86 protein-coding genes (1 of these 86 running past the window's edge) are annotated in these 115343 nt (G+C 62.9%); 34 read left to right on the plus strand and 52 right to left on the minus strand.

Features of this window, described 5'->3' with window-relative positions; genetic code table 11:
- A partial coding sequence (locus tag G473_RS30915; protein ID WP_210163382.1) for a hypothetical protein occupies positions 1-262 on the plus strand: 262 nt, incomplete at its 5' end.
- Positions 263-529: 267 nt separating this feature from the next.
- Here G473_RS30915 and pcaC read toward each other — a convergent pair.
- The 9 genes from pcaC to pobA form a co-directional block, all read right to left on the minus strand.
- A complete protein-coding gene (gene pcaC, locus G473_RS0122120; RefSeq protein ID WP_029014898.1) occupies positions 530-916 on the minus strand; it encodes a 4-carboxymuconolactone decarboxylase in 387 nt (128 codons plus the stop codon).
- A gap of 4 nt (positions 917-920) precedes the next feature.
- Entirely contained in the window at positions 921-1706 is a 786-nt protein-coding gene (gene pcaD, locus G473_RS0122125; RefSeq protein ID WP_029014899.1) for a 3-oxoadipate enol-lactonase, read from the minus strand.
- Positions 1706-3058, minus strand: coding sequence for a 3-carboxy-cis,cis-muconate cycloisomerase (gene pcaB / locus G473_RS0122130; RefSeq protein WP_029014900.1), 1353 nt, complete (start codon positions 3056-3058; stop codon positions 1706-1708). The genes pcaD and pcaB overlap by 1 nt, the downstream gene beginning before the upstream one ends.
- Before the next feature lie 189 nt (positions 3059-3247).
- On the minus strand, positions 3248-3889 hold the full coding sequence (gene pcaG / locus G473_RS30920; protein ID WP_029014901.1) for a protocatechuate 3,4-dioxygenase subunit alpha: 642 nt from the start codon (positions 3887-3889) through the stop codon (positions 3248-3250).
- A 3-nt stretch (positions 3890-3892) separates the two neighbouring features.
- On the minus strand, positions 3893-4597 hold the full coding sequence (gene pcaH / locus G473_RS30925) for a protocatechuate 3,4-dioxygenase subunit beta (protein ID WP_029014902.1): 705 nt from the start codon (positions 4595-4597) through the stop codon (positions 3893-3895).
- Positions 4598-4611: 14 nt separating this feature from the next.
- Positions 4612-5817, minus strand: a complete 1206-nt coding sequence (gene pcaF / locus G473_RS0122145; RefSeq protein ID WP_029014903.1) for a 3-oxoadipyl-CoA thiolase — start codon at positions 5815-5817, stop codon at positions 4612-4614.
- A complete protein-coding gene (locus tag G473_RS0122150) occupies positions 5814-6464 on the minus strand; it encodes a 3-oxoacid CoA-transferase subunit B (protein ID WP_029014904.1) in 651 nt (216 codons plus the stop codon). The genes pcaF and G473_RS0122150 overlap by 4 nt, the downstream gene beginning before the upstream one ends.
- 3 nt (positions 6465-6467) lie before the next feature.
- Positions 6468-7190: a CoA transferase subunit A gene (locus G473_RS0122155; RefSeq protein ID WP_029014905.1), complete on the minus strand. Its 723-nt coding sequence runs from the start codon at positions 7188-7190 to the stop codon at positions 6468-6470.
- A 39-nt stretch (positions 7191-7229) separates the two neighbouring features.
- A complete protein-coding gene (pobA, locus tag G473_RS0122160; RefSeq protein WP_425411590.1) occupies positions 7230-8402 on the minus strand; it encodes a 4-hydroxybenzoate 3-monooxygenase in 1173 nt (390 codons plus the stop codon).
- 178 nt (positions 8403-8580) lie between these two features.
- Here pobA and G473_RS0122165 point away from each other — a divergent pair, with 178 nt between their 5' ends.
- On the plus strand, positions 8581-9462 hold the full coding sequence (locus G473_RS0122165) for a helix-turn-helix domain-containing protein (protein WP_035709058.1): 882 nt from the start codon (positions 8581-8583) through the stop codon (positions 9460-9462).
- Between the two features lie 2 nt (positions 9463-9464).
- Here the strand turns inward: G473_RS0122165 and G473_RS0122170 are convergent, their stop codons facing one another.
- The 4 genes from G473_RS0122170 to G473_RS0122185 form a co-directional block, all read right to left on the minus strand.
- Entirely contained in the window at positions 9465-10235 is a 771-nt protein-coding gene (locus G473_RS0122170; protein ID WP_035708982.1) for an OmpA family protein, read from the minus strand.
- Entirely contained in the window at positions 10235-11725 is a 1491-nt protein-coding gene (locus G473_RS0122175; RefSeq protein WP_210163383.1) for a hypothetical protein, read from the minus strand. Before G473_RS0122175 ends, G473_RS0122170 begins: the two co-directional genes overlap by 1 nt.
- A gap of 15 nt (positions 11726-11740) precedes the next feature.
- Positions 11741-13864: a TonB-dependent receptor gene (locus G473_RS0122180; protein WP_029014910.1), complete on the minus strand. Its 2124-nt coding sequence runs from the start codon at positions 13862-13864 to the stop codon at positions 11741-11743.
- 205 nt (positions 13865-14069) lie between these two features.
- Complete coding sequence (locus G473_RS0122185) at positions 14070-15269, minus strand: MFS transporter (RefSeq protein WP_029014911.1); 1200 nt, start codon at positions 15267-15269, stop codon at positions 14070-14072.
- A gap of 268 nt (positions 15270-15537) precedes the next feature.
- Here G473_RS0122185 and G473_RS0122190 point away from each other — a divergent pair, with 268 nt between their 5' ends.
- The 7 genes from G473_RS0122190 to G473_RS0122220 all read left to right on the plus strand — a co-directional run bounded on the left by G473_RS0122190 (position 15538) and on the right by G473_RS0122220 (position 23471).
- Complete coding sequence (locus tag G473_RS0122190; protein WP_035708985.1) at positions 15538-16998, plus strand: aldehyde dehydrogenase; 1461 nt, start codon at positions 15538-15540, stop codon at positions 16996-16998.
- Positions 16999-17018: 20 nt separating this feature from the next.
- A complete protein-coding gene (locus tag G473_RS0122195) occupies positions 17019-17831 on the plus strand; it encodes a p-hydroxycinnamoyl CoA hydratase/lyase (RefSeq protein WP_029014913.1) in 813 nt (270 codons plus the stop codon).
- Positions 17832-18154: 323 nt separating this feature from the next.
- Positions 18155-19699 (plus strand): AMP-binding protein, encoded by a 1545-nt coding sequence (locus G473_RS28355; RefSeq protein ID WP_035708988.1) that lies wholly within the window; start codon positions 18155-18157, stop codon positions 19697-19699.
- A 231-nt stretch (positions 19700-19930) separates the two neighbouring features.
- Positions 19931-20410: a MarR family winged helix-turn-helix transcriptional regulator gene (locus G473_RS28360; protein WP_051330600.1), complete on the plus strand. Its 480-nt coding sequence runs from the start codon at positions 19931-19933 to the stop codon at positions 20408-20410.
- Positions 20411-20681: 271 nt separating this feature from the next.
- Positions 20682-21725, plus strand: a complete 1044-nt coding sequence (locus G473_RS0122210; protein WP_029014914.1) for an aromatic ring-hydroxylating dioxygenase subunit alpha — start codon at positions 20682-20684, stop codon at positions 21723-21725.
- A gap of 14 nt (positions 21726-21739) precedes the next feature.
- Positions 21740-22471 (plus strand): GntR family transcriptional regulator, encoded by a 732-nt coding sequence (locus tag G473_RS0122215; protein ID WP_029014915.1) that lies wholly within the window; start codon positions 21740-21742, stop codon positions 22469-22471.
- Positions 22472-22499: 28 nt separating this feature from the next.
- Positions 22500-23471: a PDR/VanB family oxidoreductase gene (locus tag G473_RS0122220; RefSeq protein WP_029014916.1), complete on the plus strand. Its 972-nt coding sequence runs from the start codon at positions 22500-22502 to the stop codon at positions 23469-23471.
- 55 nt (positions 23472-23526) lie between these two features.
- On the opposite strand, the gene G473_RS0122225 is transcribed toward G473_RS0122220, so the two are convergent.
- Positions 23527-24000 (minus strand): MarR family winged helix-turn-helix transcriptional regulator, encoded by a 474-nt coding sequence (locus G473_RS0122225; protein WP_051330601.1) that lies wholly within the window; start codon positions 23998-24000, stop codon positions 23527-23529.
- 272 nt (positions 24001-24272) lie between these two features.
- Here G473_RS0122225 and G473_RS0122230 point away from each other — a divergent pair, with 272 nt between their 5' ends.
- The 9 genes from G473_RS0122230 to G473_RS31125 all read left to right on the plus strand — a co-directional run bounded on the left by G473_RS0122230 (position 24273) and on the right by G473_RS31125 (position 36599).
- The gene (locus tag G473_RS0122230) at positions 24273-26603 is read left to right on the plus strand and encodes a TonB-dependent receptor (RefSeq protein WP_161631029.1); all 2331 of its coding nucleotides are present in this window, start codon (positions 24273-24275) and stop codon (positions 26601-26603) included.
- An 88-nt stretch (positions 26604-26691) separates the two neighbouring features.
- The gene (locus G473_RS0122235) at positions 26692-27195 is read left to right on the plus strand and encodes a TRAP transporter small permease (protein WP_035708991.1); all 504 of its coding nucleotides are present in this window, start codon (positions 26692-26694) and stop codon (positions 27193-27195) included.
- Positions 27185-28489, plus strand: a complete 1305-nt coding sequence (locus tag G473_RS0122240; RefSeq protein WP_029014920.1) for a TRAP transporter large permease — start codon at positions 27185-27187, stop codon at positions 28487-28489. Before G473_RS0122235 ends, G473_RS0122240 begins: the two co-directional genes overlap by 11 nt.
- A 1-nt stretch (position 28490) precedes the next feature.
- Positions 28491-29585, plus strand: a complete 1095-nt coding sequence (gene dctP, locus G473_RS28365) for a TRAP transporter substrate-binding protein DctP (protein ID WP_154667529.1) — start codon at positions 28491-28493, stop codon at positions 29583-29585.
- Positions 29582-30790: a CaiB/BaiF CoA transferase family protein gene (locus G473_RS28370; protein WP_035708994.1), complete on the plus strand. Its 1209-nt coding sequence runs from the start codon at positions 29582-29584 to the stop codon at positions 30788-30790. Before dctP ends, G473_RS28370 begins: the two co-directional genes overlap by 4 nt.
- A 10-nt stretch (positions 30791-30800) precedes the next feature.
- Positions 30801-31793: a CoA transferase gene (locus G473_RS0122255; RefSeq protein WP_029014921.1), complete on the plus strand. Its 993-nt coding sequence runs from the start codon at positions 30801-30803 to the stop codon at positions 31791-31793.
- Complete coding sequence (locus G473_RS0122260; protein WP_029014922.1) at positions 31790-32983, plus strand: CaiB/BaiF CoA transferase family protein; 1194 nt, start codon at positions 31790-31792, stop codon at positions 32981-32983. Before G473_RS0122255 ends, G473_RS0122260 begins: the two co-directional genes overlap by 4 nt.
- Positions 32984-32985: 2 nt before the next feature.
- Positions 32986-34239 carry a CaiB/BaiF CoA transferase family protein gene (locus G473_RS0122265; RefSeq protein ID WP_029014923.1) on the plus strand — a complete coding sequence of 418 codons (1254 nt, stop codon included), beginning with the start codon at positions 32986-32988 and terminating at the stop codon, positions 34237-34239.
- Positions 34239-36599, plus strand: coding sequence for a 2-hydroxyacyl-CoA dehydratase family protein (locus G473_RS31125; RefSeq protein WP_084438529.1), 2361 nt, complete (start codon positions 34239-34241; stop codon positions 36597-36599). Before G473_RS0122265 ends, G473_RS31125 begins: the two co-directional genes overlap by 1 nt.
- A gap of 36 nt (positions 36600-36635) precedes the next feature.
- On the opposite strand, the gene G473_RS0122275 is transcribed toward G473_RS31125, so the two are convergent.
- From G473_RS0122275 to G473_RS0122310, 8 genes are all read right to left on the minus strand, one after another.
- Complete coding sequence (locus G473_RS0122275; protein WP_051330602.1) at positions 36636-37148, minus strand: DUF3237 domain-containing protein; 513 nt, start codon at positions 37146-37148, stop codon at positions 36636-36638.
- A gap of 56 nt (positions 37149-37204) precedes the next feature.
- A complete protein-coding gene (locus G473_RS0122280; protein ID WP_029014926.1) occupies positions 37205-39550 on the minus strand; it encodes a TonB-dependent receptor in 2346 nt (781 codons plus the stop codon).
- A gap of 129 nt (positions 39551-39679) precedes the next feature.
- Positions 39680-40936 carry an SGNH/GDSL hydrolase family protein gene (locus tag G473_RS0122285; protein WP_029014927.1) on the minus strand — a complete coding sequence of 419 codons (1257 nt, stop codon included), beginning with the start codon at positions 40934-40936 and terminating at the stop codon, positions 39680-39682.
- A gap of 5 nt (positions 40937-40941) precedes the next feature.
- The gene (locus G473_RS28375; protein WP_161631030.1) at positions 40942-42705 is read right to left on the minus strand and encodes a tannase/feruloyl esterase family alpha/beta hydrolase; all 1764 of its coding nucleotides are present in this window, start codon (positions 42703-42705) and stop codon (positions 40942-40944) included.
- A 136-nt stretch (positions 42706-42841) separates the two neighbouring features.
- Positions 42842-43726: an ROK family protein gene (locus G473_RS0122295; protein WP_029014928.1), complete on the minus strand. Its 885-nt coding sequence runs from the start codon at positions 43724-43726 to the stop codon at positions 42842-42844.
- Positions 43727-43739: 13 nt separating this feature from the next.
- Positions 43740-45557, minus strand: a complete 1818-nt coding sequence (locus G473_RS0122300) for an alpha-amylase family glycosyl hydrolase (RefSeq protein ID WP_029014929.1) — start codon at positions 45555-45557, stop codon at positions 43740-43742.
- A gap of 121 nt (positions 45558-45678) precedes the next feature.
- Positions 45679-48162 carry a TonB-dependent receptor domain-containing protein gene (locus G473_RS0122305; RefSeq protein WP_029014930.1) on the minus strand — a complete coding sequence of 828 codons (2484 nt, stop codon included), beginning with the start codon at positions 48160-48162 and terminating at the stop codon, positions 45679-45681.
- A 217-nt stretch (positions 48163-48379) separates the two neighbouring features.
- On the minus strand, positions 48380-49012 hold the full coding sequence (locus G473_RS0122310; RefSeq protein ID WP_029014931.1) for a hypothetical protein: 633 nt from the start codon (positions 49010-49012) through the stop codon (positions 48380-48382).
- Between the two features lie 238 nt (positions 49013-49250).
- Between G473_RS0122310 and G473_RS0122320 the strand changes: the two genes are divergently transcribed.
- Together G473_RS0122320 and G473_RS0122325 are read left to right on the plus strand one after the other, a co-directional pair.
- Positions 49251-50354 carry a hypothetical protein gene (locus tag G473_RS0122320; protein ID WP_029014932.1) on the plus strand — a complete coding sequence of 368 codons (1104 nt, stop codon included), beginning with the start codon at positions 49251-49253 and terminating at the stop codon, positions 50352-50354.
- A gap of 267 nt (positions 50355-50621) precedes the next feature.
- On the plus strand, positions 50622-52214 hold the full coding sequence (locus tag G473_RS0122325) for a sodium:solute symporter (RefSeq protein ID WP_029014933.1): 1593 nt from the start codon (positions 50622-50624) through the stop codon (positions 52212-52214).
- Here the strand turns inward: G473_RS0122325 and G473_RS0122330 are convergent, their stop codons facing one another.
- Both G473_RS0122330 and G473_RS28380 read right to left on the minus strand, forming a co-directional pair.
- Positions 52215-53207: a LacI family DNA-binding transcriptional regulator gene (locus tag G473_RS0122330; protein WP_029014934.1), complete on the minus strand. Its 993-nt coding sequence runs from the start codon at positions 53205-53207 to the stop codon at positions 52215-52217.
- Positions 53208-53368: 161 nt separating this feature from the next.
- Positions 53369-54985, minus strand: coding sequence for an FAD-dependent oxidoreductase (locus tag G473_RS28380; protein ID WP_051330604.1), 1617 nt, complete (start codon positions 54983-54985; stop codon positions 53369-53371).
- A 266-nt stretch (positions 54986-55251) separates the two neighbouring features.
- Between G473_RS28380 and G473_RS0122340 the strand changes: the two genes are divergently transcribed.
- Positions 55252-56433 carry a zinc-dependent alcohol dehydrogenase gene (locus tag G473_RS0122340; protein ID WP_425411591.1) on the plus strand — a complete coding sequence of 394 codons (1182 nt, stop codon included), beginning with the start codon at positions 55252-55254 and terminating at the stop codon, positions 56431-56433.
- Positions 56434-56464: 31 nt separating this feature from the next.
- On the opposite strand, the gene G473_RS28385 is transcribed toward G473_RS0122340, so the two are convergent.
- Positions 56465-58768 carry a glycoside hydrolase family 2 TIM barrel-domain containing protein gene (locus tag G473_RS28385; protein ID WP_035709002.1) on the minus strand — a complete coding sequence of 768 codons (2304 nt, stop codon included), beginning with the start codon at positions 58766-58768 and terminating at the stop codon, positions 56465-56467.
- A 723-nt stretch (positions 58769-59491) separates the two neighbouring features.
- Between G473_RS28385 and G473_RS0122350 the strand changes: the two genes are divergently transcribed.
- A complete protein-coding gene (locus G473_RS0122350) occupies positions 59492-62440 on the plus strand; it encodes a TonB-dependent receptor (RefSeq protein ID WP_029014936.1) in 2949 nt (982 codons plus the stop codon).
- A gap of 75 nt (positions 62441-62515) precedes the next feature.
- Here G473_RS0122350 and G473_RS0122355 read toward each other — a convergent pair whose 3' ends face one another.
- Together G473_RS0122355 and G473_RS0122360 are read right to left on the minus strand one after the other, a co-directional pair.
- Positions 62516-63100, minus strand: coding sequence for a carboxymuconolactone decarboxylase family protein (locus G473_RS0122355; RefSeq protein ID WP_029014937.1), 585 nt, complete (start codon positions 63098-63100; stop codon positions 62516-62518).
- An 88-nt stretch (positions 63101-63188) separates the two neighbouring features.
- Positions 63189-65882 carry a winged helix-turn-helix domain-containing protein gene (locus G473_RS0122360; protein ID WP_029014938.1) on the minus strand — a complete coding sequence of 898 codons (2694 nt, stop codon included), beginning with the start codon at positions 65880-65882 and terminating at the stop codon, positions 63189-63191.
- A gap of 197 nt (positions 65883-66079) precedes the next feature.
- Between G473_RS0122360 and G473_RS0122365 the strand changes: the two genes are divergently transcribed.
- The 5 genes from G473_RS0122365 to G473_RS0122385 all read left to right on the plus strand — a co-directional run bounded on the left by G473_RS0122365 (position 66080) and on the right by G473_RS0122385 (position 73162).
- Positions 66080-67696, plus strand: coding sequence for a hydantoinase/oxoprolinase N-terminal domain-containing protein (locus G473_RS0122365; protein ID WP_029014939.1), 1617 nt, complete (start codon positions 66080-66082; stop codon positions 67694-67696).
- Positions 67686-68792: an S-methyl thiohydantoin desulfurase family protein gene (locus tag G473_RS0122370; protein WP_029014940.1), complete on the plus strand. Its 1107-nt coding sequence runs from the start codon at positions 67686-67688 to the stop codon at positions 68790-68792. Before G473_RS0122365 ends, G473_RS0122370 begins: the two co-directional genes overlap by 11 nt.
- Positions 68789-70057, plus strand: a complete 1269-nt coding sequence (locus tag G473_RS0122375) for a purine-cytosine permease family protein (RefSeq protein WP_029014941.1) — start codon at positions 68789-68791, stop codon at positions 70055-70057. Before G473_RS0122370 ends, G473_RS0122375 begins: the two co-directional genes overlap by 4 nt.
- Positions 70054-71436 (plus strand): amidase, encoded by a 1383-nt coding sequence (locus tag G473_RS0122380; protein ID WP_051330605.1) that lies wholly within the window; start codon positions 70054-70056, stop codon positions 71434-71436. Before G473_RS0122375 ends, G473_RS0122380 begins: the two co-directional genes overlap by 4 nt.
- A 244-nt stretch (positions 71437-71680) precedes the next feature.
- Positions 71681-73162 (plus strand): methyl-accepting chemotaxis protein, encoded by a 1482-nt coding sequence (locus G473_RS0122385; RefSeq protein WP_029014943.1) that lies wholly within the window; start codon positions 71681-71683, stop codon positions 73160-73162.
- Between the two features lie 9 nt (positions 73163-73171).
- Here G473_RS0122385 and G473_RS28390 read toward each other — a convergent pair whose 3' ends face one another.
- Positions 73172-74950, minus strand: a complete 1779-nt coding sequence (locus G473_RS28390) for an amidohydrolase (protein ID WP_051330606.1) — start codon at positions 74948-74950, stop codon at positions 73172-73174.
- A gap of 67 nt (positions 74951-75017) precedes the next feature.
- Entirely contained in the window at positions 75018-77105 is a 2088-nt protein-coding gene (locus G473_RS28395) for a TonB-dependent siderophore receptor (RefSeq protein WP_051330607.1), read from the minus strand.
- A gap of 432 nt (positions 77106-77537) precedes the next feature.
- Between G473_RS28395 and G473_RS0122400 the strand changes: the two genes are divergently transcribed.
- Entirely contained in the window at positions 77538-78500 is a 963-nt protein-coding gene (locus G473_RS0122400; RefSeq protein WP_029014944.1) for an alpha/beta hydrolase fold domain-containing protein, read from the plus strand.
- A gap of 34 nt (positions 78501-78534) precedes the next feature.
- Here G473_RS0122400 and G473_RS28400 read toward each other — a convergent pair whose 3' ends face one another.
- Positions 78535-79494 (minus strand): SDR family oxidoreductase, encoded by a 960-nt coding sequence (locus tag G473_RS28400; protein ID WP_051330608.1) that lies wholly within the window; start codon positions 79492-79494, stop codon positions 78535-78537.
- Positions 79495-79571: 77 nt separating this feature from the next.
- On the opposite strand from G473_RS28400, the gene G473_RS0122410 reads away from it, so the two are divergent.
- Positions 79572-80171, plus strand: a complete 600-nt coding sequence (locus G473_RS0122410; protein WP_029014945.1) for a TetR/AcrR family transcriptional regulator — start codon at positions 79572-79574, stop codon at positions 80169-80171.
- A 256-nt stretch (positions 80172-80427) separates the two neighbouring features.
- On the plus strand, positions 80428-81249 hold the full coding sequence (locus tag G473_RS28405; RefSeq protein ID WP_035709006.1) for an alpha/beta fold hydrolase: 822 nt from the start codon (positions 80428-80430) through the stop codon (positions 81247-81249).
- A 6-nt stretch (positions 81250-81255) separates the two neighbouring features.
- Here the strand turns inward: G473_RS28405 and G473_RS30510 are convergent, their stop codons facing one another.
- The 4 genes from G473_RS30510 to G473_RS0122435 form a co-directional block, all read right to left on the minus strand.
- Positions 81256-81696 (minus strand): hypothetical protein, encoded by a 441-nt coding sequence (locus G473_RS30510; protein ID WP_154667531.1) that lies wholly within the window; start codon positions 81694-81696, stop codon positions 81256-81258.
- A 76-nt stretch (positions 81697-81772) separates the two neighbouring features.
- Positions 81773-83053, minus strand: a complete 1281-nt coding sequence (locus G473_RS0122425) for a TRAP transporter large permease (protein WP_029014946.1) — start codon at positions 83051-83053, stop codon at positions 81773-81775.
- The gene (locus G473_RS0122430; RefSeq protein ID WP_029014947.1) at positions 83053-83550 is read right to left on the minus strand and encodes a TRAP transporter small permease; all 498 of its coding nucleotides are present in this window, start codon (positions 83548-83550) and stop codon (positions 83053-83055) included. The genes G473_RS0122425 and G473_RS0122430 overlap by 1 nt, the downstream gene beginning before the upstream one ends.
- Positions 83547-84587, minus strand: a complete 1041-nt coding sequence (locus tag G473_RS0122435) for a TRAP transporter substrate-binding protein (RefSeq protein ID WP_051330609.1) — start codon at positions 84585-84587, stop codon at positions 83547-83549. Before G473_RS0122435 ends, G473_RS0122430 begins: the two co-directional genes overlap by 4 nt.
- Positions 84588-84945: 358 nt before the next feature.
- On the opposite strand from G473_RS0122435, the gene G473_RS28410 reads away from it, so the two are divergent.
- Complete coding sequence (locus G473_RS28410; protein WP_245580273.1) at positions 84946-85605, plus strand: sigma-70 family RNA polymerase sigma factor; 660 nt, start codon at positions 84946-84948, stop codon at positions 85603-85605.
- A complete protein-coding gene (locus G473_RS0122445; protein WP_029014949.1) occupies positions 85602-86270 on the plus strand; it encodes a ChrR family anti-sigma-E factor in 669 nt (222 codons plus the stop codon). The genes G473_RS28410 and G473_RS0122445 overlap by 4 nt, the downstream gene beginning before the upstream one ends.
- A gap of 43 nt (positions 86271-86313) precedes the next feature.
- On the opposite strand, the gene G473_RS0122450 is transcribed toward G473_RS0122445, so the two are convergent.
- The 9 genes from G473_RS0122450 to G473_RS0122490 all read right to left on the minus strand — a co-directional run bounded on the left by G473_RS0122450 (position 86314) and on the right by G473_RS0122490 (position 96675).
- Positions 86314-87540 carry an SAM-dependent methyltransferase gene (locus G473_RS0122450; protein ID WP_029014950.1) on the minus strand — a complete coding sequence of 409 codons (1227 nt, stop codon included), beginning with the start codon at positions 87538-87540 and terminating at the stop codon, positions 86314-86316.
- Positions 87537-88313 carry a DUF1365 domain-containing protein gene (locus G473_RS0122455; protein WP_029014951.1) on the minus strand — a complete coding sequence of 259 codons (777 nt, stop codon included), beginning with the start codon at positions 88311-88313 and terminating at the stop codon, positions 87537-87539. The genes G473_RS0122450 and G473_RS0122455 overlap by 4 nt, the downstream gene beginning before the upstream one ends.
- 6 nt (positions 88314-88319) lie before the next feature.
- Positions 88320-89633, minus strand: a complete 1314-nt coding sequence (locus G473_RS28415; RefSeq protein WP_051330610.1) for an NAD(P)/FAD-dependent oxidoreductase — start codon at positions 89631-89633, stop codon at positions 88320-88322.
- 191 nt (positions 89634-89824) lie between these two features.
- The gene (locus tag G473_RS28420) at positions 89825-92107 is read right to left on the minus strand and encodes a TonB-dependent receptor (protein WP_051330611.1); all 2283 of its coding nucleotides are present in this window, start codon (positions 92105-92107) and stop codon (positions 89825-89827) included.
- Positions 92108-92171: 64 nt separating this feature from the next.
- A complete protein-coding gene (locus tag G473_RS28425) occupies positions 92172-92996 on the minus strand; it encodes a cupin domain-containing protein (protein ID WP_154667532.1) in 825 nt (274 codons plus the stop codon).
- 10 nt (positions 92997-93006) lie between these two features.
- Positions 93007-93318 (minus strand): hypothetical protein, encoded by a 312-nt coding sequence (locus G473_RS0122475; RefSeq protein ID WP_154667533.1) that lies wholly within the window; start codon positions 93316-93318, stop codon positions 93007-93009.
- Positions 93315-94364: a class I SAM-dependent methyltransferase gene (locus G473_RS0122480; RefSeq protein ID WP_029014953.1), complete on the minus strand. Its 1050-nt coding sequence runs from the start codon at positions 94362-94364 to the stop codon at positions 93315-93317. Before G473_RS0122480 ends, G473_RS0122475 begins: the two co-directional genes overlap by 4 nt.
- 39 nt (positions 94365-94403) lie before the next feature.
- Complete coding sequence (locus tag G473_RS29650) at positions 94404-95291, minus strand: hypothetical protein (RefSeq protein WP_051330613.1); 888 nt, start codon at positions 95289-95291, stop codon at positions 94404-94406.
- A complete protein-coding gene (locus G473_RS0122490) occupies positions 95284-96675 on the minus strand; it encodes an MFS transporter (RefSeq protein WP_084438545.1) in 1392 nt (463 codons plus the stop codon). The genes G473_RS29650 and G473_RS0122490 overlap by 8 nt, the downstream gene beginning before the upstream one ends.
- Positions 96676-96787: 112 nt before the next feature.
- Here G473_RS0122490 and G473_RS28435 point away from each other — a divergent pair, with 112 nt between their 5' ends.
- Positions 96788-97705 carry a LysR substrate-binding domain-containing protein gene (locus G473_RS28435; RefSeq protein ID WP_051330614.1) on the plus strand — a complete coding sequence of 306 codons (918 nt, stop codon included), beginning with the start codon at positions 96788-96790 and terminating at the stop codon, positions 97703-97705.
- A 27-nt stretch (positions 97706-97732) separates the two neighbouring features.
- Here G473_RS28435 and G473_RS0122500 read toward each other — a convergent pair whose 3' ends face one another.
- Positions 97733-100984, minus strand: coding sequence for a glycoside hydrolase family 2 TIM barrel-domain containing protein (locus tag G473_RS0122500; protein ID WP_210163384.1), 3252 nt, complete (start codon positions 100982-100984; stop codon positions 97733-97735).
- Positions 100985-101211: 227 nt separating this feature from the next.
- Here G473_RS0122500 and G473_RS0122505 point away from each other — a divergent pair, with 227 nt between their 5' ends.
- Positions 101212-102252 carry a substrate-binding domain-containing protein gene (locus G473_RS0122505; RefSeq protein ID WP_029014956.1) on the plus strand — a complete coding sequence of 347 codons (1041 nt, stop codon included), beginning with the start codon at positions 101212-101214 and terminating at the stop codon, positions 102250-102252.
- 66 nt (positions 102253-102318) lie between these two features.
- Here the strand turns inward: G473_RS0122505 and G473_RS0122510 are convergent, their stop codons facing one another.
- The 8 genes from G473_RS0122510 to G473_RS0122545 all read right to left on the minus strand — a co-directional run.
- Positions 102319-103212 (minus strand): rhamnogalacturonan acetylesterase, encoded by an 894-nt coding sequence (locus tag G473_RS0122510; protein ID WP_029014957.1) that lies wholly within the window; start codon positions 103210-103212, stop codon positions 102319-102321.
- Between the two features lie 15 nt (positions 103213-103227).
- Positions 103228-105594: a glycoside hydrolase family 95 protein gene (locus G473_RS0122515; protein WP_029014958.1), complete on the minus strand. Its 2367-nt coding sequence runs from the start codon at positions 105592-105594 to the stop codon at positions 103228-103230.
- A gap of 68 nt (positions 105595-105662) precedes the next feature.
- Positions 105663-109073, minus strand: coding sequence for a TonB-dependent receptor (locus tag G473_RS0122520; protein ID WP_029014959.1), 3411 nt, complete (start codon positions 109071-109073; stop codon positions 105663-105665).
- Between the two features lie 39 nt (positions 109074-109112).
- A complete protein-coding gene (locus G473_RS28440) occupies positions 109113-110219 on the minus strand; it encodes a pectinesterase family protein (RefSeq protein WP_051330615.1) in 1107 nt (368 codons plus the stop codon).
- Between the two features lie 271 nt (positions 110220-110490).
- Positions 110491-111861 (minus strand): pectate lyase family protein, encoded by a 1371-nt coding sequence (locus G473_RS0122530; RefSeq protein WP_029014960.1) that lies wholly within the window; start codon positions 111859-111861, stop codon positions 110491-110493.
- Positions 111862-111863: 2 nt separating this feature from the next.
- A complete protein-coding gene (locus G473_RS0122535; protein ID WP_029014961.1) occupies positions 111864-113495 on the minus strand; it encodes a family 43 glycosylhydrolase in 1632 nt (543 codons plus the stop codon).
- 241 nt (positions 113496-113736) lie between these two features.
- The gene (locus tag G473_RS0122540; RefSeq protein ID WP_029014962.1) at positions 113737-114180 is read right to left on the minus strand and encodes an Lrp/AsnC family transcriptional regulator; all 444 of its coding nucleotides are present in this window, start codon (positions 114178-114180) and stop codon (positions 113737-113739) included.
- Positions 114181-114364: 184 nt separating this feature from the next.
- Positions 114365-115343 carry the 3' end of a TonB-dependent siderophore receptor gene (locus tag G473_RS0122545; RefSeq protein WP_035709010.1) on the minus strand. 1127 nt of this gene lie beyond the right edge of the window, so the window shows 979 of its 2106 coding nt (coding positions 1128-2106); the start codon falls outside the window, past its right edge — the gene reads right to left on this strand; it ends in the stop codon at positions 114365-114367.

Genomic DNA, 115343 nt, shown 5'->3' on the forward strand with positions numbered 1-115343 from the left:
TCCAAGAACCCGGCTAAAAGCCGATAATCCATCGCCCCGATCTCCATCAGAAGACCGAAACCGGCACCCACAAAAGCAGGAGGATCTCGCCGTTGCAATCCCCATCCAGCGCATAACCGCCAAACTCAGAGACTGCGAAACCATCGCCCGGCAGCTTGTCGCCGCCGCGTCGGTGGAGCGCTTTCTAGCCAACCCCAACCAACCAGTCAACCAGTTTTTTTCATCCGCTCGCTTTTTTATTCAGCAGCAACCAAACCGCTAAACCCAAGCAAACCAAAACCCGGCCAACCATCCCGCCTAATCACCAGAACCCAGATCTAAATCCAGACACCAGCAACCCAACAGGGGCAATAGTCAATTCCACTTGTCCGAAGGGACAGACCCTTCAAAGAACCTCGGCAATACTGAGAAATCCCAGAACCACCAATCCCAACAACTGCGAAACCATCAGGCACCGCCGTCGTGGGAGGCGCTGTATAGGCGCACAAGAACAGAAGGGCAAGCGGTTTTTTCAAGGGACGGAGATTTTTTATGCAGCCCCATCCAGTTCCTTGAACACGTGCGACGCGGCATGGAAGGCGCTGTTGGCTGCCGGTACGCCGCAATAGATGGCGGCCTGGAGGATCACCTCCTTGATCAGGTCGCGCGACACGCCGTGGGTCACGGCCGCGCGGACATGCATCATGAATTCCTCTTCCCGGTTCAGGGCGATCATGGTGGACAGCACCATCAGCCGGCGGGTCGTATGGTCGATGCCGGGCCGCGTCCAGATCTCCCCCCAGGCATAGCGGGTGATGAGGTCTTGGAATTCGGCGGTGAAGTCTGTGGTGTTGGCGATGGCACGATCGACATGTGCATCGCCCAGGACGGAACGGCGGGCTGTGAAGCCCAATGCCTTGCGGTCGGCTTCATCCATGATCTCAATCCTTCAGGAAAGACAGCAGGGCGGCGGTGAAAGCCTCTGCCTGCTCCACATTCGATAAATGCGCCGCGTCCAGTTCCACCAGCCGGGCGCCAGGGATGGCATTCGCCAGTTCATGGCTCTTGGCAAGCGGGGTGGCAGGATCCTGGCGACCGCCAATGACCAGGGTGGGCACCGGAATGCGCGGCAACGAGGCACGCTGGTCCATGTCGCGCACCGCGGCACAGCAGGCCGTATAACCCTCCACCGGCGTCGCATGCAGCATGGCGGCGATAGGGGCGATGGCTTCCGGATGGGTGGCGCGGAAGCCATCGGTGAACCAGCGTTCCACGACGCCATTGACGATGGCGCCCATGCCCTGCGCCCTCACCAAGGCGATCCGGGCGTTCCACGGTTCCGCCGGGGCCATTTCAGCGGCCGTGTTGCACAAGACCAGATGTGACAGCCGGTCGGCTGCATTGGCCCCCAGCCATTGCCCCACCATGCCGCCCTTGGACAGGCCGACGAAGCGCACCTTCTCAATCCCCAGCGCATCCAGCAGGCCGACAGCATCGCGGCCCAGCAGATCAATGCTGTAAGGACCGGCGGGCGCATCGGACAGGCCATGGCCGCGACTATCATAGCGCAGGACGCGGAAATGCTGGGTCAGGGCGGGCATCTGCGGCGCCCACATCTCCATATTGGTGCCCAGCGAGTTGGACAGCAGCAGGATGGGCGCACCCTCCGGCCCATCCAGGCGCCAATGCAGGCGGGTCCCGTCGGCCAGGGTTACGAACTGGGCCATTACATCATCTCCCGCTCATAGGTTTTCAGCACACGGGAAATGAAGTCCGTGGCCGATCCCAGGTAATTTTCCGGTCGCATCAACGCCGCCAGCCGTTCAGGCGGCAGGTGCGGGGTGATAGCAGCATCGGCAATCAGTTCTTCCAGCAAGCCATGGCCGGCGGCGACGGCGCGCTTGCAGGCCGCTTCCACAAGCTTGCCCGCATCATGACGGCCCGATGCCTCGGCCAGAGCCTGGGTCACGGCTTCCGCCATCATCAACCCGTCGGTCAGGTTCAGATTGGCGCGCATGGCATCCGGGTCCAGTTCAAGGCCGGACAGGGTCTCCGCCATATGGGCCATGGCACCGGATGTCAGGGCGAAAAGCTCTGCCAGCACCGGCCATTCGGCATGCCAGCCGCCGACACCGCGCTCCTGTTCCTGCACCATGGCGGTGAACAGGGTGGCGACCAGGCCGGGCGCGCGATTGGCCGCCGATAAGGCAATGGTGGTGCCGACGGGGTTGCGCTTGTGCGGCATGGCGGATGATCCGCCCTTGCCGGCGGCGGCCGGCTCGAACGCTTCTGCCACTTCCGACGACATCAGATGGGCGATGTCGCGCGCGATCTTGCCAAGACTGCCGGTGAGCAGGCCCAGGGCCGCACCTAGATCGGCGATCCGGTCGCGCTGGCTGTGCCAGGGCGTGTCGGGCAGGGTCAGTGACAGGGTGATGGCCAGGGCCTTGGCGACATCCAGTCCCTGCCCGCCCTGGCTGGCCAGCGTGCCCGCCGCCCCGCCAAATTGCAGGACTGACATCGCCTTGCCGGCATCGCCCAGGCGGGTACGCACACGCAGCAGCATGGACAGCCAGCCGGCGGCCTTCAGCCCGAACGTGATGGGCAAAGCCTGCTGCCACAGGGTGCGACCGGCCATGGGGGTCGTGGCGTGGCGCCGCGACAGGTCGGCCAGCGCATGGATGGCGCGGTCCAGATCGGTCAGCAGCAGCGCCACGGCGTCGCGGGCGCGCAGGACAAAGCCGGTATCGATAATGTCCTGGCTGGTGGCGCCGCGATGCACATGGCGGGCAGCGGCTGGATCGGTCGCCGCCACCTTGGCGGTCAGCGCCTTAACCAGCGGGATGGCCGGATTACCTGCCAGCGCCGTGGCCCGGCCCAGTTCCGCGATATCATAGAGATCAGGATTGCAGGCGGCATGGATCGGGGCCAAGGCGGATGCCGGTACCATGCCGATGCTGGATTGGGCCGACGCCAAAGCTGCTTCCACCCGCAACATGGCGCCCAACACCACCCGGTCATCGAACAGGGAAGCCATGGCGGGCGTCTGGAACAAAGGCGTGAACAGGGTGGAAGTCATGCGATAACCATATGATGGAAGAGCGGCAGCTTACTCCCTTCCGTCATCCCGGCGAAAGCCAGGACCCAGGGGCCCCAGGATCAAACCGCAACATTGTCTGATCAAAGCAGCCGAAAGGTCGGGCGGTCCCGGCTTTCGCCGGGTGGGTCCTGGGTCCCGGCTTTCGCCAGGATGACGGGGGCGGAAGCATCAAATGTCGAAGAATACCGTCTCCCCTTCGCCCTGCAGGCGGATATCGAACAGGTACTTCCCCTCCCCCGCCGGCACCGCCAGCAAGGTGGCGCGGCGATCCGCAGGAACGAGGTCCAGGATTGGATCTTCACCGTTGCTGGGCTCATCCGCGAAATAGATGCGGCTGACCATGCGCTTGATGATGCCGCGTGCCATGACGGAAATGGCGATATGCGGTGCCTGCAGGCTGTTGCCGGGGCCAGGAACACGGCCGGGTTTCACCGTACGGATGGTGAAGACGCCGTCCGCATCGGTCGCGGCGCGGCCGAAACCAATGAAATCCTGGTCCAGCGCCACTTCCACGCGGGTATCATCAGGGCTGTCATAGCGACCGGCAGCGTTAGCCTGCCACAGTTCCACGAACCCGTCGGGGATGGGCACGCCATCGCCATCGAACAGGGTGCCGGTGATGGTCACCACCGCGCCCTTCGCGGCCCCGCGCGGCTGGTCGTTCGGGTTCAGCGTGTAATGGCCATCGGGCAGCAAATCCATCCGCGCGCCGGCTTCGCCCTTGCCTTCCACCAGATCGGCACCGCCCTTCCAGGGCAGGGCATAGTGGAAATAGGGGCCGACAGTCTGCCAGGGTGTTTGTCCGCTCATGGATCAATCCTCCATCGGCGTGGCATCGCGACCGCGCAGCACAATATCGAAAATGAAAGAAAGCGCGAAGGCTTCCTGCGTCGTTTCGATATCGAACCGGCTGATCATGCGCGGCAAGGCAGCGGCGGGCACGGCATTGGCAATCGGGTCCAGCGGGATCAGCGGATCGCCGGGGAAATACATCTGTGTTACCAGCCGCGTGGCGAAGGCCGGCCCCATCAGCGAGAAATGGATATGGGCCGGGCGCCAGGCATTGTAATGATTGCCCCAGGGGTAAGCACCGGGGCTGATGGTCAGGAAGCGATAGCGTCCCTGATCATCAGTGATGACCCGGCCCGACCCGGTGAAGTTCGGGTCCAGCGGGGCGTTCCACTGGTCCTTTTTATGGATGTAACGACCGGCGGCATTGGCCTGCCAGACCTCGACAATCGTGTTGGGCACGGGCCGTCCATCCTCGTCCAGTACGCGACCGGATACGACGATACGCTGGCCGATGGCCTCCCCCTTGCCAACCTTGGTCAGGTCGGCCAGGGCCGGCCCCATCAGCCGGTCCCAGCGACCGGCAGGGCCGGTCAGTTCCGTCAGGGTCTGAGGAATGGAGATCAGCGGCTGATGCGGTGACCGCTTCACCGTGGATTTATAATCGGGGGACAGCAACGCTGGATGCGCGCCCTCCTCCTCCCTGTTATAGGGCAGGATCAAAGTCATTCACCGTTCCTCCCTTAAATTTTTTCAATGGCGAGTGCCAGCCCCTGGCCGACGCCGATGCACATGGTGACCAGGGCGCGCTTGCCGCCCGTCTTTTCCAGCCCCCGCAGCGCCGTCAGGGCCAGCCGCGCGCCGCTTGCCCCCAACGGATGGCCCAACGCGATGGCGCCGCCATGCGGGTTGACATGAGGGGCCATCGGGTCGACGCCCAGCGTGCGCAAGGATGCGATCACCTGCGCGGCAAAGGCCTCGTTCAATTCGATCAGGTCGAAATCACCGATGGTCAGGCCCAGCTTGTCCATCAGCTTCTGTGAGGCCGGCACCGGGCCGACGCCCATGACACGCGGTTCCACGCCGGCCGTGGCCATACCCAGGATGCGGCCACGCGGGGTCAGGCCATGGGTTTTGACGGCAGTTTCCGAGGCGATCAGCAAAGCCACCGCCCCGTCATTAACGCCGCTGGCATTGCCGGCCGTGACACTGCCGCCGGGGCGGACCACGGGTTTCAGCTTAGCCAATGCCTCCGCCGTCGTATCGGCACGGGGATGTTCATCCACGCTGACGATGGTCGGCTTGCCCTTGGCGTCCAGAACAGTCACCGGGGTGATTTCGCCTTCGAAATAACCCTCAGCCTGGGCCTTGGCGGTCCGTTGCTGGCTGGACAGGGCGAAGGCGTCCTGATCGGTGCGGCTGACCCCATGTTCGACGGCCACATTCTCTGCCGTTTCCGGCATGCTATCGGTACCGTAACGTTCCTTCATCGCCTTGTTGATGAAGCGCCAGCCGATGGTCGTATCCTCGATCTGGGCGCTGCGCTGGAAGGCGCTTTCGGCCTTGCCCATGACCAGGGGTGCGCGGGTCATGCTTTCCACGCCGCCGGCGATGACAAGGTCGAGCGCGCCTGCAGTGATGGCACGCGCCGCCGTACCCACGGCATCGGCACCCGACGCGCAGAGACGGTTGATGGTGGTGCCTGGGACTGACACAGGCAGGCCTGCCAGCAATGCGGCCATACGGGCCACATTGCGGTTATCTTCGCCGGCCTGATTGGCACAACCGAGGAACACTTCCTCAATAACGGCCGGGTCGAGGCCGGGATGGCGGGCCAGCAGGGCCTGGATCACCTGGGCCGCCATGTCATCGGGCCGCAGGCGGGAGAGCGCGCCGCCGAAGCGGCCGATGGGGCTGCGGATGCCGTCGCAGATATAGGCGTGGCTCATGCTGCCACCTCCACCCGGAAGGCAGCACCCGTGGCCGCCGTGATCTGTTCCACCGTGACGCCGGGCGCCAGTTCGATCAGGGCCATGCCGCCATCGCCATCCTTGTCGATGGTGAAGACGCCGAGATCCGTGATGACCATATCCACCACACCGGCACCGGTCAGCGGCAGGGTGCATGCGGGCAGCAGCTTGGAGCCGCCATTCTTGTCCTGATGGTCCATGACCACGACGACCTTTTTGACCCCAGCCACAAGGTCCATGGCACCACCCATGCCTTTTATCATCTTGCCGGGAATGGTCCAGTTGGCCAGATCACCATTGCCGGCCACCTGCATGGCACCCAGCACCGTCAGGTCGATATGGCCGCCGCGGATCATGGCGAAACTGTCCGCGCTGCTGAAATAAGAGGAGGTGGGCAGTTCCGTAATGGTCTGCTTGCCGGCATTGATCAGGTCGGCATCCTCCTCCCCCTCAAACGGGAACGGCCCGATGCCCAGCATGCCATTTTCCGACTGCAGCATCACCTGCATGCCGTCGGGGATATAGTTGGCGACCAGCGTCGGGATGCCGATGCCGAGGTTCACATAGAAGCCGTCGCGCAATTCACGCGCCGCGCGGGCGGCCATTTCATCACGGGTCCAGGGCATGGGTCAGACCTCATTGCTGGCGGCCGGACGCGGCCGCGTGGTGCGCTTCTCGATCAGCTTGGCATAGGCCGCGCCCTGGATGACGCGATCGACATAGATACCGGGCGTATGGATATGGTCGGGATCGAAGCTGCCCACGGGCACGATCTCCTCCACCTCCGCTACCGTCACCTTGCCGGCGGTCGCCATCACCGGGTTGAAGTTGCGCGCCGTCTTCCGATAGATCAGGTTGCCTTCCGTATCGGCCTTCCAGGCCTTGACGATGGACAGGTCAGCGCGCAGCCAGGTCTCACGCACATAGCGCTTGCCCTCAAATTCCTCCACCGGCTTTCCTTCCGACACGACGGTACCGACACCGGTGGCGGTGTAGAAGGCGGGGATGCCGGCGCCGCCAGCGCGGATGCGCTCGGCCAGCGTGCCCTGCGGGTTCAGTTCCAGTTCCAGTTGGCCGGAGATGTAAAGCTGTTCGAACAGCTTGTTCTCCCCCACATAAGAACTGATCATCTTCTTGATCTGGCCATTATTCAGCAATTGCCAGAGGCCGAAACCATCAGCACCGCAATTATTGGAAATGATGGTCAGCCCCTTGACGCCCGCCTCTTTGATGGCGGGGATCAGGTTTTCCGGGTTGCCGGACAGGCCGAAGCCGCCCGACATGATGGTCATGCCGTCAAACAGCAGACCGTCCAGCGCCGACTTGGCGTCGGGATAAATCTTGCCAGCCATTTCAATAGGTTCCTGACTTGTAATGGATGGGGGCCTTGCTCAATGCAGCGGCAGGCCCACGTAATTTTCCGCCAGCGACTGCTGGGCCGCGTGAGAACCACGCAGATAACCCAATTCGGCCATCTGCATGCGGCGACCGAAAGCGTCGGTATCGGGGAAGCGGTGCATCAGGCTGGTGAACCACCAGGAGAAGCGTTCCGCCTTCCAGACGCGGGCCAGCGCGCGGGCTGAATAGGCATCGACCCCGGCGCTGTCACCCTTGTAGAAATCGATCAGCCCTTCCGCCAGATAGGCAACATCGGTGGCGGCAAGGTTCAAACCCTTGGCACCGGTGGGCGGCACGATATGGGCAGCGTCACCAGCCAGGAAAAGCCTGCCATGGCGCATCGGCTCCGCCACAAAGCTGCGCAGGGGGGCGATGGATTTCTCAATCGACGGGCCGCGCGTGACGCGGGGGGCCACATCCGGCCCCAGGCGCAGACATAGCTCATCCCAGAAGCGTTCGTCCGACCAATCCTCCACCTTCTCGCTGTTCGCCACCTGCACGTAATAGCGTGACCGGGTTGGCGAACGCATGGAGGCGAGCGCGAAACCGCGCGCGTGGCTGGCATAGATCAGTTCATGATCACAGGGCGGCACATCGGCCAGCACGCCCAGCCAGCCGAACGGATAAACCCGCTCGAAAGTCTTCAGCACATCGGCCGGGATGCTGGCCCGCGCCACGCCGTGGAACCCATCACAGCCGGCGATGAAGTCACATTCCAGCCTCTGGTCCACGCCCTGATGCTGCCAGGTGACGACCGGGCGGGTGCCCGCAATCTCATGCAGGGCGACATTTTCCGCCTCAAACACCAGGGGAATGCCCCGGTCCAGGGCGGCGGTGATCAGGTCGCGCGTCACCTCTGTCTGGCCATAGACCATGACGGATTTGCCCGTCAGCGCGGCCATGTCAATCCGCATGCCCTCGCCATCGGCAGACAAGGCAAAGCCTTCATGCGGCAAGCCTTCGCGATCCATGCGATCATGCACGCCGACCTGGCGCAGCAGATCCACCGTCACCTGTTCCAGGATGCCGGCACGGATGCGGCTTTCAACATAGGCCCGGTCACGCCGCTCCAGGATCACACATTCCACACCCGCCTTGTACAAAAGATGGGCCAGAAGCAATCCTGCGGGGCCGGCACCGATGATGGCGACTTGAGTGCGCATCATCCCTCTCCTCCCAAGCATTATTTTGATCTTTCCGTGCGATTCACGGTTCAAATGAGGCCATTTGAACCGATCACACTCTTGCTGTTGAGCGGATGATAGCCTGGGCGAACCATTGGCACAGGAGACGCATCCATCAAAAAATTGGATTTTTCATCGCCACTTTGCCATGCTGCACCGCATGGTCAGAAAAGCCCGCAATCCCGTGCCCCGCTTCTTCCTGTACGGGGAGGCAGAGGCCAAGGCAGATGAACATTTCATCCACGCCGAAACCCTGGAACGGCGCAGTCAGCCCAATGGTTGGCAAATCCAGCCGCATGCCCATGCCGACCTGAACCATGTCTTCGTCATTTCCAGCGGCGGCGGGGAGTTGCTGGCCGGCGGGGAGCGGGAGAGCTTTACCGCCCCTTGCCTGCTGCTGATCCCGGCAGGTGAAGTGCATGGATTTTCCTGGGATGCCGCCAGCCAGGGGCACGTCGTCACCTTCGTCGATCCCATCCTGCGCGGCCTGGCGCGGCGGGAGGCCGGGTTGGCCGATCTGTTCAGCAATGCCGCCGCCGTGCCCTTGAACGAGGGCGGCGCTGATTGCCTGCGCCTTGCCCGGCTGCTGGAAGGGGAAATGACGGGCGGTCGCGTGGGCCGGTCGCTGCTGGTAGAAGCTGCACTGACGGCCCTGCTGGTCCATGCCTGGCGGGCGGCCCGCCTGTCAGCGGGCGGCAGCGGCGGCGCACGGGGGCCGCGTGCTGCCCTGGTGGCGCGCTATCGTGATCTGATCGAAGCGCATTGCCGTGCCGGCTGGGGCATCGCCCGCTTCGCAGAGGAACTGGGCGTGACCCCTGGCCGGCTGCGGGCGGCCTGCATGGCGGTGACCGGCCATCCGCCTATTGATCTGCTGCATGACCGGCTGCTGGCAGAGGCCAAGCGCAGCCTGCTTTACAGCGACCTGGGCGTGGCAGAGGTGGCATTCGACCTGGGCTTCACCGATCCCGCCTATTTCAACCGCTTCTTCACCAGCCGGGTCGGCTGCTCCCCCGGCCGCTTCCGCCAGGGGGCAGCGGGGTAAGCTTACGGCTCCACCCTGATATCCACCCGTCGGCGGGAGGTTTCGGTCAAGCCGTCAAAGGCGGGGTCGGCCAGCGGGGCGGGGTTTTCCCGCCATTCCAGGCTCACCTTGTCCGCCGGCACCCCCAGCCCAACCAGCCAGAGCCGGGCCTTTTCCGCCCGGCGCCGGGCCAGATCGGCTGGTTCCGCCAGGGTTTGGCCGGACAGGGTGAAAGGCTGGGTCTCGGCATAGCCGATGATCCGCACCGTGCCCCCGGCCGCCTTGGCATAGGTGGCGGCATTGACCAGCATCCAGTCGCTTTGCTGATACACGGCGAAGTCACGACCGAAATCGAAGGGGATGGGAAACAGCTTGGCCGTGTAAGGCGGCGGCGGCGCCGGGTCCGGCGCATAGAGCGGACGGATATTGCGCGGCGGCAGCACGAAGCGCCGACCGGGGAACCCTTCCGCCGGGATCATGGCGCGGGTGCATGCCATCTCCGGCAGGACGGACACGCGCACCGGCTCCAGCAATGGGGCGCCACAGGCATTATCTTGTTTCTCGGCGATGCGCCCTTCCACCAGCACCCCCATGGACCAGTCGGGTTTGGTGGCCGATGGGGTTATGTCGAACCGGCGGCCGGTTTCCCGTTCTTCCGCCAGCCAGCAGCCGGATTTACGCCCGGCATCGGTGTCACGATAGACCGGGCAACTGACAAAGCGCACCGCTTCTGCGGCAGAAATAGCGGGGGTGAGCGCCAGAAGGGCCAGCAGGGAAGGGATTAATCGCCGCATCAAAGCGCCCCCATCAGATTGACCAGATCGCGCTTTTCCTGCTCGGTATAGCCGATATTGTAGCGCCGCTCGTAATAATCGATCACGGCGCGCAGGTCGCGGGCGGAACCGTTGGCGAAATAGGGCGCCCGACCGGTCAGCCCGCGCAGGGTCTGCAAGGTGATTTTGCCCACATCGGCACAGAGTCCCGTGGTCAGGGCATAGCCCGGATCATGGGTATGGATGACGCGGCCATAATGGGGATGCGGTTCGCCCTTGCAGGTGACGCGGAACAGCGGCAGATGCGGCTGCGGGTCGGCGAACGGCATGTTGGTGGTGCCCAGATCGACCTGACCGGGGGCCACATCCATGCCCATCTGGCTCATATTATGGCAGAAGACGCAGGAATTGCGGACCGGGTTGCCGAACCCGACGGGGGAATTGATGCCGGCGCTGTCGGTGATCAGGAACATCTTTTCCCGGAAGATGCGCGCCCCGCGCGCCACGGATTCCCGATAGGCCCGCTGTTCCGGACTGATATCCGCATCAGCGGGGATTTTCTCCCAGGCGGCAAACTCGCTGAAGACCGCCATGCCCTGGCTGCCCAGGCGCCCCGGTTCCGACCGGGCCAGGGTTTCCGGTCCGCCCCTGGCGCCGCCTTCATCCAGGTCACCGCCGATACGGTCCTGCTGCCGCGCCACGAACAGCCGCAGCTCAAAATCCAGGATCTGCCGCTGTTCCTCGGCCGTCAGCCCCTGACGCAGCCCCAGATGGGTATGGGCGGCATCCTGCATCTGCGCTTCCAGCGACAAAACCCGGCGGTCGGACAGCAGGTTGCCCGACACCATCTGGCCGGTGGCAGGATCGATGGGCAACGGCTCCCCCACCTTGGGATCAATGGCGAAACCCATGGCCAGGATATATTTGAAATTGGCCACCGGACGCGGCCGGCGGAAGACGGAGACGCGCGGCGCCTCCGCCGCCATGCCCCAGCTCTTGGAAGCGTTGCAGCCGGTCGGGTCGCGCACCAGTTCCAGGGTAAAGTCAGGCTCCACCCGCTGGCCGGCGGCATCCACCGGCGGCCAGGGCCGGGCGATACGGATCAACCCATGATCCAGCAACAGGGAATGGGAGGCGCGCTCCCCCTGCGGCAGATCGGGACAGTTGCTGCCATCATAGGCGGCGAACAGCGGGTCCTTTCCGTCCGTCTCCGCCCAGCGCCGCCGGGCGGTTTCGGCAGACAGGCTCATCCCGTCGGAAGGCTGGTGGCAGGTGACGCAGGCACGGCCATCGTCACCCTTCGGCTCGAAGAACGGGTGGCCCTTCGTCTGCATCGGCCCGCCCTCCAGCAACAGGCGGGTGGTGCCATCACCGTCCACATCATCCAGTTGCGCGGGGAACGGCGTACCGTCACCCGGCGACCACCAGACAGCCCCCTGCCCTGCCGCCGGAAGGCTGAGCGCCCCCAGCATCAGCAGGGACAGGAACGCCCCGACAGAACTGCCTCGCATCCCATCCCCTCCCGATCAGAACCGATAGGTCAGGCGGCCGCCATATTGCCGGCGGGCGCCATAGATGAGACCGCCATCAGCGGAGGAAGAGTTCTGAAGCTGGCTGGCAATATAGGTTTCATCAAACAGGTTGGTGACAAACAGTTCCAGGCGCACGCTGTCCGTCGGGTCGATGGACAGACGCGCATCCACGACATCGCGCGACGGCAGGATCGTCACCGCGCTGGGGAACGGCGTCGCGTGGCTCTGGCCCGTATGCGACCATTGCAGGCGCGGCGTGATGGCTGTGTCGCCGGCCAGGAACTCGTACTGGATGCCGGCATTGATCGTCCATTCGGGGGAGAAGGGCAGCGTGCTGCCTTTGGTCACCAGTTCATTCCGGTTGGCGACCGTGTTCTGCAGCACCGTATCCTCGGCAAATTCGGCATTGAGATAGCCAAGGCCGAGATTGAAGCCCAGGCCACCGAAGCGGCCTTCCAGTTCCAACTCACCACCCATGGATTCACCCGAAGCCGCGTTCTGCGTCAGGGGCAGGCCATTGGCCAGCGAGGCAAGCTGGATATCCTTGTAATCGGCATAGAACAGCGAACCATTCAGCCGCAGCCGGCGGTCCAGCAGGGTTGTCTTCCACCCGGCCTCATAAACCAGGTTGGTTTCCGGGCCGAAGGAGGGGCTGGAGGCCGGCAGATTGCCGCCGCCCGCCTTGTACCCCTTGGACAGGCTGGCATAGAGCATCGTGTTGTCGCTGAGATGGTAATTGGCGCCCAGCTTGCCGGTCAGTTCCTTGGAGCTGAGCTTGCTGACGCCGGTGCCGCCGGCGGACACGATGCGGTCATAGGTCTGATCATCCCAGGAGTGACGACCACCGACGATCAGTTCCAACTGCTCCGTCGCGAAGTAATTCACCTGCCCGAAGACAGACTGGGACTTGTTCTCCACCTTGGAGACGATGGTGGAGGTGGAGGAGACGAAATCCACCGTGTTGTTATTATCGCGCAGCACGGACAGGGGAATATCTTCATCCATCCGGAAGGCGCCCACCACCCAACTGAGCGGCCCGTCATCGGTGGAGACCAGGTTCACTTCGTTGATCAGGGTGCGGATGGTGGTGTCGGTGAAGCCGATACGCCCGACATTGCCAGCCGGCGGGCGCGGGCGTGCCGTGGCGGTGCGGTCACCATCGGTCTGGTCGGTGGTGCTGCCATCCTGCCAGGAGGTCAGCGCCCGTAGATCGACACTGTCACTGATCGCCCATTTCACTTCACCTGACAGGCGATACCCTTCCTGCTTCAGATAGGATATCGCGTCTTCCTGAATGATGTAGGGATTGCTGCTGACCGTGTCGTTGCGACGCTTGACGGCGTTATTATCGCTGTCACTGTTGAAATATTCGCCACGCAGATTGATGCGCAGGGTGTTGGCATCATTGCGCAGCGCGATATTGATACGCGCGCCTTCCAGATCAGTAATGCCGGGGGAACTGGGGCTGGGACCGATATTCTTGGTAAAGCTGTCGCGCTTGTCGCGCACGCCGGCAACGCGGATGGCGACATTGTCGCCGACAGGGATATTGACCGCGCCGGTGGTGCGGAACCAGTCAAAGGAACCGATGGTCTGGTCGATGAAGCCGCTGACCTCCCCGAAAACCGGTTCCGGCGTGCGGACATAGATGGCGCCGCCGGTGGAATTCTGCCCGGTCAGGGTGCCCTGCGGGCCGCGCAGCACTTCCAGCGAGCCGATATCGTAGAAGGACTGGCTGATGAACTGCTCATGCGGGATCAACTGGCCGTCAATATAATAGGCGACACCGGGGCTGGAACTGGGCGCCGTCTGGGCGATGCCGACACCACGGATATTCACATAGGTCGAGCGGTTGACCTGATTGATCGAGATCGAGGGCGAAACCTGCTGGATATCGGCCAGATTGGCGACACCCTTGCGCATGATCTCTTCCCCTGACAGGACAGTCGCGGAGATCGGCACATCCTGGAGGCTCTGGGTCCGGCGCTCCGCCGTCACCACAATTTCTTCCAGGACAGGATTTGTTTCGGCCTGGGCCCAGGCTGACGGGGTGATGGCTCCCCCTGCCAATATCAGGGTAAGCAGCCGCGCTGCCGGACGCGATGCCAGCTTCTTCATGGAATTTCTCCCTTGGGACGGCCCGCGACGCATGCTGCGTCGAGCAGGCTCTTTTTTATTGAGCAATCCAATGATACGGCATCAATAACCGTAATGCAATATAACAGGTGATGTTACCAACTATTTTCTGTAGGCGTCGAACCATAGAAAAAGGCCCGTGAAGGGGCACTTCACGGGCCTTTTTCGTTACCGGCTATAACTGATTTCAGCCTTCTATATATCGGCCCCGGATCGTCATGATCGACACGGACAGCCCGGCAGCGACCACCACCGGCACCATGGACAAGGCCACCCCGGACGGGCCCAGCCCCTGCCCCAGCAGGTGACCCGCCACCAGGGGGCCGGCGATGGATCCCAGCCGCCCCACGGCGATGGATGCGCCTGTGGCGAGCCCACGCACATTGACCGGATAATAGAGCGGGATCACGCCATAGAGGGAATATTGCGCGCCCAGCAGGAAGAAGCCCGCCAGTCCGGCCAACACCACCACTGGCACCAGCGTCTCTGCGCCCGCAAGGCCGAACATGGCCAGTGCCAGACAGGGATATGCCGCGATAATGGGAATGCGGGGCCCCAGACGATCAACCAGAATGCCGATCCCACAGGCACCGATGATGCTGCCGACATTGAAGGCGAAGGCAGCACCTGCACCGCCGACCGCACCCAGCCCCTTGGCCGCCACCAGGGAAGGCAGCCAGTTCAACAGCAGATACAGCACCAGCAGCGTCATCCCGAAGGTGAACCAGGCCAGCAGCGTGATCAGCAGGCGCCCCTCACCAAACAAAGCCTGCACCGGGTCCGGCCGTGTCGTGGACACAGCCGCCGGAACCCGGCTGTCCGGCATCAATTTCGCCATAGCGGGCAACAAGGCCAGCGGCAGCAGGCCGCCAGCCAGGAAGATGCTGTGCCAACCATAGCTTTCCAGCAAAGTACCGGCGAACAAGGCGGCCAGCGCACCACCGGCCGGCATGCCGCTGAACATCAAGGTGATGGTACGTGTCCGACGTTCCGGCGGCGCGATTTCCAGCGCCACGGCAATCAGGCTGGGCATGGCCGCGCCCATGCCGGCGCCAGCCAGGAACCGGTAAACACCTAAGGAAACCGGCCCCGTCGCCACCACGGTGGCCAGGGTGAACAGGCCAAAAATGGCGACGCAAACCATCAGCAGGCCTTTGCGCCCCATCCGGTCCGCCAGCCAGCCGCCGGTCAGGGCGCCCACCACCAGCCCGGCCATGCCGCCGCCAAAGACCAACCCGGCCTGCGATGGCGTGAGGCCGAGTTGCGGAATCAGGTAAGGAGCCGCCACCCCAATGGCCTGGATATCGAATCCTTCCAGCAGGGTGATCAGAAAACAAAGAAACAGGGTGATGCCGCCGCGCGGCGCGGCGTGGGCCGGAACGCCCATGAATAACCTCCCTTATCCCGCCCCTTTTTGGGGCTTGTCAGACGATCTGTGGTCAAGCATAAGTTATTTTGTTATAAAACATAATCATTATTTTTTCGGTTGGTTCACACGCCAGCCGGTTTCCGCCGGCTCCCCGAAACACAGGCGTCTATCCAGCATTTCCGCCCCGTCGGGGAATTTTCCAAAAGCCGTTCAAAGGCCTCTTGTTGATTCCTCCACGACATGTTATGAATCATAACTAATAAAAGTTCATGGGAGGAGAATGGCGATGAACGCCCAGACCGATACCGCCCTGCTGATTGGTGGTGAAAGCCGCCCCGCCCAGGACGGGCGCAGCTTCGCACGCAACAACCCGCTGACGGGCGACGTGGCAACAATAGCCGCCGCCGCCAGCGCACAGGATGCAGCGGCAGCGGCCGAAGCAGCGGCAGCCGCCTTCCCTGCCTGGTCCCAGACCGGCCCCAATGCCCGTCGTGCCCTGCTGCTGAAGGCAGCCGACGCACTGACCGCCCGTATGCCCGACTTTATTGCCGCCATGGCCGCCGAAACCGGCGCCACCGCTGGCTGGGCCGGCTTCAATGTCACGCTCGCCGCCTCCATGCTGCGCGAGGCGGCCTCCCTCACCACCCAGATCAATGGCGAGGTGATCCCGTCGGACAAGCCGGGCTGCATCGCCATGGCCGTGCGTCAGCCGGTGGGCGTCATCCTGGGCATCGCCCCCTGGAACGCACCCGTCATCCTGGGCGTGCGTGCCATTGCCACGGCACTGGCCTGCGGCAATACGGTGATCCTGAAGGCGTCGGAACTGTGTCCGCGCACCCATGCGCTGATCGGCAGCGCCCTGGTGGATGCGGGCCTGCCGCCCGGCACGGTCAATGTCATCACCAATGCACCGGAAGATGCCGGCGCCATTGTCGGCGCGCTGATCGATCATCCGGCCATCCGCCGCATCAATTTCACCGGCTCCACCCGCGTCGGCCGCATCATCGCGGAACGGGCCGGCCGCAACCTGAAGCCGGCCCTGCTGGAACTGGGCGGCAAGGCGCCTTTCCTGGTGCTGGACGATGCCGATCTGGACGAAGCCGTGAAGGCAGCCGCCTTCGGTGCCTTCTTCAATTCCGGCCAGATCTGCATGTCCACCGAACGTATCGTCGTGGACAGCACGGTGGCCGATGCGTTTGTTGAGAAATTCGCCGCCAAGGCCGCCACGTTGGTGGCTGGTGACCCCCGCGAAGGCAAGACGCCGCTGGGCTCCGTTGTTGACCCGCATGCGGTGACCAGCATCCAGGCGCTGATTGATGACGCCATGTCGAAGGGGGCCAAGCTGTACCAGCCGACCGCCACCAAGGGCACATGCATGTCGGCCGCCATCCTGGACCATGTGACACCCGCCATGCGCATCTATGGTGAGGAAAGCTTTGGTCCCGTCACCACCATCGTCCGGGTGGATGGGGAAGAAGCGGCGATCCGTACCGCCAACGATACCGAATATGGCCTGTCGGCTGCCATCTTCACCCGCGATGCCGCACGCGGCCTTCGGGTGGCGCGGCGCATCCAGTCCGGCATCTGCCACGTCAATGGCGCCACCGTGCATGACGAAGCGCAAATGCCGTTCGGCGGTGTCAAGGATAGCGGTTATGGCCGGTTCGGTGGCAAGGCCGGCATCGATGCCTTTACCGAGTTGCGCTGGATCACGCTGGAAACACAGCCTGGGCATTTCCCGATCTGACTTTCATCAGGAACACTAAAATGACCACCGATACTGTTGCTTTCGATGTCGTGGACGGCATCGCCTGGGTCCGTTTCAACCGTCCCGAAAAGCGCAACTGCATGAGCCCGACCCTGAACCGCCGCATGATGGAGGTTCTGGACGAGCTGGAATTTCGTGACGATGTCGGCGTGCTGGTCCTGTCCGGCGAGGGCACGGCCTGGTCCGCCGGCATGGACCTGAAGGAATATTTCCGCGAGACGGAAGCCAAGGGCCTGGGCGCCACACGGCAGGCGCAGCGGGAAAGCTATGGCTGGTGGCGGCGCCTGCGCTGGTATCAGAAGCCGACCATCGCCATGGTCAATGGCTGGTGCTTTGGCGGCGGCTATGGCCCGCTTTATTCCTGCGATCTGGCGATTGCGGCGGAAGAGGCAAAGTTCGGCCTGTCTGAGATCAACTGGGGCATCCTGCCCGGCGGCGGCGCCACCAAGGTGGTTGTCGATCTGATCCCGATGCGTGATGCCATGTATCACGCCATGACGGGTGAAGCGATCGACGGCAAGAAGGCCGCCGAGTGGCGGCTGGTGAATGAGGCCGTGCCGCTGGCCCAGTTGAAGGACCGCGTGACGGAAATCGCCAAGGTGCTGCTGGAAAAGAACCCGGTGGCGCTGAAGGCGACGAAGGATGCCGTGCGCCGGGTCAAGGAAATGACCTACGACAATGCCGAGGATTATCTGGTCCGCGCGCAGGAAGCAGCCAATTCCTACGATAATGACGGGCGCAAGGAAGGCATCCGTCAGTTCATCGACGAGAAGAGCTACAAGCCCGGTCTCGGCGCCTATAAGCGCGGGTGACCCCATCCTCCCTTGATCGTGATCGATCAAGGGAGGTGTCATCTTCTCTCAGCGCCGGGCGCTGCCATCCGGCAGGTTGGTATAATACCCAACCGCCAAGGGTTTGACCCTTGGCGGTTGGGAGGTCGGCGACCGCCGACCCGCGCCACATGGCGCGTAGCCAAGGGCGCGAATGCGCCCGCCCGGCGCCTGAGGGAGCGCAAAATCTCCCTGGATCGGCCACGATCAAGGGAGATCAGTATAGCAAGTGGGGATGGCGCGAAGGTCGCTTCGTCCCGTCCCTGCCCCTCCCGGCCCCCTCCCTATAAGGAAAGTCGGCAGCCATGACCGCGCCTTTCCATTACCAGCCGATGCCTGATCCGGTTGCCTTCCAGGCCGGGGCGCAGCCGGACAAGCTGGCCATGGTCGATCTGACCAGCGGCCAGCGCTTCACCTATGCCGGCCTGGACCGCGCCATCAACCAATGTGCCGGCTGGCTTGCCGACCGGCTGGGTGAACCTGCGGGCCAGCGCGTCGCCGTGCTGGGCCGCAATGATGCCGCCATGCCCATCCTGCATCTGGCGGCAGCCCGGCTGGGTGTGATCTTCGTGCCGTTGAACTGGCGCCTGACCGTGCCGGAACTGGCCTTCCAGATCGGCGATTCCACCCCGACCCTGCTGCTGGCCGACAGCGATTTTCTGGACACGGCCAAGGCCGCCGCCCAGGACACCGCCACGCAGGTGCTGCATCTGGGTGATGCGGCCTCCCTCTGGGCAACCCTGCCGCCCGTCCGTCCCGCGCGCATTCCGTCCGCCGATCAGCCTTCCACCCTGCTTTATACATCCGGCACGTCGGGCCTGCCCAAGGGCGCGCTGCTGACGGAAAGCAACCTGTTCTTCACGACGGTCAATTTCAGCCTGATGAACCGGGTGACGGCAGCGTCCACCGTGCTGTGCGACATGCCCTTGTTCCACATTGTGGGGCTGGTCACCATGGTCCGCACGCCCTTGACCCAGGGCGCCACCCTGCTGCTGTCCCGCGGCTTTGACCCGGCCACCACCCTGTCGCGGCTGATGGACCCGGATCTGGGCATCACCCATTATATGGGTGTGCCGCAGATGGCGCAGACCCTGCGCCAGCACCCCGATTACCAGGCCGAAAGGCTCCGGGGGCTCGTGGCGCTCTGCACCGGCGGGGCTCCCATGCCGGCGGCCCTGACCCAGCGTTTCAGCGATGATGGCATCACCATCGCCGATGGCTATGGGATGAGCGAGGCCGGCACCGTGCTGGGCGTGCCGATCAATGACCGGCAGCGCATCCTTGCCAAGGCCGGATCGGCGGGCATCCCCGGCCCCACCGTCAGCCTTCGGCTGGTGGATGATGAGGGGTGCGACGTGCCTGAAGGGGCGGTGGGGGAGCTATGGATCAGCGGCCCCAACCTGTCGCCCGGCTATTGGAACCGCCCGGACCTGCCCACCCTGGCCCAGCAGGGCGGTTGGCTGCGCACCGGCGACGCGGCGCGGCGGGACGCGGACGGCTTCTACTATCTGGTCGACCGCAAGAAGGACATGTACATTTCCGGCGGTGAAAATGTCTATCCGGCGGAAATCGAGGCCGCGATCCTGGAATTGGACAGTATCGCTGAAGTCGCGGTGATCGGCGTGCCCGATGAACGCTGGGGCGAAGCGGGCTGGGCCTATATCGTTGTGCGGGCGGGCCACGCCCTGACAGCGGAACAGGTGACGGCCCATCTGGAAGGCCGTGTTGCCCGCTACAAACGCCCCCAGCGCGTCATCATCACCGATACGCTGCCCCGCACCGGGTCCGGTAAAGTGCAAAAACATATGCTGGTGCGGCAGGCCCTGGCGGATAATACCAATCCGCCTTGAGTTTGACTCATGGCGGATTGGTATCGGCGGCGACTGCCGCCGCGCGGCTTGTGCCGCGTTAGCCAAGCCAACATATGTTGGCGCCGGCGCCTGAGGCCGTCGAAGGGTTGACCAAGGGTCAATCATTCGACGGATTGGTACAACGTGCAAAAAACATCATGATTTTCTCGAAATCAGCGAAGCGGGCGGCTACCCTGTCACCCGCAATCCAACAGGCTTACGGAAACGGACATGGATGACCAGGGGCGCAGCGGCATTGATCTATCGGCCCTTACCGGCTCGGTGGGCTATCGGCTGCGGCGGGTGCAGATTGCGACCTTCAACCTGTTCACCCAGCATATGGCGGAATTTGACATCAGGCCGACCCAGTTCGCCATCCTGACCGTGATCCGCGACAATCCCGGCCTGTCCCAATCCCAGGTCAGCAATGCCCTGGGATTGAAACGGGCCAATCTGGTGCCGCTGCTGGACGGGTTGGAAGGGCGGGGGCTGCTGGTCCGCTCCCCCTCCCCTGCCGACCGGCGCTCCTACTGCCTGCACCTGACCGACCGGGGGCAGGAACAGATGAAGCTGTTCCAGGCCCGGCATGACCAGTTCGAACAGGAATTGGCGGCGCCCCTGGGCCCGGCGGGACGCACAGCCCTGCTGGCCCTGCTGGATGGTTTCCACACCAATGGCAGCAGTGACGCGGGTGGCGACGATCTGGGCTAATAGCCGTGGCAGGAAATCATGACCGATGGTCAAGCTTTCCTGCCGCTGGCTAGAGCAGATCGCGGAAAAGCGGAATCGCTTTGGAGCGTGAATCTGCTCGCTGAACAAGGGCTTAGAGCCGTGTGCGTTTCGGATTAAACGCACACGGCTCTAGTACCCCCTTATTCTGAATAGGTCCCTTGGGGGTTGGTGCCGCCAGGGGGTCGATTTTTGCCCAAAAGACCTGTATACAGATATCAAAACCTACAAACAGATCAGGGAGAGATGGACCATGAGCACGAACTTCCCCCTTAATGCCTGGTATGTCGCCGCCTATGATGTGGAGATCGGCCGCAAGCTGACCGCGCGGACGATCTGCAACAAACATGTTGTTTTATATCGTAAAATTGACGGCACCGCCGTTGCCCTGGCCGATGCCTGCTGGCATCGGCTGCTGCCTTTGTCGTTGGGCCGGCTGGAAGAGGACCGCGTTGTTTGCGGTTATCATGGGCTGAAATATGACGATACCGGGCGATGTGTATACATGCCGTCGCAGCACACCATCAACCCGTCGGCCTGCGTGAAAAGCTACCCGCTGGTGGAACGGTACCGCTTCCTGTGGATCTGGCCCGGCGACCCCGCCCTGGCTGATCCCGCCCTGATCCCCGATATCCACTGGAACAACGACCCCACCTGGGCCGCCGATGGCAAGGTGATCCATGCCAAATGCGATTACCGGCTGGTGGTGGATAATCTGATGGACCTGACGCACGAAACCTTCGTGCACGGCTCCTCCATCGGCAATGCCGCCGTGGCGGAGGCTCCCTTCGTCGCCACCCATGGCGATGACAAGGCCACCATCACACGCTGGATGATCGATATCGAGGCGCCGCCCTTCTGGGCCGACAATCTGGGCCGCAAGGACCATGTGGACCGGTGGCAGATCATCAATTTCACCGCCCCTTCGACCATCATCATCGAGGTGGGTGTGGCCCCCACCGGCACCGGCGCACCGGAAGGCGACCGGTCACAGGGTGTGGATGGCCGCGTGATCAACTGCCTGACGCCGGAAACCGACACGACCTGTCATTATTTCTGGGCCTTTGCGCGCAATTTCGACATCCATAACCAGGCCCGCACCCACAAGATCCGCGAAGGCGTCGCCGGCATCTTCCGGGAAGATGAACATATCCTGGAAGCGCAGCAGCGGGCCATCGACGCCAATCCCGGCCATATTTTCTACAATCTGAACATTGATGCCGGTTCCATGTGGGCGCGCCGCCTGATCGACCGGATGATCGCAGCCGAAACCCGGCCAGCCCTGGCGGCCGAATAAAAGGTGGCGGGAGCATGAGCTACAATAAGGACGCGGCCCAGACCGTCCGGGCGCTTGCCGCCATCCGCGACCTGATCCTGCGCGGCGGGGTAGAGCCGGGGGAGCGGTTGTCGGAACCGGGACTGGCGGAAAAGCTGGGCATTTCCCGCACCCCCATCCGCGCCGCCCTGGCAAGGCTGGAACAGGAGGGCTTGCTGGAACGGGTGCCCACCGGCGGCCACATGCCCCGCCGGTTCACCCTGGAAGAAGCCATCGACGCCATTGAACTGCGGGGCGTGCTGGAAGGAACGGCGGCGCGGCTGGCGGCCGAGCGCGGGGTGGAACCGCGCCGGATGCTGGCGATCAACCGCGTGCTGGAAGCCATCGACGCGCTGATGGCACCCAGCCCGACCAACTCGCCGCTGGACCATTATATGGCGTTGAACGCGGAGTTCCACGCCCTGCTGTCCGGCCTGTCGGGCAGCGAGACGATCGAGCGGGAGATCGACCGCATCACCCGTCTGCCCTTTGCCGCCCCCAGTGCTTTCCTGGAACGGCCGGGCGCCAGCGTGGTGCCCCATTCCCTGGTGCTGGCGCAGGCCCAGCATCGCGCCCTGGTTGAAGCGATCAGCCTGCGCGAAGGGGCAAGGGCGGAAGCGGTGGCGCGCGAACATGCGCGGCTGGCAAGACGCAACCTGGAACAGGTGATGGAGGGCGGGGACGAAGCCTTGCGCCGCTTCCCCGCCCTGGCGCTGGTCGCCGGATAATCAAAACCCGTTAAAGGGAGGAAACAGAATGAAAAATGATGCCATCTGGCTGGATGCCAACGTCACCCAGATCGACGATGTCGCCGAAGGCGTGCGCCGTATCGCCTTTGCTGCACCCCAGGCCCTTCCCGCCTTTGACCCCGGATCGCACATTGCCATCCGGGCGGCCCTGGCGGGTGGTCACGCGATCCGCACCTATTCCTGCCTGCCTGACGCGGCCCCCGGCGAAGTCGCCGTCGCCGTGAAGCTGCACCCCAACAGCCGGGGCGGGTCACGCTATATGTTCAGCCTGAAACCCGGCGACACGGTACGGATCACGACACCGGAAAACCGTTTTGATCTGTCCTGGCGGGCAGCCGATTATCTGCTGCTGGCCGGCGGCATTGGCGTGACGCCGATCTATGGCATGGCCCTGGCGCTGGCGGCGCGGGGTGCTGCCCTGCGCATGGAATATGGCGGGCAAAGCCTGGGCGCGATGCCCTTCACCGCCCCGTTGCAGGCGGCCCTGGGCGACCGGCTGGCGCTGCACCCCCAGGATCAGGGAAGCATGATCGACCTGGACCGCGCCATCGCCGCCCTGTCCCCGCAAGGGGAGCTTTATATCTGCGGCCCCCTGCCGATGCTGGAAGCGGCAAAGGCCGCCTGGGCGCGGGCCGGGCGCCCGACCAGCCGTTTCCGGTACGAAGTGTTCGGCGATACCGGCCGCTTCACCGAAGCCCCCTTCACCGTGCGCGTTGCCGGCTATGACCAGGCGGTGACCGTGGCCCCGGACCAGTCCCTGCTGGATGCGCTGGATGATGCCGGCATCCCCATGATTCATGATTGCCGGCGGGGCGAGTGTGGGCTGTGCGTCGTGGATGTGCTGGATCATGACGCCCCGATCGACCATCGCGACGTCTTCCTGTCAGACGGGGAAAAACAGGAAGGCACCCGCCTTTGTGCCTGCGTCTCCCGCTTTTCCGGCGGGGAAGCGGTCATTGATACCGGCTATCGCCCCTGATATCGGCCCATAATATGTAATGTTGCATAACTTATATTGGCCGTTTTCGGGGGCACTACCCCCGGAAGCGGCTTTGATAGATACGGTCCAGCAGCCCCAGCAGCAGGGTTCGCTCCTCATCCGACAGGTCGGATGTCACATCGCGCTCCGTCTCTTCCAGATTGGCGAAGAGTTGCGCCAGCGCCTGCCGCCCCCCCTCGGTTATCACCAGTTCATAAAAGCGCCGGTCGGTCGATGAACGGCGGCGCTCGGCCCAGCCGCGCCCTTCCAGATCATCCACGATCTGCACCGTGGCGGACTTGTCCAGCCCCACTTCGCGGGACAATAAATTCTGCGAAATCCCCGGATTTGCCGCGATGATGGCGAGGGAACTGAACAGGCCGGACCGCAGGTTCAGGTCGGCATTGCGTGCCGCGAAATTACGCGACAGATGATTTTGAATTCGCCGCAACCGGAACCCGATAAAGTCGCCTAAACGTCCCAGGTCAATCTCAGGCTGCTCGCCACCCTCTTGCTTGTCTTTCGCCATGTCTCTTCAATCAGGGGATCGGAAAACCGTCATTCCGGTTTGATACCCCATGCCGGGATGCCTGTCCGCATTTTCTGCGTGGCTTAATCACATTTGGCGCCATAGATAGTTGTGATCATCAACTATCTATGTTATAAACCATAACGAAAGGCACAAGAGCCTTCATGCGGGGCAAAGAACCCCGCTCCTACATCCAGGGAGGATGCCCAATGTTAAGGAAGTGGACGCTTTGCGGTGCCGCGCCCATGGCGCTTGCCGTCGGTTTATGCGCCGTGCCTGCGATCGCCCAGGGCCAGCAGGCCCCGGCCCCGATCCAGCTTGAAGAGATCATCGTCACGGCGGAGCGCCGTTCCACCAGCCTGCAAGACACGCCCATCGCCATCACCGCGCTGACGGCAGAAGATTTGCGTGAGCAGGGGGTCGTGGACTTGAAGGGCGTGGCCGATGCGACGCCCAATTTCCAGATGACCACATCGGGCAATGGCTCCGGCGGCGGCAATTTCGCCCAGCTTTTCATCCGTGGTGTCGGCCAGCCGGACTTCATCATCACCAAGGATCCCGCCGTCGGCATCTATATTGACGGCGTCTATCTGGCCCGTGCGCCGGGTGCCGTTCTGGAACTGCTGGATATTGAGCGGGTGGAGGTGCTGCGCGGGCCCCAGGGCACGCTGTTCGGCAAGAACACGTCGGGCGGTGCGCTCAACATCACGACCCAGGCCCCGTCGGATGATTTCGGTGGCGTCGCGGAAATGCGCATCGGTGAATATGGCCGCCTGGATGTGGGCGGGTCCGTCAGCCTGCCGCTGGTGGAGGACAAGCTGGCCCTGCGCGTCAGCGCCCTGTCGCGGGATCAGGATGGCTATTACAAGCGCCTGCTGCCATCGACCGACGGGTCCCGTCGCAATGGCAATGACATCAATGTCCGCAGCGGGCGCGCCACCCTGGCCTGGACACCGACCGACACGCTGTCTGTCACCCTGTCCGGCGATGTCACGCGCGAACGTCAGGCGGCCACCGATTATCAGGCCATCGGCATCTTCAACGATGCCGCCAGCGCCCCCAATATCGAGCTTTACAACCGTGTCGTGCTGGCCCCGCAGGGGCTGGTCTATGATGATCGCTGGATCGCGCCAAAGCCCTGGACCACCTATTCCACCTCCTCATCCTATGCCAATTCCGATGTCTGGGGCGTGTCCGGCGTCGTGAACTGGAGCCCCGGCGCGGTGAATGTGAAATCCATCACCGCCTATCGCGACCTGGATGTCAGCAGCAAGGCCGACGCCGATGGCACACCTGCCGATATCGTGGCCTCCGCCGGCATCAATGTGCAGCAGCACCAGTTCAGCCAGGAATTTCAGTTCAGCGGCGAAGCGTTCGATGATCGGCTGAACTGGCTGGTCGGCCTCTGGTACTTCAATGAGAAGGCCACCGATACCCAGTCGTCGCGCCAGTTGGTCGGCCTGGTGGATGCGCTGCGCGCCGCACCCAACCGGTCCATCGCCCCGCCGGGCGTGGCCGCTTCGGTTTGCCCGGCCAATGGCACCGGCCCTGCCTCCTGCCTGGGCGGCGCCAATAACAGTGCCAACCTGCGCTATGATCAGGCGCGCCTGGGCAATCGCTGGCTGGAAGGGTCCAGCTATGCCGCCTTCGCCCATGCCGGCTTTAAGGTCACGGAAGATTTCAGCCTGACCGCCGGCGGCCGCATCAGCCGGGAAAAGAAGGATTTCCGCTATTACGAGGTGCGGCCCTCACAGAATAATCTGGTCAGCTTCAATAATGTAACGGCCGGCGACACCTGGGATGTGTTCACGCCCAAGCTCGGGGCGGAATACCGGTTCGACCAGAACATGATGGCCTATGTCTCCTGGTCCAAGGGCTTCAAGGCCGGCGGCGTCAATGGCCGCCCCACCCGTGCCGACCTGTTCAACACCTTCGATCCGGAAAAGCTGACCGCCTATGAGGCCGGCTTCAAGGGCGACTTCTTCGACCGTCGCCTGCGTCTGAACCTGGCCGCCTATTTCAGCGAATATAACGCCATCCAGATCACCCGGAACACCACCGACGCCACCGGCGCCTTCATCCGCCTGGAAACCAATGGCGGCGATGGCGAGATCAAGGGGCTGGAAGCCGAGGCCACGGCCCTGCTGGCCGACGGCCTGACCCTGCAGGCGGGCCTTGGCTATACGGATTTCAAGTTCACCTCCCTGCTGCCGCAGCAGGCGACACCCGGCACGGTGCTGCTGACGCTGGATAATGAACTGCCCTTCGTGCCGAAATTCACCGCCAATCTGGGCCTGACCTATGAGGTGCCGGTATCTGCGGACGGCGCCGCCCTGCGCCTGCGCGGCGACTGGCGCCATTCCAGCAGCTATTACATCGATATTGACAATACCGCAGCCGTGGCCCAGGGCGCCTATGATGTGTTCGATGGCCGCATCACCTTCGTACCGGCCTCGGGCGGCTGGGAACTGTTCGTGGCGATGAGCAACATCACCAACAAGGCCGTCATCGCCAATGGCGTGGCGTCGCCCGCCAATGGCAACCAGATGGTCACCTACAAGCCGCCGCGCATGACCTATGGCGGGGTGCGGGTGACCTTCTGAGGGCGGTAATCCCCTCCCAGGCCCCTCTCCAGTGTCATCCCGGTGACAGGCCGGGATGACGAGAGAAGCAATAAGCGGAGACGTGCATTTGGCCCAACGTTTTGACAAACCACCGCCAGCCAAGGGCGGTCTTCTGACCCGGATTTCCTTCCTTCTGGGGTCGGCGGGTCTGCTGGTCGCCATGTCCGCCGATGCCATCGCCGTGCTGGGCCGGCATGTCGGCTTCACCTTCCTGGGCGCGATTGAGATTGTGCAGGCCAGTGTGGTGCTGGCGGCCTCGGCCGCGATGGTCGGCGCCACCCTGTCCGGCGCCCATGCCCGCGTTCATATCCTGATCGAGCGGCTGGGCACCCTCTGGCACCGGCGGATGGACCAAGGCGCCGACCTCATCTCCTGCCTGTTCTTCCTGTTCCTGGCCGCCGGGTCCGCCTGGGTTGCGGCCGATCTGTGGGCGGGGTTCGAGGTGACGGAGATCCTGGGCCTTCCCCTGCGCTGGCTGCGGCTGGTCTGGATCGGCTCCTGCCTGCTGATCGCCGGCCTGTTCCTGTGGCGCGCCCTGACCCAACCGACGGAGCCCGGTCATGACGCCTGAACTCTGGGGTGCCATAGGCGTCGTTGTTCTTCTGACCATGCTGACCCTGGGCCTGCCCATCGGGGTCGCCCTGGCCGCCGTCGGGGCCGGGGGCATCGCCATCCTGGTCACACCGGAAGCCGCATTGATCAAGGCCGGCGTGGTGGCGTTTGAGACCATCGCCAAGTACGAGTTGGGCGTGCTGCCCCTGTTCCTGCTGATGGCGCATCTTTGTTTTGCAGCCGGGGCCAGCCGCGATTTCTTCGACGTCGCCGCGCGCTTCATCGGGCACCGGCCGGGCGGGCTGGCGCTGGCCTCCATCGCCGGCTGTGCCGGGTTCGGCGCCATCAGCGGCTCCAGCCTCGCCACCGCCGCCACCATCGGTTCCGTGGCCCTGCCGGAGATGCGCAAGCACAACTACTCCCCCGCCTTCGCCACGGGAGCGCTGGCCGCCGGCGGCACCTTGGGCGCGTTGATCCCGCCATCCGGCGCCTTGATCGTGTTCGGCATCATCGCCGAACAATCCATCGGCCGCCTGTTCGCCGCCGCCGTGATCCCGGGGCTGAGCCAGGCGCTGTTCTACATGATCGGCATCTATATCCTGTGCCGCATCTGGCCCGAACTGGGGCCGAGGACGGCGCGGGTGGCGTGGCGGGACCGGCTGCCGGCCCTGCGGCGGATCATCGACATCCTGGCGCTGGTCATGTTCGTGGTCGGCGGCCTGATGGTCGGCTGGTTCACGCCGACGGAGGCCGCATCGGTCGGGGCCGTCGGTTCCTTCCTGCTCTGTGCCATCCGGGGGGCGCTGACGCGGGCCGCCATGACCAAGGCGCTGGCGGACACATTGCGCACCACCGGCATGATCTATGTCGTCATCATCGGCGCCATCCTGTTTTCCACCTTCGTCAGCCTGACCGGCATTACCGGCCACATGTCGGCCCTGGTGACCGACCTGGGGGCCGGGCCGCTGGTGGCGGTGCTGGTGATCGCTTTGCTGCTGCTGGTGCTGGGATCATTCCTGGACGGGTTGGCGCTGATGCTGCTGACAGCACCCATCTTCCTGCCCATCATTGTCGACCTGGGCCTTTCGCCCATCTGGTTCGGCATCTTCCTGGTGCGCACCATGGAAATCGGCTTTGTGCATCCGCCGCTGGGGCTGAACTGCTACGTCATCCATGGCATCGCCAAGGATATCCCGCTGGGCACCATCTTCCGCGGCATCGTGCCCTTCCTGGCCATAGATTTCCTGCATCTGGCCATGATCATTGCCTTCCCGGCGGTGACCCTGTGGCTGCCCAAAGTGCTGGGGGCTTGAGATGATAGGCAAGCATCTGAAACAGCTTCTCGCCGCCTGCGCCCTGATCGCCCTGTCTGCCTGTGGCGGCAAGGAAGAGCCCGCAAGCGGCGCCATCACCCTGTCCTATGCCAGCCCCTACCCGCCCAGCCATCCGTTCAGCAAGGCCGACATCGAGTGGATGCAGGCGGTCGCGACGAAATCCGGCGGTCGGCTGGTGATCAAACCCTTCTGGTCGGGATCGCTGATCAGTTCCGACCAGAGCATGGTGGAAATCCGCCATGGCGTGGCCGATATCGGCCTGATCACGCCCATCTATGCCCGTGGCGGGGCGCATGCGCTGCGCGGGCAGGCCGGCTTCTATGGCGGCATCAAGGATCTGCCCGATCAGGTTGCCATTTATAAATGCCTGGAACAGGCATTTCCCGTCTTCCGTGCGGAGTTGGAAGGGCTGCATGTCCTGGCGGTACAGGGCGGCAATTTCCCCGGCGTGCTGACGCGGCACAAGCCGATTGAGCGGCTGGAGGATTTGCGCGGCCTGCGCCTGCGGGCCCAGACTGAGGCGCTGGGCGTGCTGCGCGACCTGGGTGCTGATCCCGTCAATATGCCGATGGGGGAGGTTTATTCCGCCCTGGCCAAAGGCGTGATCGACGGGGTCGTAGCCCCGGCGGACACGATCACATCGCTGCATTTCGGGGAAGTGGCGCCTTATTTCACAGCATTGCATTTTGATCGCGGCGCCTATCCGGCGCGTGCCATGTCCGACAAGGCCTGGCAGCGGCTGACACCGGAACTGCGCCAGGTGCTGATGGAAACGCAGCCCGTCTGGGAGGCGGCGCTGGCCCGCCAGATCCTGGTCGCGGAGGAACGCGGGCTGGAAAAGGGCAAGGATCTCGGCATGCGCATGATCATGGCCCTGCCGCCAGCCGATCAGGAACGGTTCCGCCTCCTTTACGCCGAAAATGCCCGCCGCATCGCCGATGAACTGGCGCATTTCGATGTCGATGGTCACCCGATCCTGACCCATGCCCAGGAATTGATCGCCGCACGGGCGCGGGGGGAGACCCCGGCCTGCTTCGGCCCCGAAAACCCGCAACAGGCGGAGGTGTCGCCATGACACGCGAGAGCCCCCTGGAAGCCCCCCTGGCCGGGCTGCGCATCGCCGATTTCAGTTGGGTCGGCGCCGGCCCGCGCGCCACCAAGGATCTGGCCGATTACGGCGCCACCGTCATCAAGGTGGAAAGCGCCAAGCGCCTGGACCTCGGCCGCCTGTCCCCACCCTTCAAGGATGGAAAGCGCCACCATGACGCATCCGCCTTTTTCGCCATCACCAATACCGGCAAGCAGGGCGTGACCATCAACCTGAATGACCCGCGCGGCATCGCGGTGGCGAAAAAGCTGGTCGCCTGGGCCGATGTGGTGGTGGAGAATTTCGGCAAGGGCTACATGGACCGGATCGGCCTGTCCTGGGACACCCTGAAAGCCATCAAGCCGGATATCATCCTGCTGTCGGTCAGCGTCACCGGGCGCACCGGCCCCCTGTCCGACCTGCGCGGCTATGGCAATTCCGCCGCCGCCCTGTCGGGCTTTGCGTCCCTGTCCGGCTGGCCCGACCGGGGGCCGCACATGGCGCCCTTTGCCTATGGCGACGTGGTGGCGCCGATGATGGCGACAGTGGCGGTGCTGGCGGCGCTGGAACATCGGCGGGTGACGGGCGAGGGCCAGCATCTGGACGTGTCGCAGGTGGAACCGATGATGCTGGTCACGTCGGACTGTCTGGCCGACGGGCAGCGCGGGATTGAGCCGCGACGCGGCAATGACGATGCCCGCATGGAGCCACACGGCCTGTTCCCCTGCCGCGGCCCCGATCAATGGTGCGCCATCGCCGTGCGCGACGATGGCGATTGGCAAATCCTGGCCGAGCTGGCGGGGATTGATGATCAACGTTTTGCCACGCTTGAAGGCCGCAAGACCCATGCGGCGGACCTGCGTGCCTTGCTGTCGGCCTGGACCCGGACACAGGACAAGCACCGGCTGGCCGACCATCTGTCCGCCGCCGGGGTGCCGGCGGAAGCCGTGAATGATGGGCGCGACGTGTTCACCGACGCCGAACTGGAACGCGCCGGCCATTACCATCGCATCCGCCATGAAAAGCTGGGCGATTGCGAGATGCCGGGGCCGCCACTGCGCTTTTCCGATGCCGCCATCCATGTCGGCCCGCCGCCCCTGCTGGGTGGCGATAACCGCGCCGTCTTTGTCGACCTGCTGGGCATGGACCCAGGCGTGGTCGATGAACTGACCGCCGCCGGCGCGCTGGCGTGAGGGGGATGAAATGCTGAACCATCTGACCATCATCGACGCGACGGGCGAGTTGGGTGCCCTGGCCGGCCATATGCTGGCGCAATTGGGGGCGTCGGTCACCCGGCTGGCCCCGGCGGGGGGCGAGAAGGCGGACCCGGTGTGGAACCGGGACAAGCGTTGCGTTGCGCTGGACGATGCCGATCTGCCTTCCCTGTTGACGGATGCCGACATCCTGCTGCGCAACGGGCCGCTGCCGGGCGTGGCGCCGGCGGATTATCCGCACCTGATCGACGTGCTGCTGACACCCTTTGCCTGTACGGACCGCCCGGCCACCGACCTGACGCTGATGGCGCGGTCGGGCCTGCTGCATATTGGCGGCGATCCAGACCGGGAACCGCTGCGCCTTCCTGGGCAGCAAGCCTATGCGCTGGGCGCCATCCAGGCGGTGATCGGGGCGCTGACGGCACTGCATGCCCGCAAGGACAAGGGACAGCAGGTCACCGTGTCGGCCTATCAGGCCGCCGTGCTGGCCAATTATCGCGAACCGGTGATGTGGGATTGGGCCGGCAAGGTTGGCGGGCGGCAGGGCAATCTGCTGGTGCGCGGCAAGTCGGGGGTCAATCAGGTCTGGAAGGTGGCCGATGGCTGGGTCACCTGGGCCCTGGTCGACAATCCCGGCATGATGCGCGCCATGGTCGCCCTGATGCAGACCGATGATATGGCGGGGCCGCTGGCCGGGGTGGAGTGGGAGACTATCCTGGTCGCCGATCTGCCGCAGGAAACGCTGAAGGGTTGGGAAAAGATCGTGGGGGCGTTCTTCGCCACCAAAACCCGCGCCTTCCTGGCCGAACAATCCAACCGCCACGGCATGGGCCTGTCTGCCATTGATGAACCGGATGATGTGCTGAACAGCGCGCATCACGCGGCGCGCGGGGCCTTCGTCCCCTTCGATGATCCCGTGTCGGGCCGCACCCTCCGCGTGCCCGGCCCCCTGTTCCGGACCAGCCGGGAGGATGCGCGATGAACGGCCCGCTTTCCGGCCTGAATGTGGTCGATTTTTCCAAGTTCCTGCCCGGCCCCTATTGCACCTGGATGCTGGGCAATCTGGGTGCCGATATCATCCGGGTGGAAAACCCGCGCGAGTTGGCCAAGCAGGCGCAGGTGTTCGGCTGGGACAAGCTGGATGATGACGCCCGCGCGGACCTGCGCGCCCGTGACATCTATGCCCGCAACAAGCGCAGCCTGGTCATCGATCCCGGTCACGCCGACGCCCGGCCGGTGATCGAGGCGCTGGTGGCGAAGGCCGATATATTGGTGGAGGATTACCGGCCCGGCGTGATGGACAGCATGGGTTATGGTGCCGCCGCTATGCTGGCCCTGAACCCCAGGCTGGTCTATGCGTCGGTCACGCTGTGCGGACAAACGGGGCCCTATCGGGACAAGCCGGGGCATGATCCGGTGGCACTCGCCATCGCTGGCGCCCTATCGCGCATCGGGGAGGACCCGGCCAAGCCCAGCTTCCCCGGCGTGCCCGTAGCCGATCTGTTGAGCGGATCGAACGCCGTCATCGGCATCCTGTCCGCCATCATTGCACGGGGCGTAACGGGCCGGGGCCAGCATGTCGATGTCGCCATGTCCGACGCCTCGCTGGCCCTGATCGCCAGCACCCTTTCCCGCAATCCCGACCTGTCGAAAGCACCCGGACGCGGCAAACGGCGGGCGGATAGCGGCATCTGGGAAACCGCGGACGGCCGCTTCATCACCACCACCGACATGGAACCCCGCTACTGGCAGCGTTTCTGCACCGCCGTGGGCCGTCCGGATTTCGCCGGTTTGCAGATGGATATCAGCCGCCGGACGGAAATCGCCGACACGCTGGCCGGTATCTTCCGCAGCAAGCCCCTGGCCGAATGGCTGGACATCCTGGCGCCGGCGGATACGCAATTCGCACCCGTGCATGACCTGCAGGGCGCCATGGCAGACCCGCACAACCGGGCGCGCGGCATGGTGTTTGACGTGCCGCTGCCCGGCGGCGGCACCGCCCCCCATATCGGCCTGCCCATCCGCCTGTCCGATACGCCCGCCGCCCCGCCGCGACCAGCGGCGCCGGCGGGCGGCGACAGCGACACCATTCTGGCCGGCATCGGCCTTTCCCCTACCGACATCCAGTCCCTGCGCGACAAGGGCGCCCTGTCCGCCCGTCAAGGATCATGAGCATGAGCATCACCGAAAACAGCCAGCAGCGCCCCCTGGAAGGACTGCGCGTCCTGGACCTGACCCGCGCTTTGGCGGGCCCTTATGCCACCCTGCTGCTGGCGGGTCTGGGGGCGGAGGTGATCAAGCTGGAAGACCCGGTCGGCGGTGATCTGGCGCGGGAGAACAGCCCCTATGTCGGGCGCGACGGGGTGGTGGTGGAACGCCGGCACGCGGACGATATCTCCATTTCCCACCTGACCCGCGCGCGCGGCAAGCATGGCATCAGCCTGAACCTGAAACACCCCGACGCCAAGGCGGTCTTCGCCGATCTGGTCAAGGGCTGCGACATTGTGGTGGAGAATTTCACCAGTGGCACCGCCGACCGGCTGGGCGTGGGTTACGCGGCGGCCAAAGAAGCCAATCCGCGCGTGATCTATTGTTCCCTCTCCGGCTTCGGCGCCAACGGGTCGGAAGGTGGCAAGGCCATGGATGTGATCATCCAGGCCCTGTCGGGTGCCATGTACACGTCAGGCGCGCCGGGGGAACCGCCGGTGCGCATGGGTGTGCCCATGGCAGACATGCTGGCCCCCGTCTTCGCCGTTATCGGCATCCTGGCGGCGCTGGAACAAAGACACCGGACTGGTGAGGGCCAGCATATCGATGTGTCGATGCTGGGGGCGCTCACCTCCTTCGTCGCTATCGAGAACTGGTCGGCCATGGCCGCCGCCGGCATGCCGTCGCGCACCGGCCTGACGGTGCAGCGCCTGTCGCCCTTCGGTGTGTTCGAATGCGCGGACGGCTACATCGCCCTGGTCGCGGTGCATGACAAGCTGGCCGCCGGCCTGTTCCGCGCCATGGGACAGGAGGCGCTGCTGCAGCATCCGCAATTCGCCACCCGCGATGCCCGCGTGGCCAACGCCACCGAGCTGGAAGCGCGGATCAATGCCTGGTCGCGGCAATTGCCCGTGGCGGAAGTTGTGGCAGCCCTGGAGGCGCAGGGCGTGCCCGTGGCGCCAGTCCGCCATCCGGAGGATGCGCTGGTCGATCCGCGCGTGGTGGCCCGCAACGAGACGATGCCCATCGCCCATCCCAGCTACAGCTCCGACATTGACCTGCGCACGGCCGGTATCCCGATCCTGTTCTCCGGTGCGCGGACGGGCTTCGACCCCGTGTTGCCGGTGGCGATCGGGGAGCATAATGGCGATGTCTATCAACGCCTGACCGGCTACACGCCCGAGCAATTGCAGCGCCTGAAGCAGCAAGGGGTGATCTGATGGCCCGCCACCCCGCCCTGGCCACCCTGCTGGCCGCCGCCAATGATCCCGCCGGAACGCTGGAAACGCTGCGCGGCCAGGGGCATCGGCCCATCCGCCTGCTGGGCATGGACGCGCCCCGCGCCCTGGTGCGGGGGGCGGGACTGCTGCCGGTGCGGCTGGTGCCCACGCATGAACCGACGCCGATGATGGATGCCATCATGGGCGGCGCCGGCCTGTCGGTGCGCGGCAAGTCGCTGCTGGAACAGATGGTGGGGGACAGGGCCAAACCCGACCCGGTCCTGATCACCAGTGCCGACAATGAACAGCCCCAGGTCTTCGCCGCCCTGCGCGAACTGGCGCGGCAGGCGGGGGACCGGCTGGGGCCGGTGCATTTCCTGGATCGTCTCTATGGCGATACCGAAACGGTGGCGCGGTACAATGCCCACCGTCTGGCGCAGGCGCGGGACTGGCTGGCCGATATCGGCGCGCCTTTGGGTGATATGGCCCAGGCCGACACCGATGAAGCCCGGTTGCGCACCCTGCTGGCCCGGGCGCTGGACCTGCGATCGGTCGGCCGGCTGACGGGGGCCGAGGCGGCGAGGATCGTGGCCGCCGCCGCCATCCTGCCACTGGAACAGGTGGAAGCATCCCTGTCGGCCCTGCTGGCCGATCCCCCGCCTTTGGTCCCCACAGCATTGCCCCTGTTCCTGACCGGCAGCACGCAGGAGGATTTCCGCACTTATGACGGGCTGGAAGCGGCCGGCGCGCTTGTGGTGGGCGAGGGACAGGATTGGGGACGCCCCTGGTGCGACATGCAAGCCCCCCTGGCCCGCCGGATCCAAGACGATCCCGCCGCCATCATCGCCATGGCCAAAGGCGCCGGTGCCGCCGCCCTGGTACATGCCTTGCGCCCCGGTGATGAGGCAGCGCCCTGGGACGCAAAGCCGTTGCGGACCGCCTGCGCCGCCGCCGGCCTGCCCTTCCTGGCCGTGACCTGGAACGGCAATGGTGAGATGCCCCCGGCGCTCACCCCCTTCCTGGCCGATCCCACGGCCCCGCCGGCACCGCCGGCCCCAAAGCCCCCCCCCTCCCCCACCCGTGCCGGCGGTGGCCGGGCAGCGTTGAAGCCGCCGACGCGCAGCCGTAAATCGCTGTCCGCCGTCGCCAGTTTCGGGCAGTTCCAGCGCGACTGGTTCGCGGGCCTGCGGGCACAGGTGGCGGCCGGCGCGCCGCTGGCCGTGGTGAATGCCAATGCACCGCAGGAAATCCTGCGCGCCATGGACATTCCCTTTGTCGTGAACCAATGGTGGGCGTCCATCGTGGCCGCGAAACAGCAATCCGGCCGCTATTTCCGCCTGCTGCGCGACCGGGATTATCCGGCCGATGTGGAAGCCTACAGCGCCCAGGGGCTGGCCGCCGCGTTCGATGAGGATGCGGAGAATGCCCCCTGGGGCGGGTTGCCGAAACCGGATTTCCTGGCCGCCGTGACCGGCACCGACGCCACCCCCCGCCTTTTCCGCCAGTGGGCGATGGAGACGGGGGCCGACCTTTATCTCTACCAGCGCAGTTTCGACAGCCGCTGGCAGCTCCCCACCACCTGGTGGGACGATCTGCCCGGCGACTGGGACCAGCATCTGGAACCCGAACGCCTGGACCTGATGGAAGGGGAATTGCGGGCCCATGTCGCGCGGCTGGAGGCGGCGACGGGCAAACATCTTGATCCGGAGCGTTTCGCCCAGGTGATGGATCTGGTGAATGAGCAGGAGGAATGGTATCGCCGCACCCGCGACCTGATCGCCGCGACATATCCCGCCCCCGTCAGCATTGTGGATACGATGCCGGCCACCATGGTGCCGCAATGGCATCGCGGCTCCGTCTGGGCCCGCGACGCCGCCAAGGCGCTGTATGAGGAGGTGGCGGCCCGCGCGGCAGCGGGAGAGGCCGCCTGCGCGAAGGAGCGTGTCCGCCTGATGTGGGTGGGGCGCGGCCTGTGGAGCGATATGGGTTTCTACCAGCGCTGGGAGGAAAGCCATGGCGCGGTCTTTGTCTGCTCCATGTATCTGTCGCTGGCCGCCGATGGCTATATCCGCCATCACGACCGGGGGCGCGACCCGATGCGGGCGCTCGCCGCGCGTTTCGTCACCATGGGCGACGAACTGCGCATGCCGACATGGGCCGGTGCCTGGCATGTGCGTGATGCCCGCCTGCATGGCGTCCAGGGGGCCGTGGCATTGACCGATGCCGACCCGTTTGTACTGCGGGCGCTGGAGGAAGCGGGCATCCCCGTGCTGCGGCTGGACCTGGATAATTATAACCAGGAAAGCGCCGACGCGGCCGGCGTGGATGCGGCAGTAACCCGCTTCATTGAGGCATTATAAAAAAGCTGGCGGCATCACACCCGATGCCGCCAGCCTTCACACCAGCTTGAAGACCCGGATCGTCACGGCATCATCGCGCCCCGCTACGGGGGCCAGGGTACCGACAAAGACTGCCTCGTTCAGCCATTGGTGCGGCCCGTTCGGCGCCTCGAACCAGGGGGTGGTGCGACCATAGGCTTTGCCGATCACCCCCTTATTGACGATATGGATGATGGCGCCATCCTCCGCCTTCAGCCAGTAATTCGCCTCCACCATTGTAAAGCCATCGGGGCGGATCAATTGCCAATCCTCACCGGAAGGCAAGATCGTGCCGCGGATGCGGGGGCCCTGGAAAGTACCGCCGGTGATGGGGATGCGGACACGGCTGCCGAACGGCGTCTCCCCCACCTCCTGCACGGCGCCCAACGTCACCAGCGCCTCATAAACAAACTCGGCCTTCGGCACCTCGAAGGCCGGTGCGGCCACAGCGGCGGGCGAAACCAGCCCCGTAGCCCCAACCAATGCCGGAACGGCGGCAAGCGCTGCCCGCCGGCTCACTATCTGCGTCATGGCACCACCCCTTCACAGCAGGGATGCCCCCGCCAGACCGGCGGGGGCAATCAGGATCAGAAGCTGGCACCAACCCGCACACCGAGGGTCCGGCCGGGGTTATAGGAAACGGTGGTCGAACTCCACACCACACTGGTCTGGCTGGCGATGCGCTTATCTTCCAGATTATTGACGAAGCCATTGATGTAATAGGTCTGGTCGGCACTGTCCCAGCGCAGGTTCACATCCGTCTTCGTGTAGCCACCATTGCGGCCCTGGATGTAATTGCCGCTGTCGCTGTAGGTCTTGGACTGAACGTAGAAATCGACTGCCGGTGTCAGCGTGCTGCCATCGGGCAGATCGACAATATGTTCATAGCCCAGACGCGCGCTCCAGCGCGGGGAATTGACCAGCCGGTTACCCGAGAAATCCGCCACCGCACTGCCGATGGGCGCATAGCCCAGGATGGGGGCGAAGATATTATACATCGTGTCGGCGCTGTTCATATTGTCCGACGCGTTGGGGAAGGACCGGTACTTCGCATCCAGGAACGAGACATAGGCCGACAGCCGGTCATTGCGGGTGGGCCGGAACAGGCTCTCCAGTTCGATGCCCCGGATGCGGGCCTTGGCCGCGTTGGTCGTCACCGCCACCGGCCCGCTGGGGGAATTGATGACGCTGGACACCTGCAAATCATTGTAATCCATATTGAAGACAGTGGCCGACAGGAACAGGCGGCGGTCCAGCAGGTTGCTGCGCAGCCCCAGTTCATAATTGGTCACCGTCTCTGGCCGGTAGCCGGTATAGGGTTCCGGGTTGGTGCTGGATTCCAGGCCGCCCGCGCGATAGCCGGTGCTGACCGTGGCATAGGCCATCGTATCTTCGGTCAGGTCATAATCCAGACCCGCCTTCCAACTGACCTTGCTGAATTTACGTGACGGGCGGTCGGTATCATCGGTAAAGCCAAGGCCACCGGCGGGGCAGGTATCATTGTCGATATTCTGCCGCGTGACGGTGCCGCCCAGGCAGACCAGTTCCTGCTGGCCGCCATGGACCGTGTCCCAGGTGGAGCGCACGCCCGCCAACAGGCGGAACCGGTCCGTCACCCGCCACGTACCCTGGGCGAAGATGGCCTTCGATTCACTGCCCCAATCCGTGTAGGTGTTGACCACATCCACGGCATTGATGGTGGAAATCTGGTTGCCCGTCCCGGCCACCAACGGCCCGAACGCATTGAACACGCTGCCGAACGGGGCCGGTGCCGTGTTGCCGGCATGCAGCAGGCGCTGGCCCGACGGCTTCTCGTCCCAATAATAATAACCGCCGCCAACCAGGGAGATGCTGTCGCTCTCGAAATTAATGTCGATTTCGTGGGAGCTGCTTTCCTGCCGCTGGTTCAGATATTCTTGGGAGAAGACGCCGGTCGTCGCCTCCACACCGTCATTCTTCAAGACCGAGAAGCCGGCCAGATAGGTCGCGGTCACGGCGTCAGAAACTTCCCAGGTCAGCCGCGACCGGGCGGCGTATTCCTTGATGTCCTTGACGTTGTCGCGGACATTCTGGATGCCGGGGTTCGGCTGGTGGGTCTTGATGATCTCCACCGGACCGAAGGTGCCGGTCGTCAGATTGGCATTGGGATAATAATTGTACCTGGACAGGAAGATGAGCGGGGTTGTCCCCTGGTCCTCGCCATAGTTCAGTGACAGGCGCCAGGTCAGATTATCAGCGGCATTCCAGACAGAGGTGAGGCGCACCCCCGTCTGATCGGTCTTGTCGAACCGTTCCGACGCCGAATAGCGCGGGTTGCGACCGTCATTGACATGGCGGAAGGCGGAAATGCGGATCGCCAGATCATCGCTGACCGGCAGATCGGTATTCACCCGGACCTGCAGATCCTGGTTCGTGCCATATTGCACATCGCCGGCCACGGCATACTCATTGCCGGGATCGGCCGTGTTGATATTCACCACGCCCGCCGTGGCGTTGCGGCCATGCACCGTGCCCTGCGGCCCGCGCAGCACTTCGATGGCACCGATATCGAACATGCCCAGCGTCAGGGTGGTGGGGAACGGGGCGTAGATACCATCGATCTGGGTGGCGACGGTGGAATAGCCGCTGAAGCCGTTATTGCTGCCGATGCCGCGCATCGAGAAGCCGTTCTGGCTGAATTGCAGGTTGGGCACGGTGGTGACCAGATCATCAGCCGCCGTGATGTTCTGCCGGTCGAGCATATCCTGGCTCAGCACCGATACGGCGATGGGCGCCTTGGACAGGTTTTCCTTCACCTTCTGGGCGGTGACGACAATTTCCGCCAGCAGATCATCATCGCTGGCCGTTTCCGCCGCCAGGACGGCAGGCGTCAGCAGCAAGGCGCTGGCGGACACCATCAGCGCGGCCCTGGTCAGCTTCCATGAGTCTGTCATTTTCCATCCCTCTTGATTTTGTTTGATTGCGCCGACAAGGCGACTGCATCGGAATTTCAGGCAAGAGGGGGGTGTCCACGCCCTGCGGCATGGTCCTCCCCTTTTCGAGAAAGCTTGGTTCCTGGCGCGTTACTTCAGCAGCACGCCCAGTGCCGTCTCCGCCATGGCGCGATAGCCGGCATCGGACGGGTGCAGCTTGTCGCCGCTATCGAAAGCGGGCTTCAGATGCTGCGGACTGGCGGGATCGCGCAGGGCGGTGTCGAAATCAATGACGCTGTCAAACTCACCACTGGTGCGGATCCACTGGTTGATCTCCTGCCGGATCGGCTCTTTCACCGGGGTGGCATAGCCGGGAAACGGCGATCCCAGGAACGGCGTCAGGGTGGCGCCATGGATCTTCAGACCCGCCAGCCGGGCCCGGGCGATCAATTGCCGGTAGCCGGCAATCAGGTCCGCCGCCGTCACCTCAGGATGGCTGCCAGGGCCCCGCGGGTTGGGCAGCCCGCTCAGCCCCAGATCATTGATGCCTTCCAGCAGCACCACATCGGTGGCACCGGGTACGGCCAGCACATCACGGTCGAACCGGGCGAGAGCCGCCGCCCCCACCTCGTCCCGCAGGACGCGGTTGCCACCAATGCCGGCATTGGCGATGCCGATATGGGTCAGGCCCTTGTCCCGCAGCAAGGCGGCAAACTGGTCGGGCCAGCCGCGCATCAGCGGGTCTTTGGCGCCGGCGCCATCGGTGATGGAATCCCCGAAGGTGACGATGGTGCGGGCTTCCTTCGTTGACCGGACCAGGATACCCGTCACGATTTCCCGTCCCGTCTCGATGCGGGAACCGGTCAGGCTGGCCGCCTTGGTCTGGTCGCCACCGGCCACCACTTCCACCACATGCAGCGGGTCGGCCTGCGGGATCGCCACCGGTTGCGGCAGATGCAGGGTGACATAAACGATGCTCCCTGCCTTCACCGCCAGCGGCACCACATCGCTGACCAGCGGGGCGCCAGCCGGGATGCGGGTGGAAGTGGCCCCGCTGAAGGTCAGCGGTTTCACCGTGGCCCCATCCATCCGACCGGCTTCATCGGCCAGCGCGACAGTGGCAGCACCAATCTGCACATCGGCCGGCAGACCTTCTGCCGACAGCTTGACCCGCAGCACATCGCCTTCAGCGCTGACGCGCATCTTGTAGCGGGCGGTGCCCTGGATTTCCGCCGGCGGGCGCCAGAAATCAAACGGCAGCTTCGCCACCGGCAGCGACGGGCTGGAAGCCCAGCTTTGCACCCAGCGCCCATCCGGAGCGGCCCCTGCCAGGGGCGCCTGCCACAGCAGCAGGGCGGCAGCGGCGGCGGAGACTGTCAGTAACCGTTTGAAATTCATCGTGGTCATGCTTGTTACCTCCCTGTGCATTGGAAGCTCTCGGCGGCTTCCTTGTTTCCCGTGCCATCATAGCGGGCATAGGTCGGATAGGGGCAGAGCGGGCGGGTGCGACCGGGCCACGGGGTTTGCGCGCCCGCCGTCGCCACCAGCCGGTCGGGGGCCGTCCCCTGCTCCACCCAGGCCACCATGGCCTGGAAGGCGGGGAAACGGTCGGTGGCCGGGCCATTGCCGCAATGGCCCATGCCCGGCACCGGGAAGACGCGGACAAAATCCTTGGCCTTGCCGTCATAGCGGGCGTCAAGTTCCCGATACCAGCCCGTGGTGTCATTGACGGAGAAGACCGGGTCCGACACGCCATGCGGCACGATCAGCTTGGCGCCATGGCGCCGAAACCCATCCATATCCGGGGACCGGGCCGACATCTCATCCCAAGGCGCTGTGTTGAAGGGCGGCGCCGTGCGATAGATCAGGTCGCCATCCTTGGCGAAATCGAAGGCCAGTTGCTGCTGGAATATTTCCTGCGGGTTCGCGCCCAGGGCGCGCGGGGTGGCAGAGAAGATGCCGTGCAGGGCGGCCCCGCCGACCACGACATTCAATGCCGGCACCGGCGGTTGCGACAGGCCCAGTTTCCAGACCGACCAATCCTGGGACCCGATCCCGGCATCCCACGGCCATTGCGCATAAAGCGGGGTGCCATCACGCCCCTTCGGCCCGGCCAAGGATTCCCTGAGCGCCTTGATCTTCGCACTCTCCACGCAGGCATCCGCGCCGTCCTGCTGGCACTGAACCTGCGCCAGCGCCTTTTCCAGCCTGGCGCCGGTGCAGGTGCCATAATGGGCGACGATACCATCAGCCAGCCCGTCATCCGCGTCGCAGGCATCCAGCACCGCCTTGCGGATCAGGCTGAAATCCTGCGCCGTGAAGGTCTTGGCCAGATCGAAGACGGAGCGTTTTCCGTCACCATCCGGCGTCAGCAGGTGGCTGAACACCTGCACATCCCAATTCTGCGCCAGGGCCGCGCGCGGCAGCGACATGCCCGGCGCACCGGCGACGATCCCGTCAAACGTATCGGGGAAGCGCTGTGCGAACATCAGCCCTTCCTGACCGCCCTTGGAACAGCCAGCGAAATAGGAGCGATCCGCCGGCTTTCCATAGAAGCGGGCGACCAGCGCTTTCGCCCCATCGGCCACCGGCTTCAGGGAGGCATAGGCATAGTTGCGCCGCGCCTCCGGGTCCCAGCCAAAGGCCACCTGCCCGCCGCGGGCCGGATCGGTATTGGTGTCATTGTCATGGCCGGAATCCTGGCTGACCACGGCATAGCCCTGGTTGATCGCCGGCTCCGTCAGGCCCGCACCGGGGACGAACCCCAGCCCATTGCCAATATCGCCATTGGTGCCGCCACCGCCCTGGAACAGGAACCGGCCGTTCCAGCTCTCCGGCAGCCGCACGCGGAAGCGGATGGCATAGGATTGACCATCCACACCCTTGCGCTCGGCCATCACAGCATCAATCAGGCAATGCGCCTTCAAGGGCTGAACCGGGTCCGGCTTGGCGTCAAAAGGACCGAAGACCGGCAAGGTGCCCTCTGGCACGCTTTCAGCCTTCTGCACCCGGGTGGAAGGGTCGGGCCAATGGCCCTGCATCTGCTGGGCCAGGGCAGCGCAATGCGCCGCCAGATCCCCGCCGCTGCCGGTCGTGGTGGCGGCCCCGGCGGCTGGCGTCAACAGCGCCAGCGTGGCGGATGCCGCCAGCATCATGGTCCTGGGCTGTAATCCCATTCCCATCCTCCCCCATCATCGTTTTGTTCTTAAATATAACTATACCCCCACATTACAAACGATTGCAATGGCGATTTCAGGCAGGTTTCGGGGATTTTTCGATGGGGGAGGGTAGAAAAAGGGGAGCAGGATCGGATCAGGAAAGACGTGCATCTGTATGCTGGGCGCTGACAATGGTCAAGGCGCCCAGCACCCCCGCCCGGTCACCCAGGCCAGGGGCGACAATGAAATCCCCGGCCAGCACCGGGCTTTGCACATAACCCCCGAGACGCGCGCGGGCAGCGTCCAGCGCTGCCTTGCGCACATCCGCGCGCTGGCCCACACCACCCCCCAGGATGATACGGCGGGGGGAGGTGACCAGCAGCAGATTGGCGCAAAGCTGGCCGATATAATCCCCCACCAGCGCCCAGACCGGATGATCATCGGCCAATTCTTCCGCCGGGCGGCCCACCCGCGCGGCGATGGCCGGGCCGGATGCCAGCCCTTCCAGGCAGTCGCCATGGAAGGGGCAATGGCCCGTGAACGGGTCCTTCACCGGATCACGGCGGACCAGGATATGCCCCGCTTCCGGATGCAGCAGCCCATGGACCGGCGCCCCATTCACCACCAGCCCGACACCAATACCGGTACCCACGGTGATATAAGCGAAGTCGGCCAGCCCCTGTGCTGCGCCCCAGCGCCCTTCACCCAAGGCGGCACCATTGACATCGGTATCCAGATAAACCGGCACGCCGAACCGTTGCGCCAGCGGTGCCACCAGCAGGGTCTGTGACCAGCCCGGCTTCGGCGTCTTTGTGATGCGCAGCCCCTCCGGATCGGCCGGGTCCAGGCACAAGGGGCCAAAGCTGGCGATGCCGATGGCATCAAACGGGCGCAGCCCTTCCAGCGCGCCGATGATGGCCGCCATGGTGCTGGCAGGGTCGGTGGTGGGGACACGCACAGGCGGGGTCAGGTCATCCGGGCCAGTGCCCGCCGCGACAACAACCTTGGTGCCCCCCAGTTCAATACCGGCGATACGCATGTTGCGCCTTCCCTTATCCGTTCGTCTTCACCAGCCAGCGCAGGCCCCAGGGGCCCAGCGGCACAGCCTGCGCTGTCACAGCCTTGCCGTCCAGCAGGTCATGCCAATGGCCTTCCCCCAACAGGTCCGACAGGTCGGCAATCCGCGCATCCCCGTTGAAATGGCCCAGGCAAACCAGCCGGTCGCCATCCGCCGCCCGCCGGTCAAAGGCCAGCAGGGCGGGATCATCAGTTTTCAGCGGTCGGGCCGGGTTCGCCGCATGCATGCAGGCCCGGTCCCGGCGCAATTGGGCGAAGCGGGCGATATCGGCATGGATCGCCCCTTCCGGACGGTTCCAGTCCATCACAGGCCGGTGCAGCCAGCGCCCATCCAGGGCATGTTCGGGATCGGCGGCATAATCAGCATCGTTGGTCAGCGCCCGTTCATCGCCCATATACAGCGCGGGGATACCGTCCAGCGCAAAAGTGACCCCATAGAGCAGCCGCAACCGGGCCAGGGCCGCCGCATTATCGGCCCCGTCCCGCCACCCGGCCAGTGACGCCGCCATGCCGTTGGTCGACGGCACCGCCCCCGGTTCCGCCTGGAACACCCTGCCATCGGCGAAGGAGCCGGGCACCTTCCCGGCATAGAAATCGGAAATCCAGGCCAGCCGCTCCTTGGGGATTACCCCGCCCAGGGCCGCCCAGATAATATCATCATGGCAGCGGACATAGGTCAGCCAGCCTGCATCCGCCGGACGCGCCAGCGCATCTTCCAGGCAGTGCGCCAACGGCCGTGCATCGCCCGTGGCAAGGGCCGCCCACAGTGCCGTCATGGCGCTGTTATTATAGGCCAGATGGCATTCCGGCCGTTCGGCATCGCCCAGGAAGGGCAATACCTCATCCAGCCCGACGATCGCTTCGGCTTTCAGGGCCACGGCGGGGGCGACGATGGCCAGCAGGGCGCGCCAGGCCCGCACCACCTGATGCGTCTCCGGCAGGCCCCGGCAATCCGTGCCCGCCCGCTTCCACAAAAACGGCGCGCTATCCAGGCGGAACACCTCCGCACCCTGGTTGGCCAGATAGAACAGCACATCCACCATCTCGATAAAGACGGCGGGATTGGCGTAATTCAAATCCCACTGGAACGGGTAGAAGGTGGTCCAGACATGGCCGCCCATTTCCGGCACAAAGGTAAAATTGCCCGGTGCCGTCTGTGGGAATACCTGTCCCAGATGCGCCTCAAGTGCCGCCACATCCGCCGCATTCTCCACCACATGGTAGAAATCACGGAAGGCGGGGTCGCCCGCCTTCGCCGCCAGGGCCCAGGGATGGCTGTCTGCCGTGTGGTTACAGACGATATCCAAGCACAGGCTGATGCCGCGCCCGCGCAGGTCGGCGGCAAGCGCCCGCAGATCATCCATCGTGCCCAGCTTGGGGTCCACCTGGCGGAAATCCGCCACGGCGAAGCCGCCATCACTGTCGCCCTCACAAGGCCTCAACAGCGGCAGCGGGTGGAAATAGGTGACGCCCAGGCGCGTCAGTTCATCCAGCCTTGATCTTGTGCCGGCCAGCGTGCCGGCGAACCGGTCGATATAGGTGCAATAGCCCACCATTTCGGGCCGCTGGAACCAGTCGGGCGCGTCCACGCGCTGCTGATCCAGGGCCCGCAGGTCGGCCGGGCGTTGCCGGGCGGCGTCGACCAGCCGGGCGGCCAGCAGGCGTTCCCACGCCCCCTGCCCATAAAGCGGGCGCAGGGCGGCCAGCACATGGGGCCAATGCCGGTCGATACGGTCGGCCAGCCCTGTATCAAGGCTGGCATCATCGGAAAGGGCCAGGGGAAAGGCGGACATCGGCACGGTCTCGCTTTTATTTGAAAGCACAAGAACCCCCGCCTTGGCAGCGGGGGTCGCATCAGGAAAATCCGGCCGGGGAAACGGGGAGGAAACCGCCCCGGCCGGTCGCACCACACCGTCAGAACGTGTATTTCAGGGTAGCGGTGCTGGAGCGGCCATTGATGGACCGGGCGCGGATGATGTTATCCACGCCCTCGACGATGCTGCCTTCCTCGGCTTCCGTCAGGCCCTTGGCATTGAACAGGTTGTTGACATTGACCGACAGGGACAGCCCCTCGGTGATGGACACATCGCCGAACAGGTTGACCTGGGCATAGCCGGGCATCACCAGCTCGTTATTATCCTGGGCGTAGGATTTGGTGGTGCCGATGATGTTGGCGCCGATGGTGAAGACGTCATAGCTGTAGGATGGCGTCACCTGATAGATCAGCTTGGCCTGCCGGCGGGGCGTATTGCCCTTGAAGGCGGGCGTCAGCGCATCCTTGGAAATTTCCGCATCCGTCCAGGTGGCGCCACCGGTCAGCAGGAACCCGTCATACCGGTAAGATGCTTCCAGCTCGATGCCCTTGGCCTCATAGGTGCGGTCAAAGAAGCGCTGGCTGGTGGCCTCGAAATTCTGTTCCTGCGTCTTGGCATAAAACGCGGTGGCGAACAGGCTGATCCCGTCACCGCGCCATTTCAGGCCCGCCTCGTACTGGTCCACCATATCGACCGCATCTTCCTTGGCGACGGAGCCATCGGCCCGCACACGGCCGAATAGCAGCCGGTCCGCATTGGCGCGACCGCCCTGGCTGACGCGGGCAAAGGCCGCCAGATCAGGGTTGATCATATAGTTGGCACCAACCGACCAGGACCAATAGCCCCAGTCATAATTCACCAGTTGCGGGTTGGCGCTGTCGATCACGGAGACGGACCGTTCAGGCGCGGAGATCACGCCGTCGCGGTTCACATCCACCGTCGCCTGACGGCTGGCAGTATAGGTGCCGCGCGCCCTGCCCTCGTCCCGACGGAGAGAGCCGTCCAGGTTCCAGCTTCCCATCTCCCACGCCGCCGACACATAGGGCGCGTCGATATCGTACTGGGTGTCATAGCGCCTTGTGCAGCAATTGCCCCACAGCGGCACGCCATAGGCCAGCAAGCCATTGCTGGTCAGCTTCTGCCCGTTGCTGTCATAGACATCCAGCAGCCGACCATCCTGACCCTTCACATCCATCACATAGGTATTCCACAGCCAGTCCATCTCGATATTCTGGCGGGCCTTGTAATAGCCGGCGGTCAGGTCGATCACGCTTTCGCCGCTGACAATGCTCTTGGTCAGCTTGAAATCATTGGCAAGGTTGGAGAAATCATTGATCTCCACATCGAACAAAGCCACCCGTGAGGCGAGCCCGTTGCCATTCAGGCTGGCCGGGTTGCCGATGCTGGTGCCGTCCGTATAGCGCAGGGTGGCGCCGGCCCCGCCGATGGCGGTGGCCAGGGCCTGGGCGCCCATCACCTCCTGCGGGAAGGGGCTGACGAAACGGCCGCTTGTATCGGCCACGCGCAGCTTGTTGGCGACCGACCAGCCATCGGCCAGATCGAACTTGAACTCCGCCCCCACAGCGGTGGAAACCGGGTGCATCCCGTCCTTCAGGCTGCTGGTGCGGGGGTTATTGTTGCCATCCAGCCCGACATTGGTCAGGAAATTGGGCGTGTGCAAACTGTCATCAAGTATGCTGAAACCGGCGATGGAGCGGATCTTGGGATCACTGTTGGTGCCGCTGATCAGCACGGGCTGCGGCAGATAGCCTGCGGCACGGTCATTCAGATATTTGAAATAGACCCGCGCATAGCCATTCTCGAAGTTCCGCGTCAGGTTCGCCTTCACCTGCCCGCCGCTCTCCGCCGTGTAATTGGCGTTCCGCGCGCCCTCACCCTCGCGGTAGAAGCCGCCAATATGGGCCGTCCAGTCATCGCCCAGCGAGCCGCCAAACTCAAAATCGCCGCGCGTGGTGTCATAATCCAGCCCGCGCGTGATGGCGAAGCTGCCGCCCTCTTTGTCACCGGTCTTGGAGATGAAGTTGATCACGCCGCCGGGGGAGTTGCTGGCCAGCGTGCTGGCAGAGCCACCCCGGATCGCCTCCACCCGTGCCACATTGGCATCGGCGCGCAGGAAGATGTCGGCGTTACCAAAGGCGATATCGCCAAATTCCATGACCGGCAGGCCATCTTCATGCAATTGCAGGAACTTGGCACCACCGGCGGCCACCGGCAACCCGCGCACGGCGATATTGGCATTGCCTTCGCCACCACTGGATTCCGACCGGATACCGGGAATATTGCGGAAAATCTCGGCTGTGCTGCGCGGTGCCGATTGCAGCAGATCATCCGCCGACAGGGCGGAGACGGAGACGGAACTGCGCATCTTGGAGGTCTGGCTGACCACGGCGGTCACCACGATTTCATCCAGCAGCAGACCGTCATTCACCGGCACCGCATTATCAGCCGCCGGGGCGGCCTGCGCCACCTGAGTGCCCTGGATATCCTGGGCCTGCGCCACGGAAAGGCCGCACGCGGCCAGCGCTGCGCCCATAGCGGACGCACGCAACAAACTGCTCTTCATGATCGACTCACTCCCTCAAAGACCGGATGGTCAATACGGGCCCCGTTGCTCGGCGCCCTTTGCTTCGAGAGTGATGATAGGGGGATTGCAAACGATTGCAAGTGTGATTTTGGATAGGTTGGGGTGAGTCGTTATCCTTTTCATCTCTTTGGGGCCAAACCACCTAAAGCAACGCTCGCTCGCAGCAGTTAACCTCAGGCTCACCATGGGATTAACCCTAGAGGAGTGGGGCCAACTGAGTCGCTGCCTGATCGATAAAATCGTTTATCTTACTTCCATTCACTCCGGCAGGGTATGCCGACGTTGCGCCAACTACGCCGCATGGGAGAAGCTTCTTTCCCCATGAGTATTCGTAATCCACGAAATTACGCAGGCGCATGGCACGGTTAATGACTTCCTTTCGGAAGAAGCTGGCTGTTTCCGCCGCACTACTTGTCCAATTAGGATTATTATTTAGGATAATAAAAAGATGGTTTTCGGCATCCATCGAAACCTTCTGCGCCGAACAGAAAACGATTTTCTTGACATAACAGGGATTTAGCACGCGACCCCAATAGATCGTACCATCTGCACAGTGAGCAAATGTCTCATCGAATATAGTCGCTAGGCCGTTCCAATCGGCAAAGCTGAGAGATTCCTGTGAGAGATGGTTGTGGTGAACGACGATCGGCGCACCTGCCGCCGCTTTAGCGTGCACATCCTGGCTTGGATCAGCCCCATCCTTCCGCATGAGGGTACGAATCTCGATCAACTTGCCTCTTGACGTCTCAAGGAAGGCTGCAAACTCCCAACCCTGCATCAAGCCGAGTTCGACAACGGCCTTTGCAATGGGAGCCTCGAAATCAGTCAATGGGCGTGGAGGCATCTATGCAGGACCAACGGTGCTTGTTCCTGATTATCTTAGCTGATGATGAAGTTGCGGGCGACATGATTATTGCGCGCTAGGCTGAAGCCGCCGCAAAATGAAGAGTGGAAGACAGCTCAGAAATGAGCGGACATATAGCGTGGTAAAATCAATAGACGTCACGTCCTGGGTATGCGCCACACGAAAAGAGATCGCGGCTTTCTATGGTCGGAAGCCTGGGAAAATGAAATCAAAAAATAGCGCCTTTCTGATCGTGCGCACCTATCTCAAACCTGTCGATGTCTATGCGTACCTACGAGCCCGGTTCGGCCCCCCCAACGGCTTCCAGAGTTTCCTGCGTAGGGACGATAGCGACAACTGGATTCACTGGGACTTCAATCTAAAAGCCGATGGCGTCGATGTGTATATCGCTGGCACCTCGCGGGATATCCATTTCCATATCTCTGAATTCTTGCGCGATACTGACTGGCAAAACCTTATCCTAGCCCTTAAGGCAGACTTCAGTCGCATCGGTCGTGCAAAATCAGAGGTGATGCGTAGCTTTGAAAAATTTGTTGTATTCCAGAATAAGTACTATGCCTTGGCCAATCTTTGTGCCGAGATACACCAAGCAATTCTTGATACCTCTTCAATGCATCCCCTTCCGGCAATCACCAGAAAACGTTCTTTGCGGCGTTATACTTCAGACATCAAGCGGCTAGGCAAACGGTCAGACAATCTGTATGGAGACTGTTTGAAACTCAAGCTAATGACGCCGGTAATGGCCGAAGCCTTCATAAACATGATCATTCTTATTTTTTGTAAAGATGAGGTGCGCAACGACCGATCTACCTACGAGGCATTTATACGTTCTAGTATTCCAGAGCGCATCAGAAACCTTTCAGAGAATTGCCATGGTTTCCGAGAGCCAATAGACCAGACTAGTACTGTTTATGGAGACTTCAAACGTGTGATGGACAAGCGAAATTTTGCTATCCACGGCAACATAGATCCTATACGTGAACAAATTGAAACAGTATATTTTGATGGACGTCGACCTCTTTTCGTTGAAGGCGGTGATAATATCGTAAGGTTTTTTAATAATTTAGAAAATTTAAATGAACCAGCGGTTGTTATTTCCGACTATGAGACGGTCCATATATTCCTGGGCGAAATTGCAAATCGGCTTGAAGACCGATATCGTGAATTCTTCGAGCAGGTGATCGATGATCCCTATCCGGGATACGAAGTGAATAAAAAGCGGGTTACCCGCATACTCCCCGAACACAACATGCAAGCCATCATGCATAAGATACGCTATGACGATGATCTAGATGTAATTTGGTAGATTAGATCCATATAGAATGCTGAACAATTGCCCATCAGAGCATCTATACAGTAGCATGCACCGCCCGACAGCGCATATCTTGCTATGTCGACCTCCAGTCGCCATCTCAACTTTCGTAAAGACCCAGATGGCGCGCAAGCAAAAATCTGCACGCCATAAAATCTTCATGCAATCGTTTGCAAATCCGCCTCCCCCCGCGTATGATCCACCCTAATACCAGGGCGGAACCCACCGCCCTCTCAAGTCCATCGGGGGAGAAAACGCGCCATGCCGCAAGGGTTCGGCCAGCTTTCGGGGCTGGATGCCACCATTATCGGGGTCTATCTGGCCGCCATCGTGGCGCTGGGGCTGTTTGCCTCGCGCCAGTCCAAGACGGCCACAGATTATTTCCTGGCTTCGCGCAGTTCGACATGGCCTACGATCGGGCTGGCGCTGCTGGCGTCCAACATTTCCTCCACCACCCTGATCGGGTTGGCGGGTGCGGCTTATGCCACGGGGATTTCCGTCTATAATTATGAATGGATGGCCAGCATCGTGCTGGTCTTCTTCTGTCTGTTCCTGCTGCCTGTCATCCTGCGTAGTCAGGTTTATACAATGCCGGAATTTCTGGAACGCCGGTTTGACGGGTCCATCCGGCTCTATTTCTCCGGTCTGACCATCTTCCTCAACATCGTGGTGGATACGGCCGGCACCCTGTTCGGCGGGGCGCTAATGTTCAAGCTGATCTTCCCCGATGTGCCGCTGTGGCAGATCGCCGGGCTGCTGGCGCTGGCCGCCGGGGCCTATACCGCTGCCGGCGGGTTGAAGGCCGTGCTGGTGACAGAGGTGGTGCAGGCGGTGATCCTGTGCGGGGCGTCCATCTTCGTGGCCCTGTTCGCCTTTGATAAGGCCGGCGGCTGGGATGCCGTGATGGCCGGCGTGGATGCGCAGAAGATGAGCCTGATCCGCCCGGCAGGGGATGAGAACCTGCCCTGGACGGGGCTGATTTCCGGCGTGCCGCTGATCGGGCTGTATTTCTGGTGTACCAACCAGTTCATGGTTCAGCGCGTGCTGTCGGCCAAGGATCTGAACCATGGCCGCTGGGGCAGCCTGTTTGCCGGGCTGTTGAAACTGCCGGTGCTGTTCCTGATGGTGCTGCCGGGTTCCGCCGCCATCCTGATGTATCCCAATCTGGAACGGGCCGATCTGGTCTATCCGACGCTGATTTTTGATCTGCTGCCCGTGGGCGTGATCGGCATTGTGGTGGCGGGTTTCCTGGCGGCCATCATGTCGTCCATCGCCAGCACCTTCAATTCCGCCTCCACCCTCGTCACCATGGATTTTGTGCGCCGTTTCAAGCCGGACGTGTCGCAAACGGCCCTGGTGCGGATCGGGCGCATCACCACGCTCTGCTTCATGGTGCTGTCGGTCGCCTGGGTGCCGGTGGTGGAAAGCATGACCGATACGCTGTGGCAATATCTCCAGGCCGTGCTGGCCTATGCCGTGCCGCCCGTGGTGGCCCTGTTCCTGGCCGGCATTTTCTGGGACCGGGCCAATGTGGCCGGTGCCCGTGCCGGCGTGGTGGTGGGGCTGGTGGCCGGCGGTCTGCTGTTCTACGGCATACAGGTGGCAGGCACTATCCATCTGCATTTCCTGCTGGCGGCCACGCTGCTGTTCGCCCTGTCGCTGGCCGCGGTGATCCTGGCCAGCCTGTTGACCGCCCCGCCCGACCGGGCCAAGGCCCGCACCCTTATGTGGACCCGCGCCGATTTCGATGCCGAAACCCAGTCGCTGCGCGGTCAACCGCTCTGGCAGAATTACCGGGTGCAGGGGGCGGCCCTGCTGGTGCTGACGGCTGTGATCGTGTGGATTTTCCGCTGATCAGGCCCCGCTGGACTGGCGGACCACCAGTTCTGCCGCCATGGTGGCGGAGGGGGTATCCTCCCCCTCCATCCGGCGGAACAGCAGGTCAATCATCACCTTGGCCCCACGCGCCAGATCCTGGCGCACGGTGCTGAGGGTGGGGCTGACATAGGCGGCGATGTTGATATCATCGAAGCCGACAACAGCCACATCCTCCGGCACCCGCAGCCCGGCGGCGTTCAGCGCCTTGATCGCCGCGATGGCGATCACGTCCGACACGGCGAAGATGGCATCAAACCGGGTCTTGCTCTCAATCAGGCTGCGCACCGTGTCATAGGCCGTATCCACGGTGAAATGGGCCGGCGCCATCAGGGCCGGATCTTCCGTAATGCCGGCGGCGGTCAGCGCCCGGCGATAGCCCTCATAGCGCAACCCCACCTCCGGCAGCAGCGGCACGCCCAGAAAGGCGATATGCCGCCGGCCCTTGCGGATCAGATGTTCCACCGCCACCCGCGCGCCGCCAATATTGTCCGACCCGACGGAGCAATAGGTCTGGCTGGGCAGATGCGCGCCCCAGACCACCAGGGGCAGATAATCGCGGGCAACCTCGTTCAACGCCGCGTGCTGGTCGCTCTGCCCGATGACAATCAGGCCATCGGCCTTGCGGGACTGGATCAACCGGTCCAGCCAGCCCGGTTCCGGCTTGGCCACCTTGGACAGCAGCACGGTATAATCGCGCGCCGTGATTTCGTCCGCCAGCCGGCCGAACAGCTCGATGAAGAACGGGTCAGAGATCAACTGCCCCACCTCGTGCCCCAACGGGATCACCACGCCGATGGTACGGGTCTTCTTCAGGCGCAGATTGCGCGCCTGCTCGTTGATGACATAGCCATGTTCATTGGCCAGCGCCAATATCTCTTCCCGCTTCGCCTCCGGCACCAGCGAACTGCCGGACAGCGCCCGCGACACGGTGGAAACCGACACGCCCGCCAGCCGGGCGATATCCGTCATTTTGATATTTGGCGCCATGGGGATGATCTGACCATTACCATCGACGCGGGCGACAGGGGGCGGGGGCCCCCCTCGCCGCTCAGCGTCGGCATACGATAGTCAGATAAGTTAACAGATCATTCCCGCCCCTGCCACCGGGGCGCTGTGGCTTCATCGCTTTCTCAACCCGGCTGCTGCTCTGCCGGGGCCAGCGGTGCCGTGGCCGGGCCGGCCAGCACGGCACCATCAATGGCAAAGCGGCTGCCATGGCAGGGGCAGTCCCAGCTTTTCTCCAGCGGGTTCCATTGCACCGTGCAGCCCAGATGGGTGCAGGTGGCGGAAACGCAGGTGACCCCGCCTTCCTCATCCACATAGGCCGCCACCTTCTCGCCCCCCATCCGCACCACGGCACCAGAGCCGGGCGGGATGGCGGCCATGGCCGGCGTCTCAGCGATGGAGCCGGCAATCATCTCCCGCATCGCGTCGAAATTCTCTTTCACCGCGCGCTTCAGGTTGCGCAGCGGTTTGCGCGACGGGTCGTAAAGGTCCGCCCACGGGTTAGCCCGCCCCTGCAACAGATCGGTCAGCAGCATGCCGGCAATGGTGCCATGGGTTATACCCATGCCGCTATCACCCGTGGCGATCAGGATGTTGGCCGTGTTGGCGGGATCGCGGCCGATAAAGGCCAGACCGTCAAACGGCTCCAGCACCTGGCCCGACCAGCGGTGCCGCACCTCCCCCACCTGGGGGAAAAAGTCACGGGCCAGCATTTCCAGCCGGTGGAAGCGGGCATCCATATCATCGGCCTCCCCCGTCTTATGGTCCTCCCCGCCCACGATCAGCAGGTCTTCCCCCGTTCCCGGCTGCAGGCGGATATAATGATAGGGCTCTGCCGTATCCCACCAAAGGGCCGGGGTCACCGCGCCCGGCGGCAATGTCAGCGCCACAGCATAGGTACGGTAGGGCGCCTGTTTGGTGTGGATGGCATATTTATCCACGATGGGACTGTTGGTTGTCACCACACAGGCCCTGGATTTCAACGCCCGGCCATCGGCCAGGCGGATGGTGGCATATTCGCCCCCCTCCACGCCTGTCACCTGCTGCCCGCGCACAATCAACCCGCCGCGGTCCTGGATGATACACGCCAGCGCCGCCATGTATTTCACCGGGTGAAACTGCGCCTGCAGCGGGAAGCGGATGGACGGCGCCAGCCTGCGCCCGCCCAGCACCAGATCATCGCGAAGGCTGGCATCCAACAGGCCCAGCCGGTGGGCCGCCGCCAACTCATCGCGGATATAATCGGCATCCTCCGACCTGGCCGGGATCAGCCAGCCATCCACCCGGCGGAAATCACAGTCGATCCCTTCCTCATTCACCAGCCGTTCGATCCGGTCAATGGCGGCGGCGTGGCTTTGCACGGCCAGCCGCGCCCCCTCTTCCCCGACCTGCCCTTCCAGAAAGACCAGACCATCATCAATCACACAGGAAAGATGCGCCGTGGTACGGGCGCTTTCCCCCTGGGACGGGCCGTCCTTGTCGATGACCAGAACCTGCCGCCCTTCTCTCAGCAGCAGATAGGCCACTGTCAGCCCAGCCAGCCCGGCACCCACCACCACCACATCGGCCACGCGCGCATCCTCCCCCCGTGCCAGGGTGTAAGGCGCAAATGCCAGGGCGGAATCCCGGTCCAGACCGGATGACGTCGGCGGCTCCCCCGGATGCGGCATGGCGCGCTGGCTGGGCGCCTGCGGGGCGATGGGGTCCATCCAGATGGAAATGCTCTCGCCGGTACCGGTCATGGGGTCGCTCTCCCTGCAATAAGGGCGGTCGTGCAACGGCAGATCGGCTGCCGTCGCGGCTGACCGCGTACTGTCGTGATGCCTGGGAAACCCGGCCAACAGCAGCCCCGTTCCCGCCGCACCCCGTTTCCATCCGGAGCACCCCGCATTCGCCGCCACGCCCTTTTTTGGCCGGCGAGACTTCATTTAATCCGGAACGGACCTGATCTGCCGCCGTTTCCTTAAAGAAATTCTGTTCAGCCGCTTGGTCACCACCAGAAGGGAAGATGACGATGAAGGCGCTGTGCTGGCATGGCAAAGGCGACATCCGTTACGACACGGTTCCCGACCCCAAAATCGAAAATCCGCGCGATGCCATCATCAAGGTGACAAGCTGCGCGATCTGCGGCTCCGATCTTCACCTGTATGATGGCTATATGCCGACCATGGAACATGGCGACGTGCTGGGGCACGAAACCATGGGCGAGGTGGTGGAGGTGGGCTGGGAGGTGACCAATCTGCGGCCCGGCGACCGGGTGGTGATCCCGTTCAACATTTCCTGCGGCGATTGCTTCTTCTGTCGCAAGGGGCTGTTCTCCCTCTGCGACCGCAGCAATCCCAATGCAGAAATGGCGGCAAAGGCGATGGGCCATTCCCCCGCCGGGCTGTTCGGCTATTCACACATGCTGGGCGGTTATGCCGGCGGGCAGGCGGATTATATCCGCGTGCCCTATGCCGATGTCGGCCCCATCAAGGTGCCGGACGGGCTGGATGATGAACAGGTGCTGTTCCTGTCCGATATCTTCCCCACCGGCTATATGGCGGCGGAAAATGCGGAGATTGAGCCCGGCGACACCGTGGCGATATGGGGCTGCGGCCCCGTCGGCCAGTTCGCCATCCAGAGCGCGTGGCTGATGGGGGCGGCCCGTGTCATTGCCATCGACCGGGTGCCGGAACGGCTCACCATGGCCGCGCGCTATGGCAAGGCGGAGACGCTGAATTTCGCCGAAACCGATATTTATGATGCGTTGATGGAAATGACGGGCGGGCGCGGCCCCGACCGGTGCATTGATTGCGTGGGCACGGAGGCCCATGCCGGCGGTGCCTTTGATGCCGTGCTGGACAAGGCGAAAACGCTGGTGGCGCTTGGCACCGACCGGCCGCATGTGCTGCGGGAAATCATCATGTGCTGCCGCAAGGGCGGCACCCTGTCGGTCCCCGGTGTCTATATCGGCCTGTTGGACAAGGTGCCGTTCGGCGCCCTGATGAACAAGGGCCTGTCGGTACGCACCGGCCAGACCCATACCCACCGCTACCTGCGGCCCCTGCTGGAAAAGGTGGTGGCGGGCGATGTCGATCCCTCCTTCGTCATCACCCATCGCGCCGGCCTGGATATGGGGCCTGAGCTTTATCGCGCCTTCCGGGAGAAACAGGATGGCTGCATCAAGGTGGTGATGCGGCCATCCTGACAGGCTGTCCTACCGGGCGCCTGTCTTAATCTTAAGGCAGGCGCCCGGTTGACAGACCTTCCGCCGTGGCGGTGATGGTGCCCTGCGGGTTCGCCTTCAGAACGCGCACCAGCATGGAGGCAATGCCCCCTTCCGCCACCATCACCCCCGGCCCGATCAGGGCATAATCCCCTTCTGCCTGGAAGGTCACGCTATGGCCGGCATCCGGCACCTTGTTACCGGCGGCATCGGTCACTGTGGCGCGCACGAAGATCAGGTCGTCAGCCACAGGCGGCACCCCGGCATCATCCAGCGTCACAGCCACGGCGGCTGGTACGCCGGGCGTGGTAACGCTGTGCCGCGCCACCTCCCGCCCGTCGATAAAGGCAACGGCCAGCAGGGTGCCGGGGGTAAAGCCCCCCGTATCGAAGGTCACGGGCGGATGGGCCAGCCAGCCCGCGGCATCCGGCTTGGCAACACCCAGCGACCGGCCATTCAGGAACAGTTCCACACTGTCCGCATTGGTGAAGACACGCACCTGCGGGGCGGAGCCGGGCAGCCAGTGACTGGCAATATGGACCATCGGCCCGCTTTCATAGCGGGGGGAGGCTTCCGCTGCGTCACGCTGGCTGCGGAAAAACCAGTAAAGGAACTTGGGCAGCCGCTCCAGGCTCATCAGCCCGGACAGTTCCAGATCTTCGGCATAGCCGCGGTTATAATCATACATCACCCAGTAACTGTCGGCCAAAGCCGGGGTGCCCAGATTATCCGTATGGGCTTCAACCACATTGGTCGCCTGCTGCAACAGGCGGGCTTCGCCATCGGCCAGCGACTGGCGGGAGGATCGTTCCGCCGGCTTCAGATCGGCCCAGCCATGCTGATGGAAACCGGCATTCTGCGCATAATATTCCCAGTCGCCATATTCGGAGACGAAATAGGGCCGGGGCGAGGGTGTGTAATGTTTCAGCCGGTGCTGGCGGGCCTGGAGATAGATGTCATAGCCATCATCCTGCCAGCCGGCTGACCAGCTCTGGTCGCCCGGATATTCCGCCTTCACGATGGCATGGAAATCCCGCACCAGATCAAGGGGCATCTGCGTTTCATTCAGGGAGCATTCCCAGGCGATGACGCTGGGATGGTTGCGGTCGCGGCGGATCATGTCGCGGCAGGTCTTCAGCACCTGGGCGCGGAAGGCCGGATCGGGATTGATATATTGCCAGCCGGGAATGGCATCCATCACCACCAGCCCCAACTCATCCGCCGCACGCATGAAGGCGGGAGAATGGGGATAATGCGACAGGCGGACATAATCGAACCCCGCCTCCTTGATGCGCTTGGCATCGCGGTAATCGGCCAGGGGTGACAGTGCATAGCCGACATAGGGATATTCCTGATGCCGGTTCACCCCGCGCAGGAACAGCTTCTCCCCATTGATCTGCAGACCATCCTTGGCGATGGACAGGCGGCGGATACCGATGCGGGTTTCCACCCGCTCCTCCTCCCCATCCGCGCTGATATGGGTAACCAGCCGGTGCAAGTTGGGATGGCGCGGCGACCAGAGCGCCGGCTTTTCCACCCGGATCGTCACGGCACTGCGCCGCGTGGCACCGGCTTCCAGCGGCAATGTCTCTACCGCCTCCCCCACCTTGCGCTGACCGTCAAACAACTCGTGCCGCACGGTGGCAATGCGGGCGGTAGGGGCAATGTTGCGGATATCGGCGGCAATCGCCACCGTCGCTGCCTGTGCATCGGCTTGCGGATAGGTGATGAACAGCCCGCCCCCGGCCACCCGGTCGGCCAGCATCTCATCCGTCAGATGCACCGCGGGCTTTACCAGCAGCCGCACCTCCCGATAAAGCCCGCCATAGCTATTGAAATCCAGTTGCTTCAGCGGCTTCGGCCCGGTGATGGGATTATCGCGGTTATCCAGCCGGACCAGCAGGCGGTTGGGCTGCCCCAGCCGCAGATGCGGTGTCAGGTCCAGCGTAAAGGGCAGATAGCCGCCCAGATGCCGGCCAATCTGCGTGCCGTTCAGCCAGACCTCGGCCACATTCATCGCCGCCTCGAACCGCAGCAGCACGGCCTTGCCCTGCCAATCCTGCGGCGCCTCGATATCGCGGCGATAAAAGGCGATGCCCTGCCACTGGTCATTGACGATGCGCGGTTCCAGCCGGGTCGTATGGGGAAGGGACACTGTCTCCCACTCAGCATTGGCGAGCGGGTGCGCGGCGTTGCGCCCATCCTCCACCCGGGTAAAGGACCAGCCCTTATCCAGCAGCCCGTCCTGCGCCAGCCCGGCCACCGGTGTCAACGTCATGGCCAGCAGAAAAGCGGCGATCCGCGTCACGGCTTTCATCAGCAATCCCCCCTAACATACCCCTTTTTCCGCTACGTAAGGCCGCACCGGGATCGGGTCTCTGTCTGTCACCTGTATCAATCTGCCTGGACGAGGACAACCTTATTTGTCATATAATTACCTATTCGTGGCGAACAAAGCCCAGCCCACCATATGGGATGAAGAGGGTTTTCCGCAGTGCAGCAGGTTTTACATTAACCTTTGAAATAATCGTTCCGATCTTCACTTGGTAACCAGAATCGGTAATCTTGTTACAATCACAAACCCTAAAAATTGACTATTGCTCCCGGAAAAAATCATACTTATAATCCCTCGGCGTCCTTGGCAGTAAAGGACGGTTACGCGCGGCTGTTTGCCTTGAATTGTCAGTCAAATAAGGGGGATTTCTGATCAGGGCGGCTAATATCGGATGGTAGAAACCACCCCATTACCAGCGCCCGCAAGGCGCGGGCCTTTGGGGCAGGAAATGGACACCGGTGTCTTCATAATCGGGGCTTTGCGTCATCCCGCAATTCAAGAAGGCATCCAGGCACCACACACCTGTCACCCGATACCATCCCCTGTACCAGCACGGATGACACACAGATCCTGGCTGACAAGTGGACCACGTTCATCATCGCAACACAGGCACCGTACCTACGAAGTTACCCTGAGGGGGTCACGCACCTTAAAGTGACTATAAATAATATAATTCGCCGAGAAGTGTGAAGAGAAGGGAAGAGAATGCTCAAGATGATCCATCGCCAAGCGCGACGCCGGGGTGTGTCGCTGCTGGCCCTGACTGTCGCCCTGTCCGCCGCCGCGACGCCGGCCCTGGCCCAATCGGTCAGCGGCGAGGCGGAGAGCCTGGACGAAATCGTCGTTACCGGTTTCCGCGCCTCGCTCACCAGCGCGCTGAACCAGAAGCGAAATGAGACCGCCGCCATCGACAGCATCGTGGCGGAAGATATCGGCAAGTTCCCCGACAGCAATCTGGCCGAATCCATGCAGCGCGTGCCCGGCGTGGCGCTGGCGCGTGGTGATGGCGGCGAAGGCCGCAACATCTCCGTGCGCGGTCTGGGTGCCGGCTTCACCCGCGTGCGCATCAATGGGATGGAAGGGTCGGCCCAGACCGGTTCGTCGGATATTTACGGCGCCGGCAATGCGGGCCGCAGCTTCGACTTCAACGTCTTCTCCACGGAAATCTTCTCGGCCCTGTCGGTCCGCAAGACCCCGTCGGCAGATGTGGAAGAGGGCTCCCTGGGCGCCACCGTGGACCTGAAGGCCCCCAAGCCGTTCGATTTCAGTGAAGACACCATCTTCACCGGCACGGCCAAGGGCATCTACAACACGGTCTCCAAGGATGTTGACCCCCGCGCCTCGATGCTGGTGAGCCACAAGTTCGGCAGCGACAACCAGTTTGGCGTCCTGGCGTCGCTGGCCTATCAGGATCGCACCATCCGCGAGGTCGGTTATTCCGCCGTGGATATCCTGTCGGCCAATGCCAACGGCATGTTCTGCACGCCCATCGGCATCACGCCCATCGCCCCCACACCGGGCGCCAAGGGTGCGACCAGCACCATGTGCTCCACCAACAACCCGCGCACGGGCACGGTGGCAGCCTATAACACCATCGCCGCCCTGCGCCGGGATGATCTGCCCAACACGCCGGGCAGCGGCGCCTTCCTGCCGCGCCTGCCGCGCTATCTGAATTCCGAACAGGACCAGGAACGCATCGGCGCCACCCTGACCCTGCAATATAAGCCCAGCGACGATACGGAAATCTCCTTCGACGGGCTTTATTCCCGCTTCGACGTGACCCGTCGCGACAATTACATCGCGGCTGTCTCCTTCGCCCGCTCCATCACCAATAATGGTCAGCCCATGACCTCGGTGAAGGACATCCAGTTCGACCAGAATGGCTCCTTGGTCTATGGGCTGTTCGACGGGGTGGATGTGCGTTCCGAAGGGCTGGTGGATCATTTCACCACCACCTTCAAGCAGGCCAATGTCGATTTCCGTCACGCATTCAGCGACAAGTTCGAGATCACCGGTCTCCTGGGCTTTAACCGCTCCGTCTATGCCGGGAAGAAACGCTTCCAGACCTTCATGGACGCGATCGACACGGATAATTTCTCCATCGACTTCCGCGACGGCGGCACCACGCCCAAGCTGGGCTTCGGCTTCGATGTCGCAAACCCGGCCAATTTCGCCTATGGCCCGGCGCTGGCTGACGGCACGGTGACCGGCGGCTTCAGCCCGCAGGGCATGCCGCTGGAACGCAAGACCGACAATACGACCGTAGAACTGAATGGCGCCTGGTCGGTGGCGGACGGCTATACGTTGAAGGCCGGCGGCCAGTTCCGGGAAAGCGATTACAGCTTCATCAATCTGCGTCAGTATCTGGCAGACACTGCCGTGCAGTCGCTGCCCGCTGGCACCACGCTTGGCTCCATCACCCGCCAGATCACTGGCGTGGACAAGCTGTGGGGCGATGGCGCGCCCGGTAGCTGGGCCGCCATTGATTACGAGAAGTTCGCCGACCTGTTTGACACGGACAGCATCCGGTCCTGCGGGATCGAATGCGGCGCTCCTGCCGGCGGCGTGCGCGAACGGGTGAAGAGTGCTTATGTCATGGGCACCTTCGACCTGCTGCCGACCATGGATTGGCCGGTGCGCGGCGATATCGGCATGCGCTATGTGAAGACCAACATGCTGGCGTCGGGCTATATCGCCGTGGCCCCGCCGACGGGCACCACCTCGCCCACCAATCTGGTCGGCCAATATGCGGAAGCCAAGAATTCCTATGATGACTGGCTGCCGTCCGCCAATCTGGTGCTGGAAGCGACCGACGATGTGCTGCTGCGCGTATCCGGCGCCAAGGTGATGGCGCGGCCGGAACTGGCCTCGCTGACGCCGACCAGCGGCGTCAACCCGGTCACCCGGGTCGGCAATGTCAACAACCCCTATCTGGACCCGATCCGGGCCAACACGTTCGATGCGGCGGTGGAATGGTACTTCCGTCCGGGCTCGCTCCTGTCGGTCGCTTATTTCTACAAAGACATCAAGAGCTTCATCCAGAACGTCAACAGCCAGATCCCGTTCAACCAGTTGGGCCTGCCCGATGCTTTGCTGGAAGGGTCGAACACCGCCCCGACCGAGCTTTTCACCGTGTCGCAGCCCTTCAACACGCCGGGCGGTCCGCTGAAGGGTTTTGAAATCAACGCCCAGATTCCCTTCACCTTCCTGGAGGACAGCTTCTTCTCCAATTTCGGTGTGCTGGCGAACTATACGCGGGTGACCTCGACCATCAATTACATCCTGGCCTCATCCGGCGGGGTGCCGACGGTGACGACGACGGCCGATCTGGTCGGCCTGTCCAAGAACACCATGTCCGGCACGGTCTATTATGAGGATGACAAGTTCTCCATCCGCGCGACGGCGAACTTCCGCGACAGCTTCATCCGCGGCATCCCGGCCTCGCCGGGCAGCGATCTGCAGGGCAACGCTTCCACCCTGTTCGTGGATGCGTCGGCCTCATACAACCTGACCGACCAGGTGAAGCTGATCCTGGAGGCCACCAACCTGACGGACGAGCAGAACCGTCTCTATATCGACAGCACCCGCAAGGACACGCTGTTCGAGACGCGGACCGGCCGGACCTTCACCACTGGCGTCAATGTCCGCTTCTGATCCCTGAACACTCCCCCAACTGGCCATTCGCCACGCCGCCGGGTTCATTCCCGGCGGCGTTTTCTTTTGGCCGGCTCAGGCTGCTGCTGTCGGCTTGCCGATGGGGCAGACCTCTTCCCGGTCCACAATGTCGAAGGTGAAAATCCATTTGGCGATGCCGGTCAGGATGGCAGCGACAAAGCCCAGTTCCACGATCTGGCCATCATCATAATAGGCACGCAGCCTCGCATGGAGATCGGCCGACAAATGCCCTTCCATGTTCTGGAGCGTCATTTCTTCTGCCAGGGCGATCACGGCCCGGTCCTTGTCATTCCATAACGGGGATTGCGGCTGGTCGATCACATTGATCATCTCTTCCGTGATCCCGGCCTCGATGGCGGCCAGCGTATTGGACCGGTTGCACAGGCGGCAGCCATGCTGCTTGGACAGCTTGATGCGCAGCAATTCCTTACTGCGCACATCCACCCGCATGCCTGGCAGGTTGTTATAAAAAACCCCGCCATAAAACCCGTCGAAGTACCATTTCATGATATCGGGCTGGTGGGCCATCACCTCAATGATGGTGCCATCTCCGGTCTTCTCGACACAGCGGTGGAAAGCCTCCGCAATCGGGGGGCTCATCTGTTCCAGTGGAACGCGGGGCATCACCGTATTCGGCATTTGGCACCTCCCTCTATGATATAATGACATACTATATAGTCATTATATGTTCGGTCAAATGCCGATGACGGGTCACCACACCATTGTTTCAGTCCGCCGCCACGGTGCGGGCCGGGATCAGGCCGCGTTCCGCAGAGATGCGCACGGCATCCCGCCTTTTGCTGACGCCGATCTTCCGGAACAGGGATTTCAGCCGGTATTTCACCGTGTCCGGTGACATGCCGATCCGGCGGGCAATCTCCTTGTTGGAATGGCCCTGGCAGAGCAGCAGCAGCACCTCGGCCTCCGCCTCGCTGAACAGGCCAGAGGCGGTGACATTGTTGCGGCAGGCCAGCAGGGACTTGGCCAGCCCTTTCAGATACTGCGCGCGGAACCGGTCCAGGTGCGCCCCCTCGGCCAAGGCTTCATCCAGGCAGGGCTGCACGAAGCGGCGCGCCTCCACGAAGGGCCGCACAATGTTCTGGAACATGGCGATGCTGACCGCCTCATCAAAGCAGATGCGCGCCTGATCAAGCGATCCTTGGGCGCGATGGCCGAAAGCGGTCAGGATATTCACATCAATCAACAGCCGGCCGGCACCGCGCTGGTCGGCCCAGGCCCGTAACAGCGCCAGTTCCGCCATCGCCGCTTCCACATCCCCCTGCAACAGCCGCAGCTTCACCCGGCAGAGCGAGGCTGCCACCGCCACCGGGCGGTAGAGCGGGGATTCCGTGGCCATCATGTCGGCCAGCGTATCAATCCCGGCCAGGGCGGCTGCTTCTACCGCCGCATCCGGCACCGCGCCATGGATGATGTGCAGGTTCACCTCCGCGATACTGACCAGCAATTCCAACTGCTGCAGCCGGCGGCGGGCCGCCGTGCGTTTCGCCCGGGCGAGAATGTCCCACGCCTCGTCAAAAGCCCCTTCCCCGGCAAAAAGCCGGGCCGCCGTCCCATAGGCGGTGGCATAGACATCAACCCAGCCGTCCGACTGTTCCATATGCGGCAGCGCCCAGGCCAGCAGGTCGCGCGCTTCCGCCACCCGGTCCTGCTCGTAATAAATCTCCGCCAGGAAGGCGCTGCAATTGGCGGCGAGATCGGAATGGTCGCCAAAATTCTCCACAATATCCCGCTTGGCGGCGATCAGGATCGTTTCCGCCTCCTTGGACCGGCCCTGGGCCCGCTTGATCCTGGATTCCAGGAAGCGGGTAAAAATCTCGCTATAGAGGGAGCCAAAGGCGCGGTAATGCTCCCGTGCTGCCAGCGTCGGCTGCAAGGCCCGCTCCAGCCAACCACCCTCGAAATATTTGGCCGCCACCGTCTCGCTGATATTGGCCAGCACCAGATGGTCATTGGCCGGCAGTTTGCGCAGCAAGGCCTCGCGCGCCAGCAGATCATCAAAGCCGGTGGGCTGGTTCTCATAATCGGCCAGCGTATCGCCCACCACCTGGATTTCCGTGCGCAGGTCGGCGGAAATGCCCCCTTCTTCCGCCTGGGCGCAGAACCCGTCAAACGCCACCCGTGCCGCCCCCAACTCCCCCTGCTTGATCAGCAGATAGACCTGGGCCAGGGCCAGCCGGGGCCGGGCGCGGACAATCTCACGCGGCAACCGGGCCAGACCGCGCTCCACCACCCCCTGCATGCCCTGGGGGATCAGGCGCCAGCCGCCCGCTTCCTCCAATATCGCCGCCAGCCGCAGCGGATCGCCGGCCAGGATGGCATGGTTGACGGCATCGGCCACCATGCCCCGTTCCGCGAACCATTCCGCCGCCCGGCGCTGGAGATTGGCAAAGCTGCGGCTGTCCGCCCGTTCAAACCGGTCGCGCAGATATTCAGCGAAAAGCTGGTGATAGCGATATTCCCGCCGGTCGGGCGCCACCGCTGTCAGGAAAACGCCCTGCTGTTCCAGCCGTTCCAGCACCAGCCAGCCATCATGCCGGTCGCACAGCAGGTTGACCAGATCGCCGGTCAACCGGTCCAGCAGGGCGGTGCGGATCACGATTTCCCGCATCTCGTCCGGCAGGGTCATCAGCACCTGTTCGGACAGATAGCGGGCCAGATCGGTGCCGGACCCGCCAGACTGGGCCAGCAGCCGGTCATGGCCCACACCGCGCTTCAGGGACAGGCTGGTAAGCTGCAGGGCGATGGGCCAGCCTTCCGTGCGGTCCAGTATCCGGCACAGATCTTCATCGCCCAGCGTGCGACCGGCACGGGCCAGCAGGCTTTCCGCTTCCCGCGATGAGAAACGCAGTTCCTGCGCCGTGATTTCCAGCAACTGCTCCGCCGCCGCCAGCACCGTCTGGCCCAGCCAGGGATAATCGCGCGATGCCAGCACGAAATGGCAATGCGGTGGCGCCAGCCGGATCAAGCCCTGCAGAAAGTCGGAAACGCCTTCCCCTTGCGCATGGTGCAGATCGTCCAGGATCAGGATGAAGGGCGCCCCCTCCCCCGCCAACTCATTGACGATGGCGGATAAAGCGGCGCGCGGCGGCAGGTCGGCCACCAGCCCCTGCCCCTCGCCCTCATTCTCCGCCCCCCGGATGGCCAGCAGCAGATAGCGGACCAGCCGTTTCAGATCGCAATCATCACGCTCCAGCGTCAGCCAGACGGCGCGCACCGACCGTTCAGCCAACCGGTCACGCCATTGCGACAGGATGCTGGTCTTGCCATAGCCGGCCGGCGCCTGGATCAGCGTCAGGCGATGGGACAGGGCGCCATCCAGCCGGTCCAGCAGCGTGTCACGGCGGATCTGATCACCCATCCAGACGGGCGGCGCGAACTTGGCGGCAATCACATCCTCCATCCGGCACCACCCTTCCCGACAGGTTTTGCATCTGCGAAATGAAGGGTACGGACAGCGGACCATTATGACAACCATGTTACCCGCCCTTTCCGGCCCCCTTACCCGTTCCACGCCCCTTACACCCGTTTTGCGCGTTGCCGCAGCGGGGGCCCGTTCCCTCTAATCCAGGGGAGAACAGGCATCGGGAGGGTTGAGGAGTGCGCATTGGGGTCGATGTGGGCGGAACGAACACGGATGCTGTCTTGATCGACGGCAGGCGGGTCGTGGCCTCCACCAAACAGCCGACGACAGCGGATGTCAGCTCCGGCGTGGCGGCGGCGATCACGGCCATCCTGGGTCAGGTCAGCCTCTCGCCCACCGCCATCACCAGCGTGATGATCGGCACCACCCATTTTACCAACGCTTTGGTGGAACGCGCACATCTGGACCGAGTGGGCATCCTGCGCCTTGCCAGCCCCTCGGGGGAGGCGCTGCCGCCCCTGACCGGCTGGCCCGCGGCACTGGTGGACCAGATCGGCGGCACCCTGTTCCTGCTGCCCGGCGGGTATGAGGTGGATGGGCGGGAGATTTCCCCCTTCGACGCCGCCAAGGTGCGCGACGCCGCAAGCGCCTGCCGCGACCAGGGCATCACCAGCATCGCCATCAGCAGTGCCTTCGCCCCCATCAATGCCGCGATGGAAGAACAGGCCGCCGCCATCGTGCAGGCGGAATATCCGGAAGCCCGCATCAGCCTGTCGCACGCCATTGGCCGGCTGGGCCTGATTGAGCGGGAAAACGGCACCATCCTGAACGCGGCACTGACGACGCTGGCCGGTCATGTCGTCACCTCTTTCGAGCGGGCCTTGCGCGATCTGGGGCTGAACGCCCCGCTCTATATTTCGCAGAATGACGGCACGCTGATTTCCGCCGCCCATGCGGCCCGCTATCCCGTCATGACCATCGGGTCGGGCCCCACCAACTCCATGCGCGGCGCCGCCTTCCTGACCGGGGTGCAGGATGGCATCGTCATGGATGTCGGCGGCACCACCTGCGATATCGGCGTGCTGGTCAACGGCTTCCCGCGTGAAAGCTCCATCGCCGTGGATATTGGCGGCGTGCGCACCAATTTCCGCATGCCGGACATCCTGGCCATCGGCCTGGGTGGCGGCACCCGCATCCATCTGGACCCGGCTTTATATCCGGCAGAGCGGCTGGACCCGGCCAGCCTGACAGTCGGGCCGGATTCCGTGGGCTATCGCATCACCAGCGAGGCGTACCTGTTCGGTGGCGCCACCCTGACAACCAGCGATATCGCCGTTGCCGCCGGCAAGGCCAGCTTCGGTGACCCGTCGCGCATTCCCCCCCTGTCTGCGCCCGTGCGCGACGGTATCTGGACCCGCATCCAGGCCATGCTGGCCGATGGCGTGGACCGGATGAAAACCACACGCGGCGATGCCACCATCATCGCCGTCGGGGGCGGCCATTTCCTGGTATCTGACAGCCTGAAAGGGGCGGCCCAGGTGATCCGCCCGCCCCATGCCGATGTTGCCAATGCAGTGGGTGCCGCCATCGCCCAGATCGGCGCGCAGATCGAACAGATCGTGGATTACGCCACCACTCCCCGCGATACCGCCCTCGCCCGCCTGCGGGAGGAGGCGACCGCCCGCGTCGTCGCCGCTGGCGGTGCCGCCGACACAATCGAGATTGTCGATATGGAAGAAGTGTTCCTGTCCTATCTGCCGGGCCGGTCGGCCCAGGTGCGGATGAAGGCCGTGGGCGACCTCGCCAGCCCGGCCACGGCCCCCGCCCCGGCGGAGGTGCAGCATGCGCATTGATGATCGTGCGACCCTGGCCGATCTGGCCTGCGGTGCCGCCTTTCTCGGCTCCGGCGGTGGGGGGGATCCCTATTACAGCCTGCTGCTGGCCGAAGCCGCGTTCGCGCGCAGCGGCGGCTTTGACCTGATCGCCGCCAGCGACCTGGATGATGATGCGCTGGTCGCCCCCTGCGGCTGGATCGGCGCCCCCACCGTATCGGTGGAAAAGCTGCCCAATGGCCGGGAAACCGTCACCGCTCTGCGCCGGCTGGAACAGTTGACCGGGCGGAAAATCGCCGCCGTGATGCCGGTGGAAATTGGCGGCGGCAATGGTCTGGCCCCCTTCATCGCCGCTGCCGAGCTGGGCGTGCCGGTGGTGGATGCCGATGGAATGGGCCGGGCCTTCCCGGAATCCCAGATGGTCACTTTCAACATGCGCGGGCTTTCCGCCTGTCCGTCGGTGCTGACAGCGGCCTGCGGTTCCCTGGCGGTGATCGAAACACAGGACAACCTGACCCATGAACGGGTGGCGCGCGGCCTGTCCGTCGCCCTGGGCGGCATCGCCCATATGGTGGAATATCCGCTGACCGGGGCGCAGGCCAAGCGCGATGCCATCCAGGGCAGCGTCACTTCCGCCATCGCCATCGGTGCCGCCATCCGCCACGCCCGGGCCGCGCGGCGTGACCCGTTCACCGCCCTGGCGGATGCCCTGAAAGCCACCGGCCTTTACCCCCATTGCCAGACCCTGTTCGATGGCAAGATCGTGGATCTGGAGCGGGAGACGAAGGGCGGCTTCTCCATCGGCAAGGTGATCATCGACGGGTTTGGCGACGGCGGCCGGATGGAAGTGCTGTTCCAGAATGAAAATCTGGTGGCCCGCCAGGATGGCAAGGTCCGCGCCATGGTGCCCGACCTGATCACGATCATGGACCGGGAAACCGCCGACACCATCACCACCGAACGGCTGAAATATGGCCAGCGTGTCAAGGTGATCGCGGCAGCAGCCCCAGCCATGCTACGCGAGCCGGCGGCCCTTGCCGTGGTGGGGCCGGCGGCCTTCGGGCTGGGCCATGATTTCACGCCGATTGAACGATTGAACCAGGGTGAGGGTGCATGAGCCACAGCACAAGCAGCAGCGACACCTATGCCAGCGGCCCCCTGCCCGAACATCTGACCGTGCCCGGCTGGCGGGTGGCGCTGATCATTGCCAGCTTCACCTTCTCCCTGCCGGGCTTCCTGAACGGGGCGCAGACCGGCATGGCGCTGGGCTTCTCCGGCGCCGTTCTGGCCGCCCTGCTGGCCGGCTTGATCCTGTGCGCCGGTGCGTGCCTGACCGCGCTGATCAGCGTGCGTACACGGCTGACGACTTATCTGCTGGTGCAGCGCTCCTTCGGTATCAAAGGGGCGGCCCTGGTCAATATCGTCATCGCCATCGTGCATTTCTGCTGGTTCGGGGTGAATGTTTCCTTCTTCGGCAATGCCATGGTGGCCGCCGCCAATGATGGTTTCGGCATTCCCGGCAATTTCAGCAGCTTCGTCGTCATCGGCTCTGTGCTGATCACCATTTCCACCATATTCGGCTTCCGCACCCTGGACCGGCTGGCCATGGTGGCGGTGCCGTTGGTCGGAATCATCCTGCTGGCCGTCTGCTACACCGCCATGGCCGACGGGCCGGTTGATCTGGCGCCAGCAGCCAACCCGCCCGTGCCCATGGGGTTCGGCATCGCGCTGTCGGCCCTGGTCGGCGGCAATATGCTGACCGTGGCCGCCATGCCGGACCTGTCGCGCTTCATCCGCACAGAACGCGGCGCCCTGGTCGGCATGGCCCTGTCCTTCCCCTTCGCCGCCCCCGTACTGATGGTCATCTCCGCGCTGATCGCGCTGGCGACGGGCCAAACGGATATCATGCAGCTTGTCGTGGGCATGGGGTTCGGCGTGCCGGCACTGCTGATGCTGCTGCTCTCGGTCTGGACCATCAATGCGCTGAACCTTTATTCCGCCGGCCTGTCCATGGCGGCGACCTTCCCCAAGCTGCGCCAGCCTTTGATCATCATTGTTGGCGGGGCTATCGGCTGCGTCTTCGCCCTGATGGGCATCATCGACAGTTTCATCCCTTTCCTGGTCACGCTCGGCCTGATCATCCCGCCCATCGCAGCGATCTATGTGATTGACGGGTTCCTGGTCTATCGCAACGGGGTGGATGAGGCCGCCAGCGCCCCGCCCGTGCGATGGGAGGCGATTGCCGTCTGGTTCGGCTCCCTGGCCGTCACCATGCCCGCCATGGCCTATGAGGTGACGCTGACAACCGTGCCCGCCCTGGATGCCACCCTGCTGGCGGCGGCAGCCTATCTCCTCGTCCTGCGCTTCAAGAGAAAATCATGAGTGTTGATCTCGACGCGATCTGCGCCCTGGATGGGCATGATCAGGCCGCCCTGGTGCGGACGGGTGAGGTGCCGCCGACCGCACTGGTGGAAGCAGCATTGGCGCGGATCGCAGCGCTGAACCCGTCGCTGAACGCCGTCAGCCACATTGCCGCCGACCATGCGATGGCGGCAGCCGCACGCGCGGATCGCACGGCCCCCATGGCGGCCGTGCCCTATCTGTTGAAAGCGTCGATGGAATATCCGGGTTTTCCCTGGGTATCGGGGTCGCGTGCCTGCATCGACCGGGTGGGGCAGAACCGCTATCCCTTCGCCGCCGCCATGGATGCGGCGGGCCTGGTGCCCTGCGGCATGTCCACCATGCCGGAATTCGGGCTGATCGGCACGGGCGAAGCGCTGGTCTATGGCCCTACCCGCAACCCCTGGGATCTGTCGCGCAGCAGCGGTGGTTCCAGCAGCGGGGCGGCGGTGGCAGTGGCTAGCGGCATGGTTCCGTTCGCCACCGGCAGCGATGGCGGCGGCTCCATCCGTATTCCCGCCTCCCATTGCGGCATCATCGGCTTCAAACCCAGCCGCAACTGGAACCTGCGCGCCCGTGGCGTCAGCTTGATTGACGATCTGCTGGCGTCGGACGGGCTCTATGGCCGTTCCATGCGCGACACGATCTGGGCCGCCCACACACTGCGCCAGCAGCCGCCGGGCCCGATGGCGCTGGACCGCCCCTTGCGCATCGCGGTCAGCCTGCGCGGGCTGGATGGAAACCTGCCCGATCCCGACATTGTGGCGATGATCGGCACCTCCGCCCGCCTCTGCGCCACTCTCGGCCATCGGGTGGCAGAAAAGGAAGTACCGCTGGACCTGCCTTCCCTCAACCGCGCCTTTGATATCCTGTGGAGCTATGGCGCCGGCGAGGTGGCCGATATTTTCCACGCCAAGCTGGGTGCGGCGGCGGATGAGAAGCTGGAGCCCTGGACCCTGTCCCTGGCCGACCGCCGCGCCTCCATCACCCCGGACGATCTCGCTGGCGCCCTGACCGCCATCGGCCTGATCGACCTGCATCTGGAAAAGTTCTGGCAGGACTATGATGTGGTGCTGGGCCCCGTGGCCGGCAGCATCGCCCCGCCGCTCGGCCTGCTGGCGCCGGATCGAGAATTCGACGCGTTATGGCGCGACCATTTCCGCCACGTCAACCACACCCAGCTTCAGAATATGGCCGGATATCCGGGCTTATCCCTGCCTTTGTTCGCCGGGGCCGGCGGTCTGCCAGCCGGCGCCATGTTCTGGACCCGCCAGGGTGGGGACGATCGGCTTTTGGCCCTGGGGCTGGCATTGGAACAGGTCCATCCCTGGGTTCATCGCCGCCCAACCGCCTTCCCCTAATCCGTAAATTATTGGCTTCAACAATATAGGATATGACTATATTTAAAATTTAATAAAACATTTAGCCCCTTTGCAAGGTAAGAAAAAATTAATCACATTTTATATACATAAGTCGAAATAGGCGGAAGGATATATAAAACAGCCTATTGGAACAAAGGGATGCCGTAGTAACTTTCACTCACGCCGATGAAACCGCTGATAATCAAATCAGATGATAATCAGCTCGTCCGTATGGGGGAAGAAAATGGCTTTTACACTTTTCAATCGCGATGCGGACGCCGAGAAAATCATTCTTGCCCTTGATAAATCTCAAGCGACAATTTCATTAAGCCCCAATGGCACCATCCTTGAGGCCAACCAGAATTTTCTAAACATTTTTGGGTATGCAGCAATCGAGGTCCAAGGCAAGCATCACCGCATGTTTGTCGATCCGGAAGAACATAATAGCCCGGCCTATGAGGCACTCTGGCAGGAACTGCGCCAGGGAAAGTTCCAGGCCCGCCAGTTCAAGCGCCTCGGCAAAGGTGGCAAGGTCGTCTGGATTGAGGCGTCCTACAACCCGATCATCGGATCGGACGGCCAGGTCATTAAAGTCATAAAGTACGCTACCGACATCACACAGAAAACGATGGAGAGTGCTGACCTTCTTGGGCAGATCAATGCAATCAGAAAGTCCCACGCCGTTATCGAGTTCGCCGTTGATGGCACGATCCTGTGGGCCAATGAGAACTTCCTGAACACGCTTGGTTACCGCCTGGATGAGATCAAAGGCCACCATCACAGCATGTTCGTGGAGCAGCAAGAACGCCAAAGCGTTGATTATACAACGTTCTGGGAGCTTCTGCGCCAGGGGAAATTCCAGGCCCGCCAGTTCAAGCGTATCGGCAAGGGTGGCAAGGTCGTCTGGATCGAAGCCTCTTACAACCCGATCCTTGACCCCAATGGCAAGCCGGTGAAGGTGGTCAAATACGCGACCGACATTACCGACCAGATGGATATGCTGGCCAACCTGAAGAATTTGATCGACCGTAATTTTGCGGAGATCGACCACGCCGTGGATCATTCCACGCGCGAAGTCACCAGCGCCAGCATGGCGGCTGACCAGACATCCGCCTCGGTGCAGATGATGGCGGCCAGCGCAGAGGAGCTGGCCGCCTCCATTACCGAAATTTCCCAAAGCATGGCGAAATCACGCAATGCAACGGACAATGCGGCTGATGTCACAAGCAGGGCAGACCAGGCCGCCCATCGTTTGGACGAGGTTGCCCGTTCCATGGAAGATGTTGTCCATGCGATCCGCGCCATTGCCGGACAGATCAACCTTCTGGCCCTCAATGCCACCATTGAGGCGGCACGGGCCGGCGAAGCAGGGCGCGGCTTCGCCGTTGTGGCGACCGAAGTGAAAAACCTCGCGAACCAGTCCGCAAACGCCACCCAGAAAATCTCTGGGGAGATCGCAGGAATTCAGAGCCTGTCCAGCGATATGGTCGCCGCCCTTCGGGAGATTCAGGCTGCCGTTGGCGATGTTCGCGAATATGTCACCGTCACCGCCGCAGCGGTGGAGGAGCAAAGCGCGGTTACCCGCGACATGTCCTCCAGCATGCAGACAACCGCCGCAGCCGTTGAAACCGTGACCACCAACCTGACCGCCATCAATGCCTCTATTGGCAAAGTCTCCATCGCGGTCGGTACGACCAAGGAAGCAGCGCGCATTCTGGCCCGGTAAACCGGCGCCTCATGGCGCCGGTTGGCTCTTGAACTGATCCAGTGCCCCATGTACCGGCTTGCCTTCGAACAGGGTCAACATGACCTTGGTCTTGGCAATCTGCATCCGGTCGATCTTGAAGATATCCTGATCCAGCACCACCAGATCGGCACTCTTGCCCTTGGCGATGGAGCCGGTGAAATCCTCCATGCTGTTGGCATAGGCGACATTGATCGTGTACGCCTTCACCGCTTCTTCCAGGCTGACCGCCTCATCCGGCAGCAGGGGCGGCGTGGCCGTATCCTCGTAATTCACCCGTGTGGTCGCGACCTGCAGGCCGGCCAGCGGGTCAGCCGTCGCCACGGGCCAGTCAGCACCATAAGCGATCACGGCACCGGCCTTCAGCAGGCTGTTGGCCGGGTAAATCCATTGCGAACGTTCAGGCCCGATCACCTGCTTGGTCAGGTCCATATAGGGGTAATTGCTGGACCAGGTCGCCTGAAACTGGGCGATCACTCCCAACTCCCCGAACCGCGGCCAGTCCGGCGGGTCCACCACATTCATGTGGGTAATCATCGGTCGGTACAGCGTGCCATTCGCGGCCTTGGCGGCGGCGAACGCATCCAGAGAGGCGCGGGTTGCCATGTCGCCGATGGCATGCACATAGGGCTGCACCCCTTGCGCGCCCAACTGCGTGACGGCGGCATTGAACATTTCCGGTGTGATCTGCAGCGTGCCGTGATTATGCGGATCGTCGCTGTAGGGCTCGATCATCGCGGCTGTATGCTGCGGGATCACCCCGTCGGCGAAGAACTTCACTGCGCGGGCCTTGAAGCCCAGCGTCTCCGCCCGTGCCGCGGCCTGACGCAGCGCCGGGATCTGTTCCAGCCCCTTGCCATTCTCCCATTTCAGGGCCAGCGCCACATGGTTGGTCAGTTCACCCCGTTCCTTGACGGCGCGATAGGCTTCCAGCACGGCGCTGGACCCGTCACCCGCCACTTCCACCAGCGCGTCATGCCAGTTGGTGATGCCCAGGCTGTTAAACAGCTTGGACGTATAAACGATGGATTGCTCCAGCTCCTCCTGCGTCGGCTGCGGGATCTGGGCTTCCACCAGCGCCATGGCACTTTCCTGCAGGCCACCGATCGGTTCCTTCGTCACAGGATCGCGGTCGATGGTGCCGTTTTCCGGATCGGGCGTATCCTTGGTGATGCCGGCCACGGCCAGCGCCTTGGAATTGACCCAGTAGCTGTGCCCGCCGACATTGGAGAAGATCAGCGCCCGGTCGCTGGAAAGCGCGTCCAGTACCTCCTTGCGCGGGATGCCATTGGGCGGGAACAGCCCATCCTGCCAGCCCACGCCGAACACGGCATCCGTGCCGGGATGGCTGTCCAGACAGCCCTTGATGATGCGCTGATAATCCTCCACCGTCTTGCCGGCATGCAGAGAGCAGCGGGAATAAGACAACCCGCCAAACACCGGATGCACATGGGCATCACCGAAGGATGGCATCAGCAGCCTTCCGCCCAGGTCCACCACCTGCGTCCCTTCCCCCTGATAGGCCTTCAGGTCGGCGGCACTGCCCACGGCGACGATCTTGCCATCGTCAATGGCCACCGCCTCCGCCCAGGGCTGGCCGGCCTCCACCGTATAAACACGGGCATTGGTGAACAGCAGATCGGCGGCGGGGGCGGCACTGGCAGCACCCCCCACCTTGTCATCACCGCAAGCGGCCAGACTGGCGACGCCAGCCAGCAGCAGCAGGGAATGGGCGCAGTGCCGGAAGAAACGGCTGGATTGAGCAGACATTTAAACTCTCCCTTGACCCGAAGCCCGATGCCGCGACGGCAGAACCATCGCGGCATCAGCCGGATCATCAGAACTTGCGGGTCAGCGAGGCGAGGATGGTGCGGTCCTTGGCCGCCACGCAATAGCCGTCCGGCGGCGTGGAAAGACCGCAGGTGGCATAATATTTCTTGTTGAACAGGTTGCTGGCATTGACCGAGGCAACCCAGTTCTCGTGCGTGGCAGAGATCATGGCATCGACCAGCGTCACCGAGGGCGTCAGCAGCGTCTGGCTGGTGTCGATCTTATTACCGATATAGCGGACACCGGCACCCGCCTTCATCGTCCAGTCCGGCCCGACCTCAAAGCTCTTGGCCCCCCAGAAGGAGGCAAGCTGCTTGGGAATATCGACCAGCCGGTCACCCGCCGTCAGGCTCTGGCTGGAGGTCAGCACCTCCGCATCGGTGTAGCTGTAGGCGGCGGCCACCTCATAATCATCCGGCAGGCGGATGGTGGCTTCCAGTTCCACGCCCTTGGACCCGACCGAACCACCCTGGATGAAGTTCTGGATATTGGTCGGGTCTTGGGAGACGTAGTTGGATTCCTTGATATCGAAATAGGCGACGGTAAACAGGGTGCCGCGCATCGGCTCCCATTTGGCGCCGCCTTCATATTGCCGGGCGGTGCGCGGTTGGAAGGCATTGCCGAAATAATCCCCACCCGGCACCGGCAGGAAGGATTCCGAATAGCTGAAATAGGGGGAGATGCCGGCGAACAATTCCGCAATCACACCGCCGCGGAACGACCAGGCACTTTGATCCACCTCGGTCACGCCATTGCGCTTGGACGTGCTCTTGTCCCGGCGCACACCCAGCAGCACATGGATGCGATCATCATAGCTGAGCTGGTTCTGGGCATAAAAACCAAGCTGGGTGCTGCGATAATCCAGGAAATTGGTGTACCCATAATCAAAATCCGCGCCATATTGCGGATTGTAGATATTGATCGGCGGCGGGCTGCCGCCGGCAAAACAGCCGAACAGCCCTTCAAAACCGTTGCAGGAGAAGCCTTCCGCCTTGTTCTGGTCGAACCAGGTGTAATCCACACCGAACAGCATCGTGTGCTTGATCGGCCCGGTATTGAAGGCAACGGAGATGTTGTTATCCGTGTTCAGCACCTTGCTCTTCTCGCGGTTGACGTAGAATTCACGCCGCAACAGCGTCTCTTCTGCGTCTGCGAAGGGGCTGACATAGACGGCATAGCCACCGTCGGAGAAATCGCCATACACCTCCTTATAGTCCGTATCCATGGTGGAATAGCGGGTACGGCTGTTGAAGGTGATGTTGGGCGCGAAACGGTGGGTCACCAGCAGGGCCCCGGACATATATTCCGTGTCCATGCCGTTAAAGCCCGGCTCCCCCTGGAAGAAGTTGAAAGCCACCTTCTTCGTCTGGTTGGGCGCCAGCAGCGATTTGGAAACCGGCACGTAACCCAGCGAACCCTGGCTGTCATCCTGATAGAGACCGATCAGCGTCACGTCCGTATCCGGCGTCGCTTCCCAGGTCAGGGACGGGTTGATCAGGATACGGTCATCGGCCGTGCCCCATTGGGATTCCCCGTCCCGGCCCAGGGCCACGATGCGGGCGGCCACCGTATCGGACAGGGCACCGGTCAGGTCGCCCTGGATCTGCTTGCGCTTATCGGTGCCCAGAACAACCCCGACCTCACCTCCGGTCTGGAATTTCGGCAGTTTGCTGGCACCGTTCAGAATGCCGCCGGGACCACCCGCGCCATACAGCACGGATGAGGGGCCGCGCAGCACCTCGGCGCGTTCCAGCGTATAGGTCTCCAGCCGCGCGCCATAGATGAAGTCGGGCATGCGCTTCAGCCCGTCCAGATATTGCGCCGCCTCAAAACCACGGGCGATGACGAAATCCCCGCGGGAATCCACACTGGCCGCCGCCGAGACACCGGCGCTGTAGCGGAAGATATCCTGCATGTCGACCGCCGTGCGGTCGCGGAATTCCTGGTCGGTGATGACGCTGATCGCCTGCGGCGTTTCAATCAGCGCGGCATTGGTCTTGGTCCCGACCAAAGCCCGGTCGGCCGTGACGACGATTTCCTCAAGCTCGACCCGTTCCTCGGATTGGGCGAGTGCGCCACTTGTGGCGACAAGCAAACATCCGGTCGATAAAAGCGCCCGTCGCAGCGCCTTCTTCGATAATGAGAACCCGTTCCCGCTAAGCATCCATGCCATTGTGTTTCCCCGTAGCCATCCCTGTTGAAGTCTCCCACGCCGATTTCTTGTCTTTGCCTGGTGTTCGTGCAGGGGTTAGTCCGCCTGTCAACGGTCTTCAGCTTTGCGCAAAGCCGGCCCGGACGTGACCGGCTTTTCAGGGTAAAGCAGGGGCAAGACGGGTAATAGCCACTCGCAACAAGCATATCCCTGGCTTTGCGCCCTACCCCAAAGCCAAGAGAGCCCAAGGATTTACCCGGATCGCCCCGGCCTTACCCTTTCCCCGCATTGCGGCCACGACACGCCTGCCGAAATCTTCGTCGCAGCAAAAGGCAGCCGCCGATGGCCAGGATTCGTCAACAGGGGGGACATTCAATGGATATGGACGGGATCGACCCGGACCTGCGCCGCTTCGTTACGCAGATGCGCCAGGACTGGCAGCTTTACCCCCCGCTGCCCAGCCTGCCCTTCCCCGAACAGCGCGCCATTGCAGAAAAGGTCCGCGCGAAATGGACAGAAGGGGGCCCGCAGATGGCAGCAACGGAAACGTTCGAGATGGACCCCGGTGCCGGCCCGCTGCGCATCCGGATTTATCGCCCAACCAAGACAGCGACAGCACAACCAGCCATGGTCTATCTGCATGGTGGCGGTTTCACCCTGTTCAGCATCGACACGCATGACCGGCTGATGCGGGAATATGCCGTCGCCGGGGGCTTCGTCGTGATCGGGGTGGATTATCCGCTGGCACCGGAAGCAAAATTCCCCATCGCCCTGGACCGGATCGAAGCGCTGATGCGCTGGCTGGGGCAGCATGCCGGCCAATGGGGGATCGACCCCGCGCGCATCGCCATGGGCGGCGATTCCGCCGGCGGCAATTTCTCCATCGCCACCTGCCTGCGCCTACGCGACCGGGGTGAGGGTGGGCTGGTGAAAGCGACCCTGTCCAATTATGGCGGTTTCACCACCGCCATTTCCGACGAGGCGGAAGCAAGGTTCGGCGGCCCTGGCTCCATCATGGACCGGGCAGAGGCCCGGCAATATTGGGCGAATTATCTGCGGGACGACGCAGACAGCCAGAACCCATATGCCTGCCCGCTGCTGGCCGACCTGCATGACCTGCCGCCAACCCTTCTGATCGTGCCAGAAATGGACATCGTGGCCGAACAAAGCCTGCTGATGCACCAGAAGCTGCTGCGCGCCGGCGTGCCGGCCCGTTGCACGCTCTATCCCGGCGCCATCCACAGTTTCCTGGAAGCCATGTCCATTTCGCCCCTGGCGCGGCAGGCCATCCGCGAAGGGGCGGACTTCATCGCCCACCACCTTCGGTCAACCTGCTAATAACCTGTCCCGGTGATCGCAACCGATCACCGCCTCAATCACCGGCGCCAACATAGGCCGGCTTGGCAGGCGCAGGAGATGCCCATCGCAGCGGCCCGACAAGCGCGGTCGAAATATCCCACAGGCGCGCTGAAACACCGGTATCCAGCGCCTGAGGCGGGATTTTTGCCGGGGCGGGCCAGCCCCGGGTTTCCGACAGCCTGTCCGGACCGTAATAGCCCCCGCCATGTGCCTGGGGTGCGGTCGCCGCATGCAGCAGGGGCAGCGCCCCCTGTGCCACCGGCTGGAACAGGAACCAGAGCAGGCTGCGCGTCAGGCCCATTGCACTCCAGCGGCCGGGGGCATTGTGCAGCAGGTCGGTGCGCGCGATACCGGGATGCGCGCCGATACTGGTGATACCCCAGCCGCCCGCCTCGCTGCGCCGCTGCAACTCCAGCGCAAACATCAGGCACGCCAGTTTTGATTGGCTGTAAGCCACCATGGGCTTGTAAGTTCTGCGGGCATTCAGATCGTCAAAATCGATAGCACCCTCGCGGGCGGCAATGCTGGATACAGTCACCACCCTTGCATCGCGACCATTGCGCATCAGCGGCATCAGCAGGCCCGTCAGCGCGAAATGGCCCAGATAATTGGTGCCGAATTGCAGTTCAAAACCGTCGGCGGTTTCCAGCCGTCTGGGGGGCACCATCACCCCGGCATTGTTGACCAGCAGGTCAAGCATGTCCTGCTGCGCCCGCAGCCGCTCCCCAAAAGCCGTGATGGAGGAGAGATCGGCAAGATCAACCTGCTCGAACCGGATAGACGCCGACGCAACCTGCTGCTGGATGCGCGTCACCGCCGCGGCACCCTTATCCGGGTTGCGGCCCGCGATGACAATATCCGCTCCCGCCTGTGCCAGGGCCAAAGCCACCTCGAAACCCAGCCCACCCGCACCCGTGACAATGGCCGAACGACCCTTTTGGGAAGGAATGTCCGCAGCCGTCCATTTCACCATGATCCTGCCTTTCACAAAAACCGCACTTGGTGTAAAATTATAATTACACTGAGTGTAATTTTTTCAAGAGCTTTTTTATGAAGAACGACAAGACGGGTGCGCCCGCCGAAGGGGTGAGGGAGCGCAAGCGTCGGGAAACCCTGCAACGCATCACGCAAGCCGGTATCAGCCTGTTCATCGAGAAGGGATATGACGCGGCCACACTGGACGAAATTGCGGCCAGGGCCGGCATCTCGCGGCGAACGTTTTTTTACTATTTCAAATCCAAGGACGAGATTCTGCTCTCCGCGCAGAGCGGTATGGGTGAGGCGATTGTCGCGGCCCTGCTTACCAGCGCCCCGGACAAGCGGCCTCTGGCGGCAATCCGTGAAGCGGTCATCAAGGTCTGCGCGCCTTACCCCACCGCTGACCTGATCGCGCTGGACCGTCTGATGCGGTCCAACGCCACGGTTCAGGCCCGGAAGCAGGCCAACTATATCCAGCATGAGCAGACCTTGTTCGCGGCCTTGCGCCAACGCTGGCCGGAGGCGGGACGCGAAACGGCACTCCGCCTTGTCGCCATGATGGGTATCAGCGCCATGCGGCTTGCCTTCGACATGCTCAGCCAGGAGGAAGGCAGGCGGCCCATCGTGGGCCTGCTGAACGAGACGTTCGACGCGCTGGAGTCCGAGCTTTAGCAGGGTGTGGAAAAAGGCTTTTGCGTCGCGAGGTCGGGGAATTTTCGGCACGATTAGGAAAGGCCGAAGCAAGATACTGGTGGTATCTTGCGAGGGCTTGACGCGAGATTGCCGAAAATAACCCGGCCGCAGCAGCAAAATGGTTTTTCCACACCCTGTTAGCCATCTGGTGAACAGAGCCACCCCCGTTCCACCCTGTCCCCTCTCACTTCAGGCAGACTGACCGCCTGAACCGAAAGGCGGCGAGGACAGAGCGATGGTACGGATGCGGCGGGGCTATGTGGATGGGCCTTACGGGCAGATCCATTATCTGGACGGGCAGCAGGGGCGACCGCTGGTGCTGCTGCATCAGGCGATCCAGAACGCCAACCAGTTCGATTACGTGTTCGGCCCCCTGCTGGAGCGGGGCATCCGCCCCATCGCCATTGACCTGCCGGGCTTTGGCCAGTCCGATGCGCCGCCTGCCCCACCGACCATTGCCGATTATGCCGGCGTGCTGGTGCCCGTGCTGGATGCGCTTGGCATCGCCAAGGCCGCCGTCGGCGGCCACCATACCGGCGCGCTGGTCAGCAACGAAGCCGCCTTGCTCTATCCCGACCGGGTATCAGCCGCCATCCTGGGTGGCCAGATGCTGATCAGCGATGCCGTGCGCCAGCACCTGATGACCGACATTGTGGAACGGGAAAAGAATTTCCAGGCGCTGCCTGGCGCCGCCCATATGGTGGAAGTTGCTGCCATCCGCGAGCGTTATGCCGCTGGCACCGTCACGCCCGCGCGCATCAGTGAGTATGTGGTCCAGGCCCTGCAGGCGCTGTCGCAGGGCACCTATTGGTGGGGCCATAATGCCGCCTTCACCTATCATCAGGAAGAAAGGCTGCGTCAGATCACCCAGCCCACCCTGATCCTGACCAATACCGGCGACATGATCTATCAGGCCGCCCTGGAAGCGAAGAAGCTGCGTCCGGACTTCGCCTTCGTTGCCTTGGAAGGGGGCGGGATTGATATTGTCGATCAACAGCCGGTGGAATGGGCTGACGCCATTGCCACCTTCCTGCAAACCATCGAAAATAATCAATAATATTGATTAAACCATCCATTTTGAAAATTTATTAAATAAAATATAATTCTTCATCTTTTCCTCTATATTAAGCAAACTATTTTCAGCATCAATCGGATCAACTGGATGATTGTTTTCTATTTTATATTTGAATTTTTCCATGACTTGTGAAAAATTTTTCAGTTCTGAATGAATACCTTTTTTATCGTCAAACAAAAATAGAGACTCTCTCATCGAAATTGTAAATAATTCTTTACTTTTTTTGATTTCATCATTTGACTTTTTCTCATTAACAGCAATATAATAAATCACGCAGTTTTTATAAATTTCAAATCTTTTCGCATATATGTCAAATCTGAGCTTTTCCCTTGCTATTCTCATTTGCGAAAAAGCAATAAAGACTGCCAAAAATGCCACAAAAACTGTTAGAAATGTTGAAATCTGTTGAATGGAAAGACCTATACACATGATGTCCATCCTATAAAAGCCTAACGAGCCGACGAGGGGTGACGAAACCATCACAAAGCGCCACCCCTATATAGCACTATTTGAACATGTTCGGCAACGTTAGGGAAATGGCAGGCACATAGGTGATCAATATCAGTGTCACCAGCAGCGCCATATAGAAGGGGAAGATCGACTTCACCGCCTGTTCGATCCGGATCTTCCCCACGGCCGCGCCGACAAACAGCACCGATCCAACCGGCGGCGTCACCAGCCCGATACCAAGATTAAGCATCATGATGATGCCGAAATGCACCGGGTCCACCCCCACCTGCATTGCCACCGGCAGCAGGATCGGCGTGGTGATGACGATCAGCGGCGACATGTCCATGAAGGTGCCCAGCAGCAACAGCACCACATTGATGATCAGCAGCACCAGGATCGGGTTATCGGTCAGCGCGGTGATCAGTCCGGCAAGCTGGGCCGGCGCTTCCATGATGGCCAGCGCATAGCCGAAGGCCGTCGCCGCCCCGATGATCATCAGCACCATGGCAGTGATGCGCACCGACTGCATCACCGATTCCATGAATTTCCGCAGGCCGAGCGAGCGATAGACCAGCGCGCCGACCAGAACCGTATAGACAACCGCGATGGCCGACGATTCCGTCGGCGTGAAAATGCCCGACAGGATGCCGCCCATGATGATGACAGCCGTCATGATCCCCGGCAGGGCGAAGACCAGCGCCTGGAACAGCACCCGAAAGCCGGGGAATGTGCCGGTGGGATAATTACGCTTGCGCGCCACCAGCCAAGCTGTCAACCCAAGCAAGGCGGCCGCCAGCAGGCCGGGAAATACCCCGGCCAGGAACAGGTCGCTGATCGACACGCCAATGCCGCTGGCCGCCGAATAGATGATCATATTGTGCGAAGGTGGGATCAGCAGCCCGACAATGGCCGCCGTCACCGTGACATTCACCGCATAATCGCCATCATAACCCTTTTCCCGCATCAACGGGATGAGGGTGGAGCCCATGGCGCTGGCGCTGGCGATGGCCGATCCGGACACCGCCCCGAACAGGGTGGAAGCGCCGACATTGACCAGCCCCAGCCCGCCCCGTGCCGGGGCGAACAGCGCATCGGCCACCCGTACCAGCCGTTCCGCGATGCCGGACCGGTACATCAGGTCACCGGCGAAAATGAAAAACGGGATAGCCATCAGGGAGAAGACGCTGATGCCCGAAGCCATGCGCTGGAACACCACCACCAGCGGGATATCCAGTGCCAGGAAGCAGGCGATGGACGCGCCCAGCAGGGCGAAAGCCACCGGAACGCCCAGCGCCAGCAGGACGATAAGGGTGATGCCGAGGATTGCGATTTCCATTATGCGACATCCTTATCGGCCGGGGCCTGCCCGCTTAATTCTTCCAAGATCCGTTCCAGTGAGAACAGGGCGATCAGCCCGCCCGCAAGCGGCAGGCCCAGATAGGCCAGCCCGCGCGACAGGCCCAGCGAGGGGATGACATGGCCCCATGTCCGGATCACCAGTTCCCCACCCCACAGCGCCATGGCCACACCAATGGCGCCGACCACCAGATCGGCGGTGATACGCATCGCCTTGCGCGCGCCCGGCCCCACCATGTCCTCAAGCGCCGTGATGCGGATATGGAACCCTTCCCGCACGCCGCCGGCAGCGGCCAGGGTGACAAACCAGATCATCAGGGTCAGCGCCGCCTGTTCAGACCAGGAGGGGCTGGAATTCAGCACATAGCGGCCGAACACCTGCCAGGAGACAATGGCGGTCATGGCGATCAGCCCCAGGCCCGCCACCCATATCAGGCCGGTTGACGCCATCCGCGTCAGAAAAGCCAAGGTTTTCATCCGGGCATCCCCTCTGTCACGTTCTCGGCGCCGCTATCGGCCATGGCCTCGATCTGGCTCACCAGCCGCTTTTGCGCCGGCGAGGTGACAAACCGGTCCCAGACCGGCCGCATCAGGTCGGAAAAGGCCGAGACATCCCCCACCTCATTGATTTTGACGCCGGCCTCCGCCAGCTTGGTCATCGCCTCATCGACACGTTTATCCCAAAGGCCGCGCATGAAAGGCACGGACTGGCGCGCCGTCTCCTGCACCAGGGTGCGATCAGCGGGGGACAGCTTCTCCCAGCGCGCGGTGGACATGACCAGGATTTCCGGCGCCATCACATGCCGGGTCAGGCTGTAATAGGGCGCCGCCTCGAAATGGCGGCCGGTATAGTAGGAGGGCTGGTTGTTCTCCGCCCCGTCGATCACGCCCTGGACCAGCGCCTGATAAACCTCGCCCATATCCATCGGCGTGGCATCCGCGCCCAGCGCCTTCACCATGGCGACGTAAAGGTCGGAATTCTGCACCCGGATTTTCAGGCCATTCATGTCGGCCGGCACCCCGATCGGGCGCTTGGTATTGTAGAAGCTGCGCTCCCCTGAATCATAAAAGCACAGTCCCACCATGCCGTGCGGCCGCAGCGAGTCCAGGATCTGCTGGCCAATCTCCCCATCCAGGGCCCGGCGCATATGCGCGGTGGAGCGGAACAGGAATGGCAGCGACGGTATGACCGTCATGGGTTCAATAGCGGTCAGCGGGGCCAGATTGACCCGGTTCATGTCCAGCCCGCCGAAGGTGGTGATCTCAAGCGTATCCCGCTCCGCCCCCAATTGCCCGCCGGCATAGACATGGATGCTGATCCGCCCATCGGTACGGGCCGCCAACTGGCGCCCCATCTCGTTCACCGCCTGCACGGTGGGATAATCGGACGGGTGGGTATCGCTGGAGGTCAGCACGCGCCGCCCCTCCCCCTCACAGCCTGTCAAAAAGGCGGTAATTCCAATTCCGGCCGCCGCCCCCGTAAAGACGGCGCGGCGCGTCAGATTGACCTTCATGATCTGTTCCAACTCCCTGAGAACGGGCTTAAGGCCAATGCCAACCCTTCTTTATTTTGTGATTTTGGCAGACGGTAACCGGTATCATTTATCGGTGCAAGGCGAACCAGCCCGGATTGCCACCAAAAAGAACACCTGTTTCAGGGGGGATGCAGCCCGTGGGCAGCTACAGCAGCGCCGTGACTGCCGCGATCACCTGCGCAAAAAGACCGGTGATCCAAAACCGCCATCGCTGCGTAGAAGGCCCAGAAAGCAGTTATGGTGGAGCGACGTGATGCCCGATCCTGTTATCCGTTACCGCAGAATATCGGGTTTCACCGGCCTGTCCGCCGGTACGGTTATGGCCGGATAAAAGCCAATGCTGGATTTCCTTGTCCAACCCTCCGATGATCCCGGCACGAAGCCGGCCCGGCGAAAGGGCCGGCCCATTGGAAAGGGAACCATGGGGGAGGAATGTCTGGCCCTGTCCGGCACCGACGACGCAGCCCTGCTTTTGTCCAGGGTGGCCGAGGCCGGTGATCGGGAGGCTTTTGCCCGTCTGTTCCAGTATTATGCGCCGCGGGTGAAAACCTTCATGCGCAAGCTGGGCTGCGAGGAGGCCCTGGCCGACGATCTGGCGCAGGAGGCGATGCTGGCTGTCTGGCGCAAGGCCGCTTTTTTCGATCCTTCGAAATCGGCGGCCAGCACCTGGATCTTCACCATCGCCCGCAACCTGCGCATCGACCGGCTGCGGCGGGAACGAAGGCCAGAGGTGGATGTTGATGATCCGGCGCTGGTGCCGGATACGGCCCCTGCTGCCGATGATGCGCTGGCCCAGCGCCAGTCGGGGGAAAAGCTGCGTCAGGCGCTGACCGGCTTGCCGCCGGAACAGGCGCAGATCGTCGCCCTTTCCTTCTATGAGGATAAGCCCCATGCGGAAATCGCCCTTCGGCTGGGCATTCCGCTGGGAACCGTCAAATCACGCCTGCGGCTTGCCATGAAACGCATCCGCGCCGTCCTTGGAGACGAAATGTCATGAGTGCCTCCTTCCATCCTTCAGACGAGTTGCTGGTGGCCTATGGCGCCGGCTCGCTGGACGAGGCGACGGCGCTGCTTGTGGCCTCACACCTGACCCTGTGCCCGCGCTGCCGGTCGGAGGTTGCCCGGATCGAGGCGATGGGCGGCAACCTGCTGGAAGAACTGCCGCCTGCGCCCATGGGCGGGGATGCGCTGGCCGATATCCTGGCCCGGCTGGACGATGCCCCGGTCACCCTGCCGCCGCCCCCGCGCAAGCCGGCCCGCGCCACAGCCTCCCGCGCGGGCAGCCAAATTCCGGCCCCCTTGCGCGCCTATCTGGGCGGCGGGCTGGAAAATGTGCGCTGGAAGCGGCTGACGGACGGGCTGGAGCATGCGCTGGTGGTGGAAAGCGGGCGGACCCGCGCCCGCCTCTACCGCATCGCCCCTGGCATCCCGATCCCGGAGCATGGCCATGGCGGGGCGGAACTGACCCTGGTTCTCCAGGGTGGCTTCTCCGACCATGCCGGCCATTATCTGGTGGGGGATGTCGCCTGCGCCGATGATGATACGATCCACCATCCCGTCGCGGATACGGATGGGCATTGCATCTGCCTGGCGGTGACCGATGCCCCCCTGAAGCTGACAGGGCTGGTCGGCCGCCTGATTTCCCGCTTCCTGAATTTATGATGGTGGGGGTGGAAGGGGTTTTCCCTTCCACCCATCAGTACGGTCAGGGCCGGTCCAGCACCAGATGGCGCACATCAATGGCGCCGGTGCGAAAGCCCGCCCGGCAATAGGCGATGTAGAAATCCCATAGCCGGCGGAACCGGCCATCAAAGCCCTGTTCCTTGATTGCCGGCCAAGCCTGACCAAACGCAGCGCCCCACAGGGCCAGCGTGCGCTCATAATCCATGCCGAAACAGCGGGTGGTGGCCAGCGTCAGCCCTGCCTGATCAGCCTGCTGTTGCAAGGCGCCGGGGCTGGGCAGCATGCCGCCGGGAAACACATAGCGCTGGATGAAATCGCAGCCGGCGCGATAGCTGGCGAACCGGTCATCCGCGATGGTGATGGCCTGCAGCCCCGCCCGCCCCCCGGGCACCAGCCGGTCGCGCAGGGTGGCGAAATAGGTGGGCCACCAGCGCTCTCCCACCGCCTCGATCATCTCGATGGAGACGATGCGGTCGAATCTGCCGCGCACATCGCGATAATCCTGCAGGCGGATATCCACCCGGTCGGCCAGCCCCGCCGCCGCCATGCGCCGCGTGGCCCAGGCATGCTGTTCGTGCGACAGGGTCAGGCAGGTGACATGGGCGCCATAGTCGCGCGCCGCGATCTCGGCAAAGCCACCCCAGCCACAGCCAATCTCCAGCACGCTCATGCCGGGGGCCAGGCCGATATCATCGGCCAGGGCGCGATATTTGCGCGTCTGTGCCGCTGACAGGTCGGTATCGTCCGCCGCTGTGAACAGGGCAGCGGAATAGGTCATGCTGGAGTCCAGCCAGCCTTTGTAGAAATTATTGCCCAGATCATAATGGGCCTGGATGTTGCGGCGGCTGCCCCGGCGGCTATTGTCATGCAGACGGTGCCAGACGCGCCGCACCAGTTGCAGCAGCGGATGGCCTTCCGCCTGGGCATCAGCCGCCCGGTCGTTGATATCGGCCAGTTCCAGCAGGGACGCCAGATCGGGGCTGTCCCAATCCCCATCCATATAAGATTCCCCCAGGCCGACCGCCCCGCCCAGCAACAGCCGGCGCAGCATGCGCGGCCGGTGCAGCGTCAGCGCCGCCTGCGGGCCGGGCCGGGTGCCGGACAGCACATGGCGCTCGCCGGATGGCAGGGTCAGCGCCAGCGTCCCCACCGACAAACGCCGTTCCAGCAGGCGCACCGCCCATGGTGGGGTGCTGCCCCGGCGATCCTCACCGTCGGTCCGGGGCAAAAGGGACGTATCCAGGCTCATGAAATTTCCTTTTGCGGCCAGAAGGAGACAGGCGTGGCCGGTGGTTCGGGCTTGCGGAAGAAGGGGGCCCCCTTCAACCACAGGCGCAGCGCCTCGTAATGGATGCCGCCGACAATCTTCAGCGGCAGCAGCGGATAGGCCAGCGACGCGCGCGCCAGGGCGGCGTCGGTCAGTTCCACCCGCTCCCCCACATGGCTGGCAACCATGATCGGCTGGCCGGTGGTGCGGTCGGTTTCCCGGATGGTCTGGGCAAAACGGGCACCCGGCACCCGCAGGCCGAAATGATAGGTGCCTTCCAGCCCGATGAAGGGGGAGACGTGAAAGCCCTTGTCGGCCCGATGGCGCAGGGTACGGCGCCCGTCCCCGCCCTCCACCGGCACCAGATAGGAATGGCGCTCCCCGAACGTGTTGTGCACCTCATACATCACCGCCGACAGACGCCCATCGCCATCATGGCAGAACCAGGTGATCAGCGGTGTGAAGCCAAAACCCAGCACGCGCGGGAACAGATGTACCCTCACCGGCCCATCCGCCTTGATGCCATGGTTGGCCAACTGGCGCGCAATCCAGGCGCGGGGGTCGCTGCCATCACCCAGGTCGCGGTCATGGATGGAAAACAGGTTGCGCCGGTTGCGCGACAATAGTTTCAGGCCCAGCCGGGGCCATTCCTCCAGATCCAGCAGCAGGGAATAGACGGAATAGGTGAAGCGATGGCCCAGCGGGGCCAACCGGTGATGCATCACCTGACCCCGGTAAAGGCAGGACGCCACCATCCGGGCTTACTCCGCCGCCATGGCAAGGGCTTGCCAGGGCGCGGCACAGCCCAACTGCGCCGCCACGCGCAGACCGGCGCTGAACGCATCCTCGTGGAAGCCATAGCCGAAATAGGAACCGCAGAACCAGGTGCGGTTGACGCCCTGCAGGCGGTGAAGCTGCTTCTGCGCCGCCATCGCGGCGCCATCAAAGACGGGATGGTGATAGGTGAATTCCCGATGCGTCAAGGCCGCCGCCGGTTCGGCAATCGGGTTCAGCGTCACGAACAAAGGCAGGTCGTGCGGCTGGCCCTGCAACTGGTTCATCCAATAGGTCACGCACAGATCGCGCCCGCCATCGGCCCCACTGCGGCCCAGATAGTTCCAGGCCGACCAGGCCCGGCGCCGAACCGGCATCAGGGCCGTGTCCGAATGCAGCACTGCGCGGTTTTCCTGATAGCCGAAGGCACCCAGGATGCGCCGCTCCTCCATATCCGCGTCGCGCAGCAGGGCCAGCGCCTCATCGGCATGGGTGGCGATCACCACCTCGTCAAACGTTTCCGTATGGCCGCCGGCCACAGTCACGGCCACACCGGTAATATGGCGCGCAATGTCCGTCACGGGGCTGTTCAGGCGGATATTCTCTGCCATCCCCTCGGTAATACGTCGCACATATTCCCGGCTGCCCCCCACCAGGGTGCGCCAGCGCGGCCGGTCGGTCAGTTGCAGCAGGCCGTGATTGGCGCAGAAACGCACGAAACTGACCACGGGGAAAGACAGCATGGTCTGGCTGGGGGCCGACCAGATGGCTGCCGCCATGGGCAGCAGATGATCCTGGATGAAGGCCTCGCCATAGCGCCCCTTCTCCAGATAATCGCCCAGGCTCACCCCCTGATCATCCGCGCCCAGCAGCGCCGGCGCCTCGCGGTAAAACCGCAGGATATCGCCGATCATGCCCAGGAAACGGCCTTTGAACAGGTTGGATGGCTGCGCGAACAGCCCCGCCAGCGACCCGCCGGAATATTCCAGCCCGCCCCCATCCAGCGACACGGCAAAGGACATGTCGGTCGCCTGTGTCGGCACCGACAATTCCTCAAACATCCGGATCAGGTTGGGATAGTTGCGCTCATTATAGACGATGAAGCCGGTATCCACGGCCACCGGCCGCCCATCGGCACCCGGCACCTCCACGGTGTTGGCATGCCCGCCGATATAATCATTCTTCTCAAACAGGGTCACATCATGCTGCCGGCGCAGCATCCAGGCCGCCCCCAGGGCCGCAGCCCCGCTGCCGATGATCGCGATCCGGCGGCGCGGGATATTATTGGGCACGGTGAGCATGAACGTTTCCCCAGAGGATTGATCTGTCTGCTTTTACGCCGACGGTCGGCGCCTGGATCACCCTAGGGGAACATTATGCATGAATGGGATAATCCTGTCGCCGGGGACCATCATCCGGCAACAATTATAAGATGTAAAAACCCCCGACCACAGAAGCGGTCGGGGGTGCAAGACCAGTTGGAAAGACCCGATCAGAAGCGGTAGCGCGCCCGCACGTCCCAGGTCATGGGCTGGTTCAGGAAGATGGAACTGGCGGACAGGAAGGACACTTTGTAATTCTGGCCCGTGCAGTTCTTGCAGCCGACCGAAAGCGTCAGGTCCGGATAGGCGGAAGGCTCGAATGCCAGGCTGGCATTCCACAGCATCTGGTGGCCCGTCCAGGACCCGTCGGTGCTGTCTGTATTGCCCGCATTGCCGATGGCGTAACCATTATTATAGTCGAAGCCGACCGTCGGCCGGAAAGCCCCGGCATCGGTATCGATCTCATAGGTGGCCGACAGGATGCCGGAGAAGTCCGGCGCACGCACCGGCCGGGCAATCCGGCCCTTGGCATCCACGAAACCACGGTTACAATTCGCCGCCACGCCCGTGGCATTGCCCGACGCCAGGGCCGCCTGACAATTGGCGATCTGGATTTCCACATCCTCGGAAATGTCGATATAGCGGGCGTGCTGCACCCCGATGGAGCCATTGATGGTCAGGCCGCGGATCGGCATCCACAGCGCTTCCAACTCACCACCATAGTTGCGCAGACCCGCTGGGTTGGTGGTGGTGAAGATACGCTGCCCCTGCGCCGTGGTGTAGGCGGCGGAGATCTGCACATCCTCCGCCTCGCTATAGAAGGCGGTGGCGTTCAGGCGCAGGGTCCGGTTCAGCAGGTCGGCACGCATGCCGATTTCCTCCGACCAGACCTTTTCCGGCTTGAAGTCGAAGAACAGGTTGTTGGACAGCGCACGGCCATTCCACCCGCCGGACTTCTCACCCCGCGTGGCCGATGCATAGACCATGATGTCGGGATTGATCTGATAGGACAGGGCAAAGCGCGGGGTGATGAAGCTGTTCTTCAGCTTGGTCGGGATGCCCGACGCTTCGATCAGATCGGTATCCAGCACGGGGCCTCGGGCGCCCGCGTTGGTCTGCACATCCAGATCCTTCACCTCCCGCGACAGGCGCAGGCCGACCGTGGCCGTCAGGGCGTCGGTCAGCTTGTAATCACCCTGGGCATAGGCGGCATAGGAGTCCAGATCGTTGCGGATGGTGCGGTCACCGCTGACGGTGAAGCCCGTCGCCGTGCCGACACCGGTGCCCAGATCGGTCTTGTTATCCTCATGCAGGTAATAAAGGCCGGCCGTATAGTTCAGCCGGTCATCCATGGTCAGGCCGTTCAGCTTGAACTCCTGCGAGAACTGCTTGTGCCGGCCGTAATTCAGGATCGGGGAGACGCCGGTGGTGATCGGGTTCGGGGCCGCCGGATTGCTGTCGATATAATAGCGCTGGGTGGTGTCGCGGTAACCGGTGATGGAATTGACCGTCAACCCATCCGCTTCCCAGCCGATATTGGCCGCCAGTGACCAGTTCTTGGTCTCGTTGCCCGGCTTGTTGTTCGCCTTGGACCCGGTGAAATAATTGGACAGCGACCCCTGCACGATGCCCAGCGTGGACACGCGCTTGCCCGTGGCCGGATCGACGCGGTTGATCAGGTTGGAGGCTTCCTGATCGACATAATCACCCGACAGGTCGATGGTCAGCGCATCGGTCGGCAGCAGGCGCACGGCCCCGCGCACGCCATAGGCGTCCGTGCCGTTCAACTTGTTGCCAGTGGAAAGCTGGGTGACATAGCCATCGCTATGGGTGCGATAGGCGGTGATCTTGGTCAGCACCTTATCCGACAGCGGCGCGTCCAGGCTGGCCCGCACATCGATGGACCCGAAGCGCCCGGCCCCGGCTTCCAGATAGCCACCGGCTTGGGTGGATGGCTTCTTCATGATGACATTGATGGCACCGCCGGTGGTGTTGCGGCCGAACAGGGTGCCCTGCGGCCCGCGCATCACCTCGATCCGCTCCACATCGAACAGGCCGAAATTATTGGCGTTCTGACGAGAGATATAGATGTCGTCGACATAGGTGCCGACCGGCACATCCTGCGTGGCGATGGATTCCGTATTGCCGATGCCACGGATGTAATAGGTGTTGGAACTGCCCAGGCCGACATTATTGTTGCCGACAAGGTTGGGGATTTCCCGGATCAGGTCGATCGTGTCGCGGATCTGCTTATTCTCCAGATCAGCCGCCCCCAGGGAGGAGACGGCGATCGGCACGTCCTGCAGGTTCTGCAGGCGGCGCTGTGCGGAGACGACGATCTCCTCAAGCTGGATGACCTCACCGGCCGACGCTGATGATTGCGCCATGGCCGATGATGCCCCCAGGGCGCTCACCAGGGTCAGTGCTGCTGTTCCCAGAATTCTGGCCTTCATCTCGATATTCCCTGTTCTGTTCATTGATGATGGTGATGGCGTTTTCGCCTTTTCTCACCGTGACTTACCACGCAAGCGGGACGCCCGGCACCTCGCCCCGGCAGGCCTCCAGCTCTGGTGGCAGCACCGGGTCATAAGGCGGCCACCATTGGAAAGGCCGGTCGGGGGGGACATAGTTGGTGGACAGGCCCCCGCCCTTGGTCCGGAAGAAATACAGATTGCCGGTCAGCGTGCCGTAGGGCCCGTGGGGGATCTCCGGCGGCCGCCAGAAATAGGCACCCGGCCGCATCACGCCGCGATTGCCATGCACCTCCCCACCCAGCAGGTACATTTCTTCCACCGTCGGGTGGACCTCCGACCGTTCCGCCCAGCGCACCGGCAGCGTGCCCAACAGCCATGTGGCATCCCCCGTCGCCGGGTCGTTGAACAACAGTTTGCGGCCGGCACCGGGCGGGAATTCCGGATGGAAATTGCCGGTATAGGGCACCTGATACCCATCCAACCGCACCACCAGCCGGGCGGGATTATAATCGGCAACGGGTGCCGCCTGCCGGGGGTCGGCGGCCACGAAGGTCAGCACCACGGCGCCCTTCGGGCTGGTCAGCGCGCCGCGCCGATATCCCGCCGGCAGGTGCGCATAGCCAAGATGGCCATATTCCTGCCCGTCGATGGTCAGGCCGCCATCGATCACCAGAAACTCCTCATCCACGCACAGGTCAGCGGCGGGGATGCTATAGCCGGCGGGATAGCGGACCAGCAGGCTGGCGGCACCATCGTCCGGATCCCGGCTCAGCATCCGCACTTCCACCCCTGGCCGCAGACCCCAAAGATCATGCGCCTGCCAGGGAATATGCTGTGACTGAACGAACTCTACCCAGGGGCGTGCCAAGGTCAGGCTCCTACTTCGACGAGGGGGAGGGGTGGGAGGCGGACAGATCGTTGCGCAAGGGCGCGCGCGGGTCGTCGCTGTCGCCCAGGACGCGCATCAGCTTGCGCATGGCGGTTTCCAGTTCCGCCCGCGCACCGGCCAGCAAGTCGTCATCGCCGGCCAGGGCATCGGTGGCACCGGGCGCCAGCGCCCCGCTGCGCACCAGCGCCATTTCCAGCGCCAGACGGCGGGTGCGCTCAACATGAAGCTGGGAGGCCAGTTCGAACAGCAGCCCGGTCAGCCGGGCACTATCCGGTTCCATCGGCGGTAATGTCGGGGTCATTGCGGCTTCTCCGCTTCCAGGACGGCCCAGGGGAAGTGCCATTCATCGCGCCGGGGCCAGGACAGGCTGTCCAGCCGGCCCACCGACCGCTCGTCAAAGGCGACCCAGCGGGCATTCACCAGCCCGGCGGCAGCCGCCATGGCAGGCAGATCGGCGGCGATCATCGGCGGCAGGAACGGCTCGTTATTGCGCGCGCCATGTTCGATCATCGCCAGATCACGCAAGCCATCGCCGGTGCGCTGGAAATCCAGGAAGCGCAGCACCCCGCCCGGTGCCAGCAGCCGGGACGCCTCCGCGAAGATGGCGGGCAGCACATCAGCCGGCACCTCATGCACAAACATGGTGGAGGTCACCAGATCGACACTGCCGGCTTCCATACCCGTGGCGACGGCATCGGCCTGCCGGAAGCGGACGGCGAGATTGCGCTGGCTGGCCCGGCGTGCCGCCAGTTCCAGACAGGGCAGCGCCAGATCGACGCCGATCACCTCGGCCTCTGGAAAAGCCTGTTTCAGCGGCCAGGCGGATTTGCCGAAGCCGCAGCCCATATCGACAATGCGGCGATAGGGGTGGGCCGGCACCGCTGTTTCCACGAACAGGCGGTGGAAACCGTAATCATCATTCTCGCCCAGCATCACCAGCCGGGCCCCCATCTCATAAACCCGGCCCGCCAGTTCATGCGACCAGACACCGCCGGGCTGCAAATGGATGTCCCAGTCCGTGTACCAGGTGGGCAGCACCAGATCGGGGTCGGGCTCCACGCTGGCCGGGCCATCGGGCGCGGCGGGCAGCGGCCCTTCCCGCGTCACCGCATCGGACACGGCCCGCCACAGCATCTTCTGCGACCCCCGCTCCAGCCAGGAAAACCAGGGATATGTCGGCAAGCCATGGACCAGCGGGGCCAGACCGGCAGCATCATTCACCGGCGGCGGGGGCGGGTCGATGGCATCGAAATCCGCACGCAGACGGGGATAGACGGTTGCGGCCCAGTGACGGCGCAAACTCAAGACGAAATCCAGGCTGGCCCGGTCGTCAATCGACAGTGCCATGGTTCAGCTCCTTGATCCTAAAGGGCGTCCAGGGGCCGGTCAGGCCGGCCCGATCAACTCAATCCATTCACCCGCCGCACCGCGCAGGCAGGCACTGGTGCCACCACCGGGCAGCAGGGCCGGCACCGTCGCCAGCGCATCCAGCAGGCCCGGATCATCCATATCGAAACTCACCATCGCCATGCCGGGCGGCAACTCCCCCTCCGGCCGGGCACGGGGCCTAGTCACATCGGGATAGGCATCCAGTTCGATCAGCGTGCCCTGGGGCAGCTTGATCAGCCCGTGCGCATGTTCGGTTTCCGGCGGCAGGTTGTTGGCCCAGGAGATCACCTGCACCAGGGTGGAAACGGGCGGGTCGATTTCATTGCCGAAGGTGCCATAGGTGGCGAACATTGCCGGCAGATCAGCCCCACCGGCCACGACGATGAAGACATGGCCGACAAAACCCGCCGCCTGCGCCAGATCCAGCCCGCTGCCGTCCCCGACCTGGGTGAAGTAAAGGCATTCCCCCGCCGGGCCCAGCACCTGCATCGCCCGGATCATGGGGAAGCGCTGCAGGCTTTTCGGCGGGCCGATGATGCGAAAGCAGGTACCGTCCAGCCGGGCCGCCAGATCATCCACCGCCTGGACCACGATTTCCGTGGCGTTCCAGCCATGGGTGGTCAGGGCCTGCCAGCCGGCGGCGGCATTGCTTTGCACAAAGCGCAGCCAGACCGGGGTGCCGCAGGAGGGCGCCAGGGTGAGATAAGCGCGGCCTGCCATGGCAGGGGCAGCCCAGCCGGCGGCGGTGGCCGGCGGCACTGTCCCCTCCGCTACCACCCGATAGCCCAGGATATCGCCATAGGCAGCGCGGATCACGGACAGGTCAGGCACCACGTGGGTGACGGCGCGGATGGTGCCCAGATGGGGACGGATGGGATCAGCCATGCCCACGATCCTCCTCGCCGATCATCCGTTCCACCGCTTCCACGCCCCGGCGATAGGCCGACAGGCCCAGGGAGACGATGATCAGGGCCGCGCCACCGACGGTGGCCGCCTCGATGGTCATGGCCCAGCCCAGCTTGGCGGGATCGCCGAACATGTCGGTCATCCAGCCCACGGGCGGCGGGCCGATCAACTGGCCGGAGATGGAGATCACCAGATAATAGATCGCCGTCGCCTGCGACTTGATCTGCCCCGGCGCAATCAGGCTGAGGGAGGCCGGACCCGCCGCCGCCGCCATGGCCTGACCGACAAAGGCGAAGAACAGGGCAACAATCGCCAGGCTGGCCGTGGGCATGATGGGATAGGCGGCAAAGCCCGGCACCGCGACGAACAGCCCGCACAGCAGGGCGCGCATCGTGGCGTCCTTGCGGCCCTGCTTGACCCAGCGGTTGGTCAGCCAGATGCCGATCACCGTGCCGATCGGCCCGCCGGTCAGGAACAGCACGCCGGTGGCGATGCCGACATCGCGCACATTCCAGCCGAAGCTGCGCTCAAACAGGCTGGCATTCCAGAAAGCCAGCGACCCCATGGTGACAACCGCCGCCGACCCGACAAACAGCACACCAAAGGTCCGCCAGCGGGCGCGGATGAAGCGCAGCGCCTGGGGAATGGAGGCCTTTTCGCCCGTCAGTCCGGATTCCGCATCCACGGCCCGTTCCCGGCGCGGCGGATCGGTGAAGCTGAACATCAGCGCCGCCAGGATCAGGCCCGGCAGGCCCACGACCAGGAAGCTCATCTGCCAGGGCTTCAATTCCCCCAGCAGCGGCACCACCACCCCCGGCAGCCCGGTGATGGCATGCACCAGCGGCCCACCCAGCAGGAAGGCAGCACCCGCCCCCAGAAAGGTGCCGGACATGAAGACCGACAAGGCACGCGCCCGCTTTTCCCGCGGGAACCGGTCGCTGATCAAAGACACGGTGCAAGGCGCCAGCGCCGCCTCCCCCAGCCCCACTCCCAGGCGGGTGGCAAACAGGGCGGGGAAGCCTTTGGCCATGCTGGCCAGCGCCGTCATGGAACACCAGATGGTGATGCCGGCTGCCAGGATGCCGCGCCGGCTGTAGCGGTCGGCCATCCAGCCGATGGGCAGGCCCATCAGCACATAAAAAACCCCGAAGGCCGGGCCCAGCAACAGGCCAACCTGAAAATCCGTCAGCCCCAGATCAGCCTTGATCGGGCCGATCAGCAGGCTGGGCAGGAAACGATCAATGTAGGAAACGATTTGCGCTGCTGTGAGCAGGATTACCATATACCAACCGGATCGGAGCGCCGTGCGCATCCGTTCAATCTGGCCCTGACCCGTCTCACCTGTTCTTAGGGCACTCGTCATTGGCGTGCTCCTTTGATTTGTTAAGGGGTAGCGTCAGGGAAACGGGCCGTCATGACAAACGATATGATTTGACCTATTCTGTGAATAATCCTCACATATGGCGGGGCACCCGATGCAGAACCTTCCGTCCATCCAGACCCTGCGCGCGCTGGACAGTGCCGCCACCCACGGCAGCTATTCCGCAGCGGCGGACGAATTGGGGCTGACCCATGGCGCCATCAGCCACCGGATACGGGAATTGGAGGAACGGCTGGGCCTGACCCTGTTCCGCCGGGTGGGGCGCGGCATGGTGCCAACGCGCGAAGCCGTGACCCTGCTGGCCCATGTGCGTCAGGCCCTGGCGATCCTGGAACGCGCCTTCCCCAACCAGGGCCGGACCGACGGCGGGCAAAAGAAACTGGTCATCTCCATCCACCCCGCACTCGCCACCCGCTGGCTGTTGCCACGGCTGGGCGGCTTCACGCGCGAGACGCCGGATATCGCCGTGGATATCCGTTCCACCGCCGATCTGGAGGAGTTTCTGGTGCGGGGCATCGACCTTGCCATCCGCTATGGCGCCGGCGATTGGCCCAACGCCGTCAGCCAGCGTCTGGGGGGAGAGATTTTCTATCCGGTCTGCACGCCCGACTATCGCGACCGGCTGGGCCTGACAGTGCCGGAGGATCTCAACCGCTGCACCATCCTGCACCATGGCTGGCAAAGCTGGTCGCCCTGGCTGCGCGCCGCCGGCCTGCGTTTGCAGGAACCAGCCGGCGGCATCACGCTTTCCGATTCATCCATGCTGGTTGAAGTCGCCAGCAGCGGCCAGGGGGTGGCCCTGGCCGGCAGCCTGATGGTGCAGGAGGAAATCAAGCGCGGCCGGCTGGTCCGCCTGTTCGATATCGAGGTGGAGGATATTTACGGCTATTACCTTGTCTGGCAGGCGGGCACGGCGCTCAGCGCCGGCGCCCTGGCCTTCCGGTCCTGGGTGACAGGCTGTTTCATGGAAACCATGGCCGAAATCCGGGGAGAGGGGCGGGTCATTGCGTGACGCATCCCCTTCCCCACCTTGTCATCCTTATTCCGGCTTGGTCGCCTGTGCCGGGCGGGCCTTATCGGCCTGGGTACCGGGGCCGGTGAAGGGGCTGAAACGGAAGGTGAAGCGCGTCACTTCCAGCCGGGTACGATAGTCCATGTGCGGCATGCCCACATGGTTCCAGGTCGTATCCCCGCCCACGCCCCATTGCGCGGCATCCACCAGCAGCGTGCCATCGCCGCGCGGCACGATATCGCTGGATTTCCAGGTGCCGGCCTTGCGGCGGTAGAGGTCGGTATAGGGGAAAGCCAGCGCATTCATCATCAAGGGGCGGTCCAGCGCCGTCACCCGCAGGCCCGGTCCCGCGCCGCTCAGTTCCAGCCAGCGCACATCCACCTTGTTGCCCGTATCCTGAGGGCGCATGTAATCATGATTCTGGTCGGCAATGGCCCCCCGCCACAGGCCGATGGCCGCGGATGTCTTGCGATCGACATAGGATTCATGCGGCCCCCGCCCGTACCATTGCACCATGTTCAGGCTGGCGGGGGTGGTAAACCACAGGCCCACCCGCATCGGCGGCGGCAGGTCGCTTTTCAGCGGTACCAGTTCGCCCGTCACCGTCACGGACCCGTCGCCCGCCATGGCATAAAGCGTGCTGAAGCGCGCCGCCCCCGCCCCCAGCGCGTAATCCACCCGCACCGTCGCGGCGCCTTCCTGCCGCTCCAGGCTGATGGCGCGCAGGCTGCGTTCCTCCGTCATCGCCTTCCAGGGCTGCTGTAGGCGGACGACACCGTTCAACGTGTCATTATCCGTTTCCGCCCGGAAGAAATTGGGTTGGCCGCCCTTGGCCAGCACCTGACCGCCCTTGGCATAGGCGGTCAGCAGGCCGGTGGCCCGGTCAATGGTCAGGCTGGCATCGGCGGCAGTCAGGCGGATCTCGCTCTTATCCTCCCGCACCGCCACCCGGCCTTCCACACGGGAAGCGGTGGATGCAACGGCACCCGCGGCAAGCGTGAACTGCTCCCACCCCACCACATGGCCGGCGGGCACCATCGGGATGGTGCCGTCTTTGGCGCGGGCGCGGATGGTGACCAGATATTCCGCCCCGCTGCGCTGTCCGTTGCCCGGCAACGGGATCGTCACCGCCTGCGCACCCCGCGCCGGGATGGCCATGTCGGGCAGCGTGCCCTCTGCCACCGGCACGCCATCTTCTTCCACCACCCAGTCGAAGGTGAAGCCGGACAGGTCAATCACATCATGCCGGTTGCGCACCGTCACCGCACCCGTGGCCGGATCGAACCCCTCGAACTGGATGGGCGACAGCACCTTCTGCACTTCATAGAAATGCGGGTTGGGCGTGCGGTCGGGTTGGATCATCCCATCGCCAAATTCGATATCCCCGCCGGGATTGGGGCCATATTCCCCACCATCGCCCCAATAGCGCTTACCGTCCTTGGTATAGCGATACATGGACTGGTCCACCCAATCCCAGATGAAGCCACCTTGCAGCTTGTCCGGATAGCGGTAGATCGTGTCCCAATAATCCTTGAAATTGCCGCCGGAATTGCCCTGCATATGGGCATATTCGCATTGGATCATCGGCTGGGTGCGGCTGGGATCGGTCGCCCAATCCACCATCTTCTCGATATCGTCATACATGGGCGCATAGATATCGACATAGGCGTTGGGCTCGTGCTGCCAGTCCAGCGTGCCCCATCCCAGGTAGGAGATCAGCCGCCCCGGATCGCGGCGGCGCAGGTCGGCCGCCGCCTTCTCGAACGCAGGGCCGATGCCGGCCTCGTTGCCCAGCGACCAGAAGATGATGGATGGATGGTTCTTGTCCCGCTCCATCATATTCATGACGCGGGAGACATGCGCCCCCTCCCACGCCGGGTCAAAGCCGAGTTGCAGTTTCTCCCGCTCCGCCGGGCGGGCATGGCCGGCGCCCATATAGGCGTGGCTCTCGATATTGGCCTCGTCCATGACATAGAGGCCATATTCATCGGCCAGTTCGTACCAGCGCGGATCATTGGGATAATGCGACGTGCGGACGGCGTTGATATTGGCGCGCTTCATCAATTCGATATCGCGCCGCATGCTCTCTTCGGAGATGACATGGAATGTCTCCGGGTCATGCTCATGCCGGTTCACGCCGCGGATGGTGATGGGCCTGCCATTGACCGCCACCTGCCCGTTGCGGATTTCCACGGTGCGGAAGCCCACCCGCTGCGGCGTGGCCTGCAACAGCCGGCCCTCACTGTCGAACAGTTCGACCAGCAGCGTATAGAGATTGGGCGTCTCCGCACTCCAGGGCCGGATGCCGGGCACATCGGCCTTCAGGGTCACCACCCGTTCCGCCTTGCCGGGCTTGATCCGGGCCTCCCGCACCAGCACTTCGCGCTCCCCCTCCAGCAGGGTCAGCCGGGCGCTGGCTGTCTTGTCCGCCGGGGTCACCGCCAGATCAACCGACAGGCGCCCGTCGCGATACTCCTTATCCAGCCCCGCCCGGACAAACATGTCGCGCAGGCGCAGCTTGGGCACCGCCACCAGCCGCACCGACCGTTCAATGCCCGACACGCGCCAGAAATCCTGATCTTCCAGATAAGAGCCGTCCGACCAGCGGAAGACCTGGATCGCCACCATGTTGCGGCCGGGCTTCAGATGGGGGGTGATGTCGAATTCGCTGGGAAGTTTGCTGTCCTCGGCATAGCCAACCTGCTTGCCATTGACCCAGACATAATAGGCCGCCCCCGCCGCCCCGATATGCAGGATCACATCCTGGCCCGCCCAGTCCGCCGGCAGATCGAAATCCCGGCGATAGGAACCGACAGGATTCTTGTCATGCGGGATCAGCGGCCGGTTGGCCGGGTGGGGATAGATGATGTTGTTGTAGCGCGCCTGATCATACCCTTCCGCCTGCCACATGGAAGGCACCTTGATCAGCGGCCAGGACGCCACATCATAATCCGGCTGCTCAAAACCCGTGGGCAGGGCCGTGGCAGAGGGGGTGAAATGGAAATGCCACTGCCCGTCCAGCGACAGATGGCGCGCGGATCGCGTCTTGTCGCCCGCAAGGGCCGCCTGCCGGCTTTCATAGGGGAACATGGTGGCGCTGGCCCGCAGGCGCCCACGCTCATTGATGGTGGGATTTTCCCAATCCGGCCGCGACGGGTCCACCTGCACGGGATCGACCTGCACCGGCACATTCTGCGCCAGCGCCACACCCGTGGCCCCACCGGTGACCATACCCACCAGCCCCAGGCCGGCCATCATCACGCCCAAACGCATCGGCATCTCCCGCCCCATCCATGATTTTTTCAAACATTGGGCGGGATGATAGCGGAAGCCGGCTGCATATAAAATCTGTTTAGTCATATTAATGAAAGACATGGCATGGCGGTTGTCACCGCAAGACCCCTTGTCATAAAACTGCAACCCATCATCTATGCACCGTCAAAACGGAAAAATGGCCGCTTCACGTTTATGAAAGGCGGGGCGGTGTGGCAGAGGGGGATCATCGGATGAAGATTGGAAAATTGCTGCTGACCGCCCTGCTGGGCGCCGCCTGTACTGCCGGCATTGCCAATGCGGCGGCGGCACGCTCGCAGATCCGGATCGTCGGCTCCTCCACTGTCTTTCCTTTCACCGCCACGGTGGTGGAACGGTTCAGCTACGCCACCCCCTTCTCCGCGCCCATCCTGGAAGCAACCGGCACCGGCGGCGGGATCAAGCTGTTCTGCTCCGGTGTCGGGCTGGGCTTCCCCGATGCGGTCGGCGCCTCGCGCACCATGAAGGCATCGGAATTCGACCTCTGCCAGAAAAACGGGGTGGAGCAGATCACCGCCCTCAATATCGGCTATGACGGGCTGACCCTCTCGCAATCCAAGCAGGGCATTCCGGTCAATCTCACCAAGACCCAGCTTTTCCAGGCCCTGGCGAAAGAGGTGGAGGTGGAGGGCAAGATTGTCCCCAACCCCTATCAGCGCTGGTCGGACATCGACCCGGCCCTGCCCGCCAATGTGATTGAGGTGCTGGGCCCGCCGCCGACATCGGGCACCCGCGATGCCTGGGTGGAACTGGTGATGGAAGAAGGGTGCAAGCAGTTTCCCGCCATCAAGGCGCTGGAAAAGCCGCGCCATGATGCTGTCTGCAAGACGATGCGCGAAGATGGCCGCTTTGTGGAAGCTGGCGAAAACGACAATCTGATCGTGCAGCGGCTGGAGCATAACCCGAAGGCGTTCGGCATCTTCGGCTACAGCTTCCTGGAAGAAAATATGGATAAGCTGCGCGGCACCAGCATCGACGGGGTAGAGCCGACCTATGAGGCGATTGCCGAACAGCGCTATACCGTGTCACGCGGCATGTATGTCTATTTCAAGAAGCAGCATATGGGCTTCATCCCCGGCCTGAAGGAATTCCTGGCCGAATATGCGTCCGAACGCGCCATGGGGGATGAAGGATATCTCTCCGACAAGGGTTTGATCCCCCTGCCTGATCAGCAACGGGATGCCGCGGAGAAAGCGGCCATTTCCCTGACCGCCATGGCCCGCCCGGCACGCTGATCATCAGGTTTGAAAGGTCAGGGTAGTTCCGGCGGTCATACGTTGCTACCACCGGAACCGACCTCATCAGGGGATCAGAAAACGCCGCAGGTCCGGCACGGCGGTCGCCAGTTCTTCCGTCACGATGGTGGCGAACAGGTCGGCACCCGCGCGCCCCAGATGGGTATAATCGAAGGATAGTTTGGCCTGCCCCATCGGCTCCACCTTGGCATTGTCCTGCTGGGTGGGCTGTGCCGGGGGTGAGCTTGGGGCGCCGGGAACCGCCGGCTTTTGCGCCGGGATGGTCGTGCCCGTCAAGGCGGCGGCGGCCACTTCCGGTGGCGGGGGCATCTGGGCCAGCATATTCGCCTTGGTCGGCCCCATTTCCTGTATGGCGGCACGGCTGCGGGCATGCAGGTCAATCAATGGCGCGCCCATTTCCCTGGCAACCTTGCGGGCCGCCTCCGCCCAGGGCCCCAGATCGTCCTGTAATATCCCGTCGCGGAACTGCCGCCGGGTCAAAGGCGTCACCAACACCGGCACGGCGCCGGCGGCGCGCACCTCTTCCACATATTTGCGCAGATTGACGGGAAATTCCGTTGCCAGGTCAGTGGACCGGCCGGGCTTGCCCGGCTGGTCATTATGGCCGAACTGGATCAGGACATAGGTCTTGGCAAAACCTTCCGGCCGCATTTCCTGCAATGCGACATCCCAGGATTTTTCCGCCCAATAGCTGCCGGAACTGCGTCCACCCTTGGCGAGATTGACGCAGGCCACGGCAGAAGTGACGTGATAGCCGCAGAAGCTCGGCCCCCATCCGCCCTGCACCGCCACCGTGCTGTCACCCACCAGCACTATCTTGGCCATGCGGGGCATCTCAGTGGCGACGGGGATGTCCTTCTGCGTCTGCGCGGCAGCGTAGCCCGGCAGGGCCGTCAACAAAGCGGCAAACAGCATGGTCCGCTTAAGAGAACCCATCATCTTGGCTTCCTTATCTTATACTGTTTGCGCCACCAGACGGCCACCAGCCAGCCCAACGCGCACCGGTTGGTTCGGGCGCAGCACAAGGTCGATTACCTGATCACGATAGCGCAGCTTATGGCTGCCATTGATCCGGCTGCTCACCAGGGCATAGTCCAGGCGACCGCCGCGCCAACGCAGGCTGACATCCACCGCCCCGCGCGCCCGCAAACCATTTACCTGCCCATTTGGCCAGGCGCTGGGCAGGGACGGCAGCAGATGGATCACGTCCTTACGGCTGCGCAGTACCATTTCCGTGATGCCAGATGTGCCGCCGAAATTGCCGTCAATCTGGAAGGGCGGATGGCTGTCAAACAGGTTGGGATAGGTGCGGTCCGGCTCCAGCAGCAGGCGCAGAACCTGATGTGCATGCTCCCCATCGCCCAGCCGCGCCCATAGATTGAGACGCCAGCCAATACCCCAGCCCGTCGCCTTATCACCCCGGATTTGCAGGGAGCGTTTGGCGGCAGCCGCCAGTTCCGGCGTCTCAAACGGGTCGATCTGGCCGGATGGGAACAGCCCATACAGATGGGACACATGGCGATGGTCCATGGAGGGGGCTTCCATGTCCCAATCCTCAATCCATTCCTGCAACTGGCCAGCCTTGCCGATCCTATCCGGCGGCAGCCGGGCGCGCGTGCGCGCCACCTCGGCCCGGAAATCGGCATCCTTATCCAGGATTTCCGACGAGCGGATGCAGGCATCGAACAGGTCGCGCAGGATCTGGCTGTCCATGGCCGGCCCGGCCACCAGACTGGACCCGAAAGGATGGGCATTTTCCGGCGACAAGGACGGGTTGGTGACCAGGAAGCCGGTCTTCTTATCCTCCACCAGCGTATCCAGGAAAAATTCTGCCGCCCCCTTCATCAAGGGATAGGCTTCATCCAGGAAAGCCCGATCGCGGCTATAATCATAATGATCCCAGAGATGCAGGCACAGCCACGCCCCACCCATGGGCCAGATGCCAAATTTGGCCCCGTCGATCGGACCTGTGGCGCGCCACAGGTCCGTATTGTGATGCACCATCCAGCCGCGCGCGCCATACATCACCTTGGCCGTGCGGGCACCGGTGATGGATACATCCCGGATCAACTGGATCAGGGGCTTCACGCACTCGGCCAGATTGGTCGGCTCTGCCGGCCAATAATTCATCTGGGTATTGATGTTGATCGTGTATTTGCTGCCCCAGGGCGGGTTCAGCTTGTCGTTCCATATGCCCTGCAGGTTCGCCGGCTGTGTGCCGGGGCGCGATGAACAGATCAGCAGATACCGCCCGAACTGGTAATAGAGCGCCGCCAGTGCCGGATCGGTCAGGCTGGCGCTCTCCCGCACCCGCTGGTCGGTCGGCAGGCGTGCCGCCGGGCTGGTGCCCAGATCGATGGTGACGCGGCGGAACAGGTTACGATGGGACGCCAGATGGCTGGCCAGCATCTGGTCCCTTGTCTTGGCAGCGGCGGCATCGATATGGCCACGGGCAATGGCATCGGGATCGCCGGACACATCGTCAAACCGGCGATAGGACGTGGCCGCCGCGACCAGGATCACCACCTGATCCGCGCCGCGCACACTCAACCCTTTATCGCTGGCACCAACCTTGCCGCCAGAGGGCAGAACACGCGCCAGGGCGGTGAATTTCAAGGCCGGCTTGTTGCCATGCTGGCCCGTATTGGTCCCCCGCAGGGCCAGGATATCGTCGCCTTCCGCCACGGCCTTACCGGGTTGCGGGGTGGCAAAGGAAAGATCGACATTGATCTGTCCGGGCTGGTCCGCTGTCAGCCGCATCACCAGCACCTGATCGACGGGGGAAATGAAACATTCCCGCATCATCCAGACATTGCCGGCGCGGAACCGGCTGCGCGCCACGGCCGTATCGAGATTGAGATCACGGTGATAATCGGTAACCGGCCCCAGGTCGGGAAAATCCAGCCACAGATCACCGACCGTCTGATAGGACATCTGCCGGATCGGCCGGGCCATCAGCTTCTGGCCCGCCAACTCCTGTGCCTCCAGATATTTGCCCGCTTCGATCAGGGCACGCACCTCGGGCAGGGCGGGAAGTGCGTCAGCATGGGTCGGATCATAGGGACCGCCGCCCCATAAAGTATCTTCGTTAAGCTGCAGCCGTTCCCGGCCGGTGCCGCCAAAAACCATTGCACCCAGCCGACCATTGCCCAGCGGCAAGGCTTCCACCCATTCCTGGGCTGGCTTTTTGTACCACAGGGTCAGTGGATCATATTCATGCTCGTCAGGGCCAGCAGCCCATGCCGATGAGGAGAGATTGCTCGCCGCAAGGGTGGCCATACCCATGCCCTTCAGCGCCGCACGGCGGGTCCAGACTGCCATTGAATTTCTCCGTTTTATAAAAAAACGGCACGGGAACTGTTAGCCCCCGTGCCGTTACCTGTCTGACGTCAGAACCGGACGCGCGTACCCAGGCGATAGATACGGCCGGAGCTGGCATATTGGGTCGTCGCACCCTGCCCCGCATAGGCATAGCGGTCGCTGGTCTGGTTGGTGAGGTTCAAGCCCTCACCCGTCACCGTCACCCACTCGTTGATCTTGTAGCTGACAGATGTGTCCACATTCGTGGTCGACCGGCTGAAAACAAAATCGTTGATCAGCGGGCTATCACACGCCGTCCCCTGCGTCGCCGGATTGGCTGGCAGGGTTGACAGGCCCGGGCTGCAAGAGCCCGATGCGATGGGATAAGCGGTGCTGTAGCCTTTGCGGTGGGCCACGGACACACGCGCCCGGAACCCTTCATCTTCATAATAGAGCGTGGCGTTGATGGCGTCCGGCGACACGTTCTGGAAGGGGGCCTTGGCCGTCGTCGCCGCCTTGGTGTCGGTACCCGGCTCAAGGATATAGTTCAACTCACTCTTGATATGGGTATAATTGACCTGAGTGCCGAAATTCTGGAAGAAGCTGGGCAGGAAATCGAAGTCCATCTGGAAGCCGATTTCAAAGCCACGCAGATAGCCACCGGGCGCATCACGATATTGGCGCGCGGTGAAATCATAATTACCGTCCAGATAGGCAAGCTGCTGGAGGTTGGTGAAGCCAGCACGCACAGCCGCAATGCCGTCAGCATCCAGGAAGTCGGCCAGTTTGGAAGAGTAAAGGACGGTCTGCGGGAAGCTGGAGATATCCTTGTTGAAACCAGCGACGGAAAGCACGGCACCTTCGCGGAAGTACCATTCCACGCTGACATCGATATTGTCAGAGCGGAAGGGCTTCAGCTTCGGATTGCCAATCGTCAACGTAGCGCCGGTCGTATCGCCCGTGCTCGGCACTGACAGCGACGTGATGGTCGGGGACAGGTTGCCCAGAAGCGGCCGCGCCATGGCCTTGGACGCACCAAAACGCAGCAACAGGTCTTCAACCGGCTCATAGACCAAGTTGACCGAGGGCAGTACGTCGGTATACCGGTTGGAACCCTTCAGTTCCCGGCCACTGGTCGCCGTGCCAATGGATTCCACATCCGTGATGGCAACGCGGGTACCGATATTGCCACGGAACGGATTGCCGAACAGGGTCACATCCCAATCGCCCTGCACATAGAAGCCAGTATCGCGTTCGGTGACGCTGAAATTCTCACGACCGCCATTGCGCTTGCTGCTCAGGCGCCAATCGCCCCATTTATTGACGCAGTCACAGGTGAAGTCGAACAACTCGTCAAACGCTTCAATGTTGGGGGCAACGAAACTGGTCAAGGTGCCTTCCGGCACTTTCAGGCCCTGGCCAAAGTCGATAACCTTTGAAACGCTCTCCGTCGTAACCCCAGCCTCTTTCAAGGTCGGGTTCAGGAGGTCGTTGTTGCGCTGGTAATATATTGTATCGAAGGAATATTCCCGATAGTTCCCGCCGAAGCCCAGCTTGTATTCCGGCGTCACTTCCCAATCGAAATCAACCTTGGCCTGCTTATAGGTGTTCTCCACCTCACGGCGATAATGCCGGATACCGGAGAAGCCTTTGACCACCTCCCAGTTAGTTGGGTCAGCGGCATCAAACCCGAAATCGATCACGGGCATAGAGCCACCGCCACGCTCGTCATAGACGAACTGGCCTTGGCTATCCATGCGGTTAAATTCTACAAGCAAACCCTGGTGCTTGTTCACAGACTTCGACATGCCGGCGATAACCTGCGCACGGAATGTATCGCTGAATTCATGTTCGATATCGATCGAACCCTGCTGGAACTCCGTCGTATAGCTGCCTCGGTCGGCAGCAGACCGAAAATCAACATTCTGCATTACCAGATAGTCAGCCAAGCCATTGGTGACATTGGCATCCAGCACCTTCACCGCCGGACGGCCCATCAAGGCGCCACGGAAGGCCAAGCGGTTGCTGGACGGGATGTACCCAACCGAATTGGGATTGTTGTAATAATCATAGGGATCGAGATTGAAGGGATTGGTCGAGAAAATATTGGCATTGGCGGGGTCATTGGCTGTCAGCGCACCAGGCACCAAAGCCGACGGCGCCAGAACCGACCCGACCAGACGCCCATTGCGATCCAAGGCCGTGCTGAAGGCCGGCGTGTTGCCATAAAGCTGCTGGCCGCAATCCTGCTCCGGCACCAGATCGCTGCCGGCATTGGGGACGCAGAGACCGGGATAGAGATTGCGTGCCGCCACCGGCGTCAGATTGTTGGCGGCGGTATTATAGGTGGCATTGGTGTTGTTGCGGTTCAGCCCGACGCTGGAGACCTGATAATAGGTACTTTCATTTTCCAGGCGGGAATAAACGCCATCGACGCTTACCCGCGTGCGTTCGCCAATGTCCCACTGGAAAGAACCGGTCAGTCCCAGACGCTCCGTCTTCACATCCTGCTGTTCGATGGAAGCCAGGGCCGGGATGCGCACCAGGCTGTCATTCAAGCGGCCGCTGGTGCTGAATTCTGACGGATAGAGCTTGGCATAGGCATCCGGGTTGGAGCCTGTCAGGGCGGCAATGGCTTCGGGGTTGGTAATGACAGAGCCGAAGCTGGTCCCGGTCGGCGCAGCGAAACCGGCGCGCTGTGGGTTTTCGTTTCCAGCCCACTGGCTGCCACGATAAAGATAATCGGACTGGCCGGGCTGACGCCGATACTGGTCCAACTCGTTCTTGGACTTGCTGTAGGCACCGGACAGCAGGATGCCCATCTTGTTCTCGTTGAACAGATGGGAAATCAGGCCGGCCGCGCGGGGACTGAATTTCTTACTGTTCTCCTGATAGCTGCTCTCCACCGACATGGCGACCGTATCCTTCTTGTAATCGAAGGGACGGCCTGTCTGCAGGTCAATGGTGGCGCCAAGGGAGCCTTCATCGGTTTCCGCAGAAGCACTTTTCTGAACCTTAAGGGAGGAGAACAGCTCCGACGCGAAGGTATTATAATCAAAGGCGCGGCTGCGGTTGGAACTGGTGCCGCTATCGTTGGAACCGGCGGTAGAGAGTGCTTCCAAGCCATTCAGGCGCGTGCGGTTGAAATCACCCCCCAGACCGCGCACCGTGATGGTGCGGCCTTCGCCATTGTCGCGGTCGATGGAGACACCAGGCAAACGCTGAAGCGATTCCGCGAGGTTATTGTCAGGGAAATCAGCGATATCCTCGGCATTGATCGCGTCGATCTGCTCATTCGCCAGCTTCTTTTCCGACAAGGCGGAGCGCAGCGAGGCGCGATAGCCGGTGACGATGATCTCGTCCAGGGCTTCATCACCCGCAGCGCCACCCTGGATCTGGGCCTGCGCCATGGCCGATGGCGCGCCCAGCGCCAGGCCGCTGGTGATGGCCAATACCGACGCCACGGTGCGCATCGGCAAACGGCTGATCTTCTTTTTCATTTGTCTTCTCCTCCCAATGACGGGGCAGGTGACCGGTCTTCACGCCGGTTCCCAATCGCCCCGAACTGCCTTCTCGGTGAAAATGCTCAAGTCCGCGTCCGCAAGAATGCGGCGCGTATCGGCGGCGGGCCCCTTGCCGGGTCCGCGCGTTCCATGTTCGAAGAACCGCGCCTCCTGTGGTGTCAGGTAGGTGCGGACACCCTCCGGGTTCGTGTAGCCCATGGAGGTCCAGCCATCGGGATGGATGTGCCCATCCATCCAGCAATCGAGAAAGGCGGCGGCGCCCAGCAATTGCATGTTGCCGCCGGCCCGCCAGGGACGCCCCAGATAGGTGGAATGGTCGGGCACACCTGCTTCCCGCGTCAGCCGGCAATCGCGAAAGACAAAGCCCAGCTTCTGGTCCTGATGCGTACTGGGGGCCGCCACAAAACCCTGGATCCCTTCCTCGGCCCGCCAGCGGGATCGGATTTCGCATCGACGGATCAGGGCAGCGGCGCCGCCGAAGATAAAATCAACACTGCCGGCGATCAGGCTGTCTTCGATCAGAACCCGCCCGCTTTGCAGATAAAGACTATCCTGGTGACCCATCACCTCTACATTGCGCAGCCAGGACCGGTCCGCCCCGCGCCCCAGCGCCAGGGCCACCGCCTGCGCGCCATTCACCAGCGGCTGACGCTGATTGGCGATATAATCGAAATGGTTGCGGAAACTGATGCCGCTGGCGCGGAAATCAGGTGCCTCCACCAAAACAGAGGAAGAACCATAGGTGCCCCAGGTGCCGCCCCCCGGTTTCGGGGCACCGGACGCGTCACCATGGGTCAGGATCGTGCGCCCCGCCCCAGCACCGCTCAGCCAGACATGGGCACGGCGGATATGCAGCTTTTCATCCCAAAGCCCTTCCCCGATCCGAATATGCCAGGGCTGGTCATTATCGGGGGCGGCAGCGAGAGCAGCGGCGACACTGGTGAATGATCCTGCTGCTCCTTTCTTCTCCACAATCGCATCAACCGGCTTACCGGTCAGAATGGACGCGTGGACAGGCATGGCGGCCGCAAGGGACACGCCAACCATAAACACGCGCCGGGTGAAGGCAGCCGCCGGCATCCCGCTGGCTTCCGCCTGGAACGGCACATTATCCGCCCGCATTGCTGGCGTTAAATGACCTTAGGTCGCGTGGACACCAGGCCGCGCGCCTGCGGCCCTCTGTGCCTGCCACAATGTACGGAGTTCACGTCCCATCATGTACTTCTCCCCCTTTTATAAGGGCAGGGAACGGAAAAGGCGCGGCCCTTCCCACCCCCAATAGCCTTACGGCCACCCCTTCATTCCGCCGATCCAGCGTTGCTGGTTTTAACCGGTGAAAATATTCTTAAGTGCAACGATATGTCTTTGTGCTACCGGTGTCAACACCGTTAAATTACGGATTGCCAGTGTTTTGGTTAGCGGTAACAGCCAAAGACGCAAGCCAATCCTCCAGATGGGTATAACCGTCGTCATTCCGGTCCAGCGCCCCATCCCTGGGATCCTGCGGGTCCAGCCTGTTACGGCGTTCCCACTCATCGGGCATGCCGTCGCCATCCGTATCCAGCCAGGGTGTTCCTGCCGGCAGGTCCGGCCAGCCACCGATATCGGCCTGACTATCGATCTGCCGTCCGTTGCGATGCAGGACAGACGCCACAACACGGGCATCCACCGGATCGCGATAACGGGACGCGCCGGCCTGTTGGAGAACCCGATGCAGGCTGGCTTCCGCCGGCTCCGCCGCAACGCGCGGCATCTCCAGCGGTATCTTGCGCCGTGTCGCCTCAATCCCCGTCACCAGGCTCCAGGGATCGGCCGGAATGGCCCCATTCATGCTGTTGCCGGCGAAATAAAGGCTGGCGCGCGGGTTTGCTTCATCGAACGCCACATTCCCTTCCGAATTGGGGCCGGCAATGTAGCTGTTATCGATGAAATCATAATGCACGAAGGAGGCTTTAGGCCCTTTATCGGCATTATAGCCTGAATATTTACCGCCCCAATTATAGAAGACATTGGAACGGAATTCGTAGAAAGCCCCTTTTTCATCGCGCGGCGGCATCACCGTATTACCCGGACGCGGCATGCGCGCATGGTGATGGGCCCAGAGATTGTGATGGAAGCTCATCTTCGACCCCAGCCCGCCCCGCAGCAGGGAGCCATAGCCGTGGGCTCCCTTGGCGTGCAGCGACTGGTTCAGGGATTCGGAGATGATGGACCATTGCACAGTGATGTCATGCGGCCCGTCTTCCACCTTCTTGTAGGTTGAGCCAACCGATAAGGATTCATCCACCGACCAGCTTGCCGAGACATGATCGACAATGATCCGGTTGCCGCCGGTAATCTCAAAAGCGTCGGCTTCCACCTTGTTCTCATCGCCCAGCCGGGCACGGATATAGCGCACCACCACATCATCGGCATGGATGCGGAAGGGCTGGCCGCGCAGGGTGATGCCGCCGCCCGGTGCCGTCTGCCCGGCGATGGTGACAAGGCCATGGCGCACTGTCAGCGGCGTTTCCAGCCGGATCGTGCCCCCGATATCGAAAATAATGGTCCGTGGCCCCGCCGTTTGCACCGCCGCGCGGAGCGAGCCGGGACCGGCATCATTGAGATTGGTAACCCTCAGCACCGCCCCGCCGCGACCGCCCAGCGCCATCGCGCCTGCCCCTTCGGCACCGGGAAAGGCGGGGATGGCAGGCCCGGGGGCCGCATTGACCCCCGGTGTCAATGCGGCCAACAGAATAGCTGTCGTCCAGATCGCGCCCTTCATGGTCACAAGGCCTTGAAGTCGAAATTGGCGAAGCGCGCCGTGCCGGCACCGGCGGAATAAAGCCCAGGCCGCAGCATGTGGAAGCCACCGCGCACATTATGATGGTAGCCGGACACTTCCATCCCGCGATCAAACCGCTTCCAGGTCTTGCCGCCATCGCCTGAAATGTCATAGGTGACGATATGCCGGTCATTGGTCACGCGGATACGCATCTTGCGCCCGTGCGGGTTGGCGGGGCGGCCCCGCTCCAGCCCATATTGGTGGGTGACGAAATTTTTCTCCGTGAAACCCAGCCCGGCATAAAGCGACTGGTCATAAAACAGCACCAGCCCTGCCACCCCGCCCGCCTCAATTTCAATATCGCATTCAAAGCGATAGGCCGTATCTCCGGCAATCAGCAACAAGGGCGAACTGTCCTTGGGCGCCGTGCCGCGTGCCGCCAGGTGCAGCGCACCGCCGGCCACGCGGGCGCGCGTCGCCTCATCAGGGGCGGGCTTGAAGAAGTTCCATTTCGTGCCCAGCGCCAGCGTCTTGAAATCATCCGACAGCGCCATGCCATGCGGGCCGGGTTTGCCGCCGCGCGGGTTGGCGATGGGCTGTGACAGGTCACCGCCTTTCATACGGAACCAGCCATCATCGGTCCATTCCACCGGGTCCAGCAGGGTCTGCCGGCCCAGCGTCCAGAAGCCATTTTCATAGCCGTGATAAACGGCCCACCAGTCGCCCGCCGGCCCTTCCACCAGCGTGGCATGGCCGCGTGACCACCAATGTTCGGCCATATCGACCGTGCGCACCAGCGGGTTATGCGGGCACTGCTCCCACGGCCCATGGATGGAGCGGGACCGGGCGGCAATCACCATATGGCCGGTCGGCGGCCCCGCCGTGCCGCCCACGGCGGTAATCATGTAAAAATAATCGCCATGGCGGGTGATTTTCGGCCCTTCCGGCGCGAACCCCTCCACGATCCAGTCATCCGGATAGCGCCAGGGATCATAGACATGTTCCACCTCCCCTACCGTGGACAGGCCGTCGGGCGCCAACCGGATACGGTCACCGCCGGACAGGAACAGCCAGCGCGATCCGTCCTCTCCCACGGCATGGCCGGGATCGATATGGCCCGGCAGGCCCATATAGACTGGCTCGCTCCACGGCCCTTCGATCTTGTCGGCCCAAATGACAAAGGTGCCGTTGGGCTTGGCTTTGACGGGAATGTAAAGGTAATAGCGGCCTTCATGCTTGGTCAGTTCCGGCGCCCAGACCGACCCGATATTCTTGGTCAGTGCTGCCGTGACCGGCGTCCAGTTCACCAGATCCTGGGAATGCCAGATGATCAGGCCGGGATAGCTGTCGAAGGTGGAAAAGGTCATGTAATAATCCGCCCCATCCTTCAGGATGGACGGATCGGGATGGTCGCCCGACATCAGCGGGTTCAGAAAGCGGCCATCGCCCAGATCGGGCTTGCGCTGGTTATCCAGCCCGCGCACCCAGTCCTTGGGTGCCGGGCGTCCGCCGGAAACGGGCGGACATGCCGAATTGGAAACCGGTGTCACCTGCGCGGCAGCAGGGGGCGTCACGGCCAACGCGCCGCTGGCAAGGGCCAGACCCAGCGCGTGCCGACGGGAAAGGTCGGTCATCGGTGAAATTCCTTGGACGTTCAGGCGGTAAAAGGCAAAAGCCGTTCCATCGGCGCCGGTATTGCCAGCCCGCATCGTCGCTTATCAGCTTCCAACAGCCACATTTCTCCTCCCTACCCGATCATTATCGTCGGTTTTGTTTTATTGATACCGGTATCATAAGCAACAAAAAGCAGAGGGGTCAACCGGAGCTTATCTCGGTCCGTCACTTTTATCACACATGAAAACAGTTTCATAAATTTCAGCGGCGGAATTTGTCCGACAGCACCAGCGACGACATGGTGCGTTCCACCCCCGTCATCAGTCCCAACAGGTCCAGCACCCGGTCGATATCCTGGACCGAGGGGGCCGCTACCACGGCCATCATGTCGTAAGTGCCGCTGATGGCGGACAGGCTTTCCACCTCCGCAATGCGCTTCACGTCGGACACGATCCGCGCGATCATTTTGGGGTTGGTGGAAAGCAGCACATAGGCGCGGATCAGGTGACCCGCCCGCTGATCATCGCGCAGCGTATAGCCCTGGATGATGCCCAGCCGTTCCAGCCGGGCGATGCGCGCCTGCACGCTGGACCGTGCCAGCCCCAGCTTGCGCGCCAGCGATGCCGTCGGCTCCCGGGCATTGGCCCGCAACAGGGAAAGCAGCGCCGTATCAATGGCGTCTTGCTGATTGTCAGAAATGACCATGGGTATCCTGGCCGGATTGGAAATATCGGTCCAACCATACCTGTTTGTATCGCCCATGCGAATGCTGGGAACCGAAATCACACCCACCTGCCGAAGATTTAGCCTTCGGCCAGCATCAGACCAGGGCGGTGTATGGCGCCGCCCTGGTCTGACCGAACATGGAACCTGCGTGGACCGGTCACGATCACCAATAGAGTTTCACACTGAGGGATGCGTTGCGGGTCTCCCCGACGCTGCTGAAGCTCCAGTATTTCTCGTTGAACAGGTTGTTGATATTGCCAGTAATATCGGCCCGCTGGCCGGCGATGCTGGTGCTGTACTGGAAGCCGACATTGGTCAGCACGCGGCTGGGCATATAGAGCGCATTATCATCGGCAACCGGCGCCTTGCCAAAATAGCGGACATTGCCGTGCAGGCGCAGCCCCTCCACCGCCGGCACCCGATAATCAGCATTGGCCAGCAACTGCCAGCGCGATGCCTCTGCCGGAATATTGCCTTCCAGCGCCGCGTTCCCCGCAGATACCTTATCGATCACCGGATCAAGATGCAGGGCCCCCAGGCCCAGACGCAGATCCGTCGTCACCCGGTAGGAACCGGAAAATTCCACACCCTTGTAAATGTTCAACCCGTCCTGGGAGAGATAGCGCAGCCCGTCCGTTTCCGTATCGATCTGGTTGGCCCGTTCAACGCGGAAGGCGGCCGCCGTCAGGCTGAGGCTATGATGTTCATACTTAACCCCGCCCTCATATTGTTTGGAAATGGTCGCCCCCAGAATTTCGCCCGCATTGGCATAATCCCCACCGACACGGGTGCCCGCCTCCATGGATTCTACATAGGAGCCGTAGAGCGAGACATATTCCACCGGCTTGTAGATCAGCGCCAGGGTGGGCGTGGTGGCGGTGGTGCGATAGCCGCTGTCCACCGTGGGATCACCATCGAAATCCAACGCCTTGTAGCGGGTCCGGCGGGCACCGACGATGGCCTGCCATTGCGGACCGAAATGCAGCGTATCGGAGATGAACAAAGCCGTCTGCCGGTCTTCCGACGGATTGCCATCGGTGCTGTAATCGATGGCGCGGGTGACCAGGAAATTCTGCTCCTGATAAATATTGCCGTTGAAATCATTGCCCCAATGCGAGCCATTGCCAAAATCGCTGGGCCGG

Source organism: Niveispirillum irakense DSM 11586, from assembly GCF_000429645.1.
In the GTDB taxonomy this organism is placed as follows: domain Bacteria; phylum Pseudomonadota; class Alphaproteobacteria; order Azospirillales; family Azospirillaceae; genus Niveispirillum; species Niveispirillum irakense.

Excerpts from the sequence above, each read along its gene's own strand:
- G473_RS0122150 (WP_029014904.1), bottom strand. The coding sequence starts at position 6,464 with ATGCCCTGGACCCGTGATGAAATGGCCGCCCGCGCGGCGCGTGAATTG.
- G473_RS0122445 (WP_029014949.1), top strand. The coding sequence starts at position 85,602 with ATGAGTGCCTCCTTCCATCCTTCAGACGAGTTGCTGGTGGCCTATGGC.
- G473_RS0122240 (WP_029014920.1), top strand. The coding sequence starts at position 27,185 with ATGACGCCTGAACTCTGGGGTGCCATAGGCGTCGTTGTTCTTCTGACC.
- G473_RS0122320 (WP_029014932.1), top strand. The coding sequence starts at position 49,251 with ATGAAATCAAAAAATAGCGCCTTTCTGATCGTGCGCACCTATCTCAAA.
- G473_RS0122435 (WP_051330609.1), bottom strand. The coding sequence starts at position 84,587 with ATGAAGGTCAATCTGACGCGCCGCGCCGTCTTTACGGGGGCGGCGGCC.
- G473_RS28400 (WP_051330608.1), bottom strand. The coding sequence starts at position 79,494 with ATGGTGAAATGGACGGCTGCGGACATTCCTTCCCAAAAGGGTCGTTCG.
- G473_RS31125 (WP_084438529.1), top strand. The coding sequence starts at position 34,239 with ATGGCCCGCCACCCCGCCCTGGCCACCCTGCTGGCCGCCGCCAATGAT.
- G473_RS0122505 (WP_029014956.1), top strand. The coding sequence starts at position 101,212 with ATGAAGATTGGAAAATTGCTGCTGACCGCCCTGCTGGGCGCCGCCTGT.
- G473_RS0122220 (WP_029014916.1), top strand. The coding sequence starts at position 22,500 with ATGAAAAATGATGCCATCTGGCTGGATGCCAACGTCACCCAGATCGAC.
- G473_RS0122260 (WP_029014922.1), top strand. The coding sequence starts at position 31,790 with ATGAACGGCCCGCTTTCCGGCCTGAATGTGGTCGATTTTTCCAAGTTC.
- G473_RS0122510 (WP_029014957.1), bottom strand. The coding sequence starts at position 103,212 with ATGATGGGTTCTCTTAAGCGGACCATGCTGTTTGCCGCTTTGTTGACG.
- G473_RS28440 (WP_051330615.1), bottom strand. The coding sequence starts at position 110,219 with ATGCGGGCGGATAATGTGCCGTTCCAGGCGGAAGCCAGCGGGATGCCG.
- G473_RS0122195 (WP_029014913.1), top strand. The coding sequence starts at position 17,019 with ATGACCACCGATACTGTTGCTTTCGATGTCGTGGACGGCATCGCCTGG.
- G473_RS0122535 (WP_029014961.1), bottom strand. The coding sequence starts at position 113,495 with ATGACCGACCTTTCCCGTCGGCACGCGCTGGGTCTGGCCCTTGCCAGC.
- G473_RS28415 (WP_051330610.1), bottom strand. The coding sequence starts at position 89,633 with ATGCTCACCGTGCCCAATAATATCCCGCGCCGCCGGATCGCGATCATC.
- G473_RS0122185 (WP_029014911.1), bottom strand. The coding sequence starts at position 15,269 with ATGGGCGTTCCGGCCCACGCCGCGCCGCGCGGCGGCATCACCCTGTTT.
- G473_RS0122225 (WP_051330601.1), bottom strand. The coding sequence starts at position 24,000 with ATGGCGAAAGACAAGCAAGAGGGTGGCGAGCAGCCTGAGATTGACCTG.
- G473_RS28380 (WP_051330604.1), bottom strand. The coding sequence starts at position 54,985 with ATGACCGGTACCGGCGAGAGCATTTCCATCTGGATGGACCCCATCGCC.
- pcaD (WP_029014899.1), bottom strand. The coding sequence starts at position 1,706 with ATGGCCCAGTTCGTAACCCTGGCCGACGGGACCCGCCTGCATTGGCGC.
- G473_RS0122265 (WP_029014923.1), top strand. The coding sequence starts at position 32,986 with ATGAGCATCACCGAAAACAGCCAGCAGCGCCCCCTGGAAGGACTGCGC.
- G473_RS28435 (WP_051330614.1), top strand. The coding sequence starts at position 96,788 with ATGCAGAACCTTCCGTCCATCCAGACCCTGCGCGCGCTGGACAGTGCC.
- G473_RS0122165 (WP_035709058.1), top strand. The coding sequence starts at position 8,581 with ATGGTCAGAAAAGCCCGCAATCCCGTGCCCCGCTTCTTCCTGTACGGG.
- G473_RS0122300 (WP_029014929.1), bottom strand. The coding sequence starts at position 45,557 with ATGTCCGCCTTTCCCCTGGCCCTTTCCGATGATGCCAGCCTTGATACA.
- G473_RS0122480 (WP_029014953.1), bottom strand. The coding sequence starts at position 94,364 with ATGGCACTGTCGATTGACGACCGGGCCAGCCTGGATTTCGTCTTGAGT.
- G473_RS0122355 (WP_029014937.1), bottom strand. The coding sequence starts at position 63,100 with ATGCCGAATACGGTGATGCCCCGCGTTCCACTGGAACAGATGAGCCCC.
- G473_RS0122540 (WP_029014962.1), bottom strand. The coding sequence starts at position 114,180 with ATGGTCATTTCTGACAATCAGCAAGACGCCATTGATACGGCGCTGCTT.
- G473_RS0122190 (WP_035708985.1), top strand. The coding sequence starts at position 15,538 with ATGAACGCCCAGACCGATACCGCCCTGCTGATTGGTGGTGAAAGCCGC.
- G473_RS0122425 (WP_029014946.1), bottom strand. The coding sequence starts at position 83,053 with ATGGAAATCGCAATCCTCGGCATCACCCTTATCGTCCTGCTGGCGCTG.
- G473_RS28420 (WP_051330611.1), bottom strand. The coding sequence starts at position 92,107 with ATGAAGGCCAGAATTCTGGGAACAGCAGCACTGACCCTGGTGAGCGCC.
- G473_RS0122520 (WP_029014959.1), bottom strand. The coding sequence starts at position 109,073 with ATGAAAAAGAAGATCAGCCGTTTGCCGATGCGCACCGTGGCGTCGGTA.
- G473_RS28385 (WP_035709002.1), bottom strand. The coding sequence starts at position 58,768 with ATGAAAGCCGTGACGCGGATCGCCGCTTTTCTGCTGGCCATGACGTTG.
- G473_RS0122490 (WP_084438545.1), bottom strand. The coding sequence starts at position 96,675 with ATGACGAGTGCCCTAAGAACAGGTGAGACGGGTCAGGGCCAGATTGAA.
- G473_RS0122325 (WP_029014933.1), top strand. The coding sequence starts at position 50,622 with ATGCCGCAAGGGTTCGGCCAGCTTTCGGGGCTGGATGCCACCATTATC.
- pcaG (WP_029014901.1), bottom strand. The coding sequence starts at position 3,889 with ATGAGCGGACAAACACCCTGGCAGACTGTCGGCCCCTATTTCCACTAT.
- G473_RS28370 (WP_035708994.1), top strand. The coding sequence starts at position 29,582 with ATGACACGCGAGAGCCCCCTGGAAGCCCCCCTGGCCGGGCTGCGCATC.
- G473_RS0122375 (WP_029014941.1), top strand. The coding sequence starts at position 68,789 with ATGAGCCACAGCACAAGCAGCAGCGACACCTATGCCAGCGGCCCCCTG.
- G473_RS0122175 (WP_210163383.1), bottom strand. The coding sequence starts at position 11,725 with ATGCGAGGCAGTTCTGTCGGGGCGTTCCTGTCCCTGCTGATGCTGGGG.
- G473_RS0122500 (WP_210163384.1), bottom strand. The coding sequence starts at position 100,984 with ATGCCGATGCGTTTGGGCGTGATGATGGCCGGCCTGGGGCTGGTGGGT.
- G473_RS29650 (WP_051330613.1), bottom strand. The coding sequence starts at position 95,291 with ATGGCTGATCCCATCCGTCCCCATCTGGGCACCATCCGCGCCGTCACC.
- G473_RS0122475 (WP_154667533.1), bottom strand. The coding sequence starts at position 93,318 with ATGACCCCGACATTACCGCCGATGGAACCGGATAGTGCCCGGCTGACC.
- pcaB (WP_029014900.1), bottom strand. The coding sequence starts at position 3,058 with ATGACTTCCACCCTGTTCACGCCTTTGTTCCAGACGCCCGCCATGGCT.
- G473_RS0122180 (WP_029014910.1), bottom strand. The coding sequence starts at position 13,864 with ATGAAGAAGCTGGCATCGCGTCCGGCAGCGCGGCTGCTTACCCTGATA.
- G473_RS28355 (WP_035708988.1), top strand. The coding sequence starts at position 18,155 with ATGACCGCGCCTTTCCATTACCAGCCGATGCCTGATCCGGTTGCCTTC.
- G473_RS0122280 (WP_029014926.1), bottom strand. The coding sequence starts at position 39,550 with ATGACAGACTCATGGAAGCTGACCAGGGCCGCGCTGATGGTGTCCGCC.
- G473_RS0122450 (WP_029014950.1), bottom strand. The coding sequence starts at position 87,540 with ATGAGCCTGGATACGTCCCTTTTGCCCCGGACCGACGGTGAGGATCGC.
- G473_RS0122455 (WP_029014951.1), bottom strand. The coding sequence starts at position 88,313 with ATGGTGGCGTCCTGCCTTTACCGGGGTCAGGTGATGCATCACCGGTTG.
- G473_RS0122275 (WP_051330602.1), bottom strand. The coding sequence starts at position 37,148 with ATGACGCAGATAGTGAGCCGGCGGGCAGCGCTTGCCGCCGTTCCGGCA.
- pcaF (WP_029014903.1), bottom strand. The coding sequence starts at position 5,817 with ATGAGCCACGCCTATATCTGCGACGGCATCCGCAGCCCCATCGGCCGC.
- G473_RS28390 (WP_051330606.1), bottom strand. The coding sequence starts at position 74,950 with ATGTCTGCTCAATCCAGCCGTTTCTTCCGGCACTGCGCCCATTCCCTG.
- G473_RS0122515 (WP_029014958.1), bottom strand. The coding sequence starts at position 105,594 with ATGGCAGTCTGGACCCGCCGTGCGGCGCTGAAGGGCATGGGTATGGCC.
- G473_RS0122370 (WP_029014940.1), top strand. The coding sequence starts at position 67,686 with ATGCGCATTGATGATCGTGCGACCCTGGCCGATCTGGCCTGCGGTGCC.
- G473_RS0122410 (WP_029014945.1), top strand. The coding sequence starts at position 79,572 with ATGAAGAACGACAAGACGGGTGCGCCCGCCGAAGGGGTGAGGGAGCGC.
- pobA (WP_425411590.1), bottom strand. The coding sequence starts at position 8,402 with ATGATGCGCACTCAAGTCGCCATCATCGGTGCCGGCCCCGCAGGATTG.
- G473_RS30510 (WP_154667531.1), bottom strand. The coding sequence starts at position 81,696 with ATGTGTATAGGTCTTTCCATTCAACAGATTTCAACATTTCTAACAGTT.
- dctP (WP_154667529.1), top strand. The coding sequence starts at position 28,491 with ATGATAGGCAAGCATCTGAAACAGCTTCTCGCCGCCTGCGCCCTGATC.
- pcaH (WP_029014902.1), bottom strand. The coding sequence starts at position 4,597 with ATGACTTTGATCCTGCCCTATAACAGGGAGGAGGAGGGCGCGCATCCA.
- G473_RS0122155 (WP_029014905.1), bottom strand. The coding sequence starts at position 7,190 with ATGGCTGGCAAGATTTATCCCGACGCCAAGTCGGCGCTGGACGGTCTG.
- G473_RS28360 (WP_051330600.1), top strand. The coding sequence starts at position 19,931 with ATGGATGACCAGGGGCGCAGCGGCATTGATCTATCGGCCCTTACCGGC.
- G473_RS0122400 (WP_029014944.1), top strand. The coding sequence starts at position 77,538 with ATGGATATGGACGGGATCGACCCGGACCTGCGCCGCTTCGTTACGCAG.
- G473_RS28410 (WP_245580273.1), top strand. The coding sequence starts at position 84,946 with ATGCTGGATTTCCTTGTCCAACCCTCCGATGATCCCGGCACGAAGCCG.
- G473_RS0122380 (WP_051330605.1), top strand. The coding sequence starts at position 70,054 with ATGAGTGTTGATCTCGACGCGATCTGCGCCCTGGATGGGCATGATCAG.
- G473_RS0122170 (WP_035708982.1), bottom strand. The coding sequence starts at position 10,235 with ATGCGGCGATTAATCCCTTCCCTGCTGGCCCTTCTGGCGCTCACCCCC.
- G473_RS0122385 (WP_029014943.1), top strand. The coding sequence starts at position 71,681 with ATGGCTTTTACACTTTTCAATCGCGATGCGGACGCCGAGAAAATCATT.
- G473_RS0122430 (WP_029014947.1), bottom strand. The coding sequence starts at position 83,550 with ATGAAAACCTTGGCTTTTCTGACGCGGATGGCGTCAACCGGCCTGATA.
- G473_RS0122295 (WP_029014928.1), bottom strand. The coding sequence starts at position 43,726 with ATGCGTATCGCCGGTATTGAACTGGGGGGCACCAAGGTTGTTGTCGCG.
- G473_RS0122255 (WP_029014921.1), top strand. The coding sequence starts at position 30,801 with ATGCTGAACCATCTGACCATCATCGACGCGACGGGCGAGTTGGGTGCC.
- G473_RS0122215 (WP_029014915.1), top strand. The coding sequence starts at position 21,740 with ATGAGCTACAATAAGGACGCGGCCCAGACCGTCCGGGCGCTTGCCGCC.
- G473_RS0122360 (WP_029014938.1), bottom strand. The coding sequence starts at position 65,882 with ATGGAGGATGTGATTGCCGCCAAGTTCGCGCCGCCCGTCTGGATGGGT.
- pcaC (WP_029014898.1), bottom strand. The coding sequence starts at position 916 with ATGGATGAAGCCGACCGCAAGGCATTGGGCTTCACAGCCCGCCGTTCC.
- G473_RS0122285 (WP_029014927.1), bottom strand. The coding sequence starts at position 40,936 with ATGACCACGATGAATTTCAAACGGTTACTGACAGTCTCCGCCGCCGCT.
- G473_RS0122340 (WP_425411591.1), top strand. The coding sequence starts at position 55,252 with ATGACGATGAAGGCGCTGTGCTGGCATGGCAAAGGCGACATCCGTTAC.
- G473_RS0122350 (WP_029014936.1), top strand. The coding sequence starts at position 59,492 with ATGCTCAAGATGATCCATCGCCAAGCGCGACGCCGGGGTGTGTCGCTG.
- G473_RS28375 (WP_161631030.1), bottom strand. The coding sequence starts at position 42,705 with ATGGGATTACAGCCCAGGACCATGATGCTGGCGGCATCCGCCACGCTG.
- G473_RS28405 (WP_035709006.1), top strand. The coding sequence starts at position 80,428 with ATGGTACGGATGCGGCGGGGCTATGTGGATGGGCCTTACGGGCAGATC.
- G473_RS0122210 (WP_029014914.1), top strand. The coding sequence starts at position 20,682 with ATGAGCACGAACTTCCCCCTTAATGCCTGGTATGTCGCCGCCTATGAT.
- G473_RS0122305 (WP_029014930.1), bottom strand. The coding sequence starts at position 48,162 with ATGAAGAGCAGTTTGTTGCGTGCGTCCGCTATGGGCGCAGCGCTGGCC.
- G473_RS0122330 (WP_029014934.1), bottom strand. The coding sequence starts at position 53,207 with ATGACGGATATCGCCCGGCTGGCGGGCGTGTCGGTTTCCACCGTGTCG.
- G473_RS0122530 (WP_029014960.1), bottom strand. The coding sequence starts at position 111,861 with ATGAAGGGCGCGATCTGGACGACAGCTATTCTGTTGGCCGCATTGACA.